Source organism: Ktedonobacter sp. SOSP1-85 (genome assembly GCF_016587415.1).
GTDB lineage: Bacteria > Chloroflexota > Ktedonobacteria > Ktedonobacterales > Ktedonobacteraceae > Ktedonobacter.
The window spans coordinates 6,328,618-6,442,457 of the sequence record NZ_BNJI01000001.1 but is presented as its reverse complement, the minus strand read 5'-3'; the positions used below and the strand labels follow the sequence as shown (position 1 = coordinate 6,442,457).

Sequence of the window (113,840 nt, the reverse complement as noted above, 5' to 3'; positions counted from 1 at the left end):
GTAAAACATATGCAAGCATAGCTCTACTACACCTTTTGTTGTTCCTGTTTCATCCGTAGGAGCCTCAAGGCCGAAGCCTTTTTGGTCTTACCCCGCGTCCGCAGGCAAGTTTACGTCCTCGTCTGAGCCAATACCGCTGACGACTTGGTCAATGAGCCCGATCAAGTGAAGGGCTTCCCGCAGGATATTCTGGCTCGCATTCTGATCGCGATCTTGCGGGAACTGAAAATAGGGGCATGATGGATTCTGGCAGACAAAGGTGCGATCTTTGAGCGTCATCGCTTCCCACTTCCAGCCGCAGCAGTGGCAGGTCTTACTCGAAGGAAAGAAGCGTCCCACTTTGATCACCTGTCCACCCCGCTGCTCTACCTTCGCCCCGAGCAGGGAGAGCAGCTTGCCCAATGCTGCGTCAGAGAACGAACGAGACAGCCGCCGATTCTTGAGCAGTCCCTTGAGGTTGAGGTCTTCGATGCCAATGCTTCCATAGCAATTGGCAAGCTTGGTGGTGAGCTTGTGGAGCACATCATCTCTCAGAGAGGTAATACGATAATGGAGTCGTGCCACCTGTCTACGCGCTTTCTCGCGGTTTTTTGATCCCGGTTTGCGGCGATGCAGTCGCTTATTGGCCTGACGCAATTTTTTGAGCGCCGTTTTGAGGAAGGCTTGGTTCTCGACTCCCTCTCCTGCACTCAAGGTGGCCAATCGGTTCAGTCCGACATCGATACCAACAGCGGCTGGTTTCTTCGTCGGGATCGCATCTGGGAGTTCGACCTGGAGAGACACAAACCACCAGTCTGCTGTTTTCGTGATGCGTGCTCCGGTCACGCGACCTTTGAAGCGCAGATTTTCCGCCATGTTGACCCATCCGAGCTTAGGAACCCACAGGCGGTGATCCCCCACCTCGAATTGATCGTTGGCAAGGTAAAAGGAGGCTTTGTTTTGTTTCTTGCTCTTGAACGTGGGGCGTTTGGCTTTGCCTTCAAAAAACGCGGTGAAGGCTTTTCCTAGATCGAGAAAGGGCTGATCTGAGGCGTTCTTCGTTACCTCCCATGTCCAGGGGAATTGCACCCGCCGGATCTCGTTGAATTGCTTCTTGAGTTTCAAGGCAGTGGGTTTCTCCCCGGCTTCGTATTGGCGGTTCCATTCGGCCAGCGCCCAATTCCACACAAAGCGAGCAACGCCTGCGGCACGAGCAAGGGCGTTGGCCTGCTCAGGTGTGGGATGCAGTCTGATCTTATGGGCGCGAATCATGCAGTTCTGCTCTTTCTCTTGCCTCCTATTTTTTCAAGTATAGGACAAACGTTCTCATCTGTCAAGAAGCTCGAAAGTGTGGCGTCTTGCCCATGGTTGATCCCTTTTTCCCACTTTTTTGGGAACAGTTGCAATCTCTTTTTGTAAAAGTTGTTGTAGCTCACGCCTTTCCGCCGCTGCTTCAGGTAAAGGATCCTGGTCGAGGATTTCAAGCAAGAGTTCCTGGCCATCTGGCGAGTCTTCATATATTTCCACTTGCGAAAAGGGTAGAGCAGAGCGATGTCGACGCCGTATCTCATCAACACAGCTATTGCGCGCCACTTGATAGAGCCAGGGTTTGAAGGATCGATTGTTATCCAGGAACGGCAAGGATGTAAAGAAACACAACAGGACGTGCTGCAAAACATCCCATGCCTGGTCATAATCACCCAGACGACGATAGATAAAATTGAAGAGGGGTTTCTGGTAACGCTGGACCATAGTTTCAAAGGCCTGCTGATTACCTGTCAGAGCCTGCTGTGCCAAAACTGCATCTGGCACATCTGCAGATGAAGTTGTGAAGCAATGCCGCTGTCCAAGAAGTGGACTATTCATAGTCTATTTCCTTGCTGATTACAAAAAAGCTATTACCTAACATCCCAATATGCTTTTGTTCTCTTATATTTATTTCCCAGGCGAGCGCTTCGATATATCGAACATGATTATGACATGATATCCTTCCTCAAGTACATTGTGGGTCTCATCTAATTGCTAAGAATGAGTTGGCACGTTCCTGCATACCACTTTTAGGGAGAAGGGTGAGAAAAACTTCAGCCACTCGGGGATCATAGGCACTACCCGCGCAATGGTGAATTTCTGCCTGGGCCTCGGCTGGAAGAAGAGATGGCCGATAGGGCCTCTGCTCCGTCATCGCGGCATAGGAGTCTACCACAGCCAGAATGCGCGCCTGCAGGGGGATAGCCTCTCCCGCCAGTCCATAGGGGTACCCATGCCCATCCCAGCGTTCATGATGAGCCAGAACAAACGGGGCGATAGATGACCAGGTTCCACCTGCCTTCTCTAGCAAGCAAGCACCAATCATTGGATGGAGACGCATCACAATCCATTCCTGTTCTGTAAGTGGACCTGGCTTGTTGAGGAGAGCAGAGGGGATGGCTATTTTCCCAATATCGTGCATTAGAGCGGCTAAACCGAGCAGATAGATCTCACCTTCACTTTGCTGTAATTGGCGTGCTACTGCTTGCGCCAGGAACTTCACCTGCCGGGCGTGTCTGGCCAACGTATGCTGATACCAATGAAGTGTATTAGGAGAGAGATGAGAGTGATGTTGTCTAGAGAGTTGCACTTCACTGGGAAGCACAGGAGTCTTAAGCATTTGCATGAGCGGCTTTCCCTTCTTCTTCATACCTGAGTTTGAGTTCTTTTCATATGTTACCTGAAAAAGGGGGCTTGCCAGAGATCGTTATCTATCGAGTAGCCATCGCGTGAGCATCGTAGGACGACGTCCCCTACCACGCCATTTCACTACACCAGCATGAGGAGGCGCCTCTTTTCTAAGAGAGCCTTCGTGTCTACAACGCTCAGAGAAAAGGGTATATGCGAAAAACGGCCTTTGCCATTTTCCGCATATACCCTTTGACCCAAGGCTCAGCGGCGAGCCTTGCACAACCAGAAGTGATGTTAAAGTGATTCCGTTGCTCCGTCATGCTCTTGTGATGCGAATGTTGGCAACAATCTTTGCAGTTGTTCACGAGTATCACTCACAAGAGGGTGTTATTTCAGCCGTTCCGTCAACAGCGATGGTATGGCTACGGCTGTCGAAAAAAGGAACTGATAGGGAAAAAAGCATGGCGCACAGTGGGAGGCAAAGCAGAGGAATACTGATCGAGGGGATGAGGCGCAGATCACTGGTCAAGCTTCCGGCGATCAACCCCAGCGTAGCCACCTGCTTGAGCCCTATCACCATGAATTGCTCCTTTGGACTGTACTTCAACGGATTTGGTCTATCATACTCCAGATTCCACTCGTCATGATCCAGTGATGTCGAGGAAAGTGGCAATCTACTGTGCCTTTGTATCGATCTTTCCAGGACGGCATACCATGACGACCGTCGCCAAGGTTGTGATGCCGAACACGGCAATGGTCAGCGCCATGGGAACGGCAGTCTCACTTCCACCAAGGCCAACCAGTGGCGCTGCGACCACGCCAATGATGATCTGCAACACGCCCAGGATGGCCGATGCACTTCCAGCAGCCCTGACATTGCCCAATGCGAGCGCCATCGCATTCGGTGCGATAAGGCCCACACTGGAGATAAGGACAAAGAATGAAGGTAGCACTCCAATGAGGCCAACTCCCGTGAGGACTGCACCAATCAAGGCTAGACTCCCAATGGCAAGAACCGCCGTTCCCCCTATCAGTAGCTTTTGCGGTGATGCTCGACCGACAAGCCTTGCGTTGACCTGAGCCATGATGGGAACCCCCAGGGCATTGATCCCGAACACGACGCCAGAGCTTTGAGGCGCAAGGCCATAGACGTTCTCTAAGATGAAGGGGGCGCTTGAAATGTACACGAAAATGGCGGCGAACGTAAAACCTAGAGAGAGGGCAAGACCGACGAAACGAGCATCGAAGAGCAAATGGCGGAAATCCGCAAGCGAGGCAGAGACGCCTCTGCTCTGGCGCTGCGCTGGTTGCAGTGTCTCGCTGAGTCCGAATGCGACCACAAGCACAATCACTGTACCGATGAGAGCGAGCGTCACAAAGACACCTCGCCAGGAGGTAAAGCTGAGTAACAGACTGCCAAGCACAGGCGCGATCATCGGGGCAAAGTAGTTCACCATCATCAGCAGAGAAATGCAGCGGGCCAGGGCGCGACCCCCATAGAGATCGCGAGCGATGGCAAGCGAAATCACGACTCCCGCTGCTGCGGCCCCCCTTGGGCGAAACGTAGCGCGATAAGGAGACCAATCGAAGGAGCGACGAGGCATAACAGGGATGTAAGTACATAGAGGATCATTCCGACGAGTAGAGGTCCGCGCCGCCCGCGAGCATCACTGATCGGTCCGATCAGCAGCTGGCCCAGCGCCACGCCGAAGAGACTTGCAGTCAAGGTGATCTGGGCCTGCGACATTGTTGCGCCCAGTTCGTGGCTGATCGTTGGGAGTGAGGGCAGGTACATATCACTGGACAGCGGCCCAATTGCCATCATTGTCCCCAGGAGAAGCACATGGCCCACCCGAACCCTGGTCGATGGCTCCTTGCTTGCCAAAAAAGGCTGATCGAATGCCTTCGCGGGAGAGGTCAGTTCAGACTTCTGGTTGTGTTGCTGCTCCGATGCGTTTGTGTCCATTGTTTCTCCAATCGCATTCCATATCACATGGGGATTAATACGTCTTCAGTGTCAATCCTTCGCGCTGACCGCTCACTGAAGATCAGCGCTGATCTTCAGTGAGCGGTCAGACGTAGGTACGTACGTAAGGACGTACAGTAAAGAGCCTATGAATCAGGCATTCTTCTCAAGCGGCTTTATTCACGACCAATTGCGTAGTGTAACCGAACGACGCCACCACCAAGGGACTTGAAATCCAACAACTGGATATCCTTGTATTGGTAGTGATCCTGGTTGAGCAAGATGTTGTATCCCTTTCCCTCCAATACAGGTGCGATTGGAAATAGTATCTCGTCAACAAGCCCCTGTTGTAAAAAGGCATTGTGCAGATCCGCGCCGCCCGAAAGAAGGGCGGTTGTATAGCCTTTTTCTTGCAGGTACGCGAGGGCCGCTTGCGGTGATTCCACAACCTTGACACCAGGAATGTCTTTGACGCTCTTCGAGATCACGACGATGTCGACATCGCCAAAAGGACTCTCTCCACCCGCCTGAAAGCTCTCGAACGTTCGACGTCCGACGATGAAATTCCCTGCCGCTTTCACCTGATCCAAGAAATCACTGAACGCTTCCTGTTTGGGAGGGTGCTCGGGGCTGGCATTGCGTGCGTAGTTCCCATTAGCGGTTAAGGTGGCCCAAAGAATCGTTTTCATTGCTTTCTCCTCTATTCCATAGATGGTGATACGATGTAAGTTCCCATTGGGGGAAATGTGGTTTGTTTCATCTGACCTCTCTCAATTCCGCGAAGTTCTTTCAAGAACTCTGCGAATAGCGGCTGCGACGCGATCTGGTCGATCCTCCTGCACATAATGCGAGGCATCATCCAGGGCTTCACTTTCGTTTAGCTTGAGGTATCTCTGCCATTTTTTCATCTCTTCGAGTGGGAAACCGTCGCTATCTTTTGTCCCCCAGAGAATTTGCGCGGGTACATTAGAGAGCACCGGTAGTCTCGATTCAATTTCCTTGAACCATGATCGTGCCTTGCGAATCTGTCTGGGGAAAACCCAGGTTGGTATCCTTGATTTTGGCGTTGGGAACGGATCAGTATAAGCTTTTCTCAAGCTTTTCGTGATTTTTTCAGCATGGTGAATCCCATACGGAACAATGTTTTTGGCGAAGAAGTTTCGCTGTGTTTGAAGCCAGTATCCGATAGGCCATCCCCCCATCGCCAAAGAAAACAGCTTCATTGGAAGGAGCGTAGTGGGCCAAGCCCAGGTGTTCATCACGACGATGCCGCGTAGGTTTTCCCGGTGCCAAACCGCGTAATGTACTCCAATTGGTCCTCCCCAATCCTGGACAACTAAAACAAAATCCTTCAGGTCCAGGCGGCGGATGAAGTCCTGGACAGCATCCGATTGCTCTTGTGGCGTAAAACCATAGTGGGAAGGCGCTTTTGACATCCCAAATCCAGGGTAATCCAAAGCGATCAGACGACAGTCATTGCGCAGCTCCTTGATGACATTCCGATAGAGATAAGACCACGTGGGATTCCCGTGAAGGAGCAGGACCGTTGGTCCTGCCCCTTCGTCAAGGTAATGAATGTATCCGTCACGATAAGGCAGCCAACGGTCCGTGAAAGGATATTCCGATGATTCCACTTCAAATGGTCTTTTTATTTCATTCCCCCATCTTTCACTTGATTCACTTTGTTTCGGATCTGAGTCAATAAAAGCTGGATATGGTGTAACTGGTTTCATGTTCCTATCTCCTTTTATGTAAGCAGAAGAATATGTCTGTATCCATCGAAGGAAGCAATTTTCCACCGTTTCCTTCAAATACGGCTGGACGAATGCTCTCACGTCTCCTGTGAAGGCCCTCGTCTTGGAAACTATTTCAGAGATTGTAACCAGCTTGCAATGGCCTGCCCAATCTCGTCAGGAGAGTCCTCCTGCGGGGTATGGTGCCCGCGCACGCTCACTTTGGTTTGCGCCGGCCATGTGCGATTGAACGCGACCTTCTGGGGGTCTTGTGTCCCTGGAACGGCCTGGATGAGCAATTTAGGCATGGGACTCTGAGCAAGAAACTTCCCAGAGGCAGTGACGATCTCGGTAACATCGGCTGGTTCGCCCTCAATCGGGAGTTGACGTGCCCAGGAGAGATTCGGGCGACGCGCTTCACCGACCTCTGCAAACGGGCGACGATACTGGTTCATTTCCTCGTCTGTTAAGGTACGCAGAATGGTCTTGGGCAGGTTGAACTCGATGAACGAGTTCTGTTCCAGTACCAACTGCTCACCCTGTGCAGAACGCAGGGCCTGAAAGCGCGAGCGGGCGATCTCCGGCATCTCACTCCACGAGGAGGTTCCCATGACCGCTTCCATATAGACAATGCCGCGCACAGCCTCTGGATGGCGACGTGCCCAATCAAACGCCAGGGCTGCACCCCAGTCGTGTCCCACGAGGACGACCTGGGCACTGACGCCCAGCGCTTCGAGCAGCGCATCAAGGTGACGGCGATGCTCGACGAAGGTATAGGAGTGTGGTCCGCTCTCAGGTAGCTTCTGCGAATCGCCCATCCCGACGAGATCCGGGGCAATAATGCGACCAAAGCCCTGCACATAGGGCAGAATGTTACGCCAGACGTAGGAAGAGGTGGGATTGCCGTGGAGAAAGACAATGGGATCACCCTGTCCCTCTTCTACATAGGCCATCTCAAGCCCCAGGGCGGCTTTCCGTTTTTTCTCGTAAGGAAATGCTGCGCTTATCATAATATGCTCTTTCCCTTTCGTACGTTGGGATGATTCGCTTGTCTCAAGCGAAAGCAAGGTCAACCCAAAATCATGAATAGTGAGAAGTATTCCATACAACGCAGCCTGGTCCTGAAGCCACCCACACAGCAAGGTGGTTCCTGATGGCTCATGGACTACCGCCAACCCCTCAAGCCACTCCTGCCAGTCAGGGTTGAGATAACTCTTCACGCGGATCTGCACCTGCATAGATGCCCTCCTGCTCTAGAGAGAGGTGTTTTTGCTCCCTCACGCAAAGCAGTATAGCCGGAAAGCGGGGACGCTGACTTCACCTCTTCTCGTGATTGCGCGGGTGATTGTCGGTGGCTGGAGTTGGGGAAATCAGGTGGTTACGCAATGGCTGGATAATCCCAACAGGGAGATGCGAGGGGTTAGAGCAAATGCAAACGCTGGGCACGGGCGATGGCTTCTGCGCGGCGGTTCACTCCCAGCTTGCGATACACACTACTGATCTGGGTCTTAATGGTATTGAGGGAGACGACCAGTTCCTGGGCGATTTCGCCGTAGGTTCGTCCAGCAACGAGCAAATGCAGCACGCGTTGCTCCTGAGGGCTGAGCGGCTCAAGCAGCAAGCTGCCTTTCCTGGAAGGCGAGGTGTCCTCTGTCCCATATTCCTGGGCAAAGGCGTGCAGAAGGGTGCGTACAGAGGAAAGCAGGGAGGCCTCTCGTAGCTCCGGCACCAATGTTTTCAGCAGTGTTTCCATCGCCCGGCCTTCATTTAGAAAGAGGCGTTGATATCCTTTCCCTTGCGTCCTTGTTAACATCGGCAGGAGGGCCTGCTTTGCCTCAGGCAGGCAGGCCTGGGAAAAGTAGGCGAGTGCCTCAAGGAGCAAGATTTCCAGCGTCGAGCGCAGACGTTGCTGCGTTTCGGCTTGCGTTTTCCAGGGTGCCAGGATGCGCAAGGCTTCCTCACTCCGGGCTTGTGCGATCCGCAAGCGAGCAAGCAGCAGGGCCTCTTCTTCCTGCCTGAGCAGGGCAAGAGGAGTCTCAGCGTGCTCAATGGTCCTGGACCACTCGCAGGCTTTCGTCAGATCCCCTGTGGCCAGCGCGATCTGGGCTACGCAGGCGCGGACCTCACGGAGAAACTGCGGCGAGCGTGCCTGCACGGCTATCTGACTCAGCAGTTCCTGCGCCTGGGCGCTCTGCCCACGTGCGTGGAGGATGTATGCCTGCAACAGCGTCCCAGCGGTGAGGAAGTGCATCTCTTCCACCAGGGGGCCACCCAGGACTCGGACCTGGGAGAGCCACTGCTCCGCTGCATCCAACTCGTTCCGTTCATAGGCAAGCTGAGCCAACCCGAACAGGGCCTGGCATTTGAAGAAGGTTTCCTGGGCTCCGGTCATGGTGGTGAGTTGATGCTGGAAGAGTTCCTCTTTTCCCGGTTCTGAACCTGCGAGTGCCTGCTGATAGTACAGGTCAGCTTGATGCAGCTCTCCCTGTTCCATGCTGATCTCTCCCAGGACGAACGCCGTCGCCAGGTGGCCAGGGAAAGATTGATCAGCTTCATAGGCGACACGCGCCTCCATCATACGTTGCCGGGCCTCCTCCATCTTCCCGGCGAGCAGCGCTTCAATCCCGAGTACCACCAGACTACTCCCACGCCAATGCAGCTCGCCTTCTGGCTGCACTAGCAGCATCTGATGGGCCAGAGCAAACGCGGCAAGCAGATCGTTTTGAAAGAAGGCAAGAGTCGCTCTGAGTGAGAGTACCTGGGCCAACTTCTGGTCATCCTTCTGGACACGAAATCCCTGTTCCGCAATCTGCAGTGCCTGTTCAGTCACCTTTTTGTTGGAGGGATCGCGTCGATCAGACGTAAAAATGCGGGATTCTGCATAGGCAAAACTGAGTTCCGGATGCGCATCTAACACATCCTTTGGCACCCGCTCCAGAAGCCTTCGCAACAGGTGATATGGATTGTGAAAGCTCTTTGGAAGAAGCAAACGTTCGATGAGCATGGCCACACGGGGAAAATCCTCACTTGCAAAAGCCGCTTCAATCGCGTCCGGGAGCAGTCCCTGCTGCTCATACCAGGAACTTGCTTTGCGGTTGAGTGTGTGCAAGGTGGTTGCTCCCAGGCGACGGTGGGCTTCTCGTTGCAGTGCCCGCGCCCAGAGCGCGTGATAGCGATACCACTGCTGGCTCTCATCGAGGGGTTGGAGAAAGAGATTGGCCCGTTCCACCTGTTCGAGCAGGAGATCGCTATCGTCCCTGTCGGTGACCGCATCGCACAGCGAGGCCGTCAAACGGTTGAGGCCACTCGTTTGCAGCAGAAAGAGTTGGAGGGCGTCAGGCTGGACAGCGAGCACCTCCTCGACGAGATACACCAAAATGTAGCGAAGGGTGCCACTGAAGCTGGCCAACAGCGGCTCGCTCTCCTGCTGTGATCTATACCCTTGTAAGGCCAGCGCGAGCAAACGCAGTCCCGTCACCCAGCCTTCGGTCTGGAGGTACATGCGCTCGCTCACTGCCGCGTCAAGAGGAAAGGGGAGCATCTGCTGCAGGAAGGCTTGCGCCTCCGTGAGCGCGAAACGCAAGTCGGCATCCCGTACTTCTTGCAGTTCTCCGTTGGCACGTAATCGTGCCAGAGGCAAGGGAGGATCAACTCTCGTGATCAGGATCACATGCAGGGTGTCAGGCACGCGAGCCAGCAGTGAGGCGAGCATCTCGTGAAGAAGCGGCGAACGAATCACATGATAATCTTCCAGGACCAGGATACAACGGGTGGGCAGGCGAGAGAGGTACTGGAGAAATGTAGCGAGCATCGTCTGGTACTGCGCAGTTTCCAACAACGCACGTGCCCCTATCTCTTCGTGTGGCGAGAAGGTCTGGCAGGCTGCCAGGACAGCACCCCAAAAACGCAGAGGCTCATTGTCCCCGTCATCCAGGGTGACCCAGGCCACGAACAGGTGATCCTGGTTGGTACGCTCAGAGGTAGGACGAGAGGGCAGGCAGGAATCCCTGCGCCTGGTGATCCAGGCGCGCACGAGGGTCGTTTTGCCAAAGCCTGCAGGAGCTGAGATGAGGGTAAGTTTGCGGGCAAATCCAGCATCCAGGAGCGCGTATAAATGCGTGCGCTCAATCAAGGAAGTTGCTAAGCGTGGCAGACGGAGTTTGAGGCCGAGCTGCTCCATCTGCGACGGAGGCAAGGTAGATGGCAAGTCCCCCTTCTCCTTACCCTCCTCTGGGAGGCGTGCCGTGGTTGCCTGGAAGACACCATCCTTTTCTGTGAGGGTGGATGTCATCAGGGAAGCTGGGTTCTCATTCGTCAGAGACTGCGCAACCTCTTCTAAACGCCTCAGCGTCAACGTGGCCGTGCGCCCAAGATAGCGCTTGGCGACGCGCCGCCCAGTAGAGTGATAGGCATACCAGTACCCTGCGCCTCGTGAGCGCAACTCTTTGTAAACATTGAGGCGACCAGCGCGACCCTGGAAAGAAAAGGAGGTGCATGTCGCGAGCCAGGCCAACCATGATGCTTCGTCTTCTGGCACAAAACGCTGGTGAGAGTGATCAGGGGTATGAAGTTCATAGGCATTGCGTTCAGCAGACCAGATGAGCCTATAGGTGGGTGATTTGGGCATGGTAACCTGCTTCTCTGTTTTTTCTTCCCCAGCTTTCCCAACATCCCAACAAGGCTAAGTATAGCAGAGATAAAATACGATGCAAGGGTTGTGTTGCAAAAAAACGAAGAGGGATACAGAATCGGGAACAAGAGGTGAGTACTATTTTTTGCATGTAGTAATCGCTACCCTGCCCTTCATGACAACTTACGTAGCGCCGGGCCTACCCAGATGAGTCGAGGCTGGATAGACCGTTTCGGCGATGAGCCGCACTCAGGAGAACGATGAGCGCCTGAGACGGGGCCCCGACATAAAAAAAACTCAAAATTCCGCTAAGGAGGAGTCAGCGGGGGAAAGGTCCTGATTTCTTCCGTTAAGGGTACGTTTCTGGTGTTTCCTCTTTATCAAACAAAGTATTACCATTGAAATAGTTCATTGACAATCATAGTACTATGTCGTATAATCCGCATATGAGGTGATGAGATGAGTGAAAACAAACTGACCTCCGACCTGCTGCGCGGACATACCGATACGATGATTTTACGGCTCGTATCGGAAGCTGACCGCTACGGCTACGAGATTGTCAAGCTGATTGCCGAGCGCTCGGGTGGGGACTATGAATTAAAGGAAGCCACCATGTATTCCAGCGTCCGGCGGCTTGAGGTGGACGGTGATATCGAATGGTATTGGGGCGATGAATCTCAGGGCGGAAGGAGGAAATACTTCCGAATTACGGAAAAAGGGAAAGCGACGTACGATCGCAACAAAAGCAACTGGGAGTACGCGAAGGGCGTGCTGGATAACCTCTTGTAAAGGAAAGGTGTCGTTATGGATGATAAATTGACCAACTATGTACACGGCGTTTTTGCTCCCTACGATGGGGTAAAAAGCGCCGCCGAATTAAAGGCTGATCTGCTCGCCGATTTGCAGGAGCGCTTCCGTGAACTCAAAGCCGAGGGCAAGGATGATGAAACCGCCTTTGACATGACCATTGAGAGTATCGGCGACATTGAGCAGACGGTCCAGGAGGTCGCCCACCTCTCCCGCTCGCTGGAGCGACAGGTGGCCATCAACTTGAGTGCGAGCAATCTACCACAAAGCGACTTTGCAGGTGTGGTTGCGCAGAAAAGCAACTTTCAAGGCAGCGCGTTGCGCGGCTCTGATTTTACAGGTGCAGACCTGACTGGGAGTTCGTTTCGGGGCAGCGACGTCCGTGAAGCCAACTTTGCTGGTGCCAATCTGACCGATTGTAACTTCTCCACCCTTGATCTCAGGAATGCCAACTTCCGTGAAGCCATCCTTGTGCGTACCAACTTCAGTATGTCGGGACTGGACCAAGCAGCATTCATTAACGTCACGCTGACAGATGTCAACTTGACAATGACTAACCTGCGAAAAACCATTTTTGAACGCTGTCGCTTTCTCCGCGTGAACTTCACATATTCCGATCTGCGCGGACTGCGCTTTGATGGGCAGACCTTTATCGGTGTCATGTTTGGCAAGGCGTCCCTCAATGACGCTTCGTTTCGGGGCGCGACCCTCAAACAGGTTTCGTTCCTCCCAGGGTTTACCTTGTCGAAGAAATATTATCGTGCTCTGAAAACCATTTCCTTTGACGGTGCGATGATGGATAAGATCACGTATGCCGCGCTCAAAGGGCTGGATGTTGATGTCTCGAAGGTGATTATTCTAGCATAAGGAGAAAATTGTGCAAAGTGTTGCAATTCGGGTAAGCGATCTGCAGAAATCATACAAGCATCTCGATGTTTTAAAAGGCGTGAATTTCAGCGTGGAGCAGGGCAGCATTTTTGCCCTGCTTGGCTCCAACGGCGCGGGCAAGACCACGCTTGTCAAAATCCTCACCACGCTGCTCAAACAGGACGGGGGAACGGCCATCGTCAACGGCTTTAATGTGGCGTCACAGCCAGACCATGTGCGGCAATCACTCAGTCTGACCGGGCAATTTGCCGCCGTCGATGAGATGTTGACCGGGCAAGAAAATCTGATCATGATCGCCAAGCTCCGACACGTCAAGAATCCGCGCCAGGTGTCCGACGAGTTGCTGACACGCTTCGGTTTAACCGATGCCGCAAACCGCAGGGCGTCGACCTATTCAGGCGGGATGCGCCGCAGGCTTGACCTCGCCATGAGCCTGGTGGGAACACCGCCGATCCTTTTCCTTGACGAGCCGACCACCGGGCTTGACCCCGAGGCACGCATCGAAATGTGGAAGGTGGCGAAGGAGCTTGCTGATGGGGGCAGAACCATCTTCTTGACTACGCAGTACCTGGATGAGGCGGAACAGCTTGCTGATCGCATTGCCATTCTCCATGAGGGCAAGATTCTCGCCAGCGGCACGCTCATGGAGCTCAAAAAGCTGTTTCCAGCGGCTTCGGTGGAGTATGTGGAAAAACAACCGGCCTTGGAGGAGATTTTTCTTGCCATCATTGGCAAAAAGGAGGAATAATAAATGGAAGCGATACAGAAACAGGAAACCATACAGAAACACCTTTTCAGCGATATGAGCGTGATGCTGGGTCGTTCTATGCGCCATATTTTCCGCAGTATGGACACCATCATCACAGTCCTGATCACGCCTATTGCGATGATGTTGCTGTTCGTGTATGTGTTTGGCGGCGCCATTCAAACCGGGACAGATAATTATGTCAATTACTTGTTACCTGGGATCTTACTGATTGCGATTGCGAGCGGGATCTCCTATACGGCGTACCGTTTGTTTACCGATGTGCAACGGGGGATCATTGAGCGCTTTCGCTCCATGCCGATAGCCCCTTCCACCCTGCTGTGGGGACACGTCCTGACCTCGCTGGTGTCCAACGCGATTTCGGTGGTGGTCATCATTCTCGTCGCGTTGCTGATGGGCTTTCGTTCGTCGGCGGGCATCCTGTCCTGGCTGACCGTCGTCGGCATCCTCGCGTTGTTTACGCTGGCATTAACCTGGGTTGCGGTGATTCCCGGACTAACCGCCAAATCGATAGACGGGGCAACCGCCTTTTCGTATCCGATTATCTTCCTGCCCTTTATCAGTTCGGCGTTTGTGCCAACCAAGTCGATGCCACTGGTCGTCAGGGTCTTTGCCGAAAACCAGCCAGTGACGGCGATCGTGGAAACCATCCGTGCGTTACTGTCTGGACAGCCAGTGTCTCATAATATCTGGGTTGCGCTTGCATGGTGCGTCGGCATTCTGGTGGTGGCCTACATCTTTGCGATGAGGGCCTATACAAAGCGCGTGTAAAAAGCGGGCCGTCTCCGTGGGAAGAAGCTCACGCCATCGTGGCCCTTTCAGCACGTCCATATGACGTAAAGCCAACAGGACAGACGGTCGTCTGTAAAGAATGGTCCACGTTTGGAGGGCTAGATCTGCTCACGCGCGTGGGGGCATGGACCACCAATGAAGTAGAAGAAAATACGAAAAAGAGAAAGAAGAAGAATGATGCAAACACATCCCAAGAGAGAACAGCTCACTGCCTCGTATGACTGGTATCGTCAGATGCGTGAGACCCAGCCCGTTTTCTTCGACCAGAATGTGCAGGCCTGGCACATCTTCCGCTACAACGATGTGGCACGCGTGCTCAGTGATCACACGACGTTTTCTTCCGATGAGAGCAGCTTCCTGCCACCCGAGTACCGCAATGCCACTCCGATCAGTTCGAGCATGCTCCGTATGGACCCGCCGCGTCATCACCAGTTGCGCCAGCTCGTGTCGCAAGCCTTCACGCCGCGCATGGTGGCTCACATGGAGTCGCGCATCAAGGAGATCACCAATGGATTGCTCGACCAGGTGCAGGCGGTGGGTGAGATGGATGTGATCAGGGATCTGGCCTATCCGCTGCCTGTCACGGTCATTGCGGAGTTGTTGGGGGTTCCCGCAGAGCGACGTGAGGAGTTCAAGCAGTGGTCTGATGCTTTCGTCTCGGGAGACGAGGAAGCGACGGAAGAGGCCAGGCAGGCGGTCATGCAGGCTACAGACAGCATGAGTGCCTACTTCACCCAGATCTTTGAGGAGCGGCGTGCCCATCCCCACAACGACCTGGTGAGCGCACTGCTGCTGGCGGAAGTGGATGGGGAGCGCCTCTCGAATGAGGAATTGCTGGGGTTCTGTGTGCTGCTCCTGGTCGCAGGCAACGAGACCACGACCAATCTGATTGGCAATGCCATCCTATGCCTGGATGAGCATCCTGAAGCGGTGGAACGTCTGCGTGCCAATCGCGACCTGGTGCCGAGCGCTCTTGAAGAGGCACTGCGCTACTACTCGCCGCTCAAACTCACGATACGCGGAACCACGACCGAGACGACGATTGGCGATCAGCGCATAGAAGCTGGCAAGTTACTCTTTGCCTGGATTGCCTCGGCGAATCGTGATGAGGCCCAGTTCCCCAATGCCAATCAGTTCATGATCGAGCGCGAGCCGAATCGGCACCTGGGCTTCGGGCGTGGCATCCATTTCTGTCTGGGCGCTCCCCTGGCGCGTTTGGAGGCGAAGATTGCGCTGAGCGCGATGCTCGACCGCCTGCCTGGCTCCTGGCACGTGTCCGATGCGCCGCTGTCTCTGATCAGTAGCATGTCCGTTTTGGGGGTGAAGACGTTGCCCTTGACATGGGAGAAGTAACAGAACGTGCGTTCTGGCGAGCAGACCCCTCTCCGACATCACCTGACGTTGCTCGTCGGTCAGGTATGTCGAAATCTTTTTATCTAACCGCGCCAGAAGACCCCTGTTGCGCAAACATGGGGATGAATGGCGCGCTCCTTTCTTGGGGCGGATAGGGCAGTGCAAATTGTTGCATTTTTACACCGTAACTGCTATAATGTATCCTATGAAACAGAAACGCGCTTTCAAGTACCGCGTGTATCCCACACCAGAACAACAGCAGATCCTTGCTCAAACCTTTGGGTGCTGTCGCGCGCGTCTATAACTGGGCATTGCGTAAGAAAACCGATGCCTATTACAACGACCATCAGCGACTCTATTACAAAGAGTTGAGTCTCCTGTTGACTGACTTGAAAAAGCAAGAAGAGACACACTGGTTGAACGCCGTTTCTAGCGTGCCCTTGCAGCAAGCTCTTCGTCACCTGGACAAAGCGTTTCTCAACTTCTTTGAAGGGCGTGCCAAGTACCCCACCTTCCACAAAAAACGCAACAAGCAATCTGCCACCTATACCGCCAACGCTTTTACCTGGCACAATGGAGCTCTCACACTCGCCAAGATGAACGAACCCCTTGATATACGCTGGTCGCGCCCTCTGCCAAAAGACGCACCCCCTTCGAGTGTGACCATCTCCAAAGACTGTGCCAATCGCTACGCGCATCAGCATCCTTGTGGAAGACGAGATTGAGCATGTGCCTGCCAATGAGCAGGCGATTGGAGCTGATCTTGGTTTAAAGTCCTTTGTGGTCCTCTCGACCGGTGAAGTGGTGGGCAATCCCAGGTTCTTCCACAAGGATGAAAAGAAACTGGCCAAAGCCCAACGTTGTCATGCCAGGAAGAAAAAGGGCTCGAAAAACCGAGACAAGGCACGTCTCAACGTAGCACGCATTCATGCCCGTATCGCTGATCGCCGCCGTGACGCGCCTGCACAAACTTTCGACCCGACTCATACGCGAGAACCAAGTGGTGTGTGTCGAGTCGTTGGCAGTCAAGAACATGGTCAAGCACCCAACCCTCAGCAAAGCGATCAGCGATGTGGGATGGAGCGAGTTTGTGTCCCAACTCGAATACAAGGCCAACTGGTATGGTCGAAACGTGGTCAAGATTGACAAATGGTATCCTTCCAGTAAGCGCTGTTTCGATTGTGGTCATCTCCTCGACTCCTTAGCGCTTGATGTCCGTCAATGGGACTGCCCAGAATGTGGGGTCCATCATGACCGCGATATCAACGCAGCAAAGAACATTGTGGCCGTGGGGCTCACGGTCCTTAACGCCTGTGGAGAGTCTGTAAGACCTGGACGGGCTTTGTCTCGTTCAGGCAAGACTCAGCGAAGCAGGAAACCCTAGAGGCGACTCGAGGAATCCCCTGGCTTGAGCCATGGGGAGGATGTCAATTGCCATAAGAACGCACTCCACATCTCTCAACAGGAATGCATCGTTTGTATCACAGCAAACAGGCAATGGCAACCGTAGCGGAAGAAATCAAGGACCTTTTCCCTGCTTGTTCTCTCTTAGCGGATTTTTGAGTTTTTTTTATATCAAGACCCCGAATGGCACGCCGACGGAGATCGGGATCATAACAGCGCTCCACAGCCTCCAGCGCAATGCGCGCGAGCGCGCCTGGAGCAATCGCCTCCAGCGCATCAAGTTCTGTGGCCCCCTCTCCATACCGGTGCTCAAACCCACTCCGCCGACGCTCGCTCTCCTTGATAGGTGTGCGCGGCAACCGGTACTCCTGCACCTGCCCGGCGGTAAGCACGAGCGGGAAAAGCCGGATATCTTGCTCCACCTGGCGCGTACGCACAAAATATTCCAGCTTGCGCGCCATCGCAACCGGCATCGATTGCCCCGCCGGATCGAAGTCAGAGATAGAGAAGATCTGCGCTGGCTTGCTCACCTGCTCAATCCTTCTGACCATGTTCAGAGCCGCCGTGATCGAAAGTTCGCCAGCTCCTGTTTGCAGGTTCATCCCATAGCGTTCGCAAAGAGGAATGAGCACATCGTTCATCGTGGGCTTCTCACACACCACCTCCAGATGGTCATGCTAAATTGCATTTTTCCACTGCCATACGTTTTTTCATTTCACCTAGCTTAGGATAGTGATTCCGAGCTTGCGTTCTCATATCGGTAAACTATTGTACGTTCCATCCTACGCAGCGTGGGGTTGACCTCCTGCGCGCGGTAAAGGACCCGCCACCATAACGGGAATCGGGAAAACGCGACCAGTTCGCTTGGTCTGAATTCCTTGATCAGTTCAAGTTTTGGCTCAAGCCGCTTGATGTCCTGGGGATCATCAAGGCCCCACTTGTAGGTTGCACCCGTGCCCCCGACGTTCGAGCCCGCTCTTTTCACAATCCACGGATTGCCGATATCGAAGATCATCTGACCGCCGGGAAAGTGAGCGACCACCGCATTGAGGAGCGCTTTCACTTCCGTTTCGCTCAGGTAGTGCAGCACCCCCTCGGCGATAAGCAGCGCGGGCCGGTCCCTTGGGACCTCGTCCAACCAGCGCAAATCCTCCAGCGGTGCACCGATCAGGTGATAGGCACCCCGTTCGGGGAACAGTTGGCGGCGCAGGTCGATCACATCGGGGTAATCCACGTCGAACCACTGGACATTAGCAGGCGGATCGACTCGAAAAACACGGCTGTCCATGCCGCAGCCCACGTGGAGCACGATCGCATCTGGGTGATCTGCCAGATAGCGGTTCGTGAGCAGATCAAAGGTCGCGGCGCGCGTGGCGATGATGGTACATCCAATCTTGCTCCACATGCTCCACGAGCCCACACCCCTGTAGTGCTTGCTGATGTCGTAATCGATATGCCGCATCGCTTCTTCAGCCCAGGGATCACGCAAGATGGGATTCTTCCATTGGCTCTGGAGAGCCCGACCGCTCAAGGTCATGAGCATCGTTTCTTTTTCTTTGGTAAAGTGGATCTTCTCGGTTGTCATTGGTTTTTCCTTTCCGTATCATCTGCCTCAGTAAACTGTGCCTGCACCTCTTCGATTTTCCGACGCATCATCGCTTTTCCAGCTTCGAGGTTCGCCCCCACTTTCGGCGTGAGCAAGCAATCACAGATCCCGCCCACCGTTTCCACTAACTCATCAAAAGATGGCTGGCTCGACCTGTTGGAGTCATCGAGAGATGCCTTCGTGTGAGAAGAGAGAGCGGCAAGGATGGAAGGAGTCAGCGCATCCAGGATGAAAGCCATGGCTCTCGTGTTGATGTCCTGGCGAACGACTCCGATCTCTTGCATGGCCTGGAGATACTCCTGTGTCGGACCAGGATCAGGCGGCCAGGAGGCGAAGAAATTGCCTGGTCTGGAGAGATATTTGCCAAACGTCTGCTCATCTCGCGTATACATCGCAGTCATCAATGGTAACTGCTTGAGGACAGCGAGCAGACCCCGATAGACGCTGGCGACCGTGCCTCCCAAAGGATCACTATCGAGATAGCGATTCCAGACTTCCGCATAGATGTTCAATTCCCGAAGCAGAAGGGCTTTTATCAATGCATCCTTTGAAGGAAACAAGAGATAAACCAGTCTGCGGTTTAAGCCGACAGCATCCGCTACATCGCTCATCGTCACTTTGTTGTACCCATGCCGCAGCAGCAGTTCAGCCGTCACATCGAAGATGGCCCGTTCGCGTTCTTTCTCATCAATCCCCATGATTTCTCGCTTTCACAAATTTTGTTCATTCGTTACGAATTGTAGACTTGCTTTCGTTGGGTGTCAAGACTTCTGGCAGTTTCTCCGATACATCCTTCATAGAGCCTGTTTTGTAAATAGGCTGAAGCCGCTTTCTAAGACGTTTCAGTCCATGCGACAGGTGCAGCTAGCGGGAGTGTGCTTACACCCGCTGGCTCGCCAGTTCTGGCTCTAGCTCTATGGTCATTTACAAAACACGCTCTTAGAGTAAAAAGCCTGCGATGCATTTCTGCTTCTTCCCCCTTAGAGTAATTTGGAGGGAAAAAACGTAGCTACCTCAAAAAAGGCAAGATCAGAGGGACAGCCGGTGACTGTCCCGTGTGTTGCGGGAGGGCTGCGTATGAGTTTTCACGAGATCTAGTCCCTCGTCTCACCGAAAACCGCGAGATCATCAGTGGTTACAAGCATGGGCGGCTGGCTCACACGAACCCCTCCAGGCCGTCTTCTCCAGAGTCACAGACCTCCTCCCTTGACTTTTCAACCCCACTTGGGTATAGTATTCTTAAATTGAATTGCTTCAAATAAGATTGGAGTAAAATGATGCAGACGAAAGAACAGCCAGCACCATCGGTGCTCAAACTGCTGGCGCATGATCTGCGGTGGGCGTTACTCCAACAACTCACCCAGAGTGATTATCGTGTGGCCGAACTCGTTGCGCAGGTAAAGCAGCCACTCAATCTAGTGTCTTACCACTTACGCCAGCTCCGTCAGGCAGGCCTCGTTCATGAGCGACGCAGTACTGCTGATGAACGCTCATTTTATTACAGCCTGGACCTGCAACGCCTGCACATGCTCTACCTGGAAGCGTCGTCAAGCCTCCATCCGAGCCTGGGGGAAGCGATTCCCCCAGGGAGCCGCACGCAATGGAACTTTGACGGTCCCCCGCCGCGTCTTCTGTTTCTCTGTACGAGCAACAGCGCTCGCTCTCAGATGGCCGAGGCGCTGGTGGGTCACCTAAGCCAGGGACAGGTCCAGGCGTTGAGTGCCGGGAGCCATCCTGCCCAAGCGGTCCATCCGTTGGCCATCGGCACGCTTGCCCGACGGGGCGTCCAGATGAGCCAGTCCGTGCCCAAATCCTTGGAGATGTTCGTGGGTCAGTCGTTTGATCGCGTGATCACGCTCTGTGATCGGGTTCGCGAGCGGTGTCCCACCTGGCTAGACTCGTCGCCAATTCATTGGAGTTTGCCCGACCCTACGAGGGCAGAAGGATCGGAAGCGGAGCGACAACAGGTCTTCGATCAACTGGCTAGCCAGCTAGATGTGCGCATTCGGCTGCTGCTCACCTTGCTGGAACAAGAGCGCCAGGAGACGGTTCCGGGACAAAAGACCGCAAGCTGAGCGCCTCTGAGCCCGGCTCCGTGCTGGAACGAGCAGGGCAGATGGCGTGCAGGATGAGAAGGACCTTTGCGTGATCCGCGCAGGGGAAAGATTCCGGCATTGGATCCATCAAAGGAATACGTTTCTTGAAGAAAAGGAGAAGGATATGGCAAGCATTCGTTACATGATTGAGGATGTTGATCAAGCGATCACCTTCTACACGCGTCATTTAGGATTTACATTGGATTGGAACGCCAGCCCGGCGTTTGCCCAAGTGACGCGAGGAGATCTCCATCTCCTGCTCAGCGGCCCGCAAAGCTCTGGAGCACGCCCTCTGCCTGACGGGCAGCGCCCCTCCCCTGGCGGCTGGAATCGTCTGGTCATCGAGGTGGAGCATCTGCCAACCATGATGGAGACGCTCAAACAGGCAGGAGTATCCTTCCGTCGAGACGACATCGTCAGAGGGCCGGGAGGGCAGCAAATCTGGATTGAAGATCCCTCAGGCAATCTCATTGAAGTGTTTGAGCCAGCAGGACCCCCACCTCGCTCCTAAACAATCTGGTGCCCACGAAAGATCTGGGAGCCTTGCTCAACCCTTTTCGGGTGCGCCATGAGATTCATGGCGCACCCGAAAAGGGCCTTCTTCCTACAACCAGGCGATAGAGCGCTTCCCTATTCAGTAGAAGGGAGGAGCATCAAATATCACATCTCGTATCTGTGGCGCTGCTGCAAACCCCTTCGCTCGAGGGGGTGGACTACCAGCGCGGCACCCTGTGGGGGACCGAAGTGCGCCAGTACCGGGCTTGGCCAAATGGGAACATCGGTGCGCCTACTGCCAGGCCACTGGCGTCGCGCTCGAGATCGATCACGTGGTGCCCCAGAGTCGAAGGGGAAGCGACCGGATCGCCAACCTGGTGATCGCCTGCCATCCATGTAACCAATGCAAAGCCGATCAAACGCTCGAAGCATTCCTGGCCGATCGGCCGGAGGTGCTTGCGCGGGTGCAGGCACCGCGGCGGCGTCCCTGAGGGGCGCCGCCCCTTTGAGGCTGCGGATTTTTTCGCCATGGGCTCCCAGCATCAATATGAACAACCGGTTCCCCCTTCTCAACGGAATGCCCAGATCCCACCGGCCATGGAAGCCGCCATGCACAAAGCCCTGAGCAAGCAACGGACTGATAGGCATGCCTCCGTGGAGGCGTTTGTGTTGGCGTTGCGGGGATCATTCGCGCAGCCGACGGTGAGAGTGCCGTCACCACCCCCTCCCAAAGCGCAACCACTGTTGGCTCCCCCGTCTCCTGAAACAGCATCACGAAGCAAAACGAAAGAGGGATGGCTTAGTGTAGGAATGGATCATCAGAAGGCGAAACGCTACGAGGAGGCTTTGGCGGCCTTCGATCAAGCGATCCGTTTCGACCCCAATAATGCTTCACATTACCAATCCAAGGGCCAGATACTCCAACAACTTGGTTGGCATAGAGAGGCTCAACAAGCCTATCAACAGGCAAACTATCTCCAAAACAGGTAGGTGTTTGGGAGGGCTGTGTTGCAAAGATTCCCGAGGAGGATAAATGGGCCTGCTTTTTGTCTACTCGTCCACTTGAAACGCTGATACCCTGATAACAAGTATTACCCTGCTCCGATTAATGGAGGAAAACGTATGCAAGCATCGCCTTCCAGATCTTTCGTTGTTGCTGCTTCACTCGTAGGTGCCTCAAGACCGGTTGGTCTTTTTGGTCTTACCCCGCGTCCACAGCCAAGTTTACGCCATCGTCCGAGCCAGTACCGGTGGCGACTTGATCTATGAGCCCGATCAAGCGTAGGGCTTCCCGCAGCACATTCTGAGCGGCATTGTGATCCCGATCTTGCGGAAATTGAGAGTACGGACATGAGGGATTCTGACAAGTAAACACCCGGTCTTTGAGCGTCATGTCTTCCCATGTCCACCCGCAGCAGTGACAGGTTTTGACTTCCAGGAAAGAAGCGGCCCACCTTGATCACCTGTCCCCCGCGTTGCGCGACCTTGGCCTCCAGCAGACGCCTGAGCGCGCCCAGCGAGGCATCAGAGAAGGAGCGAGCCAGGCGTCGGTTCTTGAGGAGTCCCTTGAGGTTCAAGGTTTCCACTCCCACGATCCCATAACTGTCCGCCAGTCGGGTGGTCAGTTTCTGGAGCGCATCTTCGCGTAGACAGGCAATACGGTAGTGCAGGCGTGCGACCTGCCTGCGGGCTTGCTCCCGGTTGTTTGATCCTGGTTTGCGGCGATGCAGGCGCTTGTTCGCCCGGCACAGTTTCCCCAGAGCCGTTTTGAGGAAGGCTTGGTTCTCGACTCCCTCTCCCGTACTCAAGGTCGCCAGGTGGTTGAGCCCCACATCGATGCCCACCGCCGCCGATTTCTTCACCGGGATCTCATCAGGCATCTCCACCTGGATCGAGACAAACCACCAGTCCGCGGTTTTGGTGATCCGAGCACTGGTGACCTTGCCAGCAAAGCGGAGATTCTCGGCCATATTCACCCATCCGAGCTTGGGAACCCACATGCGATGATCCCCAAGTTCAAACTGATCGTTGGCGAGATAGAAGCTGGGTTTACTGCGCTTCTTGCTTTTCAACTTCGGGTGACAGGCTTTGCCTTCAAAAAAGGCTGTAAAGGCTTTTCCCAGGTCCAGGAACGGCTGATCCGAGGCGTTCTTGGTGACCTCCCAGGTCCAAGGGAATTGCTCGCGCCGGATTTCATTGAAGTGCTTCTTGAGTTTCAAGGCAGTCGGTTTCTCCCCCGCCTCATACTGCCGATTCCATTCGGCCAGCGCCCAATTCCACACGAATCGTGCAACCCCTGCTGCTTTCGCCAAGTAGACGTGTTGTTCTTTGGTTGGATGCAGGCGTATTTTATGCGCACGAATCATGTGTTCACTCCACTTATTCTACACTAAACTATCTCATGCCCTTTTTATTATAGAACACTTATTCTTCTTTGTCAAGGAAAAAGCTTTGTATGCTCCTTGATACCCTCTCAATACATTTTCTTCGCTTTTGGTCAACTGTTAAATTCTCTTTATCTCTGCCTCTTTGTCGGTCTACGACTTGTGGAAACTGGTGTGGTCACGAGGATCGAAAGTCATACACCAACCGCAAGGTATCGGTTACGAACAGTAGAAGAAGTATCGCGCTCCTAAAATGGAGAGAGTCGGAACTTTTACCACTGCAAAAGATGCAAAACGTTGATTCATTGGACCTCGCGGAAACTAAAAACGGGAGAAGTTCCGTCTCCAATAGATAACAGTGCTCCATCTGAAATTGCCGCTTGAAGGCCTCGACGGTGATCCGAACATGAGCGATTGGAATGTGAATGAATGGAAAAATGTATCCCTATGAGCGATTTTTCCACGTATCCTGGGTCCGCCTCCTACATTGAGCAAGCCCCCTAAAACACTGATGCCCTCCCCCAGTGGGGGAGAGCACCAGCGCTGTGGCGGAGACGCGTCAGATGAGCGCGGCTATGGCGAGCATGATCGCCATTGTGGTGCCGCTGCCCCGGCTGAAGAACACGCCAGCGGGGCCGGACGCCAGCCAGTCAGTCGCGTAGAACCCAAGGACCCAGGTGCAGGCCGCGAGGATCAGCACGACCTTGCGGTCTTCCACGAACGGTGCCCCCGTGTTCTTGTCCCTCCGGTGGAGAAGAAGCATGCCGAAGGCGATGTGCAGGATCAGCGGGGCCAGCGCCTTGATGGCCGCGGACCAGTAGGCGTTGTCGGCATGGTAGACGTTCCATCCGAACAGGTGGACGAAGTACTGGGCGAGCTTCGTGATGACGCTCGGGACCATGTTCATCACGTCCCCCCACTGAGCCGTGAGCATCGTGCCCGAGAGGCACAGGCCCACGATCCCAGCGAACCGCCCGATCCATGCCCTCATGTGCAACTGCGGCTTCCTCAACGAACATCCCTTCTCTCGTCCCGGTGTCCGACACCGGGAACAGCGTGTAGAACATCGCCCCCGCGACCCAACTCGAAGAGTCAACGTGCAACTCGGAGAAGTGTTTCGCGGAAACGACTATCCACACCCTACTCACGAGAGTTGAGAAGGTGAATATCTCTGCCACTATTCAATTGTGGATGTACACTGTGTTGCTGTTCTCTCTGTGAGCAGACCGCACTGCATTACCAGTCGCGAGCCGCGTGGTGCACTCCTAGCATTACTGGAGCAACAGCGCGAGAGACAAAGTCGTCAGAGAACCTTTCTCAGGATCAGATGATCCTGAGATAGCTTGTCATAAGACAAGGGCAACGAGATCGATGAATATGAGTCTAATATGAGGCGCCTATTCCCACAAGGGGGAAATAGGGACAATTCGCTTGCCCACAGGATAACTCCCTTACTTTGTCTCGACGGTTGGGGGCGCTCCCCTTTCCGTCATCAAGCACTATATTGAGAACCAAAAACATGTCTAGCGTGAAAAGCTATAAATTCCGCTTGTATCCCACCAGAGCACAAACTGAAAAGCTGGAATGGACACTTGCCAGATGTTGCGAGTTGTACAATGTCGCTTTGCAAGAGCGTCGTGAGATGTACACGTACACTGGCAAGGGAACCACCTATAATGCGCAAGCCATGCAGCTCACCTCCGATCAAAGAGATCAGAGAGGAGGTCACGGAGGAAGCGCTTCGTGTACTTTGAGCTTTCAACGTCATCACTACAACCTAAGCTTTATCAAGGAAGGATAGGCACAATGAATAAGGGTATACCCAATCAAGGATGGTCTCCCAATGAATTAGTGGAACAGAAAAGCGAGCGACATGGGTTGGCACAATGGTGGTACAACACGACCTCCATTCCAGCATGCTCGCGGCTATTGCAGGCTAACAGCTGCTCTCCCAGGTATAGCTTGCCACAGATTTGAATTGTTTCAGCAGCATTTGTGGTGGAGTGAGCGCCAGAAGAGAATCACGCAGCCAGCAGGCCAGGGGATGCTCCCATTGCGCGACCAGGCCCATCCGGTGCGAGTTCACGACGACCATATTGGCGCGCGCCAGGCGCTTCTGTTGATACATATCTAAGGCATTCTCTTGAGAATGCGCGTGGCGCAGGGTCCGGGCCAGGATCAAGGCATCTTCGAGCGCCTGGCAGGCTCCCTGACCCATATTCGGCGTCATCGCGTGCGCCGCGTCCCCCAGCAGAGTTACGCGCCCCTTGCTCCAATAGGTCAGCGGCTGGAGATCAGAGATCTCGTTCCGCAGAATCGTCGAGGCTTCTGTCGCATTGATAAGCGTGCTGACAACGGGATGCCAGCCCTTGAACAGATCCAGCAATTCTTTTTGGCGCCCCTCTGGCCTCTCTGCCGCGTTTTCCGGGCTATTGCAGGTCGCGTACCAGTAGACGCGCTCCTTTGCCAGGGGAACAATGCCGAAGCGCCTGCCGCACCCCCACAATTCGCCCATCAGTGGTGGCGTTACGCCCGTGGCGATACCTCGCCAGGCAGTGTACCCGGCGTAGCGCGGCTGACTCTGGGGAAAGAGCAGTTGACGGACCTGCGAACGGATGCCATCGGCTCCGATCAGCAGGCTGCCGCGTACCCGCTCGCCCCGCGCGAAACAGGCTGTCACTCCCATGGTGTCTTGCTCAAGATCGATAAGCTGCTTGTCCAGGACAAGTGTATCCGGCGCGAGACGCTCCCGCAACGCTGCCTGGAATTCCGCGCGGTGGATCGCGATGGTTGGTCCCCCACACTGTTCCTCAACTGTTCGTGGCGGGAGCTGGACCAGTTGTTTTCCTCGCATTGTGTAGAAGCCAGCCCGCGTGGGTGCAGGCTGCTGGGCCAGTTGTTGCACTAGGTCGGCCAGACCGAGTTCCTGTAGCACCCGGACCGCGTTCGCCCAGAGGGTCAGCCCGGACCCGGACTCGCGGATCTCCTTTGTCCGTTCAAAGATTTGTACCGCGAATCCAGCTTGCTGGAGGGCCAGAGCCGTGGCCAGTCCTCCAATGCCTGCTCCGATAATCAGGATAGGGAAATCTTGCTCCTGGGTTGTCATAGTTCTACTCCTGGTTCTCTAGACTGCATGCCCTGGATTTGCAAGGCAAACGCCCGATGTAGTGCCTGTCCCTGAGCCTCTTCAAACGAAAGAAAACCGCTCAACCACAGGCCGAGAGTGGATACGTAGAGGGCGAAAAAATTGCTGCTCGCCTGGTCTAAAGGGACGTTGGGAGCAATTGCGCCCTGTTGCTGAAACTGCGCTAATAAATCAGCCAGACGCTGCTGGAAATCTCTGACTTGCTGGAGCGTTTGAGGGCCATACATCTGCCCCTGCGCTGGCATAAAGGCAGCCTTAATATAGGCGCGAGCATTCTCAGGATGCTGCTGGTAGAATTGAAAGAATTGCTGGAAGAGATGGACCAGGGTCTCAAGCAGCTCTCCCTCGGCTGACAGGTTGCGAAAGGCTTGCTCAATTGTTTCGGCGAGAACCTCGTAATAAACCAGTTGCAACAGATCCAGCTTATCTTTGGCGTACAGAAAAAGTGTTCCACTGCCCACCTGCGCCAGTTCTGCTACTTCCCGCATGGTGGTTGCAACAAAGCCTTTCTGGGTAAACAATTGCCACGCGGCACGCTGGATACGCTGGCGTTTTTCTTGCTTGTTGCGCTCCCGCAAACCTGGCTTTTCTTGTGACATAGCGCTTTCTCTTTCCTGGTAAAATGACCCTGGTCATTTATGATTGTAATCATAAATGACCAGGGTCATTTTGCCAGGAAAGAGGGCGGATGTCAATGACAGAAAGAAAAGTAGCCTTTGCGGATGTCCTAAAGAGGCTCTCGCCGATTTTCGCGCGTACTGGGAACGAGATGGAAAGCCGCTTCTCCAACGAGATGCTCCGTCAAAAATAGTTCTCAGCCGGCATGCCGAAACGTCCGAACTGCTTCCGATACAACTTCGACACATCTACATCTCAGTCTGTAGCCACAGGTATTGAAACCGATCATTGAAGTTATAGCGTATTCTTGACAATCACTGAGAATCATGGTACACTTTCCGTATGAAACTCAGTGATTACGCAAAACAACAAGGGGTCCGCTATGAGACGGCCTGGCGCTGGTTTCGAGACGGCAAGATTCAGGGTCGACGCGTGGGAGCGCACACGATCCTGATCGATGAACCTGCAAGATCCGCCAGCCCGGTGCAAGCTGCGACGGTGGTGTACACCCGCGTCTCCTCAGCCGAGAACAAGGCGAACCTGGACAGTCAGGCGGAGCGGCTCGTGGCGTACTGTGCGGCTCGTGGCTATCAGGTGAGCAAGGTGGTCAAAGAAATTGGTTCGGGGGTCAACGACAATCGGCCCAAGTTTCTGGCGCTCCTGGCTGATCCCAACGTCGGGCGGATTGTCATTGAACACAAAGACCGGGGGACGCGCTTTGGCTTTCGCTATATTGAGACGCTCCTCACCGCTTACGGGCGGGAAATCGAGGTGGTCAATCAGGCCGAAAATGAGACCGAAGATCTGCTCACCGACCTGACGAGCATCATTTATAGCTTTTGTGCCAGACTCTATGGGCAGCGTCGAGCGAAACGAAAGACCGAGCGCATTGTCCAGGAATTGGAGGCGCAAGATGCACCTGGTTGAAAAGCATGTGATCGCGCAAACCGATCCGCGCTTTGCCTGCGTGGATGCAGCCTGTTTTGCCTCCAAGAATCTCTACAATGCCGCCCTCTATGCGTTGCGTCAAACCTTCTTTTTGACTAACACCAGCCTCTCCTATCCTGCGCTGGATAAGCGGATGCAAGAGCACGGGGCATACCGGGCGTTGCCTGCCAAAGTCGCGCAACAGGTGCTCAAGCAGGTCTGCACCGCCTGGTCGAGTTTCTGGGCGGCGCTTCTGGTGTATCGAGAGACCCCGGCAAAGTTCGTGGGGCGTCCTCAACTCCCAACGTACTTGCCCAAGGCAAAGGGGCGTAACCTGCTCGTCTATACCATGCAAGCGGTGAGCCGAGGCAAACGGACCCTGGATCGGGGGATCATCCAGCCCTCGCAACTGGGCATCCAGGTGAAAACCCGGCAAGACCCCAAAGCCATCGCGCAGGTGCGCGTGGTTCCCAAAGTGGGCTATGTCGTGGTCGAAGTCATCTCTGAACACGAACCCACCGTCACGGCGGTTGATCCTGATCTGCTCGCCGGACTCGATCCGGGTATGGATAATCTGGCCACGCTAACTTCAAACAAAGCAGGCTTTGTTCCGGTGATTGTTAACGGGCGTGGCATCAAGTCCTGTAACCAGTATTATAACAAACAACGAGCAGTGTTCCAGAAATCCCTGGGACATCCTGGCCGAAGTCGGCGCGTGGAACAGTTGACGACTCGACGCAACCGGCGGATCGAGCACGACCTGCATACGGCCAGCCGCTTCCTGATTGATCTTTTGGTCGCCGAGGGGATCGGGACGTTGATCATCGGCAAGAATCCGTTGCAAAAACAAGCGATCCGCTTGGGGAAGCGCACCAATCAGCACTTTGTGCAGATCCCGCATGCGCGCTTCATTGAGATGCTGCAGTATAAAGCGGAACTGGTCGGCATTCGCGTGATCCTCACCGAAGAGTCGTACACGAGCAAAGCCAGCTTGCTTGATCTCGACCCCCTGCCCGTGTATCGCAAAGGCGAGCAGGTGGCCTACCAGTTTAGCGGCAAGCGCATCGAGCGGGGACTGTATCGAGCAGCCGATGGGCGGGTCATCCATGCTGATGTCAATGGCGCAGGGAATATTATCCGCAAAGTAGCTCCTGGAGCTTTCGAGCGCAAGGGAGTAGAGGATGGGGAGTGCAGGGTCCATCTGCCAGTAGTCCATCCGGTGAGGAAGTCATTCCCTCACAAACCCGCTCGCGAGAAAATCCTGGCTCCTGTCAGGATTCGCTAGTCGCGACGGAACTATCAATCTTTGCTGGACAAGATGCGGCAGGAAACAGGTGCCTCTGAGCCACTTCAGCAAATGGTTGCTACCTTCCTCAAGGTGACAGAGGGCTATTGGGCTGGGCGGTTCTCCTGCTATGAGGCGGCTGATCTTCCGCGCACAAACAACGATCTAGAACACACCTTTGGTTCTGTGCGCTATCACGAACGGCGCGCGACCGGTCGGAAACAGGCGTCACCGGGTCTCGTCATTCGGGGTGCAGTCCGCATGGTGGCTTCGGTTGCCAGCCAACGCTATCTGTTCTCTGGCCCAGACCTTCAGCCATGTGATCTTCGGCAGTGGCGAATATTACGTCACCAGGTAGCAAGTCGCCAGGAGGTTCGCCACCAACAATATCGCTTCCGAAAAGCTCCCGTTGAGTATCTCTCAGCCTTGGATGAAAAACTGTGCCAGAGAACAATGCGGTCCTAGTTTTTTTCCTGCTGCTGACTCTTGGGATGGTTGCTGATCCCGAGCACTGCCCGAACATGATTGATCTGGCTGATACTGACGCGCAGATCAAAACGCTCTCGCAGTTCTGTCTGGACGGTAGATGAAGGGGCCTGAGGAGCTTACCGACACCGTTCTTCCAGAAAGGCCCGTGCCTCCCCACGCAGTTTGCTGGGATGACCATGCCGCCCATCAGAGAGTGCTGTCTCGCCCCGCTGTCGTACAGCCTTCATCAGCCGATAGACGTTCGACTGACTGATCTGCAACCCTGCAGTTGTTGCTGCTGTACGCCATGTCTGGCCTTGTTGCATACAGGCCACCAGGTGGACCTTCGCCACCTGATACTGGCCCTTGTCCATCTCTTGGTCCCATCCTCTGCTCTGTTTTCAGTTGTTCTGAGAACGGTACGCTCCGTGTACTGCTCTTGGCCCGGATCTCGGCCTGCTCATTTGTGGGCTTTTCCGATACGCGGGAAGCACGCGCGACGTGCCTCCTATCTGGGTATCTGCTTTCGTGTACTTCTCTGCGCGCGTTGCTGACTGTTACGAGAGACGTAGCTCCGATCCTTACCCTTGCACGGCTGGAACACCATGCAGTGCTGTTGCACTGCGCACAGCTTTGACAACTGCTCTCGCCAGCGTGCTCGCTGCCGCGGCGCCAATCGTACTGACATGGGCTGCCGTCAGGGCACGATCAGAAAGTGTCTGTGTCTCTGACCCCAAGGCGAGAGCGAAGACGGTATCGCCATCGAAGAGCGTATGCACGGGTCGAATCGCTTGTGCCAGCCCATTGTGTGCCATCTGAGCAACCTTGTTGGTCCACTCCTTTCCTTACATGACGGTGTATCTTCAGGAATGGAAGTCTTTGAGGGCAGAGTTGAAGGAGCAGAGCAAGGTGGCACGGCGAGTCTATCAAACGCGCCTCCAGCAGGTCTTCGATGCAGGAGTCGAGCAGGGCATTTTTTGTGTCGAAGATTCTCGATTGGCCGCCATGTTCATTATCACCGTCCTGAGCGGAGTGTTCCAATGGTTCCATATCGAGGGACCACTCTCGCTCGAAGAGCTTTCAGAGCAGTACACTATGTACATTCTGCGAGCGTTGGAATCAGTTGGGGAGTTGGCTGATCGCTACAGAAATCTCGTGCAACGAGCGACAAAAGAAAAGGGATCGGCATAATTCTCCGCTTTCGCTCTCTGCCTTCTACAGGGTACTGTCAACCTATTGAAATGAAAAAGCCACTCCTTCCTCAGTCTGCATTTCCTCTTCTTGATGCGCAGCTACCTAACTGGCGTGAAATCCTGTAAATGGGTCTCCCGCTGGTTTGGTGAAAAAAGCTCATCTGCAGAGTGCTTTGAAAACCATCACTCGCTCTGGCAGCTACTTCTCGAAACAGGTTCATCGCTCTGCAATACCAGAATCACCAAAGTGGCGGAAGACCCTCTTTGCCCAAACCCGAATTTGGCTCATAAACTTGCCTGAAAAAGTTGTAGAGAGAAAACTCAAAAATTTCACTCACACCTTGAGGTTTCACTCCTCATTTGGGCGGACAATGACGTCAATGTGGCGAGAAAATGCGCCTCGGCCTTGTTTTTGGCCTAAGAATTGGGTATCATTGTATTCTTTCTCTGGAGCGGTTTCATTGAATGGGTAGGCTGGCTACAATCAGCGATTCAAGAGGTGCAATGTTCCCTGTGCACTTGGTGAGGAAAGCCAAGAAGAGAGAACACTTTGTGATGATTTCTCGGCCTCCTCGAAAGTTACGTGCAATGGAGAACATCTCACTCTAGAGAGAACAGGAGGCTAAGTGAGTACTTATCCAGAAAAAGATGTAACACAGATACCACAAAGAAAATTTTGAACAGAGGAGAGTATCTATGAAAATTCGCATGCTCTGTGAACGTGATGCCGAGGCGTTTCTTCACCTAAGGAAACAGATCAATGAAGAAACATCCTTTATGTTGCGTGAGCCTGATGAAAACGAAACGCTTGCAAAGCAACAACGAGAACAGTTTCTCTGCCCTTCCCCACAAGACCATCTTCTTATTCTCGTGGCCGAACACGGTGAGCAATTGGTCGGATTTCTGATAGGAGAGCGAGGAGAGCGCCAGCGCAATAGACACCGCCTTGGTCTCGTGATTGGCATTTTGCAAGCCTTTACAGGACAAGGCATCGGAACCCAGCTCTTCATGACTATGGAAGACTGGGCCCGCCAACAAGGCATTCGCCGCTTAGAGTTGACAGTCATGACACACAATCAAGCCGCAGTCGCTCTCTATCAGAAATGTGGTTTTGAAATCGAGGGCACAATGAGACGCACTATGTTGATCGATGGTGACTATATCGATGAGTATGTGATGGCAAAACTTCTTTACTGAGGCTGAAATTACACATTGAGGGTGATTGAATCTCGTGGTTTGACACATATTCTGGTTCATCCCACGAGATACGCAACGAGCTTGTAGCAAACAAGCAATGAAGGAATGGAAGAGGTTGCTGAAAGCAGACAGAAACTTTCGGCCCTCATGACCAGCTCAGAGGGGCAATGACACCTCGCTCAAATCGCCTGTTTGTTCGTCAGTTCCTCCTGTGTTACTTGATAGCGAGAAAGGTGGGGACGCCTGCGACGGTGACACGCAGTTGCGGTGGCCCCCACCAGGCATTACAGGCGAGCCGGTCGGGCCAACTCCAGCGGTAATGCGAACGCACTTCACGAGGGGGACGTGGTGGTGGAAAAACCTTCTCAGGACACTCGACAAGCGCGATGATCTCAGCGTGTTGACGACACCAATGGATGGTCCAGGTGCGGCGAAGCGCTCGGCCTGCGACATCCACCCATCGTATTGGTCCGAGAAGGACAGGCTTTTGCTCACACGCAACCGAGGCAGGTGGGGGCAAGAGGCGACGGACAGCGCTAACCCGTCGAGCACGATTGCCTTTGGCTCCTTTTACCAGACATTGTTCTCGCAGAGAACGCGACTTCCAGTCAGTCTGATACGCGAGGTAGACGAGCTTCAGCTAGATTCTGGGTTCCAACCGCTTGATATCTTGAGCAAGCGGAGGCAACCCTTCTGTGAAAGAGTGTTCCTTCCCACCGAGCACGCGAACTGTTGCCTGGGGCAGTTTTTCTTGATAACGTCTAAGAGAAGAAAATGGGACTTCTTCATCAGAACGACTGTGATACAGGAAGAGTTGTCGGATCGGGGGGAGGCGTGAAGCAAAATCATCTGGCACAGCGTACTCAAGCTCCCAATCCTGCTTGCCCCAGTAGGGTACAGCCACCAGAAACAACCCGGCAATCGGTTTCTGGTAGGTTCCTTCTGCCAGGTATTTGAGCAACATTGAACCACCTAAAGAGTGCCCAATGAGCAAGGCGTCAGCATCGAGCTTGCCTAGCTCTTGCTCAATCTGGTCCCTCCAGGCAAGGTATCTAGGATGGTCAGGATCAGGCATATCTGGAGCCAGGACTTGGTAATCGCTGCCAAGCTGTTGCCGCAGGGATGCAACCAATTTCCCGCTGCCTAAAGGTTTGTGCTGATTGCCTGCACCCTGGATGAGAAGTATTTGTTTTCTCACGCGTTTCCTCCTTAGTCACGCATCTCTTGGTCAAGCTCAATCTCTTCTGCACTCTATCGTAGCAAATTTTCACCTCTTTGATACCCGGACCAATTTAGCGACAGTACCTACTGAAAAAGCTGTGGAGCCGAGCCGCGCCAGTATATGTAAGCGCGTGCTTTAGCAGCGCAGCCCCACAGCGTCGCTTCGCTTTTTCATGCGGAGTGGTGCGCTACCTTAGCAGCGCATGATGTTTCGGTTCATACTCAGGGGCCTATAAAGTGTTTTCGCGTATGCATCAAGTATGATACATACGCATATTATGCACTACCTGGAGCGTTTCAGGTCAAGGGCGGGCACTCCACTACGTAAGGCCCTGCTGCGCTTCCTGAGAGGAGCGTGATTGATCCCAAAATGAAGCAGAGCCTTGATCCTACACACCCGCTTATTTCCCGTTGAACTGCTTACCAGTGATAATGGCTACAATCAGAACATATCCAAACAATCCGACGAGCAACCCCAGGAGCAAGCCCAGGATATTCCCTGCGATGAGGGCCGCAGATGGTGGAAATGGAAAGATGGCATGACTGATGACCATAGAAAGCAACCAGCCGATATATCCCCATAGCGGCGTAAAGATGAGGAAGGCCTGAGCTATCATGACAGGCTGGTCTCCGGCCCATTTATCGGGAACGATGGATAGAGTAGTAAGCACGCTGAGAATCGTTCCCGCAAGCAAGCCTAGAGCCAGTATCCACCAGGACTGTAGGAGCATACTCAATACCGCACAGGAGTAGATCGCCATGACAAAGGAAGCAAAGGCTAATTTTGCACGTATGAGCGCAACATCGGGTGGCATGCTATAGCTTGTATGCTTGAAGAGTTGTAGCAGTTTGCCTTGTTGGAGCTTTTCTGATTTCGTAGTGTTCCCTTCAGCAGCATCTTTTTCAGTTGAAGTATATGTAGAAGCGATGCGTCTCTCTTGCGGTTCCGTAGACGCTGCTGTAATCCTGGGCAGGAGCGCGTTTTGCGTACAGGTCATAGCTTGTGCCAAGGCATCTTCGAACATGAGCGCGGTCCCTTTCCCATGAGGAGGGCACTCCCAAAAGTAGAGCCGCTTATCGCCGTCATAGTGAATGTAAACCGGGACTGGTAACGTTGTGAGGATGGAGGTGAGATGTTCCTCCGATGAAGGGTGCGTTTCAGACATATGCTTCGATTTCTCCCAAACAGACAACGCAACTTGCCGTTCAACAGAACATGCAGCCTTAGGCATTTATTAATAAAGACGTTCTGCAGAGAAAAGAATAATAGGCTCTTGAGTATTAACCGGCCATAGCCTTCTTGTTCTAGAAAGAAGAGATGAGAACACTGCTACAGAAAGAAAAATGCAGGCATTCCTAACAAGCAAGAAGAGATTTCTCCAGCCACTGTCTCTTGAGAAAGCAGTATCTGGAGGAATCCGCAGATGGCCTTCAAGACATCCCAAATCTTTTAGCAGGTAATTCTATAAATGATCTTATTACCAAAATTTGGTATTTTCAGTTCCTCAAAGAGCAAAAAGCACATTGTTTTCATTCACAAACTTATTCACCAATATCCACTCAATTGCATGGATACCAACACTCTATACACTATGCGCCTTCAGTCGTTGTGGCATCTACTATCACAACTCACCAAGGCTTTCTCTCGCGCTTTTGAAAACACAGAGCGAGAGACAACTGTCAGAGGAGCCATCTCTCGTTCTGGAAATATATTCGTAGCACTCAGGGGTATTAGCCGCGACTGAGTATGCCACCAATAATGGCACACCAGGCATTCAGATCAACCTTGCCCGTTGGGGGAAGCAGGTGCAGCGACTGCACTTGCTTGACAGCCTTCATGGTCGCATGGTCGTACTGGCCATTGACGGTGACATCGTAGCCATTGCGCTTAAGAATGACCTGCACGGCATTGACGTAGTCACCCTGGCTCTGGTTATCGAGGCGAATAGTACCCACCAGCGCTTCCCAGGTGTCATTTCTCGTGTACCCATCAGGCGTAATGCCTTTGGCACTCTGAAAGGCCGTCACAAGCTGATAGGTTGGATCATCATAGGTACCGCTAATCACGACATCGCTGCCCTGGGCACGCAAGACATATTGCAACGCTCGAACAGTATCACCACGAACTCCCCAACGCAGATCGACCCAGGTGCGCTCGGGCATACTCTGTCCCAGTTTTGCCGCTACCTCGCGACGCAACTGTGGGAATTTGCTATAGAACATGATACCCGGGCAATCAGTCTCCTGAAAGTTCCAATGTCCGAAGATGACGTTCGCACCAAACCCATACTGCTGACAGGTATACACACACAGATCGACGAGGGAGTTCCATAGCGCTTCGGGAGGCAGAACATCGATATAGGTGCCCTCGTTCTCAATACCGATGGCCTCCTGGTTGAGATACGGGCAGTGCGCGCTTTGCACAAAGCGGTCCGCCGTCTGGAGTACTTCCAGGCTGCGATGGCGCCCCTCAGTGATATACCCACCACGGCTCACAGTGAAGTGCTGGCCTGTATCAATCCAGCCATTCGTGTCCATATGCAAATTCTGGATATCATGTGCCAACTTGATCGCCTGGTCGCGCGAGTAATCAGTCACATTCGGGAAAGCAGTATGATGCACCAGGATCTTCGTCGCCTTCTTATTCAGCACCGTTATGGGTGACGAGGGTGGACGTGCCTCCCACTCGTCACAACTGATGATCTCGGGCGCGGCACCATCCAGGGTGTGAGCCAAGGCATGGGGAGCCAACGTCAAACATTGCAGGCCTCCCAGTCCCACAGCAGTCACAACACCCAGACCTGTCTTCAAAAGAGTTCGACGTTGTATTTCCTGCGGTTGAGGCTGTGTCCCTTCATCCTCACAATTGGTACACATCAAGCATTCCTTTCTTCATGCAAAATATATTGAGAAGGATCAATCTAGTGGGCATCAAAAATACACACGGATGTTCAAGTAATGTGACATCTACCGAGCGCCATGCACTTCTCCCTCAATACTTCTTGCAAATCGGCCTTTTTGTTTGCTGGCTAGACAAAAATACGACGAGACAAGTAGTTGTCAAGACCAGCAAGGAGATCAAGACCAGCGAGGGCCTGAGAGTCAGCGAAAGCATGCATTGTATAGGCAGTGGATGAGAGAGGGTATGTAAAACCACTCACTCGTACCCGGGAGGATCACTCGATACATGCATCCTTGCACTCTATCTCTGCAATGACGCGGCACTGCGTCTGCACACTATTCATGCCAACAGGCAGAAACATGCGTTTGTATACTTTTTGCCTCAGCAACAGTATATCATATTTTACTTGCTCAATTTATAGAGCCCTGCACACGGCAAGCCGTCGGATCATCGATCATCTGGTCGAGGAGGGCATCGGAACGCTGGTGGTGGGCAAGAACCCCCTCTGGAAGCAAGAGGTGAACCTGGGACGCAAAACCAACCAGACCTTCGTGCAGACCCCTCACGCTCGCTTCATCGAGATGCTGAGCTACAAGGCGAAGCTCATGGGCATCGAGGTGGTGCTGGTCGAGGAAAGCTACACCAGCAAGGCATCCTTCCTGGACCTGGACGCGCTCCCCTCCTACGACCCGCAGCCGAGGGAGAAGCCGCGCTTCAGCGACAAACGCGAGCGACGCAGCTTGTACCGGGCGGCGAGTGGAAGGCGGATCCACGCCGATGTGAATGCCAGCTATAACATTCTGCGCAAAGCATTCCCCGACTCCTTAGGGCAGGGGATAGAGGCCGTGGCAGTGAGGCCCAGGCGGATTGCCGTCTAAACAGCGCTCATGCAAGTGTCATCATTTGTCATGAGATTTTGATACTGTTATACTAGTGGTCAGTCCAGATCGAAATTGACAGGGAAGAGATACTGAAGGAAAACCCTAGAAAGCTTTCCATGCCACGTTCCATCTCTGTGACCTTATCCAAAAAGATCGCCTATGACGCCTTCCCTCTTCATCATAGAGGGCGACAATCTGTTGGGCCTGCGCGCGAATGGCTTCACGAAGCTCCAACGGCTCTAAGACTTCCAGGAGATTCCCCATGCCCAGAACAACTCATCGATCCGCGTTTTGCTCAACATCCTCATCGGCGCGCACCGTCTCAAATGATCCGCGATGTAGATACAAATCAAGCACATCCGAGGAGGTAAAAGCGGGTGAGGGAAGGGTGCTGACGAACAACTCGTAGACCGTGCCGTCCCGCTCGACACCAATTTTTGGAGGAGGGGAGGTGGCGGCATGGGTGGCGACCACCAAGCGCACCTGGGGTCCGGTTGGCGTCAAAGAAACGGACTCACAATCGTACAAAGCACGTGTCATTCCACTTTCTGGATGGGTTCGCACTTGATCTGGGGCACGGACAAGCACCTGCTTGACGATCTCCAGATCTAGAAGAGAGTAGTCACGACTCCGGGCAATGACTCCCAGACCAGCGGTGAGGACATCGAGGAGCGGAGCAGCGTCGCCATAGAGACCATCGAGACGAAGCAGCACGGAAGCAGGAGAAAGCTCCAGTTTGGCCGCATAGCTGGTGATCACCCCTATCGCCCGCACCAGTTCGCCCCGGTAATTTCCATTGCCTGGGCCACCAAACGTGCCTAAAAACTGATGCGTATGCGCCTGGAGAATAACGGTGCGGGTGCGCACGACTTCTCCCCGCTTGCGTCCCAGATATCCTGGTGCACAAACCGCATCGAAGCGCCGATAGGCAGTAGGCAGCGACTCCATCTGCGGGAGTGCCCGTTGACGGGCGGCTTGCCTTGTACCATCCACATCCACTACTATCCACTGCTCTCCCGTTCGGTCGAACACTCCTCCGGGAGAGGCAAACGGTTTGCGGGCAAGCAGATCCTCTTGAAAAAGCGTACGCAGGGATTCCACAGTGTTCTGGTCAAGGGCGGCAAAAAAACGGGAAAGGGTCGAACGATGGGGTAACTGGTTTCGACCAAATAGGGCCATGAACGGCTCGGCAAACGGAGCAAGCCGTTCGTAAAAGGCCAGCAGCGTGGATTTGTCGGAAAGAGCATAGCCAATCAACACGGCGACAAAATCGATCAGATCATAGGTGCCAAAGCGTGCGCGGACGAAACGCACCTGATCCTGGATCGCTTTCAGGATTCCCGTATGGGTGAGCACTTGAGCAAAGGCTGCCACTTCTCCCATCCAAGCAGGGGTTGAGGGAAGAGATGTGGAAGTAATCTGGATGGTCACTTCAGAATGCGTCATACGCTGTGTTTGTTTTCCTTGTCTGGATGCGTTCTGTTTCTTTTCTCTGTCTTTGGAACCCCATTCACCGAGTCTTTTGCCCTTCTCCCACATCTCCTGCTCGGTTCTCCAACCAAACAGGAGATGTGGGAGAACACCGGCGTTCGTTTGATCGAAGCCACGTGGGTCCAGCGCTGGACCCACACGCCCATTTTTCGCCCACTCAGCCCTGGATAAAGGCCAGCAGATCGTCGTTGACGCGCTCTTTGTGCGTCAGAAACAGGCCGTGCGCCGCCCCCTCATACACGTTGAGTTGGCTGTGTGGGATCGCCTGCGCGGTCCTGCGTCCACACCTCTGGAGAGGTGTGGACTGATCGTTGTCTCCATGAAGAATCAACGTCGGGATCGTAAAGGCGCGCAAATCCGACCGGAAATCGGTCTCATCTATGGCGCGGCGACAGGCAAGAATGGCTTTGGGCGAACACTCATCGGTCAAGCGCAAGGCCCATTGCATCACTTCCGGCGACACGTTCTCCGGCGCTGGCCATGACCTTCCAAGGCCAAAGAACTTGATCATACCGCTGGCGAAATACCGCTGGCGATCCGCCAACAGGATTGCAGTATTGGCCTCAAAGAGGTGTTTGGGAACCCCTGCCGGGTTATCGGGTGTTTGCAGAAGGAAAGGGGTGGTCGTACCGATCAGGACGGCACGGGCGATGCGGCTCGTGCCATGGCGCGAGAGATAGCGGGCGATTTCGGCACAGCCCATCGAGTGGCCAACCAGGGTCACTCCGCGCAGGTCGAGTTGCGTGAGCAGTTCGGCCAGATCATCGGCCAAGGTGTCGAAATCATAGCCGCGCCCAGGATCATCCGAGCGGCCGTGGCCGCGCCGGTCATAGGCGATACAGCGCAAGCCGCGTTCGCTAAGCGGCAGCATCTGGTACTCCCACATCGGGCTACTCGCTGCCCAACTGCTCAAGAACACGACGGGCACACCCGTCCCTCAGTCCCGATAATACAAGCTGGTGTGATCGTTGGTTTCAAGAAAAGGCATGAGCAAGAACCTCCTCTGGTCAGAATAGACGTCAAGAACGGTTTGTGGAGGATGCATATCAAGGGGATCGTCGTCTCGTAGGGAAGAGCGTCCTTGTGAGGTGCAGAGAGGTCAACGCTCTTCTGCTCCCTGGTGCATCATCTACGTTTTTGATTGTAGCGTGAAAAGGTGATACAATTGATCCTCATTGAAGAGATTTTGATGAAGGAGCAAGAACGTGGTCTATCGCCCAACGGCCCGTGTGCTGGCGGTCTTAGAACTCCTGCAAGCACATGGGCGCATAACTGGTGCAGAACTGGCGCGACGACTGGAAGTGGACATTCGGACGGTGCGGCATTACATTGAGGTCCTTGTTGACCTGGGAATCCCCGTCGAGGCCGTGCGTGGCCGCTATGGAGCCTATCGCCTGCGAGCTGGCTACAAGCTTCCCCCATTGATCTTTACAGAAGACGAGTCAGAGGCGCTCACACTCAGTTTGTTGCTCGCACGAGAGAACGGCTTGGCCACAACGGCTCCTGCCATTGAAGGGGTGTTAGCCAAGGTCGAACGCGTTCTGCCTGCCGCGACGCGCACCCGCATCCAGGCGATGGAACAGACAGTGATCTTCGAGAGCCGATCATTTCACGCTCCCCCGCAAGCACGCGTCGTGACGATCCTCAGCGAGAGTGTCCAGGCCAGACGGCGTCTTCGTCTGCACTATCGTTCCGCTCGTTTGGATGTCACGGAGCGAACATTTGACCCCTATGGCGTGGTGTATCACGAGGGGCTCTGGTACACCATCGGCTACTGCCACTTACGACAAGAGCAGCGCCTCTTTCGCCTGGACCGCATTGTGCTCGTCGAGCCTCTCGATGAAACGTTTCCCTTTCCAGAAGACTTTTCGGCCCTCTCTGCGGTGCAGCATGCGCTGGCTTCCGTTCCGAGCGTATGGCAGGTCGAAGTCTGCCTTCAGACCACGGTAGAGGAGGCGCAGCGCCAATTGAGCCTGTCATCCGCCTATTTTGAAAAGACGCAAGAGGGGGTACTGGTACGTGGCGAGGTGGAGGATCTCAGATGGGCAGCTCATCGGCTTGCTGGTCTGGAGGTCCCTTTCCTGATTCATCGCCCCCTTGAATTACGAACCGTTGTACGCCAGCATGCTCTCACCATAGCCAGCTACGCCGAGCAGACCAGGGAGAAAGATGTTCCCAAAGAGGCCGACCATGCCCAGAAAACGGGGAGATCGAAGCAAATCAGCAGTCAAAAGGCCAACAAGAGAGGGCGTACACCCAGGGGACGAAAAAGTGCTGCTGGGCGCAAAACACACGCAAAAAGCGGAGTCGTTCGCCAACCTCGTCAACTCTCTCTCGACGTGAGAACGATTGCCTGCCTGGACAGGATGCAGGTCAACAATAGTGAGTTGTTCGAGCGTCTTTTACAGCACTACCCGCCTTTTGTCGATGCTTGGACGAAAGCTGGGTACACACTTTCGGAACTGAGTGAGGTCGGAACCAAAATTTCATCATGATGAAATGGAGTGCAGAAAGGAGAGAGCAAAGAAGCATGGGATTCCTGTCTCTTCGCTCTCTCCTTTCTGTCATCTTAGCATGCACATAGCCCAAGCCGCTTCTATCCTGGCTTCATAAGGATTTTGTCTACACTCCAATACATCTGCAAACAGGATTGAGCATAGCATAGATTGAAGAAAACTTGGTCCGGGTGTGTTATACTCCTCTGTAGCAAAAGGCGCAGGAAGCGCGATTGGGGAACACAGCTTGTAGGACATACCCATGCAATTAACAGCATGCATTGGGCGCGAACAGGAGTTGGCATCCGCCTGTGAGTTTTTAGAGCGTGTTTTGCAATGCGTAGCGGTGATCCTGCGTGGCAAGAAGAGCAAGATAGAAGAAGTTTTGCTCCTTTCTCTGTTCTATGATAGTCACACTCCTCCTCATGGGAGCACATGATCAGAAGTAAGGAGCAGACAGCTATGACAGAACAGGTATCTCCCCTGGCCACGTTTTACAAATCAGGTTAGGAGAACTATCAACAAGCCATTGTCAAAACTATCGCACCGCTTTCCTCCGAACAACTTGCCCTCTCTGTGGCGCCCCATTACGTGTCCATCGGAGAGCTTCTCGCCCATATGATCGGTGCACGCGTCAACTGGTTCTTTGCATGGATGAGGGAAGAAAATGCCGCTATGACCGCTATGGACCGCTGGGCGTCCAGCGATGAGTCAGCTGTGCCTGAAGCCGCTGAACTGGTCGCCATGTTTGAGGAGACCTGACGCGTGATCTCTTCCGCCCTAGACCACTGGGCCTCTGCGGATCTGGAACAGCTTATTGTACCTCCGGCCTCTCAGCAGGAATGGCGACGGAGCCGTCAGGAACCCCATGCCTAAAGGCAGGGGCTTGTTTGCGCAAGCCTGGACCTGACCAGTCTCAGTCTTGAAACACAGGCTACGTTAGGAATGAAATTAGGTACGTTGGGGTACTTTGCCAGCCCCAACCGCTACGGCGCAGCATTAAACAGGTGTAGAGGGTGAAGCCAGTGTGTTGTGCGTTAAACCGTTCGCTAACATTGACGAGGCAAACATCACCTACGAAAGTAGAGGCTCAACTTGAGCAATGTTTTTGTGATTGATAGTGACTATAAACCATTACATCCGGTGCATCCAGCACGTGCAAGGCTCTTGCTCACGCAAGGCAAAGCCGCCGTGTTTCGACGTTACCCGTTTACCATTGTGCTGAAGCGGGTAGTTGAACAGCCAGAGGTGCAACCCTTGCGCCTCAAACTCGATCCTGGCAGTAAAACAACAGGGATTGCCCTGGTGAACGACGCCAACGGGAAGGTTGTTTTCGCGGCTGAACTTCACCATCGTGGGCATGCCATTAAAGACAGCCTGGAGAGTAGGCGTACAGTTCGTCGTGGCAGAAGAAATCGCAAAACACGCTATCGTAAGCCACGATTTCAGAATCGAAAAAGAAAGAAGGGATGGTTGCCGCCATCATTAGAAAGTCGGCTTGCCAATATCCTGACGTGGGTAGCTCGTTTGTGTCGCTATGCCCCCATTGAAGCTATGAGCCAGGAATTGGTGAAATTTGATTTGCAACTGATGGAGAATCCCGATATTGCAGGCGTGCAATATCAGCAAGGCACCTTGCAAGGCTACGAAGTCAGGGAATACTTGCTCGAAAAATGGGAGCGAACCTGTGCCTATTGTGGCAAACAAAATATTCCGTTGCAAATCGAGCATATTCATCCTCGCGCCAACGGTGGCACGCATAGGATCAGCAATCTTACGCTAGCTTGCGAGCCGTGCAATCTCGCCAAAGGCACTCAGGAAATCGAAATATTCTTAAAAAAGAAGCCAGATGTGCTCAAGCGTATTCTGGCTCAGGTGAAAAGGCCCCTCAAGGATGCCGCTGCTGTCAATTCCACACGTTTTGCATTGCTCGAACGATTGAAAACCTTTGGCTTGCCTGTCGAGTGTGGTAGTGGAGGATTGACCAAGTACAACCGCACCACAAGAGGCTTGCCAAAAACACACTGGCTGGATGCCGCTTGCGTAGGCAAGAGTACACCTGATGTGTTAGTGCATAAAGGGAACATTCCTTTGCTGATTACAGCCACAGGGCACGGAAGAAGGCAAATGTGCATACCTGATAAATATGGATTTCCTGCAAAACACAAACAACGCAAAAAGACATTTCTTGGATATCGCACAGGCGATATGGTGAAAGCAATTACGCCCAAAGGAACGTTTGAGGGGAAAATTGCTATTCGTCATCGGCCTTTGTTTCAGCTTGGGAAGGTCGATATCCACCCTAAATATATGCGCCGAGTACATCAAGCCGATGGCTATGAGTATAGAAGCAAAGGAGTGCGCAATGTTCCTCCCCATGTCTAAAGCCAGGGGCACCCACATTGCGCGATTTTATGGTGGATTGTCTGGCATGTCATGGAACATGAGATCCATCATGGAGGCGAGCTTTCCCTGGCCTTGGGAACCTATGGGGTGGACAGTTTCTATACCTGGTGAGGATCAACGATCCTCATACCTGGCCCAGTGCTACGCAAGCGACCAGGAAGCGCAAAGGAAAAGCAGCCCGGAGGGAAAGGAAGGACCCTCAATGAGTGCATGTTCACTCCTTCTTTTCCCTGCCAATCCGCGGCTGAGAGAAAGAAAAGCGTGGAGGTGTAGAGGAGAACCACCAGTCATGGGAGAGAGACAAGTTCAGGGCGAGCGAGGAGGAGCCGGATCATCGCCACCTGGATCAGTGTTTCGCTCGTCTGCACTTTTCGCTCGTAATCCTTGCTCATTCTCCTGTTACGAGAAATCCAACTGAAGGTACGCTCCACCACCCATCTGCGAGGCACCACGCTGAAACCGCGGGTGCCTGATGGGCATTCCACGACTTCCAGTTCCCACTCTCCTGTGGCTTGACACCACTGAACTACCTCCTGCCCGCGATAGGCCGCATCCGCCCAAATCTTTTTCAGACGCGGCACGAAGAACTTGAGCCCTGCGAGCAGACAACGAGCGCCCCTGGTATCGTGTGTGTCGGCAGGAGTCACGTAGATGGAAATGGGGATACCCAGCGTATCCACGAGGAGATGCCGTTTTCTCCCTTTGATGTGTTTGTGGGCATCGTAGCTACAGATCCCAGACGACTCCTCGACCGTTTTCACGCTTTGGGAATCCATGCTGGCGGCACTTGGGTCAGGATGCCTTCCTTATCGTTCGCGTTCAGCCCGGTGCAACGTTCGTAGCAAGAGCGTCCAGGTCCCTTTGAGGCGCAAGCGCCGGAAATGGTAGAAGACCGTCTGCCACGGTGAAAAGTTGGCTGGGAGGTAGCGCCACGGACAGCCGGTGCGCAGCACGTAGAAGATCGCATCAAAAACGGCTCGCAGGGAGTGAATTGGCGGCCTGCTACGTTTGGACTGCGGAGGGAGATGGCGTTGCAGACACTCCCACTCCGCATCAGAAAGATTACAGAAAGCCGGGCGAGAAAGCCCCGGTTCATTTATGCCGGGGATGAATCGCCGTTCCTTTTTGGTGGATAGGGTGAGGGAGTACCGTTGACAAAGTATGTTGCCTCTACTATAATAAGCTACATGCATGAGGATTATATTCATGAACAGCATGCAGTACACCACATTCTCTATCACGTCATCTTTTGCCCGAAGAGACGACGGAAAGTGCTTGTAGGTCCGGTGCATGATCGACTCCAACAGATTATTGAAGAAGTGGCCCATGAACACCAATGGCAGATTGTTGAACTCGCCATCCAGCCCGATCATGTCCACCTCTTCATTCAGACGAATCCCTATACGCTTCCGACTGATATTGCGCGTTTGATAAAAGGGCGTTCGTCTCATTGTATGCGTGAAGAGTTCCAACAGCTCAAACAGATGCCCTCTCTCTGGACGCGAAGCACGTTCTACAGCACAGCAGGATTCGTCAGTCAAGAAACTATCCAAACGTATATTGAGAGGCAGAGCAAAAGCTAATGGTGATCTACGAGTACAAACTAGCAGGCAACAAGCTGCAATACGCCGCCATTGATGAGGCCATACGGATCACACAATTCATCCGTAACAAGTGCCTGCGCCTCTGGATGGAGACTCGTGGCACCAACAGGAACGATTTGCAATGTTACTGCGCCCAGCTTGCCAAAGACTACGACTTTGCCATCCTGCTCAACTCTCAGGCACGGCAAGTCGCTGCTGATCGAGCCTGGGCTTCTATCTCCCGCTTTTATGACAACTGCCGCAACAAGAAGCCTGGCAAGAAAGGCTATCCCCAATTTCAGCACGATTGCCGCAGTGTCGAGTACAAACAAACGGGCTGGCGCCTTGAGCCAGATGGCAAACACATCACCTTCACCGATGGCTGTGGCATCGGTCGTTTGCGCCTGATTGGCAGTCGTGATCTGGCGACTCGCCCTCTCCCCGCCATCACGCGCGTTCGTCTCATCCGGCGTGCCGATGGCTACTATGCGCAGTTTGCCATCCAAGTCGAGCGGCACATAGAGCATATCCCAACAGATAAGCACACGGGTATTGATCTGGGACTCAAAGCATTCTTGACGGATGCCGAGGGCAATACCGTTGCCAACCCACGTCATCTGAGAAAGGCCGAGCGCAAGCTCAAGCGGTTGCATCGTCGCCTTTCTCGCACGCAGAAGAAATCACACAACCGCAGATCAGCAAGAAAGAAACTTGCCAAAGGCTATCTCAAGGTCCAGAGGCAGCGTGAAGATTTCGCCAGAAAGACGGCGAACGCGCTCATCACATCTCACGATCTGATTGCTTATGAGCACCTGAGAATAGCCAATCTGGCGAAGAACCGCAAACTGGCAAAGTCCATGAGTGATGCCGCCTGGGGTCGCTTCCTTCTCTGGCTCACCTACTATGGGCATGTTCACAATATCCCCGTCATCGCCGTCGAGCCAGCCTTCACGAGCCAGGATTGTAGCGCCTGTGGGGCACGGGTCAAGAAATCGCTCAGTGTAAGGACCCACATCTGTCCTTCCTGTGGCCTGGTGCTTGACCGCGATCATAACGCCGCCCTCAACATTTTAGAGAAAGCCTATCGTACTGTCGGGCAGACAGGAACGGGTGGGGCGCAAGCCTCACCGAACGCTTCTGGACAGACCGCCTCTACTCGCTCTGGTCGCAAGGTCAGAGCGGGCAAGCGGGCTGGATGAAAGAAGAATCCCCCTGGATTTATCCGGGGGAGTGTCAAAAAATCCCACAATGAAACCGATGGGAGCAGTAGAATTCTCCTGGTCGATAGAGAGAAACTGTTTGAGGGAGGACGATAGCTCGTGCGTGTCTCTCAAGCGCGAAGAGGAGAAAACAAAGCAAGCTCGCAAGCCACCAGGATACTTGTACTCCTTCACCAGTTTCATTGTGGGATTTACAAATTACTGGTCTCCTTCGAAACCGGACAGATTAATACCCAGTTCCGGCATCACATCATTCGAGGTGTCTTCAACGAACTGAATCTTCTGCTCGTCTTCATTCAACACTTCGACATTGATGCCCAGGCTTTGCAATTCCTTAACCAGGACTTTGAAGGATTCTGGAACCCCTGGTTCCATTATATTCTCGCCCTTGACGATGGCCTCATACGTTTTCACACGACCTACAACGTCGTCCGACTTGACGGTCAGGATCTCTTGCAGGATATTCGCTGCACCGTAGGCCTCAAGCGCCCATACCTCCATCTCACCGAAGCGCTGTCCACCGAACTGCGCCTTACCACCCAGCGGCTGCTGCGTGATCAAGCTGTATGGTCCTGTCGAGCGAGCATGAATTTTATCTTCAACCAGGTGGTGCAGTTTCAACATATAGGTATAGCCAACGGTCACTGGATGATCGAACGGATCACCAGTACGACCATCATAGAGTTGGACCTTGCCCGTCTCAGGCAAGCCCGCGCGCCGCAACATCTCTTCGATATCTTCCTCGGTCGCCCCGTCAAAGACCGGGGTCGCGATCTTGAAGCCAAGAACGCTGGCAGCCCAGCCCAGGTGCGTCTCCATGATCTGACCGATGTTCATGCGGTGAGGCACGCCCAGGGGGTTCAAGATGATATCCACTGGCGTACCATCAGGCAGGAAGGGCATATCTTCAATCGGCAGCACACGCGAGATAACGCCCTTATTTCCGTGGCGTCCCGCCATCTTATCGCCTGCGCCGATCTTGCGCTTCTGCGCGATGCTCACGCGAACCAGCTGATTCACGCCTGGCGAGAGCTCATCGCCCGCCTCGCGGGAGAAGACCTTGACTTCGACGACCTTCCCGCGCTCACCATGAGGCACACGCAGCGAAGTGTCTTTGACTTCACGGGCCTTTTCACCAAAGATGGCGCGTAGCAGTTTCTCTTCAGCGGTCAGTTCTGTCTCGCCCTTCGGCGTAATCTTGCCGACCAGGATATCCTGTGGGCCAACCTCGGCGCCCACATAGATGATGCCACGCTCGTCCAGGTTACGCAGACCTTCCTCACCTACGTTTGGAATGTCGCGTGTGATCTCTTCAGGGCCGAGCTTGGTATCGCGGGCATCCACCTCGTACTTCTCGATGTGGATCGAGGTGAAGAGGTCTTCACGCACGATGCGCTCACTAATCAAGATGGCGTCCTCGAAGTTGCCACCCTCCCAGCTCATAAAGGCCACCAGGATGTTCTGACCCAGCGCCAGCTCGCCCAGCTCGGTTGAGGAGCTATCGGCAACGACCTGGCCCTTGGTAACATAGTCGCCCTTCTTCACAATGGGGCGCTGGTTAATGCAGGTACCATTGTTGGAGCGCACAAACTTACGTAAGGCGTGCGAGTAGAGCTGCCCCTGCTCATCCATGATCTCGATCTTGCGCGCAGTGGAGGACACAACCTCGCCACTCGCCTGGGCTACAATCACCTGGCCCGAGTCGACGGCTACCTGGCGCTCGATACCCGTACCACAAATGGGCGACTGCGGTCGCAGCAGAGGCACGGCCTGACGTTGCATATTCGCACCCATCAGCGCGCGGTTGACGTCGTCATGCTCCAGGAAGGGAATCAGCGCGGTCGCGACGCTCACCGTCTGGCGCGGCGAGACATCCATGTAGTCAATGCTCTCCGAGGGAACCTCGGTAAACTCACCCTGATAGCGGGCCAGCACACGTGCGTCAGCAAACTCGTTGGTATCGGTCAGCACGGCGTTCGCCTGGGCGATATAGAAGTTCTCTTCGTCATCGGCAGTCTGATAGTCGATCTCGTCGGTGACAAATGGCTTGACGCTCAAAGGCGTATCGCCCAGGAAGGCCAGCTTCTCAAAGAGCTCCTCGTCCACGCGCACCGGATTATTGCGCTTGAGTAGCACCTCGCCATCCTCTGTCACGATATCTTCGCGTCGGCCATAATAGCCATGCAGCTCACGACCAAGCAAGCGCTCGTCATTTGCCGCCAGGCGCTTCACGACGCGACGGTATGGCGTCTCAATGAAACCATAGGGATTGATCTGGCCATAGGTCGCCAGGTTACCAATCAGACCAATGTTTGGACCTTCAGGGGTCTCAATCGGGCAAATGCGGCCATAGTGCGACTCGTGGACGTCACGTACATCAAAGCCTGCGCGGTCGCGCGAGAGACCACCGGGACCCAGGGCCGAGAGACGACGCTTGACGCCAATCTCCGCCAGGGCATTGGTCTGTTCCATAAACTGCGACAGCTGGCTGCCGCCGAAGAACTCCTTTATCGCCGCAACCACCGGGCGAATATTGATGAGCGCGTTCGGGGTGGCCTGCCCAGGCTCCTGAATGCTCATGCGCTCTTTGACCACGCGCTCCATACGTAGCAGGCCAACGCGGAACTGGCTCTGGATCAGCTCACCCACGCAGCGCACACGGCGGTTGCCCAGGTGGTCGATGTCGTCCTTGCGGCCACGCCCATTATTGAGCGAGACCAGGCGCCGAATGATCGCCACCAGGTCGTCCTGCGTCAGGATGCGCTGGCTCTGCGGAATCGAGAGGTCCAGCTTGCGGTTCAGCTTATAGCGACCAACGTTGCCCAGGTCATAGCGGCGTGGATTGAAAAAGAGGTTCTTGACCAGGGAGCGCGCATTGTCCAGGGTGGCGGGATCGCCAGGACGCAACTTCTTGTACAGCTCCAGGAGGGCCTCCTCCTCCTTCTTCACGGGATCGCGGTCCAGGGTCGCCTGAATATAGCGGACGATCTCACCATTATCGACCCCGGCGAAGGCGTCGAGAATGCCCTGATCGGTCGAGAGATCCAGGTCTTCCACATGCCAGTGCTCTTTGGCCAGGCGCGAGATGGCGCGCAGCAGCGTCGTAACGGGTAGCTTCCGTTTGCGGTCGATCTTGACGGTGAGCAGGTTTTTATTGCTGGTCTCAAACTCCAGCCAGGCGCCACGCCCAGGAATCAACTTTGCGGCAAAGAGCTTTTTCCCAGTCGTCGCGTCCTCGTCCACCGTGAAGTAGACGCCAGGTGAACGCACCAGCTGGCTCACCACCACGCGCTCGGCGCCATTGATAATGAAGGTGCCAGCCTTGGTCATCAACGGGAAGTCACCCATAAAGATGTCCTTCTCGATGATTTCACCTGTCTCTTTATTAATCAGGCGAGCCTTCACATTGAGGGGTGCGGCAAATGTGGTGTCGCGGTCGCGACACTCGTCCTCGTCATACTTTGGCTTGCCAAAGGGTTCAGGAGGGACAATAAATTCCAGGCTGAGGTTTTTGCCGGTAAAGTCTTCAATAGGAGAAATTTCTTCGAAAAGTTCGCGCAGACCTTCCTTCTTGAACCATTCAAAAGAGTCGAGCTGGATCTGAATCAGCCCTGGCATGGGCCGTATATCTGGGATGCGCGCAAAGGAGACGCGTTCCGGTAATAGAACAGATTTCTCGCTTGCCACCATAACATCTTTTCTCCTTTTCATCTCTCGATGACGCCGTTCGCATACGACGAGGGTCTGACACACGCCCGATGAAGCAAGTGCTGATTTCAGCACACACACAAGAGGTCTCACTGGCTCAAGGGAGCGCTTTCGCCGGGGAGTGCGCAAGACAGGCGTCGCTTCCGCCTGAGTATAGGGGAAAGAACGCCAAAAAAAAATCGTCCAAAAAGGCAGTGTGCGAGTAGACAGGAGGTGATACAATAAAAGTGGGAAAGAACGGGCTCGTTTTTGAGCTTCGGAAACCATGGTGTTTCTTACTCTCGTGGACGTGAGACAGACAACATGTCACCCTCCTTCCCCTTCCTCGCGCTTTGCAGTTCGGCATCATTCCAACGTGCCAGGGGCTTTTCTTTCCACCATTCCAGGATGCAAAGTGTGGAACGGCTTTCCCAGGAAACGCGTGTCCCACAGTGCAGGTACAACGTTGCTGTGTTTTCTCGGGTTCGTTTCTCTCAATGATATCTCCTCCTGCGTACTATCTACATCCACTGCTTGTGAGAATATCAGAAGCACTGGCACTGCTTTTTGGATAAATGACGTGAAAAGTGGGCCTGTCTGATTTGATGATTCGGGAATTTTGGATGACTGACTGCAACCATCTGAGAAAAGGGTTACGAGAAGATCTCACCTGTTCTTTCTCGCGGCCTTAGGGCAGACGTATACATCTGTTTTCACACTGCAATGCCAGTTCACATTCAGCAACTCACATGGAGGCGTAGCCCTTTCAGTTTATTCTAGGGCATCCGATGAGCTGACCAGGGATGCGCTCTGCCTGTCGCTGAGCTGAGCTATCATCAGCCTGGCAGCGCTCCTGGCGCTGGCAAAGCAAGCCTCAGCCTTGTCCCCTTCCGGGCCGACCCAATCGCCCGCGACATACAGATTGGGGAGACCTGGCACAGCAGGACCGGGACGACCGGGTAGACCACCATATCTCGCCTGGACAATTGCATTGGATGCAGTCATATGCGGCAAGAAGGACTGCTCTACGACTTCATCGCGCCAGCCAGGCTGCACGAGATTCATCAGTGCTTCCAACTCTTGCCGGGTCGCCTCTGGTTCCGCCGCTTCACCAGGTCGCAGATATTTCATGAGATGGATCAGGGCGCCCCCCTCTGGTGCGAGGTGCGCCGAGGTGGAATGCACCGCATAGTAGAGCGGACGATCCACGCACAGAGCGGCGAGGTTCTCTGCTCTGGGGAGACGGCGCAGGGCGATATCGAGGCAAGCCACATACGCCGGAATCGCCTGGGCAGCCCAACGGCTCAGAGCCTCGTGCTTGCCACATGTAGACGGAACGCATGCGCTCCCTGATTGAAAAAGAAACTGTTCTGTTGACGGGTTCTCGCACGTCCGCCAGGATTACCGGACTTCTCAAAAAGCGTCACGGCATGACCAGCTCGCGCCAGATAGGCGGCAGCTGAAAGGCCCGAGAGGCCGCCGCCAACAATGATCACCGAAGGTTGAGTATGTGAATGTGTTGTCATCAATCTGTCCATTTCTTGTTGTGTTCTGTCTGACCGTGCTGCCAGACGCTTGTGCGCATTCGCCCCGTATTGAGTGCGGCAGAGAACCATTGCTTCCATCCTCATGCGAGGGCCATCGGCGTTCTCTCACTTCACGCCCTTACACATGAGTCGAAACAGGCGACCTGTTTGTGACAAAGGCTGAGAGTTTCCCCGCCAGGCTTCATTCTGGCTGGTTGATAGTATCATGACCTACCTCAAAGGGGCTGGAAACCCCTTCATAGCCCAGGTGAAGGATCATCCCAGCCGCTGCATGATCGAGATTATGACAGTGATCCATCCATATCCCCGGATTATCGGCACGAAAAGCAACGTCATAGCTTTCTCCCGGAGCGACGTTAAGCGTATCAACCCACCAGGGACTTCCCGTGACAGGCCGCCCATTGTAGCTAAGCACCAACATATGGTGCCCATGCAGATGCATTGGGTGATCCATCCAGCTCCGGTTGACAAAGCTCACTTTGACCAGATCTCCTTCATGCACCATCAGCATCGGCGTATTGGGAAACACTTTTCCATTGATGGGCCATAGGGATTCCATTTTGCCATCATAGAAGCCTATCATGTCATCAAGGATCAACGTAAATTCCTTGTCAAAGTGACTTGACAGACCAAATGGCGTCTTCTGCCGGCTTCCATATGTGGCTGGATTGAAGACGGGACCATCTGCCAGTGCAGGCGCGCTCGCCGTTGCATCCTGGCTCAAGAGGAAACGCACTTTTGAACTTTTTTTATTCGTCCAATCGAGCGACACTGCCGTACCTGGCATCGTAAATTGAATGTCATACCTTCCTCCAGCAGCAACCAGAAGCCGTTGCCTGGTCAGGTCTGTAGGAGCATTCAGATCCGTTCCATCGATAGCAATCACTTTAAAAGGTGTGCCGGAGAGGACAAAAGAAACTGGGAGGCTATCTGTATTGATCAGGCGTAACCGAACGGGCGTCCCCGGCTGTACGGTCAGTCGTTGCATCGTGTCGGTGATACCAAATGCCTCCTGAGAGCCTCTCTCCTTGGTGAGCCAGCTATGAGCGAGAATCGGGATATCCTTTCCAGCAAAGGAATCACGAGGAGGCAGAACAATTAATGGCCCAAAGAGTCCCTTTCCTACTGCTTCTAAAGAATCTTGATGCGAATGATACCAATAGGTTCCCGCGTGGTTCTTTACTACAAAGCGATAGGTAAAGCTCTCTCCCGGCTGAACGGCATTTTGCGTGACGCCAGCAACTCCATCTTCCCCATTGGGAACATCCAATCCATGCCAATGGAGGGTAACGCCTGCACGGGAAAGTCTGTTTATCAGTTTGACTTCCACCAAATCTCCCTGGTGAACCCGCAATTCTGGCCCTGGGAGCTGTCCATTAAAGGTCCAGGCATTGACCGTAGCTCCAGAACGTAAGCGCATCTGCGCCTCCTGCGCAACGAGCGTAAAACGCTCATTCGGCTCTCCGCTCTGCGGACCAACAAGATCGGTCACAGAAACGTCATTTTGCTGGCCCTGTTGATGCTGCATAGTATGACCTGTCATACTGTCTACCGTATTGCCTGTCGTGTTGCCCGTCATAGGGATGCGATCAGGAAGACGACTTGCCTGAACTGACCAGGAATACCAACCGGATATGCAGAGGGTCACGACAATGAGGCAAAGCAGAAGACGCACAGGAAGGAGCCACCACCTCGCCTGCTTTTCTAAAAAGAGGGGCATGTTCCTTCTCTCCGAAAAGAGAGGGATCTTCCTTCCAAAGGTAGACCAGAACCAAAGAGCCACACAAAAGAGAGCAAACGCAATCAAGAAAAATGGCAGGGACATCGGTTCGGTGTAGAAAAGAGTAAGGTAGGTATCGAGCGCAACGCCAACGACAGTTATCAGTGTCGGCACCAGCAATGCCGGTGCAGTAGCATCCTGTGTGGCAGGTGACGCTCCCTCTCTCGGGAAGCTTTGTGCCATTCTGCTCAGGCACGGAAACGAGAAAAGGAGAACAGAGAGGGCTGGAAGAGCCAACAATGGGAAATCAAGAAGCATTCTGTTCTGAGCAAAAATCCAGCCAAAGAAGACCCATTTAGAAACGAGGGTCCCCAACTTTATCAGAACTAGCAGTTCAGAGACTCCCAACCAGACGAAACATCTCCGTATCCCCGACCGTTGCCTCCTGGAGGACACTTTTCTAGGAAGAAGAAGAACCTGAGATCCAACAATGATCCATGAGAGAAGCAGTAGAAAAAGAATGATATCATCCAAAAGGTGAAGAGCTATGTACATACGTTCCTCCATACGTGTTATTTCCGTAGGTGTGACCTCAAAGTCGTTCAACCTTGCCTCTTCACGAATGGCTATGGCTTGAGGTCGAGCACCGCGCGGCCCGTCTCCAAATCGACTGGCACCGAAGCCTGCATGTGCGCGAGCAGCCACTTGCCACCGATCTTACGGAAGCAAGCGGTCCAACGCAGCCAGTTACCGATCTTCTGCCCAGTGGGCAGGGCTGCGCTCAGTCGGTTGAAGCTGTGGGCGAATGCCACGTTATCGCCCGCCGTGATGGACAGGTCAGCAATTTCATAGTTGATCGGACCCGGAAACGACGAGAAGACCTTTTCCCACTGTTTCCTGTATGCGTCTGTTCCCACGTATTGCAGCGGGGGCACGATGTCGAACGACACCAGTTCGGGCGCGTACATGGACATCACCCCATCGAGGTCCTTCGCGCGAATCGCCTCGACGCCACCCTCGATGACCCTTTTGATTGCGGCTTCATCGTTTTTCTTGTTGTCTTCAACTGCCATAGTTTCCTCCGCTGCCTGGGGGGCCGATCCCGCAAGCGGTGTGTGGTCGAGGTATCTGACCTCGTAGACGCGCTCGGCGAACTTCCAGCCGTCCTCGGTGCGCTGGTAGCGGTCGTGGTAGATGGCGTAGTTCAGCTCGCACCTGCCGTCGCGCAGGCGTCCGAGCTCTGAGATGTAGGCCCGGCCGACCGCGGTGTCGCCAAGCAACTGGATCGTGCCGGGGTGCGTGGTTTGCACGAAATAGTCCCAGAGGCCCTGCTGCACCTCGGTCCCGGCGCGGATCTGTTCCTGACCGACGGCCTGGGCGTTGATGTGGGGGACCCGCACCGCGCCGTCCTGTGTGAACAGCGACGCGAGGCGGTTGTAGTCATGCATCATCGCCGCGTCTGTGAACTCGCCGCGCAGCGCCTCAATCTCGAAGCGATCAACAATACTCTCTAAATTGCTCATTTATTTTCTCCTTCGTCTGCGTGCTTCAATCACCATGACCCCTCGGAGTCACGCGCACACCATCTGTCTTTCACGAGCGATCTCGTGTCTGCTCACGCACCTTCCGCCTGGCTCGTTTCAAGCGAGAGCAGCACCAGGCCAAGCCGGATGAGCTGTAAGAGCACCCCATAGAGCGCTGACTGATCCGGCAGCACTCCTGAGAGCAGCGTGGTACTGGTCTCCTGCTGCTCGAGGTGTAATCCCCAAACCGGTCCTGCCAGGATGGGTCCAGATGTCCCTGGATGCGAATGCGATAGTGCATTGGTCTCCTCCTCTGTCTCAGTGGAGTGCTCTGATCATAGGGAAAGTATAGATGGGCGTGTCCTCCAATACAGCCCTCAAAAGTGGAAGAAAAGGAGGAGTTTTGAAAGGCAGGATGACACCCTGTTGGGGAGAACGAGGTGCTAGAGCAGCGAGCGGGCACGCGCCAGGGCCACTGCCTGTGTGCGGCTGCTCGCTCCCAGCTTGCCGAACAGATGACTGACATGTTTCTTGACGGTGTCCAGAGAAATCACCAGGGTCTGAGCGATGTCCTGATTGGAGGCTCCGGTTGCCAACAAGCGCAGGACTTCCTCTTCGCGTCTGGTCAGGGAAATCCCCGGCGCCCTGGAGATGACCGATGGCTGCCGAGCCGAGGAAAGCGCAGGCTCGGATGGGGTTGCCCCCTCTAGCGATCTGCTCGCGCCTGACTGCTCCTGCTCGAAGGCAGCGAGCAGCTTTGCGATATAGGCTCTGGTGGCAGCAGCCAACTCGTGCTGCCCTACGTGTGTGGTGAGCAACGCTAGAAGCGCCTCCCTCATGAGTTCGCCCTCATCCAGATACACGCGCAGGCAGCCCTCTGGTTCCGTCAGGGCAAAGAGGCGTGCTGCGATCTCGCGGGCCTGCTCGTGCTGGCCTGTCTGGTGCAACGCTACCAGCAACTGAGCCAGATACGTTATGGTGATCCTGACATTGGCCGGTCGATCCAGGTGTCCGCTCCAGCGTTCCAGCAAGTTCAATGCCTCCCGAAAGCGAAACTTCGCGAAATACACGCGGATCACGATTGGGAAGGCATCATACAGGTTCCTGTCCCATGGCCCCTCTGGAAAAAGGACACCACTCACCCAGTCGGACGCCTCCTTGAGCTGTCCTTGCGCCAGCCACCATTGTGCTCGCAGCGTCAATAGCCAGTCTGAGTAGGTCCAATAGCGTTCGCGCTCTACCAACTGCTCCAGCTCATGCAGTGCCCGCTCGGCGAGCGAGCACTCACCCCTGGCGAGTTCGACCTGTATCAAGCAGGCATATCCCATCCCAAGCACATTCAGATGCGGCCAGGCTGTGGCGTCCTGCACGATTGTGTCCAGCAAGCTGTGTGCTTCCTCCAGACGGTTCCACTGGTAGAACACAAGTGCCAGGCAGATCTGGAGAAATCCCTTCAGCGGGGCATAGCCCGCGATCTGTTCGACCAGGTCGAGGGTATCCAGACTCTCCTGATAGGCCAGGCGCAGGTGTCCTGCCTCCATTTGCGAGAGTGCCAACCATTCCCTGACCCTGCTGATCGCATAGAGGCTTGCCGATTGGCTCACCCGCTGCTTTGCGGAGAGCAGCTGCGGCACAAGCACCGCTCCCTCTTGCCGGTCCCAGTAGTGGAGGAGGAAACGGCAGAGAAGAGGGAAAATTTGCCAGATGACCTCCTCATCCTGGTCAAGCTCCTGGATCTCCTGATACAGAGCGCTTAAACGCCCATACTCCCAGGTGGCCATCGCCTCATACCAGGCCATCTCTGCGTGTAACAGGCGCAGACGCCGATAAAGCCTCGCCCCCCGAACCTCGGTGGGAAGAACGGCGCCCGTACCTGTACGGGTGGCTACGGTCAGGTGGCTGTATTCGTCCATATGGAACGGCAAGGCACTCTCCACCCGCGCCATGAGCTGCTGCGCCTGCTGGTAGACCCTGGCCCGCTGCTCGCGGGTCGTCTGTGTGACCGTGTTGAGTAGGTAGAGGGCGGTCGTGAGCAGCAGACGAGCGTGCTCGTGCACGAGCGGTTGGGGCAGCGCGAGCACCCAACGCGCTATCGTCTCGGCCTCTCCACGCAGCCAGAACTGCTCGACGGTTTGCTCCATCAACCGCGCTGCCATGGAGTAGTCAGCGGCGGCAAGCGCATGGGGAATGGTCTCGTACCATTGCTCCTGGGCCTCATAAAAGGCAGCGGCCCGCTGGTGCAAGAGCGGCACCAGCTCGGGTTGCGTGCTGTGGAGAACGGAGAGCAGGGCTTCGCGGAAGAGAGCGTGCAGCCGATAGGTGCGCCGCTCCTCATCCTGAGGCACCACAAAGAGGTTGGCCCGCTCCAGGAACATGAGCATCTGTTGGCTGACTGCTCTGGTGGGTGCAGCGGTCACGGCCTGGCACGCGGCGGCGTCCAGGCGCGAGAGGAGAGCGCTCTTGAGCAAAAAGTCGCGCACGCGCTCAGGCAGACGGGCCAGGATCTCCTCTTGCACATAATCCAGGAGATAGCGCTGGCTGCCGGTCAACTTCTCAAGAAAGGCCGCGCGATCGGCGCGTTGCTGCAGGGTAAGCGCGGCCAGGTGCAAGCCAGCAATCCAGCCCTCGGTCCGGCTCACTAGCCTGCGCACCTCGTCGGCTTCGAGCGCAGGGGAGAGCAGCTGACCCAGATACTGGCTCGCCTCGCCCTCTGCAAAACGCAGTTCGTCTGCATGGATCTCGGTCAGGTGTCCGCGCACCCGCAGGCGTGCAAGGGGCAGCTCCGGGTCGACGCGGCTGGAGAGGATCAGATGGACGTGTGCAGGGAGATGCTCCAGGAAGAAACACATGCCCTCGTGAATGGCTGGATCGCCGATCACCTGATAATCGTCCACAATCAACACGATGGGGGCAGCATGCCCCTCGCTACCTTCCAGTTCCTGGAGCAACGCCGTGAGCACGGTGGACAGTGGTGGCGGCTGGGGGGATTGCAGCAGCGCTATCGAGCTCGCTCCAAAGCTCGGAGGAAAGCTGGGGCAATGGCGCAGGGCTGCGATCAGCGCGACCCAGAAGCGCGTCGGTGTCGTGTCCAGGTCGTCCAGCGAGAGCCAGGCGATCTGGCTCTTTCGCTGACTGGCCCAGGTCGCCAGCAACGTCGTTTTGCCAAAACCAGCCGGAGCCGAGACCAGGGAGAGCCTCGTGGCAAGCGCCGCATCGAGGGCGGCAAGCAAGCGCTCGCGCTCGATGAACACGTTCGGCAAGCGAGGCGGAGAGAGCTTGCTGGAAGGTGGCGCTATCCCCTGGGAAGTCGCGTGCGCGGGCTTCTGTTCGGGCAAGAGCATCCTGGCGGTCTCCTCTAAGCGAGCCAGCGAGAGGGTCTGCGTCCGTCCCAGATAGCGCTTGCGGGTGCGGCGATGGTGCGTGCGATAGGCATACCAATAGCCGCTTCCACGGGAGCGGGCTTCTTTGAGGACCGAGATCCTTCCCGCTTGCCCCTCAAAGGCAAAAGCGGTGTGTCCGTCCAACCAGCGAGCAAATGCCGACGGGTCTTCTGGAAGGAAATCCTGCTCGGGTTGGCCGTGGCTAGAGAGGGTGTAGTGTTTGTGCTCGTGTGACCAGATAAGCGCATGGACTAATGGTTTAGGCATCGTTTTCTTCCCTTGCCGTTGGGTATTCCATCCACCCCCAATCCCCAACACGCAGAAGTATACTACACCCAAAGGTCGAACCGCAAACCAGCCTGTCAGCCTGGGCGAGGAAAGCGAGATCAATCTAGAAAAAGTGTCATCTCCACTGTGCATGATCTTTTGACAATTCACAACCACAATCGACTTGTCGGAGAACGCTCGACCGAGAATAGCCATTCTCGATCGGGTTTTTCCCATCCTCATGCTCCGCTTCGTTGTACACAGCAGGGAAAAGGTCAAAGTTCGCCGCGAAATCTTGTCGGAGAATCGTTTGAGAGAAAAGTTAGGAGAAAGAGATGCCAGATACCCGCAGCGATCCGGCCATCTTCCAGGAGTTCCGAGAAGCACTGGGGACGCGTGATCCCAAAACAATCGCAGCCTACTTGGCGACTGGTAAATTGCGTGAATGTTCGACGATTTTTGAGGTGAAAAGTAGGAAATCGGCGCGAATGTTTGGAACGGGTGGCCGCTCTCAACCAGAATCCGCGCGAGAAGCAGGCTGTTGCACGCACTTGTTGTAAATTCGTAGGAGAGCGACTTCCGCCAGCACCCATGCTAGGCTTTCGTCAAGCCAGGTCAGGCACGTCGGCTGATCTTCCCCAGGCCAGAGTCGGGCCGAGGATTTGAGCAAGATCCAAGAAGTTTTTTTCACGTCGAAGCCAGTAGAATAGAGGCACTTACAAATGAGAAAATCTACTCTCCCTATGTGCTCTCCCGAATGCCAGAGGGGGAAGGAAGGAAACACCTATGAACACACATGATCAGCACCGTTTCCCCAAAAGCCTCGACACCCCCGCGCTACCTGCGGTGGTCGACCGGGCCACCTGGCAGATGGAACTGGACAAGCTGCGCATTCGGGAAAAGGTGCATACCCGCGAAGGGGATGCGATCGCGGCGGCTCGAAGGCGTCTGCCGATGGTGGAGGTGGACCCCACCATCCCGCTTCTCGGCCCGCATGGACCGGTCACGTTGCTGGAGGTCTTCGAGGGCCGAAGGCTTCTGATCGTCTACTTTCACATGTGGCATACTGGTCAACCCGCCAGCGCCCAGTGCGAGGGCTGCACCTTCTCCAACAGCCAGGTTCGCGAGCTGTCCTACCTGCATTCCCGCGACGTTACCTACGCCACGTTCTGCGAAGGTCCGTACGAGGAGAGCATCCGTTACCGTGACTTCATGAGTTGGGATGTTCCGTGGTACTCGGTGCCGCAGGACGCCGTGGACCAGCTGGTCGCAGACCGGCACTTCGGCATCCTGGTCAGCTATCTCCGAGACGGTGACCAGATCTTCGAGACCTACTGGACCACCGGCCGCGGCAATGAAGTGATGGCACCGTCGTACGGACTCCTGGATCTGACCGCCTACGGCCGGCAGGAGTTCTGGGAGGACTCGCCCGAGGGCTGGCCGCAGCGGTGGGATTCCAAAGGTGACCAGATGCGGCTGGACGGCCGCCCGACCGCCCAATGGTCCCGGCTGGCGGCTGGACGCTCCGACAACCTCGGCACCAAAACCACTGCCCCAAACGGCAGCCCAAACCAGCCATGAGCCTTTTGAGCAACACCGATGTTGTGGTGATGGTAAATGCCCTACGAAGTGAGAAGATTTGGCCCTCAAACACGGGAAATTGCCCTCAATCGTGAGCACTGACACAAACGTTCCTGGACAAAACCGCTCCTCATCTGACTTCTTGCCACGATGTCTTGGAAAGAGGATGAGACCAGATTCCGATGGTCAGTGAAGGAGTGGGTGGTGTCTACAACCTCTGCGGATACCACCCACTCCTTTCTTCGGCAACGTGGGGACAGGTGGGGCCAGAAAAATTGGCAACGTATCCATTCCTTGTTTTCTGTTTCCCCGGCATCGTTGCGGTCTTAGATCACCGAACGAATCGTGCCGCCATCGACGCGGAGAGTTGCGCCACTCACATAATCAGCGATCGGGCTCGCCAGATATGCTACTGCTGCGGCGATCTCCTCTGGCCGACCGAGGCGGCCCACGTCATTAGGAGCTATGGCCTGCGTAGCGTTGCGCTCTATGTCCTCCCATGTCTCGCCCCAGCCATGAGCCTGTGCCATATGGGTGAGCCATGCCCGAGTTGCCTCCACAAGAATCATGCCAGGAGCCACAACATTTGACGTCACGCCGGTGTCCTTCAGTTCACGTGCGAGGGAGACCGCAAGATTGTGGCGGGCCGCCAGCGACGCGTTGTAATGTGGCATGGTTGCGCTCGGTTGCTGCGACAGGCCACCACCGATCTGGATGACTCGTCCCCAATGTTGCTCACGCATTTGTGGCACCAGACGTTGAATCATCCGCACGGCGGAAATGACGTTGGTATTGTATGTCTGATCCCAGTCCGCAACCGTCGCCTCCGTCCATGAGAGGAGGGGAATGACTCCAACATTGTTGACCAGAATATCAATAGGTCCGAAAGCTTGCGCCGCGACGGCAACCGCGTCAGCTCCAACATCGGTGGTGAGATCACCAAGCGCGACCTCGGCGCGACCGCCTCCGTCGCGGATCGTTTTGGCTACCGCGTTGGCTCGGCTTTCGTCGCGACCATGCACCACGACCGCAACGCCCTCCGCAGCGAGCAGCTTGACGATCGCCTCGCCTATCCCTGAACTCGATCCGGTCACCAGTGCCCTCTTTCCTGCCAGTTGTAAATCCATCTTGTCATCCCTTGTCTTTCTCGTGACTTCTTGCAGGCACTTCACCTGCGTCTCTATGGTATACTGATGGAGATCCTAGAACAAGATGAGCAGAATTCCTAGGAATGAGACTCCTATGGTTCACTCGGTCATCGTTCCCAACCGCCTTGAGCAAAGGAGGAGCATTTGGTACTCAAGCTTCAACAACAAGACCATCGCCTGCAGGAACTTGGAGATTTTTTGCGGACGCGTCGGGCAAGGCTGACGCCTGAAGAGGTGGGACTACCGCGAGGAAGCAGGCGCAAAACGCCTGGGCTCAGACGCACAGAAGTGGCACAACTGGTGGGGGTGAGCGTGGATTGGTACACCTGGTTAGAGCAGGGACGTTCTATTACGCCTTCCACGCAGGTCTTAGAGCGCCTGGTGCAGACGTTGCGCCTGGATGCGAATGAGAGAACCCATCTCTTCCTCTTAGCCCAGCAACAACCACCGCCGGCGCTGTTGCGGGAACCCGAGATCGTGAGCCCAGCGTTACAGCATTTCCTTGATCAGTTTGGTACGCGGCCAGCCTTTGTGTCAGGAAGACGATGGGATATCCTGGCCTGGAACGATGCCGGGTGCGCGGTCTTTGGCGATTACCGCCGCAGGACCGCTCCCCGCGAACGCAATACGATCTGGGGCGTCTTTACCGATCCCCTGGCCCGACAATACATCGTCGATTGGGAAGAAGATGCGCGCCAGCTCTTAGCGCAATTCCGCAGCAGTTGTGGGCGTTATCCTGGAGATGCCCAACTGACCGAATTGATCCATGATCTCATGCTTGCCAGTCCTGAATTTCGCGCCTGGTGGCCTGATCATGAAGTACGGGGTGGACAAGAAGGGCGGAAAACGCTCAACCATCCACAGGTGGGGTATCTCGTGTTTGAACGTCTCACCTTTCAGGTCTTTGATACACCAGATCTCAAAGTCACCGTGTATACCCCGTTGGAGGAAGCGGACACGCCTCGCAAAGTGGAGCAGCTTCTGGAGCAGTGGTATCTGCGTGTTGGGCAGGGGCCTCATCCTCCTCAAGCGGCCCACCATCTTCCACAGACCCAGCGATCAGGACAAGACACGGTTGGATGGTGGCTGGAAGCATGCGGTCAAAGAGTGAAAGGGGCATGGGTAGCGAACGGTGACGTCATGATCTCCTATGCAACGTGGTGCGAGGCACACGGATACACTCCAAAGAAGGCAAAAGGCTTAGCGCAATCGTTAGCGGCACATGGCCTGGAAGTCGGTGTTCGACAATGGGTCTCCACAGGTCCAGGGAGACGTACAAAAACACGAGGAGTTCGAGGTCTCCGTGTGCAAGATGGCTCTCAGCCCTCGAAGACCAATGGGGACAGATCGTCATGAATGCTCATCCGTCCCCACTGGGAGATCATCTTCCTAAACGAGTTTCCTGTGTTGTCTCTTTTTTCAGAGAGAGCAGAGGAATGGCTGGAAACTTCTCTCTTTTTTCTTGATACGTTATCGGTTTTTCTGGCCCCATCTGTCCCCACGTTGCCGAAGAAAGGAGTGGGGTGGTATCTGCAGAGGTTGTAGACACCACCCACTCCTTCACCGAACATAGGAACCCGGTCGCATCCTCTTTCCAAGACATCGAGGAAGGGCCAGATTAAGAAGTGGTTTTGTCCAGGAACGTTTGTAACAGTACTCACGATCGAGGGCAATTTCCGGGTTTGAGGGCCAAACCTGCCCCCTTCGTAGGGCATTTACCAGTACAATCTTGGATGGAAGAGATTTTTCCCGTCATGAGGTCGCACTTCCGAACGAGGCATACACGGCCCGCGCCGCCTCATCGACCGGCAACATCGCCATAACTGCTGGATAGATCTTGCTGCTCACCGAGATCAGCGTACTCTGGGTGCGTATAGGGAGCATTTCGCCGGTCGTCGGCATGCGCGCAAGGAACAACTTCGACGGCGGCGCATCCTCCTGGCTGGTAGCCTCTCGCGCCATCTCCCAGTACTCCCGAAAGCCCTCGATCGCATACCATTGCTGCATTAGATCCTGATACCACGGCTCGTACTGATAGAGTATATTATTCTGTTTGAAAAGCTGAATGCCGTACAACACCTGTTTCTGCCACGTGGCGCGTGCCTCTGCACTAATCGAGGAGCGCATGCGAATAAGAGGACGAAAGAGGAAATAGACCAGGTTGCGCTGATGCGGCAGCAACGTCTCAAGGGACGGAAACTCAAGCAGATACAGAGCGAACTCGTTTGCAGCATTGATCTGGAACGAGCGTGTGATTACGATGGACGGATAGGGCAACGTCTCCATCAACTGATGTGCACGCTCCAACGCCTGCTGCAACTCCTCGCCCTCCCACTCGGTCTGCTCAGGCACATATTGCGCCGCCAACAAGATATCGTTGCGCTCGCTCAGGCTGCACTCCAGATAGTAGGCAATCGTCATCAGCAGCGAACGGTCTGGCAAGCGACTGGAGCGTCCGATCAGCCAGTTTTTATAGGTTGGACAGGCTTCGTCATTGAGTTCCTGTTGCGTAAAACGCTTGAGCCGAGGATGGCCCTTCTCGTGATATTCCTCCTGGCGCTTGTAACGCACTGCTTCAATCGCATTGAGCATCTGATGGAAAACACGCGCATGCTCTTCTAAACTTGAGGGCGTGACCTCACCTTTTATGGGTAGTTGAAATTGCATAGTTCTCTCATATTACTGGCTATCGATCTCTTATAACAGAAAAAGGGCTAAAAAGTCAGGTGTATTTTTACTCTTGGTATAACAATTAACTTCATCTATACTATCCTCAGCAGACAAAAATGTCAAAAAAGTAAGGAAAGGAAAGAGATAAATGAGTTCAATACGTGCAATAGTTGTTGATCCTTCGGTAGCAGGAGGTTTTGCCTTCAAAAAGGTGGAAGCGCCCCAGATCGGCCTATCGGAAGCACTCGTAAAAGTTGAAGCCATTTCGTTGAACCGGGGAGAGGCGATGATGCCTGCGAGGCTCCCGGCTGGCACTCGGCTCGGCTGGGATCTAGCCGGAACCGTGATCAAGCAAGCTGCTGATGGAACAGGACCAAAGGTTGGGAGCCGGGTCATGGGCGTGCTTGACACAGGTTCATGGGCGGAGCAGGTTGCGGCCCCTACAAACAGGCTGACAACAATTCCTGACAACGTAACGTATGCTCAAGCAGCAACTCTCCCCCTTGCCGCGCTCACTGCGCTTCGTGCGCTTGAGAAAGGAGGATTTCTCCTGCACAGGCGCGTGCTGATTACCGCCTCCACGGGCGGCGTGGGGTTCTTCGCAGTTCAACTTGCCCGCAAAAGCGGTGCCTATGTCGTGGGTGTTACGCGTAATGCTCGCAACGTAGGATTGGTTCGTGAGGCGGGTGCAGATGAAGTGGTTGTGGGGAACGATCTCTCGGCAGCGCGCGCCTATGGTCCTTATCATTTGATTGTAGAACTGGTCGGAGGGAAAACGTTTACCAGCGCGCTCCCTCTCCTGGCACCAGGGGCAACCTGTGTGGTAGTGGGTGCAGCGGCATCTCCAGAGATGACCACTAATCTTATGGGTTTAATCGGCACCGGAGGATCTACCATTCGCGGGCTGAATATGTACGCGGAGTTCGCCAGCGGTGCTATCTCCGAAGATCTGGCTTGGTTTGCGCAAATGGTGGCTGATCGGCAATTGCAGACAGGAATTGAGGTAGAGGCCTCCTGGACCGAAGTGAATGAACTCGCGCAACGTTTGATGCAAAGGCAATTTACGGGTAAAGCGGTTTTGCATATAGATTAAAGGGAATCATCCATTATGCAACCGAATCATAAATTCAGTCAGGTTGGATGGAGTGACTTCTTGCACTCCCAACTGCTGGTGTAAGAGGAAGCAGTAGTACCATTGGAAACGTGTGCAGTGGTTGCTGGTGTCCGTTGAGTGGCGGTCTTTCAGCCGAGAAAGTCCTTCACTTCTGGGACAAACTGGACGAGGGTGAGCCAGCTTGACGATGTGCTGGACTTGCTTGGTTTGGGGAATGGCACAGAGATGGAAGATGACGAGCGACTCCTGTGGGTGCATCCCCTTCCAGGCGAGATTAGGCTTTCTGAAATGGAAGAAGAGAACGAACAGCAATCGTCACCACCTGGCCAGCGCGAGGGTGCGCCACAACTTTTTGCAATGCGAAGGTCTTTCTCCACTGCCTCATCCGTTCTCAGCATCACTGGAGAAGAGACGGGGCATCACTATCAAGGCCTCTGTGGCCTCTTTTTTTGTTAATGATCTTAAAATCAATCTGATTGATACCCCTGGACACGCGGACTTCCTGGCTGAAGTTGAGCGCTCCTTTAGCGTGCTAGATGGCGCTGTGCTGATGATTTCAGCCGTCGAAGGGATCCAGGCACAGACCCACATTCTGCTGTCGGCCCTGCAGAAACTTGCGATCCCCACCATTATCTTTATCAACAAAATCGATCGCAGCGGCGCGCAATCTGACTCCTTGCTGCAACGTATCAAGGACAAGCTCACAGAGCATATTCTTCCACTTAATCAACCAACACAGCTCGGGACCAAACAGGCTGCCATTATCCCCAATGCTCTGCATGATCCTGTGTTCCTACAAACCTGTCTTGAACAACTCGCGCTTAATGATGAGTGTCTGCTTGCCGCCTATGTGGAGGACGAGCGCATGGCACCGGAACAGGCCTGGAGCGCGCTCAAGCAGCAAGCCGGGACGGCACAGATCGCGCCGGTCTTCTTTGGTTCAGCCATTACGGGTGTCGGCGTCAAAGAGCTGCTGACCCATCTCGCCGACCTGTTTCCATCCCAGACCAGTCTGGAGGAGGAGCCATTGTCGGGCATCGTCTTTAAGCTGGAGAAGGAGGCGACGGGTGAGAAGATCGCTTATGTGCGGGTTTTCGCTGGCAGCTTGCAGGTGCGCAACCAGGTAAACTTGCTACGCCGCACGGCGGATGGCGCGAGCGAGACGTATACGGGCAAGATTCAGAAGCTACATCTGTTCCGCGAAGGTACCACCGAGCAGGTGCCGATGGTGGCGGCCGGCTATCGTCAAAAAGAGGGCGATTATCCCACGCGCAAACGCATGGACTATAATCCATTGCACCGTGAGGAATACCAGCTGCATGTCCACCATGTACGTTAAGGGCCTCTAGAAAGAGTTGAATATTTTATGCAGAAGAACAAAATGCATGCCGATGAGTTAGAGATCGATATTCCGCTAGTCCGTCGCTTGCTGGCGGACCAGTTTCCACAGTGGGCCGACCTGCCGCTCAAGCTGGTTCTCCCCTCCGGAACTGACCATGCGATCTATCGATTAGGGGACGAGTTGTCCATCCGGCTACCGCGCATCGAATGGGCAAGCGGACAGGGGGAAAAGGAGTGGCTATGGTTGCCGCGCATTGCGCCCCATCTACCTCTGGATATTCCTGTCCCACTGGCTCAAGGAAAACCAGGCGAGGGCTATCCCTGGTCCTGGTCAATTTATCGCTGGCTGCCGGGAGAGAACGCCATGCATGCGCATATCACTGATGATGTGCAGGCGGCACATGATCTGGCGCGCTTCATCACCGCCTTGCAGCGCATCGATCCAGTTGGCTGGCCTGAGCAGGAAGCACCACGCTCCTCGCGCGGTGTTCCACTCGCCAAGCGCGATAAGTCTACCCGCGAAGCCATCGCTGCTCTGGATGGTATGTTAGACACCGACGCGGTGACGGCGGTATGGGAAGCAGCACTCCAGGTACCAGCATGGCAAGCGCCGCCTGTCTGGATCCATAGCGACCTCTCGCCGCTAAACCTGCTGGTCCAGAACGGCCGCCTCAGCGCCGTCATCGACTTCGGCGGCCTGGGTATTGGTGATCCTGCCTGCGAAATGATTGTCGCCTGGAGCTTTTTCACGCCCAACACACGCGAGATCTTCCGCGCGGCACTACAGGTCGACGACGCCACCTGGGCCCGTGGACGCGGCTGGGCGCTCTCCATCGCCCTGATCGTCATTCCTTACTACCAGCACACCAATCCTGTCCTCACCAGCATCAGCCGCCACGTCATCGACGAAATCCTCGCCGAACACCGGCGCACCTGATAGATGATCCGGCGTAAAACCTTATAAACGCGAACGAAATGGCATAAAGGCAACTTTATCCCAAAACAAATCTACACGTAACTGAAACAGAAAAGATCCGTCCGTCTTCAGCAAAAAACTCATGTTGGTGTTTTTGTCAAGGATATTGAGGACCAATTTCTAATCAGATTCGGAACAACTTTCCCCTTTGAGCATGGCAATGCCAATCAGATTCGGGGGCCATTTGACAACGGAAAAAGGGACCACGTCGCTTTTGACAACGAAAAAGGGCGCCACCTCTCTCCTCTGTGCTCATCTTGCATCATAGCTTCATGACTTGCCCGAGTGGTCGTGAGGTGTAACCCTGAAGCGTCTGATATACAGCAGAAACCTTTCTTTCCTCCTCGAACAACTAGACAACGGGATCATTCTTCTGATAAAGTAGGAGAAAACAACATGTACCGCACACGCAGTTAAGGAGGTTTGGATGCCTACTTGGACGACCTTTTCACTCTTCCTGCTGGCAGCCCTGGGACTGCTCTTCATTCCTGGTCCCGCCGTCTTGTTTGTCATGACGCGCAGCGTGGATCAAGGGAGGCGAGTCGGAGTCATCTCTTCGCTGGGCGTTGGGGCAGCGGATCTCATCCAAACCACAGCGGCAGCCTTTGGACTCTCTGCGCTCCTGCTGACCTCTGCCCTCGCGTTTAGCGTCGTGAAATATCTTGGGGCTGCCTATCTGATCTATCTTGGCATTCGCACCCTCTTGAGACGAGATGAACCCCACCTGACGGAGAGAGCCGAGCCAAAGAGCCTTCCTCGTATGTTTTTGCAGGGCATGGTGGTCGAACTGCTCAATCCCAAGACGGCTCTGTTCTTTTTAGCTTTCTTGCCACAATTTGTTGACCCGGCTCGTGGAACAATCGCCTTGCAATTTCTCCTGTTCGGGAGCCTGTACACGATCCTGGGTTTCTGTAGCCTGACGTTGTATGGGCTGGTAGCCGGGACAACAGCCACGTTGATCAAAGGGAGCACACGCTTCCAACGTATCCAACGGTATGTGACGGGAAGTATTTACATTGCTCTCGGTCTGACGGCAGCATTTGCCAGCTCAGAGAAAAAATAGCTGGTTCTGTTTCGAGCGTTTTGTCGCAGAACTGTGAGATGAAGCTAGATGCTGGTTGCTCATGAAAGCATGCTCACACGCTGCGCTGGTCTACAGGCAGATCCTCGTGACTGAAGACAGCGAGGGGTGTACCATCATAGTTTGAGGTGAGACGCTCACCATGATGTACCTCGACACGTACTGCATCTGGTTTGAGGAGAAGGACGCTGCGTGCAGTGTGCATAGCTCCCACCAAGTCACGATGGGAGGTGATACGAGTCACAATCTGATCAGTGACATCGCGTGCGATCACGACCAACCCGCTAGGGAGTGGTTCGGGGCGACGCTGTTTCTGGGACGATCTTGCCATGTTGCACCTCTTCGATGGCTTGAGTGGTGAAATCATGGGGTGCGGCCGAGAGCGCTTTGTTCTAGACGCGCTCTCGGTCATAGAACGTTGATGCAGGCGGAGAGAGAGGAGCCGCGCTCAGGAGGCTTCGTTTGGCCCCTCTTCCCCTGGTTGCTCAGTCGTTGCGCGTTTTTCGCTTTGCTGGAGCCGCCGGCGAAAGCGGAACAACTCGCCAAGAAATTCGAGAATATGGGCGCGATGGGTGAGCCTGTCCAGCAACGCCGCCGTAAGATGTTCCTCCCCCATCACGGAATTCCAGTCGCCGAACTTGAGATTGGAGGTAATGATGATCGCGCTGCGTTCGTAGAGCGCCAAGCAGAGTTGAAAGAGGAGATTGGCCCCGTCACGGTTAAAGGGAATGAACATGACATACCTGCGCCTGCTGTGAGACAACCACATGACAAAGATCTGCGCCGTTTGCCGCACCCCGGCGATGGTAGCGACGGCCTCCCCGTAGGGTAGCCAGCCGACGAAGGTGACATTCCTGCTCCTTTTTCCGACTGGCCCCCTCCAAACTGATCGTACAGCTTTCACTGTAATCAGCTTTCCAGCATCATCAGGTTCATCCTGTCTGTGAACGTGATACTGTGCGTCTCTGTGGGCGTCCATGTTGGATATCCATGTGGCAGGTGTGACAGAGGGCGAGTGTTTTTCGCCTGCGAGAAACCATGATTTGTGCCCATTGTGGCTTCTCTCGACCAGTGTACTTTTCCAAGTCCTTGAGCGCCCAGATGTGATGCACCTCTATCTGAGCCGTCATGCGAGTTGCCCCGCATGGTTCACAGATTTGAGACAAGATCCGTCGTTCTAGTTCCGACCGTTTCCAGGCATATTGCTTCAATTCGTCCTCAATGGGTGCGGTGACATCCCAGGTAAGGGGGATACCTCCCCCAGTGGCTACTAATGGTTTCTTTTCCTCTCGCGGGACCGTGATCTGGAGTCCTTTGTATTTTTTCCCATTGACATCCAGTCCCGCTCGATATTTCTTGTATACCTTGCGAACGGACATCTTGTGTTTCATCGCCAACGTCTTTGTTAGTGAGACTTCCATAGTCCATTTCAGTTTTCCGAGAGTGTAAAGAGATATCCCTTTCGTGGGCAAACTCCGTGCATTAAGAACTGTCTTTTACCCCCATTTTACAATTGATAGCAGATGCGAGCATGGAAACGGTCTGTGCTCAAGCTTGCTTTGTAAAATGGGGGTAAAAGACAGGGCTTTAGCCATGGGGAGGATGTCAATAAAGTCCTGCTCTAGAGCTTTCTAGGGCATACCTCTGGCGTGTCGCGCGAAGCTTACTCGCCGCGCAACTTGCTATACAATACTTGGTCGTGCCAGTCACCATTGCGCCACTGGGCTTTACGCAGAACGGCTTCGCGCGTAAAGCCCGCCTTTTCCAATGCGCGTTGCTCCGGTCTATTCGTAATGTCTGTTATCGTTTCCACGCGGATGATGGGAAAGGTCGCGAACAGGTAGTCCGTCAGGAGGCGTTGCGCCTCGACGCCGTAACCCTTCCCCTGGTGATCGGGGTGCAGGCCAATGCCAATCATGTAGACTCTATTTCCCTCGCCAGGGCCATGGCTCGTCGTATGATAGCTGAGGCGACCAATAAGTGTGCCATCCAATGTGGCCGCGGCCAAACGCCCCAAGCGATTGCTAACCATCCCATCCTCGTCGAAGTCGCGCTCCATATTACCATATCCATGCAAGCCGAAGTTGTTGAATTCACCCACGAAGTGGGGATCATGGCTCCAGGCTTCCAGTGTGTCCAGGTCTTTCCGCTTGAAGGGGCGCAAGATAACCTTTTCTCCTCGTAACATATCGTACTTTCCTTCCCTGGCTGTACTAGGCCATCGAGTACTAATGGACCGGATTACAACGCTAGCGTTTCCCAACGGAATCTGATGCCCTTTTCCTGGAAAAGCATCATTGCCGTGTTTCAAAAACACTGCCGTCCCACATTCTACCACTCCACTAAACTGGGGAACGATCACTAGCTTGATAATATTTGATCTTTTCATTCTCATTTCGTCCTACTCCTTACTGGCATTTTTAACTTTTTGCACGCTTTCTGAAAGGATTCTGCTATGCCTTTTGGCGTTCATCCTTTAACACTTGTTTTGCTCTTTCCTTTGCTTTTAAGCGCTTTCTGGATCTGGATGCTTATCGATTGTATTCTGAACAAAACCATAAAAGATAGCCAGAAACTTCTCTGGTTTCTTCTCATCCTCTTCACCCACATCATCGGTGCTCTTCTCTATGTACTCATCGGGAGATCTCCTCAAAAAGCCTCTTAATGGGGTGAATACTTCAGAAGAGAAGCCCTTACAGCAGGTGCTATAAGGGCTGATGAGAGTTCTATTGCTGAAAAAACGTATACACAACACAAGAAGAATGGAACATCTTTGAGAGGGGATTTCGTGCTCATGTCTGAGATTGAGGTAGTCCCTTGCCCAAAATGTGAGGCAAATCGCACGACGGTAGAAGTATTACGTGGGAGGCTGTATTTTAACCAGTATCCCCTACAAAGCCCCAAACGGCTCTTTTACCTGCAACCCGGCTGCTTTTTTCGTACCTGGGAAGATCCCATCATTGGGTCCACTGCGAACGGGGACTCCGCTTAATCTTGAAAAGATATTCGCAGAATCATGGAGAGCCAATTTTCATCAGCCAAAATATGCGGCTTGGATCATTCAAAAGGCTTTGGAAGCGGGTTGGAAGCCAGAGCAAAGCAGGAGTCCGTTCATTATCGAGCAGGGTCTTGAGTGGCTCATGCAGAGGAGTTGATCAGATGGAGAAAGAAGGCCTCTATAATTGCAAGTAGGCATTCTCCTTAGCACAAATGTTTCGTGCAGAATGGAGGAGTCACTTGAAATTTCCGTATCTTCCCCGTTACTTTCGCCGTATCCGTAGCGTCGGCATGATTCGCCAATGATATGGAGCCAAGGCCGATAGACGAACCTGGGATAATCCACAGTATTCTCCACATCCGCATATGAAGCGTCCCGACCAGGCGCTCTTTGCTGGTTCATGGGACGACATCGAGATCGCGTATCGCCGCTTTGATCGTCATACGTGAATTCGCAGAGAGGTGCTCGATAGCCGAAAAAAGCTGAAGCGCCTTCATCGGCGGCGCGAGGCTCGTCAGCAGCGAGCACACGAGAAGTGTTGGCGGCCTTGCGCGACTACAAGGCAGGGACCGCCCTGCCTTTTGCGATTATCGCGTTGGCGGATGGTCGGGCTGTAGGGTCGACGCGGATTGGCAATATTGATCAGGTAAATCACGGAGTGGAAATTGGCTGGACTTGGTTGACGCCTGCCGTTCAGCGGAGCGGGATCAATACCGAGTGCAAGTATCTCCTACTACGCCACGCTTTTGCGGAGTTGGGCGCGATCCGTGCTCAACTCAAGACCCATCACCAGAATCTCCAATCGCAACGAGCGATCGAACGGCTGGGAGCGACGAGAGAGGGAATTTTGCGCAACCATAGGGTCATGGCTGATGGCTCATATCTCCATTCGGTCTTGTATAGCATCATCGAAAACGAGTGGCCAGCGGTGAAAGCTCACCTGGAGGCAAAACAGGCAATATATGCGTAATTCGAGTTCGTGCTTATAATCACCTGGTATAAATGTAAATTTTGCACTGGACTGAGTGTGGCTTTGCATTGGACTGAAAGCAACTTTGCATTGGATTCGTGCTGGCTTTGCACTGGAACAGCAAATTTTGCAGTGGAGCGGGGAGAAAAGCGCGGCTTTTCTCCCCGCTCCAGCCAAACGCCACAAACCCATCCACGAGAGGAAGAACCTCCTCCAAAACAACAAGGGTCCTGGTTGGAATGGTGAGAAAGGCTCTGGCTGTTGTGCTACTCTTCACGAAGAAGAAGTAGTTTTTCCTGTGAACGTTGCTCATGAGAGAGGAAACACCATCCCATGTCGAGTGCCCAACGTTTTTCCTTCGACATGCTCTATGCTCTCTTGAAAACGATGCAATGGGCATGTCAAGGATCAAGATTGGAGGCAAACGCTTCATCGCGATGATGCTTCTTACAACTTGAGAGCGGGTTTCTCCTCATCATTGAGCACCTATTACCAGGTTTTTACTGCTGTCTGGAGCCCTAGGCTTCTGGCAGGACCAGATAGTTCCCCATACTGTCTGCTAAATTTTTGATCCTCTCAATGGATTGCCTCCCGTTCTGGGTGCTGAAGCGTCTTGTGCCAATCTTCTCGTGTCCGCCACTCCACTTGATAGAGAATATGGGTGTGATCCTCGCTCGGATAGATATTCACTGAGAGCAATCCTGGGAGTGAACGCTGCCAACGGTTCGCTGTCTCCAAAAGGAGATCGTACAACGCCTGGTGTTGGACTGCGGTGACAGTATATACTGCCGTCTCGGTATATGCATCCAATGGATTATTGTACATCATCGAAAGAAGCCTTCATTCTGCGTATTCTAACTACATCTCGTCGTCACGAACAGCCTGAAGTTGGATGAGCCCTTTAGAGTCATGGAAGATCCTGGCAGACCTGGCTAATCGCGGGAGATTAAACGCATGTCAGCCTCACTCTTGCGCTCTCCGACAGCCTGCCCAACGCTGGTTTCCAATTGTGTGACTTCTTCCGCGCTCAACACTATGCGCGAGGCGGAGATATTCTCTTCCAGATAACGCAGATGCTTGGTTCCGGGAATAGGCACAATGTCGTTTCCTTTGTGCAAGAGCCAGGCCAGAGCAATCTGTCCGGGCGTGACGTTCTTCTGGCTGGCCAGTTGCTTGACCCGTTCAACCAGTTCGGTATTCCTGGCAAAATTCTCTCCCTGGAAACGAGGATCACTCCGGCGAAAATCATTTCCAGGCAGGTCCTGGGTGGTTTTGACTTCACCCGTCAGGAAACCGCGTCCCAGCGGACCGTAGGCCACAAAACCAATCCCCAACTCGCGTAAAGTGGGCAGGATTTCGGCCTCTGGCCCACGCTCCCATAACGAGTACTCGGTTTGCAAGGCCGTGATAGGATGGACTGCGTGGGCGCGGCGAATGGTCTTTGGCCCTACTTCAGAGAGACCAATATGGCGGAGCTTGCCCTGCTTGACCAACTCTGCAAGTGTACCGACAGTCTCTTCGATGGGCACCTGCGGGTCAAGCCGATGTTGATAGTACAGATCGATGTAATCCGTCTGCAAACGCTGCAATGACTCGTCAACGACCTTCACAATGTGATCGGGACGGCTATTGGGACGACGCTCGCCATGCTCTCGCCACTCCCAGCCGAACTTGGTGGCAATCATCACCGAGTCGCGCCGTCCCTTCAAGGCGCGGCCTAGCAGTTTCTCATTCGTAAAGGGCCCATACGCCTCAGCCGTATCGAAAAAGGTCACGCCCAGGTCGATGGCCCTGTGGATCACACGTATCGCCTCTTCTTCGTTGAGGGGCGTTCCATAAAAGCCTGTCAAACCCATACAGCCAAATCCTAGTTCCGAGACCATCAGCTGTGTTTTGCTAAGGACGCGTGTTTGCATGTTTCTTCTTTCCCTTCCAATCCTGATCTTTCTCTTCGTTCATATGATACTTACGCGGAGACCAAGAGGATGGCAGATCGTCTCATGGCTGATGCGCACCACGCGCTCTTTTTCTTGCAGTCTCCGCGGTGTGCTTGCTTGTGTTCGCTAGTCCATGGAAGTGGTGTGTTCTGGTTGGACGTCCATGGAGGTGGTGTGTTCTGGTTGGACGTAGAAGATCACGTACTCGTCTTCAGGCTGGTTGTAGGGGTAGTGATCGACCCCCAGGTATTTCTTGGCCAGGGAGTCGATAAACGTTCTCTGCGGATCTTATTCGATGCGCACCACCTTGCCACGAATCTCTACATAATGATAGAGATTCTGGGGGTCGGTGATGGACAGCGCGATATGCGGATCGCGTTTCAGGTTGCGATATTTCTGGCGCGCCTTCGTCTGACTGATACGCACATAGGTGCCGTCCCAGTCAAACCAGACCGGGGTAGACTGCGGCTCGTGATGAGGCCCAATGGTTGCGACGTGAGCCAGGCTGGTAGAGTTGAGAATAGTTATCTCTTTCTCTGGAATAACACTCATGGTTTTTCTCCGTTTTACTAAGATAGGTGGTGGTAACATCATCTGAGCAGAGAATGTCTCGTTATTTGTATTGCAGCGACCTGTCCTGCATTTCGTTCTCCGATGAGCTTTTACCCTTACTACGTAAGTAAGCTTTAAAGTTATCGCTGATATAGTCGCCTACTTTGCGCGGTTTACCACCCTCCTGCTTCCAGCCATTTCATCAATTTATCGTGGTCATATCGTTGGCCCCGATAGAGATCTATTTGCCCAGCCACCTTATTAGCAAGATCAGGAGTTCCAGGAGAGTTCCACAATTATGTACGGCCCATTATACCCGTCAGGGATGAGAGGCGTAATCTCCATTCAGATACTTCCTTTTCCTTCGCTTATGGAATAAAATATCGCTAAGTTCTTCCGTGATGTCAGGTTCTTCTTCTGTGCCATTTTATTTACTGTCACAATCAATGGAGTGAACCCAATGGGCCAGACCAAGGGTTCACTCCAAACTATCCTTTTTATTGCAACATATTGAACAAGGAGCATCATCTTTTATGAAACATCCTCCTCTCATCGTGGCAGTTATCATATCAGTCTTTCTCGTTCCTTTTGGTCTTTACTGCATTTTTAACCCTTATAGGGCCGCTACCTTCAGAAGGGGTAATTGGCGGCCTCAAGATGATGTTGAACCTAGCGAGGCTGCTCAATGGGGAGCGCGGATTTCAGGTATTTTTTGTCTCCTCTTAGCCGTCGGATTTACATTGCTCTCCTTGATGCAGTAATGGTACTTTGCTGACGAGTAGTTTGGTTGGGGCTCAATATCAACACCAACCACCTCAAAGCCCGACGCCATACCAAGTTGTGTGCAGTGCGCCCTTTAACGAGTGAACGTGTCGCCTGAAAAGGCCCATCTGGAGAATGATGCGAGGGGGAAGCAGCATGCGTTGAGGAGTGGCACTCCTCAGGGTGTGAAGCCTGCTGAGAATGGACCGAGGTCTTTGAGCCGAAACAGAGACAAGGACTCCCCCTGCGACCTATGCTGACGAAAGAAACCTGTGTGTGAAGCGTCGTGAACTCGAACAAGTGAAAGCGGCTGAAAGGCACCGTCTCCCGTCTTCCCAGAAACCATGGTGCTCCTTGCCTGCATAGGCAAGGAGCACTCGCGTGTGTCTGACAAACTAGACGATGAATTCCTGTGCGAAGCGCCGGATCGCGTCCTGTTGCTCATTTCCGGGGAACCTGAGCAGCAATTCCTGGACGCCCGCATCCTCATACGCAGCGATCCGTTCGCGGATGGTCGCGGGGCTGCCAATCAGCGCAGCGTTGCCGAAGAGGGCTTGCACCCTCTCAGGAACTTTCGCCTGGGCCTGCTCATCCGTATCTCCAATGATACAGTACGACCCCGATGTACGATGAATGCTTTGGTAGTCGCGGTGAAGTCGTTCGCAATGCTCTTTGAGTACCGCAAACTTGTTTTTCAGCGTGGCTGGATCGCCGTGAATATTACAGGCATTGCCATACTGCGCCACGAGCTTGAGCGTGACTTGCTCACCATTACCAGCAATCAGCAAGGGAATATGGGGCTGTTGGATTCCTTTGGGCTGGTTGATTGCGCCCCGTACCGAGTACGACTTTCCTTCAAACGTGGCTTCTTCCTGTGTCCACATCGCGAGGAGAATGTGAACCGCTTCGCGCAATTGGCGTGATCGTCCCGAAACATCAGGGTAATCGTAGCCATATGCGCGAGCCTGATCAGCAAGAGCAGGAGAACCTGAACCAATCCCCAATGTGAGTCGGCCATGACTCATGACATCAACTGTACTGGCCATTTTCGCCAGCAGTGCGGGGTGGCGAAATACATTGGACGTGACAATCTGGCCGATGCGCACATGGCTGGTGTCGCGCGCAAGTGCCGCCGTTGTGGTCCAGCACTCAAAGAGAAACTCTTGCGAGGCGTCCAAGCCTGTGAAGTCACCAGGCCAGAGGACATCAGAGATCCAGAGTGCGTCGAAACCCACTTCCTCGGCGGTCTGGGCAACGTGCGTCATGGTTTCATAGGCTTCCACCGGATCTTTGATTCCCGCCAGTTCATTGGTCGCGCCATTGGGGAGGATCACACTAAATTTGATCGACATGAACAACTACCTCTTCTCGTTTTCTGGAAGCTAGCTTCCTCATCATTCTCAAGCGATATGATAACCTATCGTATCATTTGAGAACGATGAGATCAAGAAGGAGACCCTCTATGTCAAGAGCCAAAACCGAGAAAGGAAAAAGCAGGGTGAGCGTAGGCGAAGCGGCCTCCCGTGTGGGGATGCAAGTCTACCACACCAGCCAAGGCCAAGGCGAGCGCGCCCACATCCGACCACCTCACCTCCTGCGCGGCCTTGACTTGGTGTGGTCTGCAGCGAGCAACCCACACCGGGAGTCGGGAACGCGGTGGTGGGCTGCGGCAGACGTTGGAGCGACGGGCAGGTGCGCAGGACCGGCTCACGGTCTGCAACAGGAACACAGCGGGAACCGCTTGGGCGACTCCGTTGGAGCACACGACATCAGCACTGACAAAGGACTTCGCAGTGCTGAGTGTGCCCAACCAAGCGTGAGGGAAAGGGACAGCCTGGGTTCAGGCGGCACGTTGGCGAGGCGCGTGAGCCAGCTTCGCGGCTTCAAAGGTCTCGGCTTGATAGCACGTCTCACTCATCCACATCCGGTACATGATCCGCACCCAGATATTGGCCAGAGCGCGAAGGGCCATGCTATGCGTTTTGCCTTCGGCCAGTTTACGTTGGTAATACGAAGCCGCCCACGGCTCCGAGAGCGTCGATTGCCAGGCGAAGTGGTACAGATCATTGCGCCAGGGCTTCACGCAGGCAAAGCGTTTGTGCGCCTTGGCGTAATTGCCGCTTTGGGAGGGGACCGGAGCCGTCCCAGCCAGTTCCTGGACACTGTTGGCATCAGCATAGCGTGTGCGATCATCCCCCCATTCAGCAAGCAAGCGCGGAGCCAGGCGCTTGCCTGCCCGTGGAAGAGAACTCCAAATCTCATGGTCTTTATGGGTCAAAAAAAGGGCTTGAATCTCCTTCTCATAGCTGGCAAGGTCCTCAATAACTACCAGCAGTTGTTTGACCAGAGACAGCATCAACCGCGATTTGGTGCGCACGGTGACTTCACTGGCGACCAACTGAGGACGGTGCAGTTCCTCAACCATCGAGGCGGCAGCCTGTGCTGGATTGGGAAACGTTCCCAGACGCAAGGTCGCCGTTATCTCTTCAACCGACGCATTCTGTGCTGCTTGGGGAGTCGGGTACGCTTGCAAAAAACGCAGCGTGGAAGGCTGCTGCAACGCGGGAGAACAACTTCAAGGCCACCAGGTAGTATTCCTTGAGGCAAGCGGTCAATTGGTTGACCAGGCGCGTTTGCATCTGAATCAGGGCATCCTGATCGCGTGTCAACATTTTCAATTCCTGGACGATAGGGCTATCAGGTTCCAAGCGATGCAGTTCGGCCAAGTTGAAGTATCCCACTTTGGCCAACAAACACGCGTCAATGCGATCAGTCGCGAGCTCCTGCCACTTTCCGCAACCCATTGATCGTTTTCGGGTTCACCGGGTACACGGGAATGCCAGCCGAGAGCAGGAAAGCGATGAGCAGCCCGTGATTCGTTTCGAGAATGCAAGCCAGTTCTTCGGGGTGCGAGGTAAAGCTCAACAAAAACTGCTTCAGGTCATGCAAGCCTTCCTGGCTGTGGGAAAAGCGGCGCGCTCCAACATGTTTACCGGTTTCATCAAGGACATCGACGTCATGATGGGTGTCTGCCCAATCCAAACCAACATACCACATCGTTCCATCTCCTTTGCGAGAAACATTCCTGGGGGATCGGGTCCTTATATGCCGAGTGCTCGAAGCAACGACCCTCCAATCATCGATAGACCCAGGAAGGCTGCCGGGGGAAGCGCGATCTCCTTCTATCGGTCGAGCCGTGTGGAAAAAAGAGCCTTTTCCCCGGCTTCTGTATTGAACAGGTACGCTCCTGCTTAAGCCCTTGATCGAGAGGGCTTGTCAAAATATTAACATATAAGGAAAAAACGGGAGGGCTGTGGGACCGGCAAGGAACACAATGGCTGGTGTTTGATGTGGATGGCACGCGGCAAACGGCTCGCCAACGCGCCTTGCCTTCTACGCCTGATATTCCACCGGCACAGCGCCGATTGGATGAGGTGTGTGCTCCGGGTTATCTCGGACGCAAGCGAGGGGAAACCGTTCGGACCCGGACCACCGTGCTCCAGGCCCATACGCATCAATAGCTTCCTTGCAACTTACGCGGGCCTCGTCTCATCGTTTCTGGTCAATGAGGCAAAGCCTCCTCAAGCTGCACGGCAGGCCATCCTTTTTGTCATCTTTAGCTCGTTGCGCATCGCGTGGGCCTGTGAGGGACAATTGCAGCAATTGAATCTATTGTTCCGGCAATGGTGGGACGCAACAGCCTTGGTCATATCACCATCATCATCCATTCCCCCATGTATGATCCCCAAGCACTCGATGTCGAAGTCGGCTACCTGCTCACCCAGAAAGGTCCACAGTCGGTCGAACGCTCTGAGGAATGGCTGCTCACTATGCGTACATTGCCAGCAATTGAGACAATGGCAACACTTGCACACGTCGGGCGGGTCAGCGACAGCCACAGGAGTTATGGAGCACTGGCGACTTGGATGGAACACTATGGGTGGCAGATCAGCGGAGCGGGGCGAGATATCCTTCTCCAACTGCCACAGTCGGAGGAACAGGACGAAGCAGTGATCGAGATTCAACTGCCAGTGACTATAGACGCTTAAACGTTCATCAACGTTAGACACTTCTCTATAGACCAGTAGCGCGTGTTTTAATCGGCCCGTGATAAACGCTTACGCTACGTTGAACGTTAGTCAGAGACCCCATGCACGAATGCTGACACTTACTCGCGGGTAAGATTATCCATGGCGGATGCGAGGTATTTTAAGTCTATGGTACGGCTACATGGCTACGTTGCCAAGTTGACAATACCCCTCCATAGACTCAAAGATGGACAGTCACACCTCTTGAGGAGTACAATACGTATAACTGTCTGTCCACTCGCTTTTGAGCGAGCCCGCAGAAGCTTTCCCTTGCCGCATTGTCATAGCGAGTGGCTCCGGTGCCGGTGTGTTGTCTCTCCTGAAAGCAACAGAAAAAAATGGACTCATGAAGGGAAAGTGTATTGCTATGGATGGTGACGTAACATCCAACGTGTGATTGTAAAAATCAGGAAACACTTGAAATCCGCTCTGGTAAAAGAGACATCCATTCACCAGGGATGGCAGTAGAAAGCGAAACTGAATGCCAGATGGACGCATCCGTCAAGATATACGTTCGGGAATCGAAGTGTCAATCGTCCTCAAGCAAGACCAGCGAACAGGAAAACTGACCCGAGGAATCGTCAAGGACATTTTGACCAACTCCGTTTCTCACCCACATGGGATTAAGGTACGGCTTGTCGATGGACAGGTTGGGCGCGTACAGAAAATCGAGGAGTAGCATGCCACACAAGGATGACCTTGCTCCATTTCCAACGATGGAGTTTTGGTTTGAACTGAGTGCAAACGAAAGTTGATCATGACACGTGGTATGGTGCTCTCACGTCTCCCCGATACGACAGCTTCTTCTCAGAGAGAGCACCTTTCTCATGTACCTCCGGCGATCATATCGCAAAAACCGAATTTTCGTGGCGATAGCGTTGGTACCCGATAAACAGCATGCGACAGATGCACCACCGCTTGCCTCATGACCATCTTCCTCTTGTCATGAGTATAGCGCTTGGGTGCCGATTTGGCTAGAGATCATCAGCGCGCTTCTATCCTCGCAGCAGCGTCTTTGTAAGTTCCGCCCTTCTTCTTGTTGCGCCGCAAGATATCTACGAAAGGCTTCGATAATCTCCTCTCGCCCACCATAACCAAGGCAAACATTTAAATGATGTAATCATACTCTTTACCAAATTGTTTTCGGTCCGTATTCCAAATCTGATGCTTCCTCGCAAATCGTCGATTGCCATCCATAATAATACCCAGGTGACGCGGAACACACCATTGCTCCTTCTCTGCCTCTAAACGCCTCAGGGAGAGCGAAGAGAAAGGATGCTTCAATGTATCATCAAGGAACGAGAACAACTGCATCATAGCGCCTCCAATACTTCATAACTCTACATATTTTTTAAGGAACGGGCGCATCCTCTTGTAAATAAGAATGCATGAGTTGGCGTAATTCCTGGCGCGCACGGTGCAGGCGGACTTTCAGCGTGGTCTCGGTAATGCCAAGACACCTGGCCGCCTCTTTTGTCCGCAGGCCTTCGACGCTGCGTAAGAGAAAAGGCGTGCGCAAGGTTTCGGGGAGTTGGGCGATCGCCAGTTTGAGCGCGTTGCGCAATTCTTCATCCAGCACCCGTGCATCCGGCGTCTGCTCCTCCGAAGCCAGTTCCGCCTCCTGTCTTTCCTGCGCTACCTCTAAGGAGTACGAGTCAGGCTTTTTCCGACGCAGATGCATGAGCGTAGTGTTGGAAACAATCTGGTACAGCCATGTCCGCAGACTGCTTCGTTGCTCAAAGTCGCTAATATGGGAACACGCGCGCAGAAAGCTTTCCTGGACAATCTCCTCCGCCTCCTCCGGGCTTCTCGTCATACGCAAGGCAAGTGTGTATAACTGGCGCGCAAAACGTTTGAACAAACAGGTGCAAGCGGGCTCCTCCTGCTGATACAATCCGTATAAGAGTTCTTGTTCATTGGCATACACCTCAAGCGGTATATTCCACGATGCGCTCTGCTCCTGATTGGTTGGTATTTCCCGGCCGTCAGTATTCATCATGTGTCTCTTTTCTGAGAAAAATGTCGCCTTTGCTTTCCACTATCGGCAGCTTTGGCACAATAAGAAGCCGCAAAACCAGACCGCGTCCTCGGCTTCTTGCTCGCAGTTTCGTACATCGTCGCGCATGCGGCTGGACACGGTCGTTGACACCGCTCAGACAACACGCTTCTCGCGTTGCGCGTTTTCTAGGATTGTGTCCGAGGCTTCCGTAGGCGCGGTAACGTTTCTGCCATCACTGCCTGCACGACGATCCCTGAGAGCACCGTCAAGGCACCGATGACCGGTATCGCCCTGGAGACGCCAAACAGATCGGCCAGTATTCCAGCGAGCAGCGCTCCCAAGACGTATCCACTATCGCGCCAGAGCCGGTAGACGCCTACTGCCGAGGCACGCCAGTCCGGGTGAGCAACGTCAGCGATTGCCGCGAGCAGGGTCGGGTAGACCAGAGCCGTTCCCAACCCAAGCAAACCCATCGCCAGTGCCCACCACCCGAACCCGTGGAGCAAGGGCAGCAGTCCGATGGCAGATCCCTGCAGCATCATTCCCACAACGATCATGCCTTTCCGACCGATCCGGTCGGAGAGCGCACCGGTCAATAATTGACCTAACCCCCAGACAGCTGGATAGATGCCCGCCAGCAGGCCAATCTGCATGATACTCAGCCCACCAGCCGCGAAAAAGAGCGGGAAGATGCCCCAGGCCAGGCCATCATTCAAGTTGTTTACCAACCCCGCCTGACTGACCCGAAGAGCGTCCGATTCTTCCAGGATGTCAGTAAGAAGATGTCTTTGAAGGATGCCCCGTTGGGTTGAGCAGTGGTGATCGCCGTGGCCAAGGAAACCGCGCCTGCCGTTTGCCCGGCGGAGGGCGCGAGCAGGGCCGCCTCGTGGCGGGCATGTTCATGCGACTCGCGCACGAAGAACAGCGAGAGCACAAGTCCAGCCAGGGCAAAGGCTGCGCCAAGCAGGAATGGTTGCGGGCGCAACGCGTAGGTTGCGGCCAGGTAGCCTGCCGTGATGGCGGCCAGCGAGACGGCCAGGTAGCCCGCCGCTTCATTGAGTCCCATCGCCAGTCCCCGGCGCGCTGGCCCAACCAGGTCAATTTTCATGATCACGGTCGTAGACCAGCAGAGACCCTGGTTAATGCCCAACAAGATATTGGCAAAGACGACCCATTCCCAGGACGGGGCAAAGATGATGAGGAATGGTACTGGCAGCCCGATGAGCCAGCCAACCACCAGCACCCCCTTGCGACCGATGCGATCACTGAGCCGGCCCGCAAAAAGATTGGCCAGGGCCTTGACGATACCGAAGCTCATAATAAAAGAGAGCACCGCCGTCGTCAAAGCCAGACCGAACACGCGCTGCCCAAGCAATGGTACAATGCTGCGTTCGAGTCCTACCATGCCGCCGACAAATGCATTGACGATTACCAGCAGCATGAACTGTTGCCAGTTGGCACGCAAGCCAAGTTGCACGGGTGTTTTTGTCTCTGGACAAGAGAGATTTTCCCCAGGAATTATGCTCGACTTTGTACATTTTTTGCAAGTGTTACCGAGGTCATCTTCCGATAGTTACCGTATCAGCCAGCCTCTCAAGACGTCTGCGTATGATACGGAATACAGGGTGCTTCTCCGCTCGACGACTTTTTCAACGTCAGGCTGGTACAGGTGACGTTGAAAAAAGGTAGCTTGTCCAGCGTTTTCTCTTGCTGCTGGCTTCCAAGGGCTCTTTAGAAGCTCTTTTCGATGGAAGAGAGCCTCAGAGCACTCGTTGGCCAAAGAAAAAATTGTACAAAGTCGAGTTATGTTACCTTTTACAAAACGCTAAATCCAAGTAGATGAGGAAAACAAGACGCCCCTGACTCCTGGCAGCACATAGGCACAAGAACTATGTAACCTTTTACAAGATGCTGCATCCAAGTAGGTGAGGAAAACAAACATCCCTGATTAGTGACAACAAACATACGGAAGGAGAACAAAGATGAACCCGAAAAGCGCCAGTACAACCATAGTTGCTGTCGAAAAAGCATATGAAATGATTACAGAGGCAAAAAATGCGATCGCCATTGATGTTCGCACCTCGGCTGAATTTGAGTCCAAACATATTCCAGGAAGCCATAACATTCCCCTGGATCAGCTTCCTGCTTATACAAACGAGATCGCGGAACTCGCGAGCAACGCTGCCGTGCTCCTGATTTGCCAGAGCGGGACACGCGCGCGCAAGGCGGCAGAAGTGCTACAGACCATGCCAGTGTCTTCTCTCTCTATCCTCGACGGTGGAATTGTTGCCTGGGAGAAGGCGGGCAAGCCATATAAGCAGGGGGTACAAAAATGGAGTATGGAACGGCAGGTGCGCGGCGTTGCCGGCACACTGGTCCTGCTGGGAGCACTGGGAGGTCTTTTCGCCTGGAAGCCGCTCACCTGGATCGCGGCCCTGATTGGCGGAGGACTGGCCTATTCGGCAGCTTCCAATACCTGCGGGATGGCGCTGCTGCTCAGTAAGCTGCCCTACAACCAGGGCGCCGTTTGTGATGTTCGCCAGACACTGAAAAATATAGCAGATGCCGCGTAGTAAGCCGCAGAAAGATGTCAATACCATCCACAGAGAAAGAGTGAATTGCTATGATCCTCCGTTTAATCTATGATGAAACCCTGGCCCAGGCCAGTTACCTGGTGGGTTGCGCCGCGGCAGGCGAAGCGCTGATTATCGATCCCAACCGCAAGGTTGAGGACTATATCGCGCTGGCAGAGAGCAAGGGATTGCGCATCACGGCTGTCACTGAGACGCATATTCACGCTGATTTTGTCTCCGGGGCGCGCGAACTGGCGCGCGCAACCGGCGCACAGCTCTACCTTTCAGATATGGGTCCCGCAGACTGGAAATATGGGTACGCTGGGGAAGCAGGAGCCATCCTCCTGCACGATGGGGAGACGTTCCGTGTTGGCAACATCCGCATCGAGGCTTTGCACACACCCGGTCATACCCCGGAGCACCTCTCGTTCTTGCTGACCGATACTGCGGCAACCGATGAACCGATGGGTATATTTACCGGCGACTTCCTGTTTGTCGGCGATGTTGGCCGCCCGGATCTGCTGGAAAAAGCCGCCGGGATCACCGGCACGGCGGAGTCAGGAGCACGCCAACTCTTCCGCTCGTTGCAGCGCTTCCACGCCTTGCCCGACTACCTGCAGATCTGGCCTGGCCATGGAGCAGGTAGCGCGTGCGGACGAGCCTTAGGCGCAATTCCGCAAACGACCCTGGGATATGAGAAACGCACGAACTGGGCGTTTGAGGTAACTGACGAGCAACGCTTTGTCCAAACGGTGCTGGCGGGACAACCGGAACCACCTACCTACTTCGCGGAAATGAAGCGCGTCAATAAGATCGGACCAGTCCTGGTGAGCGAAGGGGCAATCCCGCTGCCTGAAGCAAGCATCGAGCAACTGATGGCGGATCTGCAATCAGGTATCCCGGTCATCGATACCCGTCCTTCCCGGCAGTACGTGGAGGAACATATCCCGGGGACTACCCACGTGCCGTTTGGGCCCATCTTCCTGAACTGGGCTGGATGGTTGTTTCCCTACGACCGGCCATTCTCGCTGATCGTTGATGCTTCTACTCTCCGGCAGGTGATTACCCAGCTGCGTCTCATCGGTCTGGATCAGGTGGCCCATGTCTGGACCCTTGATGTGCTCGCCACCTGGAAATCGACCCGGCAACCGTTGGGCAATACGCCGCAAATCACGGTACAGGAGGCCCGGCAGCTGCTCGCCCAGGGACAGGTGACCTGGCTCGATATCCGCAGTCGCGACGAGTACGTAGCAGGCCATATCCAGGGAAGCCAGCATATTCACCTGGGCTCACTGCGACAGCATTTGCAGGAGATCTCTCCTGAGAAACCCATCGTGGTGCAATGCCAGGGAGGAGCCCGTTCGCCCATTGGCGCAAGTTTGCTGGAAGCCCATAGCTATCCACAGGTCATGGATCTCGTGGGAGGGTTGCTCCAGTGGCAAAAGGCTGGCTATCCGGTGGTCAAAGGGGCCGAGCCTTCCTATCTTTGAGAAAAGAGACTCCAGGCACCCTCGGGTGCCTGGAGCACAGAGATAAGAGAGAGGGAGGAGTAAGGGTGAGTCTGTTGCTCATGACGGTTGTTTTCGGTGCCGCAATCGGCCTCGTTTTGGGAATATTGGGGGGTGGGGGATCTATTCTGACGGTTCCAGTCCTGGTGTATCTGCTGCAGATGGACCCGCATGTGGCTGTGACGGCTTCACTGATCATCGTGGGCTGAACTCAGTGATGGGCAGTGTACTGCACTGGCGAAGCGGGAATGTCAGGCTCAAAGAAGCACTCCTCTTCGGGGCGTATGGCACCGTCTCCTCGTACGCGGGCGCGCGTGCCTCAACCATGCTCAATAGCACGCTGCTCCTGATGCTGTTTGCGTTTTTGATGCTGGTTATTGCGCTGCTGATGCTGCGACCAAAAGCGGGTGTAGCCACGACCGCGACGCGCCGGCCCTGGTGGCTGGTTCTGCTCGGAGGTTTTGGTGTTGGCTTGCTCACCGGCTTTCTGGGAGTCGGCGGCGGGTTTCTGATTGTCCCGGCCCTCGTCCTCCTGCTCGGCATGGACATGCCGACCGCCGTGGGTTCATCTCTGGTCGTGATTGCGCTCAATAGCGCTGCGGGGATTTCCGGTCACCTGAACAGTCATGTGGCCCTCCCCTGGGCCGAGATCCTGGTATTCACCGCCATAGGATTCATCGGACTGCTGGTTGGTGCCAAACTGGTGCGAATCCTCCCGGTTGCCCGCTTACAGCAGGCATTTGCCCTGTTCGTGCTGGCCCTGGGTGTGGTGCTGCTGGTGCTCAATGTGCCAAAGTTGCTGATATTCTAATGGAAAGACCATAAAGAAAAGAGAATTGAGGATCATCAATGTTTCGTCACATTTTTAATCAATCGTCTGTTCCCAATGTTTCCCCTGAACAGGCCAGCCTCAAGCAGAAGGCTGGGGCAATCATTGTCGATGTGCGCGAGCCATCTGAATGGCAGGAGGGACACATCAACAACGCCATCCATATTCCGCTGGGGAGCCTCTCCAGGCAATTATCAGAGCTGGATCGCTCACGAGAAATCATTACGGTGTGCTGCAGTGGGCAACGCAGCATGGCTGCTGCACAGACGTTGCAGCAGGCAGGTTTTTCCCAGGTGAGCAATCTGGCTGGCGGCATGAACGCTTGGATTCGCCAACGGCTCCCAGTGAGGAAACCATAGGGCGGTGGTCTGGAATGGGGGTCAGCGCATCCAAACCTTCGCGTGCAGTTTTCAGATTTGGATGCGCTGACCCCAACTTTTGAAGCAGGCACCAAGCACCGATAGCCTCCACTTGAAAGAAGAGCAGCAGAGGAAGATGAGGGCGGGACCACACACAGAAACACAGCCACCAAAAGGAGGCAGTGGCACCTCTTTTTGAGCAGAAAAGCGCACCTTTCTTTGCAATCGCGATTTTGCAGAAAAAATGCAGGAAGATCACAGACCCGGGCTCCGCGCAGACACAGGAAAAACATGGGAAAAAGAGAACCAGGAGAACGCGATCTGCCACACGCAGAGGGTGCGCCAAGGTTTTTTGCACCATCCACCTCAGGGAGGTGGGCACCTCGTCGTAACATGCTTGACGTATGTGGCCAGTGCAAAGTGAGCCAAAAACTGGAACAGGCACGTGGCGTTTGACGCGCCTGACGCGAGGGGTATCATGGTCGGTGTGAGATCTGGCAGAACTGGGTAAGATCCAATAAGCTGCTGATTTTTTGGCAATTGTTCTGTTGAACGCATCTCTTCTTCGTCTGCCGAAGGGCAAGATTCGAGAAGTTTTTTCTGCTCACCGGGAGTATTCTGTTTATACTTGCAAAATGCAAGGATAATCATGTACATAGATCGAAGGAAAGTGTACTGTAAATAACAAGGAGAGAGATATGTTTCGACCAAAAACAGCATTTAGCGGGTTTTCAGTGAATGATCTAGCAAAAGCTAAGGCATTTTATGCTCAGGCTCTAGGGCTACACGTGGTCGAAGAGGGCGGCGGCCTCCGGCTTCATTTGCCTGGTGGAGGCACAGCGTTTGCCTATCCAAAAGACAATCACCAGCCAGCGACGTTCACGATGCTGGATTTTGTCGTTGATGACATTGATGCTGCGGTTGATGAGCTCAAAAGCCGAAGCGTCAGCTTTGAGCGCTATGAAGGAATGGTGCAAGATGAGAAGGGCATCATGCGCGGCATCTCTCAAAAGATGGGGCCTGATATAGCCTGGTTTAAAGACCCGGCTGGGAACATATTAGCCGTGTTACAGGCGGAATAACCTCATACTGACATGGCTTCATCGCGTTTATCTATAATTCGATCATTAGTTGTAAATTATGGAAAGAAGCTTTGATTTCTTGCCCATTATGCTAGGTGGTTCTTGCTTCACGTTCTCGCGGGATGAGGCTCGCGAGAATGACTTCATAGGCGAAAGAAGAAGAGATGCGTTCAACAGAACAATTGCCAAAAAATCAACAGCTTCTTTCCATAATTTACACTCTACTTGCAAGGTGCAAATAGAAACAGGAGGACAGAGATCCTGTGAATCTTTTGATAAAAGGAGTTTTCACATGCCTGACCTGCAAACCTTGTTGACTGGTCTCGCGTTCGGTGAGTCGCCGCGCTGGCACGAGGACCGTCTGTGGTTTTCCAACTGGGGCACTCAGGAGATCGTTGCCGTCGATCTGGAGGGCCAGAGCGAAATCATGGCCCGCGTGCCGACCACGATTCCCTTTTGCATCGACTGGCTGCCCGATGGGCGTCTGCTCGTCGTCTCAGGGCGTGAGGGACTTCTCCTGCGCAGGGAGCCCGACGGGGAGCTGGTGACCCATGCTGACCTGCGCAGCCTTGCTGACATCTGGAACGAGATCGTCGTGGATGGTCGCGGCAACATCTACGTCAACGGTGGCAGCTTTAATGCTCCTGGAATCATTGTGTTGCACACCCCCAATGGGTCGGTGCGCCAGGTGGCTGACAACATCGCTTTTCCGAATGGGATGGCCGTGACATCCGATAACAAGACACTGATAGTCGCCGAGTCCCACGGGAACCGTCTCACGGCTTTTGACATCGATGAAGACGGCGGCCTGTCGAATCGGCGAGTCTGGGCCGCGCTCGAAGGAGTTGCCCCTGATGGTATCTGTCTCGACGCTGAAGGTGCCGTTTGGTACGGTGATGTCCCGAACAAGTGTTGCGTGCGGGTGAGAGAAGGTGGTGAGGTTTTGCAGACGATCCATCTTGACCGTGGCTGCTTCGCATGTATGCTCGGAGGGGGAAAGAAGCAAACGCTGTTCCTGATGGTAGCCGAGTGGCGTGGTTTTGAGCACATGGCAGACCAGACACGAACGGGCCAGATCCTCACCACCTGGGCGCCTGCACCAGGCGTCGGGTGGCCGTAGCCGAGGAGCAGCGCGGTGCGATCTCACGAGAATGAGGCAGTTCTACGGAAAGCTCATGACGAGACCTCCTGCGGCTGATTCTCGTCGAGGTCTAGGAGAGGAAGTTGGATGATCTCCAGCTTCCTCTGTGGCTTTTTTCGCGCTGCGTAGCCAGACAACTTCAGAAAGAGCAACCATTCATCAGGTCCGAGTGTCCCCAGTTTGAGCTACGGTGACCGAAAGCCCACAAGCCTCCAGGTGTTTTTTGCTCACTTTGCACTGGCCACGTACGTCAAGCATGTTATGGCGAGGTGTCGGGAGGTACGCTTTGGCCAATGATGCTCTTGCCATGCAGGCCTCCTCACCGTGTGCAAAAACGTAGCGCACTCCTTCCACGTCACAAGGACAGTTCTTCAACATATCTGGCATGGGCAGCATCAAAGGGGAACGTTGTCACATATCTGACGGTTGAATCGTTTGCTTTGCGACGATCACACGTGGTGGACTTCTTGATAACATCCCACATCACGAGAAAGCAGGAAAGCTGTCCCAAAAAGGACCTTTCAACCCTCTTTCTGTGTAGTGATCACGTTATGATGATCACACCAGAGGCAAACCTCTCCTTGAGGCAGAGGTTCTATTCAGCACAATCCTTGCGTCAAGCGTAAGGAAACAAAAGGAAAAAGGATGTTTAGTATCAAACATATAATGTCGCTGGGACTTATGCTCCTCATGCTCAGTACCATGATAGTTTTCACCACAGGAGTTGCCTCCGCGCACACCACTTCTCCAGCGCTTGCTGCAGCAAGCTGTCTTGACACAAGTTGCGATGGGAAAAGTCCCGTATCTACGGGCTGCGCTGATGATGGACAAGATATGCATGTGGTAACAAGTAGCGATTTAGGAGGAGGGTTGAGAGCAAATGTTACCCTTCGCTATAGCGCAACGTGCGGCGCCACGTGGGCAAAAGTTACGTTTAACGCACCGATGCCATCCGGTCACTACGGAGATGCGCAGATTATTAGTTCACGTGGTAAGTATTATGATTGTTCCTCGGCGGGCGGCAATGGATGGGTTTCTCCAGGTCAGACATCGTGCTATACTCCAATGGTGGGTGATTACCACTCATCTGAATCTGCCTATGCTGCTGGCTTTTATTCGACGAACGGCACATGGAAGCAGGTAGCCACCACAGCATCGTATTAGTCCCTCTCTGACATTTCTTGAATCAAGCGGCCTGCACGTGGCCGTTCGGGATCAAGCACCACCGTATCCGTTTCGGTGTAGATCAACCCGATGGGTAAGGTCAGTTTGAGGGCTCCCCGCCTCGCTTTGTTGAGGATACCGCCTTGCAGGCGGGCGCACAGCGCAAAGAGTTCTGCTTCACTCATCGTGCCGCTTCTCGTCCAAGCAAGAGGCGGTCATTGAAGGTAGAGGGATCGTAGAGGCCCTCTTCATCCAGGATCAAGGTATGGGTGAGCGCGCAGATTTCCAACAGATGATACCAATCGCTGGAGTTGCGCGCGAGCCGAGAAACCTCCAGACCTAAGACCAGCCCGACTTGTCCGAGGCCGACTTCAGCCACCAGGCGTTGGAATCCCAGACGGTCGGCTGTCAAGGCTCCCAAATAGCCCAGGTCCTGGTCGATCACCACGATGCGCTCCTCGCTCCAACCGAGTGCTAGCGCGCGTTCGCGGAGCGCATACTGTCGGGAAGTACTTTCGGTATTCTCAAGGACGAGGCTTTAGCGTACTTTGCCGCACTTACAAACATGCTAGGCGACTAAGGTGGTGAGCGGTGACCTGCTGCGTCATCTTACTGATCCTCCTTCTGGTGAGCCGGGAGAACGTTGAGCATCTGGTTGAGAGGTCCTATGTCTTCAAAACGAAGCACTGTTTTCCCAGTTGACACAATCCCTTTGTCTAGTTCGAGGCTCTTAAACAAGCGAGCGGAATCACCGAGAGTGTGCCAGAACCGGGATACTTTATAAAGCTACTCCACCACCTGGATGACAACTTTGCCACGCATATGACCACTCAAACTATGCTCATATGCCTGACGCGTTTCAGCTAATGGATAGACGCTATTCACAACAGGTTTCATATGACCTTCATCAACGAACTCGGCAATGCGTGCTAGTTGCTCATGGTTAGGGCGAACAATAAACCACTTTGCATCCCGTTCATATTGCTTCGCCCACTCAAAGATCCTATTCTCCTGCTCGCCAGCAATACCAACCAGGATACCGCCTTTTTTCAGTACCTTAAATGACCGTTTCTGGGTATCGTCACCAATGGTATCCAACACAAAGTCAACATCGTTGACAACATCTTCAAAACGCATCGTTGTGTAATCGATAAGCTGATCTGCACCAAGTTCACGCAAAAACTCATGTTGCCGTGCTGATGCGACTGCGATCACCTGCGCGCCAACCCAATGCGCGATCTGCACAGCATAGTTTCCTACACCACCAGCAGCGCCTTGAATCAAGACTTTCTGTCCCCGCTTCAGCGATCCCTGCTCAAAGAATGCTTGCCAGGCAGTCAGTGCCGAAAGCGGTAACGTCGCTGCCTCAATATGGCTACAACGACGAGGCTTCATGGCAATTTCAGCTGGTTTGACAATGGTATATTCAGCCTGGGCACCATTTCTCCAGAAACTGCTCAGTCCATAGACGTCGTCACCCACGTGAAATGCTGTGACACCCTCACCTAATGCAACAACTGAACCAGAAATCTCATGACCCATGATGATTGGCTTCGCGCGCTCTTGCCCATCGGCAGTCTTCCACGTTGGAACCCATTCGAGCTCCTGCGGAGAAATACCAACAGCATGCACTTGAAGCAAAATTTCACCGGCTCCGACTTGAGGTTGCTCCACATCCCCATACTCGATCACTTCTGGACCACCTTGCTGAGCAGTAATATATGCTGCTTTCATTCTCTCTCGGCTCCTTTACCTGAACATATCAAACAAATACGAGCTTGCTGGATAGTCATTCTAGTCATAGAAGTATCCTGGATATCAAGGTCTAGAATTACAACTTCATGGATAAATATGTTCACGAAGTGCATCAACATGAGGTAGGCCCCTGAGGATAAACGGCGCGTCGCCCCTTCTCTGAGGCTCTCCCGCTGCTACCAAATTATTATATGAGCCAATCGCTCTCCATGTGTTTGTGAAACACTCAACAGGGGGAGTTGGCCTCCTATGCTGTTCCGCAAAACCTAATTGTTAAATGTGGGTAAAAGACAGGCATGAATGACCGGGGCTTTCTCGCCGCGTTCTCTGTAAAGAAGGTAATCAAAGTGATGGGCACGACAAAGGCCACAAGTTGGCCAGCAGTGAGGACGGTGAGCATCCCACTTATTGCTTGTAACGTTACCAGGATGAACGCCCACTCAGCTCCTCAGAAGGGATCGCGACGCCGTGATGCCGACTGACAACCACATCCAACAGGGCAAGCACCAGGAACCAGGGCAAAGTGGCGGCATTCGAGCCACCTGCTCAGACGAGAGAAGCACAGGTTCATCTGAGCAGGCAACTCGAGCCAAATACTCACGCAGATGCTCTAATGGCTGCTTCATCTCCAGTCCGTAGATCCCCTCTACAATAGAGCGATGGCTAGGTCCGACACCGAGCCGCAGCCTTTGTGGGGCAATCTCGTTCACCGTCAGCACCTGGCGGGCCAGCGTCAATGGGTGTTGTCCGTAAATTGGCATAATCGAGGTTCCAAGGCGAATCTTCCTCGTTTGTATGGCCGCTGCTGCGTAGGTTGCTAACGTATTGTGTCCCGTGGTTTCATTCACCATCCAGACCTGCTGGACGTTGGCTTACTCAGCCGCGACAATCATCTGGATAGCGGTTGTCGTAGATATAGCAGGAGGGATGAGTAGCCCGACACGATCCCGCCATGTTAGGCTTACTAATCATAAGCATGTTTCTCCTCAATATCACCTTATGTACATCATTTTGGTAATACATTAAATGATGAAATTGCCACCATCCACAGTGAGATAGGCCCCAGTGATAAAAGAGGCCTGATTGGAAGCGAGATAGGTAATGGCGGAGGCCATGTCCTCCGGTCGCCCATTTCTCCGCAAAGGGGTCTTGCGGGCCATCTGGTCTTTCATCTCCTGTGGTGCTCCTGCGTTGAGATCGGTGAGAATCATCCCCCCACCCACCGTATTGACCCGAATACCGGAGGGTCCGAGTTCCTCTGCCATATGCTGCATCATCGTCTCTACGCTGGCTTTGGCTATAGACACTGCGACGGCTATTCCTCCTTCATTTGCTCGACGAGCATGGGTGGCACTGACGAAAATGATGCTTCCTCGCTGGTGTTTGATCATATCAGGAAGAACTGCCTGACTTGGGTAGTAGGCAGCTTGTAATTGGCCTCGGACAAATGACTCCAAAATGTCCCAACGACTTCCTCTAAAAGGGGCAAGGATCGCCTGAAGCTGTTCGTGGGCAGGAATCGAAGATGTGGAATTGCTGCTTGACGCCGGGGCATTGAGAACCAGCGTATCAATAGGCCCGAGGATCTCGCGAACGCGCGCAACCATTCGCTCAACCTCCTCCTGCTTCGCGACATCCGCTTGAACGGCAATCGCTTTGCCTCCCGCCTTCTCAATGGTCTCCACGACTTCTTGAGCAGCCGTTGCATTGCGATAGTAGTTAACTGCCACGCTCGCCCCATGCTCTCCAAGCTGAATCGCTGTCGCCGCACCAATGCCGCGACTTCCTCCTGTCACTAAGGCAATACGGTCCTTCATCAATGGGACTTCCATATTCATGTGCGTATCCTTTCTTTTATAGTTAGCCGGCTATTTAAATCATCAAAAAAAGAGGAAGTCTCTTCCTCTAGGAAAAGTTGGCAAGAGCCTGTTGAAGCAGACGACGCAACAGTGCCTGTTCAAGTTCAGTCATATGGAGGCAGACGCGAGCATCGAGATTCTTCCATACTTGCATGGCGGGCTCATAGAGTGCGCGTCCGGCTTCGGTAAGATAAACACGCGAAATCCGTGTGTCCTGCTCATCGACACAACGCCTTACCAAGCCAGCACGTTCCATACGCTGCACTGATTTGGTCATCGTCGGCAGCTCTAGCTTGAGGCGAGCAGCCAGTTGAGATTGAGATAAGCCATCCTCTTCCCAGAGCAGAAAAAGGACAAACTCTTGTGCTGCATGCAAACCAAGTTGTTTCAGTGCTTCATCGGCCTGCCTGCGGTGTTCTTTGATCAGCTGAATAAGAGCGTAGCTTATATCATTTTCAAATGGGTGCATGTGTTCCTCAATTTCACTTTGTTGGCTAAGTGTTCTGATCTGAGTATAACGCGAAGAGGTAGAGGTTGTCAAGGGAGAGAAGATCAGTTTTATTCACACACATGTGCTCAGATAAAAAGAGCAAGGTCATGAGCCTCAGGAAACGACCGTTTTCTGAGGCTCAATTGCCACTGTTCTCGGCCTCCACATCGCTTGAAGGTAGCTCAATCTCACTTGCACGAAAGCGAGATCCTCTCGTTCCCGACTACATCGACCGCCAGCGAGATATAAGCCCTCGTGGGAAGTAAAGATTGCTTGAAAAATGGTGGATAGGTGGGCGCGATGCAATTTGCGCTCTCCTGTCACATGTTCTCGGTGTAATGTGTCAAAGAAATAACAGGGAAGTCTGCTGATGATGTCGATAGGCAGCCTGGCATTCATTTGCACTATTAAGTAGTGGCGCGTTTGTCAATTATTTAAGAGATGTAAGCAAACCAGCGTTACTGCTGCCTATCCGAGCGCTACCCCTGTACGGCTGGCAAGCATCAATGCACGCTATGATCCTGACAACATTTTCAACCAGATTCAGAACATATGGCCTGTAACAGACCCTCAAGCCTATAAAAGACTTGCAAAGAGATATAAGGGAAGAATGGGTAAATCCGATGTAAAAAAAGGGCTAACGCGATTTTCGAGGGTAATTTGAGAAAGGAAGCAAACCATGTCAACATTATCTGCAAGAGAAGGAACTATGAAAACAATGAAAGTGATCGGCTATTGGGTGTCCACGGCAATTGTCACGTTTGAACTTCTACTGGGGGTGTAATGTCCCTGCTACATGGGCGAAACATGTTAATTGGCGAGCCTCTCGTCGAGGTCATGCAACAGTTAGGTTATCCTGTATACTTGCTCGCTATCCTTGGAGTGAGCAAGCTGCTTGGGGGCATCGCCTTGCTGGTGCCACATTTCCCTCGGCTCAAGGAGTGGGCATATGCTGGCGTCTTCATCAATTTGCTAGGAGCACTTGTATCAAACATAGTCTGCGGTGATACTGTAAATGCTCTTTACGCTTTTGGCTTCACCATTTTCGCGTTCGCTTCATGGGCACTTCGGCCACAAAGCCGTATCCTCGGAGTTCTCTTTCCTGCAAAGTTGTAAAAGATACTTTTGCTGAAGACGATTATGAAGGACAAACTATTGTGGAGGAAAAGAACTTATGGAGAAACATGAATGGTTGGCTGAAGCATTCGAGACGGAACGGTCCCATTTGCATGCAGTGGCCTATAGATTGCTTGGCTCCCTTTCAGAGGCTGATGACGCGGTCCAGGATGCCTGGCTCCATCTCAGTCGCTCCGACACAAGCAACGTGAAGAACCTGGGTGGTTGGCTGACGACAGTGGTGGCGCGTATCAGCCTCAATATGCTGCGTTCACGCAAATTGCGGCATGAGGAGTCCCTGGAAGCCTCCGCATTTGAGCCAGGCATGGGAGAGTCCAGGGTGATTGACCCTGAACAAGAGGCATTGTTAGTTGACTCAGTTGGTCTTGCATTGCTGGTGATCCTGGAGACACTCGCTCCTGCCGAGCGTCTTGCCTTTGTGTTGCATGATATCTTTGCTGTCCCTTTCGATGAGATTGCTCCTATCATAGAGCGTTCAGAAGTCGCCACCAGGCAGCTCGCAAGTCGAGCGCGCCGCCGCATACAGGGAGAGGTGAGGGGTCAGGATGAGAATATTACCGCAAGTCGAGAAGTGGTCAACGCTTTTCTGGCTGCTTCGCGTGCTGGAAATTTTGAGGCACTGTTAGCCCTACTCGACCCCGATGTTGTGTACCGAGAAGATTGGACTACTGAACCTGCTGGCTTCTCAAGGGAGGTCCGTGGTGCTGCTTTTGTGGCAAAGCAGCTTCTCATGGGACATACTCAGGCAGTGCAACCGGTTCTGGTAAATGGTACCATCGGAGTCGTGGTAGCTCCTTTAGGACGCTTGCTTGCCGTTGCCACTTTTATAATTGCCAGTGGAAAGATTGTGCAAATCAATGTGGTTTCTAATCCTGAGGCTCTTCACCAATTGCATCTTTCAGTACTTTCCGACTATTGAGTTGAGCAAGCAGGCTGGAACCGCTCATGTGCGTCTTTGACATCCATCTTCGCCTAACTGAGAGCTCCCCGCGCGAAAGCAGCGGGGGTTCCAGGGGTTCGGCCCACGCTTCCAGTTCTTCCCACCGAAGCAGGGAGGCTGGCTCTTGTGATGGTTCCCCTGAACTTTTGGGCAGACGCGCTCCAGCTCGGGCCAGGCCCGCCCAAGCTTCGGGGCAGTGCCTGCCCCTCTTTCGCGCGTTGGATGAGACGCTCATGTGCTACCCGCAGGCACGCTTGCGCACCTTCCCAATACCCCTGGTATCGGGCACAGGAATGTGGACGAGCCACTCTTCATGCAACAAGGCATATTCCGTCAAGAGTCCGTCCAGCGAACCGCCGATCTGTGCTGCAGAGTCCCATCCTGGGAAGAAAGGCTCATCAATCCACTGCGGAAGAGGGGTTGCCGCCACCCGGTCTCCTGGTTTCGCCCGAGTCACGTCTGTCCCTATGGCAATGACTTCACCTGCACCATCAGCCAATGGAATGCCGTCCGGTTTGATTGGGAGAGGGTACGTTCCCCATACGATTGCGAGATCGCGATAATTGAGCGCACTGGCCCTGACCCGCACCACCACTTCGTGTGGGCCGGGGGTCGGAATGTCGTGCTCTTTCACGATCAGGCTGGCAATGCCTCCACCTTTGTTTGCATGATAACTCTTCATCACATTCTCTCTTCCTTATCCTAACGATAATGGATGACGCGCGAGAAACGCTTTGACGATGCGCCTGGCCTCTTCGCGAAACTCGATCAGATACCCATGTCGTGCTCCTTCGATCAGAGACAGTTCTGCGCCTGGAATGCGCTCGATGAGCAGGTGGCTATTCGCCGGAGAATTCATCAGATCCTCGCTGCCATGGAGCACCAGCGTGGGAGCACTAATAGTGGGTAAGAGATCCCAGGCATCATGTTCTTCGCTCGCCTGAAAATGCAGTTGGCGTACATACGCAGGAAGAGGAGGGCTCTGCAAAGCAGCCTTCACCACTTCCAGGTGCGATGCGATCCAGCCAGGTGAATAAAAGAGCGCGCCTAGCTTTTCAAGAGCCTCCTGCGGATCAGTTGGCGGGTTGGTCCACAAGGCGTTGACTTCCGCGCTGCGAGGAACACCATGGGCCGAGCCAGGCGTGGTGGCACCCAGCACCAGCGCCCCAACGCGTTGCCCATGATCAATACCGAGCCATTGGCTGACTCGTCCACCCATGGAGTCAACATGGGAAACAGGACGCATTGCTACCTGCCTTCCAATGGCTTCACGCAAACGTGCGGTGGTTCTGCGGCGTGGGCCACAGGCTGCATCTGGCTCGGTGAAGGGTTTGCGGCACACGCGACAACGAAAGCGGCGTTTGAGTAGGACCAATTTCAGGTGAATGTCTCGCAGATCCAGATCACGCTTGATGCGTTCACGACAATCGCGGCATAAACCTTACATACAGGGTCTCGCGCTACAGCTTGCTGCTACGCATCTACAAGTAGATATCCTGCTTGAGCTATCTACTAAATAGATGCGCAGGGTGTCTACTGGAGTGAAATGCCTTATACAATAGGAACGTCCCATTGTGCTAGCCATTGCTGTGTGCGGTGGTCACGCACGCGAATAATAGCTTTATGCGGGCACCTGCCGCCCAGAACTCCTGCAACCACTCAGCGTCGATAATCACCTCGTGGGGGAGTGGCCGTTTCCCCTCACCTGGCGTAATCCTCCCACTACACGCGGCGACTTCCAGCACCCACTCCAGATAGTTATAGGTCAATCCACCATTCAACATCCACTGCGCCCAGGCCACCATTTCGGCGGGCGGCTCTTCCTGCCCCTCCACATACTCACGGTATTTCTTAATCACCCATCCTCCTCCCAAGCAAGCCGCACGGCGTCCAGGATCACACCCGAACGGGTGACAACAGACGGATATGCCTCCTCTCCACGAGCGATGCGTGAAACGCTGGGCAATCAGGTACTCCATCGAACCAGCAAATATCTCAACAATCGCCTGGAGCAGGACCATCGGGGAGTCAAGCAACGGTATTATCCCATGCACGGTTTTGGAAACGTTGACTCGGCTGCTCATTTTTGTTGTGCCTTTGACAAATTACGCAATTATTTCCATCTTCGTCCCACCATGGGAAAACCAGCCTCACTCTCCCAGCAGAGACAAGCTTTTCTTGATCGGCTTACAGCCTTGAAGGAAGCACTACAAACAGTCTCCTAATGAGAACAACAGCATCTCAGTGTCCATTGTTCCCTGATACTTTTTTGTGCTCTCAGTTCTGACAGAACCCCCTCGACTCTCTCACCACAGATACCAGACGAGGCAACTATTTTTGGTTTCAGGTGAAAGCTGGCATGGTTCACGTACGATTTAAGAGGTGGTCTTCTCTCTGCCACGCATTTCGCGGTATTCTGTGGGAGGAATACCACAAGCTTTGCGGAAAGAGATCGAAAAAGCCTTGGGATTGGTGTAGCCAACCTGCTGAGCGATCTCGGAGATACGCAACGCCGGGTCCAGCAGCAGGTGTTTTGCTCGCTGCATACGGCAATCGAGCAGGTACTCCTGGAAACCTGTCCCGATCTCCTTTTTGAACAGCATGCTGATATAATTGACAGAGTACTGGAACCTTTGGGAGAGATCGAGCAGAGTCATGTCTTCATGCAGGTGGTCATGTATCCATTTGCGGATCTGTTCAATGACCAGGCGTTCCTGTCTCTCAGTGAGTTCTGGTGGGGGCAGTGGTGTCGTGACTGCCTCGTGGACCAGGCGTAGTACATCAGAAGGGTTGACAGGCTTGAGCAAGTAATCGACAACGCCGTAACGCAGGGCCTGGCGTGCATATTCAAAGTCGCGAAACCCGGAAATGATCACAATTTTCACAGGCAAATCTGCCGTTTTCACCTTTTCACAAATCTGCAATCCATTGATCTGCGGCATGCGTATATCAACAAAAGCGAGCCGGGTCTCGGGTTCAGTGCTCAGTATGTCCCAACATTGCTGCCCATTACTGGCCTCCAAAACGGTGAGTTCTCGGTAATGCCGTGTGATAAGCACCTGCAAACCCTGGCGAATCATTCTTTCATCATCTGCAACAAGTACCCTGTGGGTCTGCTCTTGCTTTTGATCCATCAGGTTACTCCTTGCAACCCTGGCTCTTCTGGAGAACAGAGGGGCAAACAGATCGTCATGACAATACCTTTCCTCCCGCGACCTACAGCTAGAGCAAGTCCATATTCAGGGCCGAAGATGCGTTGAATTTGTCCCTGGACATTGAGGATGCCAATATGGCACGAGCGGGCAAGGCGATTGGCCTCATACTTGAGCGCTGACTGCCAACGCTCAAGCTCCTCATCTGACATTCCTATCCCATCATCACGAATCGAGAGCACCAATCGCTTTTCTTCCTGCCAGCCTTTCACCTCTATGCTGCCTCCCTCGATTTTCGGATCAATGCCATGATAAATGGCATTTTCGATCAATGGTTGCAGGGTAAAACGTGGTATTTTATAATGCTGCAATTCCTCCGGTATCTGGATCGTATACCCCAGGCGCTCTTCATAACGCTCTTTAATTAACGACAAAAAGTGTTCTATATGCTCCGTCTCCTGCTGTAATTCCACCAACGTTCCTGGCTCTAAGGCATAGCGCATGAGTTGCCCTAAGTGATAAGCCATGCTTGCCAGGCGTTCCTGCCCTTCCATCATCGCAAGCATATGAAAGGTGCCTAGCGTGTTATAGAGAAAATGCGGATTGATCTGGCTGTGCAAGGCTGCCAACTCTGCTTTTTTTCGTTGCAATTGCGACTCGTAATTGTCCTGAATGAGTTGCTTCAAGCGAGCTATCATGTGATTGAAACTTTTCCCCAACGATTTCAGTTCACCTCTGCCTTGAGCATGGAAACGCACATCAAGATTGCCCATTTCTACCTGTCCCATCAGAGAACGAAGTTGAGTAATCTGCTGACTCAGGCGGTAAATGACCAGAAGAGTAACTCCCACCACGAGAAGGATAGTTAGACAGGTCATCAACACCGTCGTTTGCTTGATGGCTTCTATATCCTGCGTGAGACTGGAACTGGGGACGAGCGCCGCAACCGTCCAGCCAGAAAGCGACGACGTATTGCTGGAGAGGAAGTAATCGGTGTTGTCCAATGTCAGCTGTCCGACATGGTTACGCAGAGCCTGCTGCACAGCATGAGGTAAAGTTAACGCTATCGGTTGAGTATTGCTTGCAGTGCTCTTGAACGGAGTAACATAAATGGTCTGACTATTTGCGCCATAAATGAGAAAGGTCGTATCGCTCTGGTTTGTGGAGTCTGTAATGACTTGTTCAATCGCGTTTTGGGTGTCAATATTCAGAACAATAGCGCCCACTGTCTGGAAGGTATCGGTGTTCACAATCGGCTGAGCAACCGAACGACTAGACGACCGTCTTGTTCAGATGACAAAACGTGTGTAGGCAAAAACAGAGTGCGTACAGAAGAAGAATGCATGAGTTCCTGAAACCAGGGCAAAGTAGTCCAGTTCTCGAAAGGTTGCAGACCTATCGAACTTTCAGGAAAGGCTGTTGAACCGGTGGTATAGATATCAACAGAGTCAATATTCGTGTTGTGAATTAAAATGTTCAGTGAAAAATTCTCTACTTCCTGGATATCTGCCAGTGCTGCCGTATCAAGATTGCGTTTGGGGTGCTGAGCGTAGTAGGTGACAATCTGTTGAATATGCGTATCATACAGGGGCATTTTTGCCAGTTGAATAGCTTGTTGCAGAGTGATATCAAGATTCTGATTGACAAGTGAAGCGATCTGGCTGACGTTGGCTGCCGAACGATTCTGGAGCGCCTGATAGGATATGTGATACGAAAAATACCCGATGAAAGCAAGCGGGAAGAGAATAACCGGCAAGAGGAGAAGAGAAAGCTATGTGCGGAAGAGGAACACCCCATTATTCTGTAACTTCATTGTTGAGCATCCTTTTTTCTTCTGCTTGGCGAAAGTGCGGTCAACGTTGTGCACCATTATTGGACTCAGAACCATCAAAGTCTATCGTATGCTATTTTTTTGTCAATGTCTACATGTGCCTGAAGCGAAGAGGAAAGCAGCATAATCTGCTAGAGCCGCAGGAGCACCCTTCACGTTTTCCCAACAAGATCTGTCGGAGATGCCGCTCTTTAAAAGAGCACAAACTGACAAACCTTTTCATAAAGTTACTATCTTGTGGCACGAGAGAGGGTTCCCTATACTTCCTCTAAGAGTCATAGATGCTCATAGTATCATTTCCTCACTCAGAGTGAGGAAAGCAGCATAATCTGCTAGAGCCGCAGGAGCACCCTTCACGTTTTCCCAACAAGATCTGTCGGAGATGCCGCTCTTTAAAAGAGCACAAACTGACAAACCTTTTCATAAAGTTACTATCTTGTGGCACGAGAGAGGGTTCCCTATACTTCCTCTAAGAGTCATAGATGCTCATAGTATCATTTCCTCACTCAGAGTAGGGACGGTGTAGTCAGTCTCACCAGCTTTCATAGCAGAAAGGGTGTTTCTACATGTCGCATATTTTTAATATTCCTCCACTCACCCGCCGCCGCTTTTTGCCCAGGTCAGCCTTGCTCGCAGGAACAACTCTCGCTGCCGGGTCGTTGCTTGAGGCTTGTAGTTCTTCTGGCACGACCACAGGTGGACAGCAACCAGTGACGCTGAAATTTTATCATTGGATCGGCACTGATGCTGGCCCCGTCGTTGCTGAGATCAACAAGCGCTTCCATGCGGAGAATCCCAACATCACTGTCCAGTTTTCCTCGAATTCTTCAGATCAGGTCGCAAAGGAGATACATGCGGCATCGTTTTCGTCTAGAACGATTCAGACGTGTCCATCAGATGCGCAAGATTGGAAGCCGTAACCTGTCACCTGTGCAGAGATGACCCAGCAGAGGCTCGAATGGCTGGGAGCAGCATCGGAGGGTAATCCAGCCCATAGGCAGCAGGATCAAGGAGTGATGCGGGCAAATGTATGGCGAAGATCGTATCATGCTCATGGATTTCCCATCTCGCGGGCGTGATATTCTGCTTTGTCACATAAAATTACGTACTTGTGTACGTTCTCTTTCTCTTGTACATTTCCTGTATGAACTTTTGAAGATGAAGTTCAAATACATCTTGAAAAGAGGATATTGTGACACAAGCAAATACTACTCGTTCAGTCAAGGACTGGCACCGGAAAACATGGCATGACAAAACAGAGGCTCCAGGCACGAACCTCTTCCGCGTGGAGATCCTTCATCGCTATGAGGGCATCATTGAAGGCGAAGGCAGCATCCAGTATCTCATTGCCGAGAACAAGAATCTTACAGGCAGCACAATTGCACTGGAAAAGGTGACAGGCAGTGTTGGTGGAAGATCGGGCAGCTTTGTCTTCCAACAAATCGGCACGTTTGATCATGGAAAGCTCAAGATGACCTTGACAGTGGTCCCTGGATCAGGCACCGATCAACTGAGTGGTCTACGTGGACAGGCAACGCTTGAAAGCGAACTCCATCAGGAAGTCTATTCTATACCATTCGATTATACGTTTGAAGAGACAAAATAACCTGATGAATGCGTAAGGAAACTGTGACCCTGGGCCTCTTCCCAGCCCAGGGTCACAGTTTCCTTGCTAGCTTGCGCGCGCCACTGGTTCATCCAGCACTGGCCAATCGTAGTCCAGGTCAAGCTGCTCACAAATCCACCTGCCCCAGGCATAGAACTGACGCAGGATCGGCTCTGAGTTTCGTCCCAATTCTGTAAGCGCGTATGCTCCCTTTGTCAATTCCCCAGAAGAGGCTTGTCGGTAGAGCACTCCCATCTGTTCCAATTTCCGCAGTTCCAGGGTGAGTACCTGACGGCTGATCTCGGGAAGCAGCTTCTGCAACTCGCTAAAGCTTTTGGGGTCACTGAACAAATGATACCAGAGCCAAAACGTCCATTTGCCTCCCAGGCTGACCATCCAATCAAACTCCAGATGAACCTGCTCGCCATACCACCTGCCCCAGGCTTCGAGTTGGCGCACCACCGGTTCTGCTTGCCATCCCAATTCCGTAAGCGAGTACTCCACCTTGGGAGGGGCCTGTACATACACCTTTCGGCGCAGCACTCCTACCTGCTCTAATTCCCGTAACTCCTGGGTCAGCATCTGTCGGCTGGCTCCCGGGATGAGCCGCTGTAATTCGCCGAAGCGTTTGGTTCCGCTGAGCAGATGATACCAGATCCAGAACATCCATTTGCCTCCCACTCCCACTCCTCCAATCGGGCATGCAGCAGTCTTTTTTACACGTGTCATAAAGAAGTGACTCCATTTTCGTGGGTGAGCATGTGATGGGCACATCTCCGTCACATAAAATTGCGTACTTGCTCCCCTCTTCCTCTTCCTGTACCTTCTCATTGTAGCAAATGAGTAGGCCAATGACAAAATACGGTCACATAAAAGCAGGGCTTTTCCATTTTGGAGGAAAGCGGGAGGAGAGAAGTGAAAGGCCCTGACATGAGAGAGCGGGGAACAGTTTTCCTCGGCTTTAACAGAAAGGCATCGTTCTATGAAAACAACAGTACATATCTTGCATTGGGTAGGAGGCATAGCAGGCCTGGGCGTGCTGGTGCTCGGGCTCTTTATCTGGATTACCGGAATGAGCCTGGCCATGCTTCAAATCGTTCACGCGTTGTTTGGTGTGGCCTTCGTTCTCGCGCTATTGACGCTTGGGATTATAGCGGTTCTCAATAGAGGAACAAGGCTCCTGGGCGCTGTGAGCCTCGTTTATGCGCCCCTTGTGCCTGTCTTTGGGGTCATCCAGATGACGCTGCTTGTTGGCGATCTCCACTGGCTGATCAGAACCGCCCATCTGCTGGTTGGCTTGGGCGCGCTCGTGTTGTTCGGTACCACCGGTATGCGTTACCTGCGTCTCAAGCAAGCAGCCAGTGAGGTAAGCAGGCAGCCGCAGCTTGTACGATAGGGAAGGAGATCCCATGCTGATGAAGAGACTGCTTCCTTTTCTGGCATTGAGCTGTTTGCTCGTCTCCATCCTGGCGGCTTGCGGGACAGACGGGACTTCTGCTCACGCTGCGCCGGGGACGGAAGTGCACATGGATAGCGCCAATTTTGTCCAGGCAGAGATCACCATTCAGAAAGGGCAAAACGTGACGCTGATCAACGACGATCCGCTTACGCCCCACATCATTGCAAATGGAACGTGGGAGAATGGCACCGCAAAATCAGTCAGAGAGCCGAACGCACCAGAGGTGAATAATATGCAGATCAACGGAAACGCACAAGCCACGATTGGCCCTTTTCCCACCGCTGGAACATTCAGGTTCTATTGTACGATCCACCCTAACATGAACTTGACGGTCAGGGTCCAGTGACGACTCCCCACGGCTAAAGCCGGGGGCTTCTCAGCAAACCGAAGTTTCCCGAAGGCTCCGTCCGAGCCAATACGTGTTTGCTCTCTTGAATGGCAAGGTGGCTTTGAAGCTCTTAAAAGACCTTACCGAGAGGGCACAGGAACACTTGTACGCAAGTGCTTTTACGCAAGGGAACGATTTACCTTGCAACGCCCAAACACTTTTCGGTTGTGTATGTACCAAAACACTTGTTCTAGTATATTAGGTAGGTGTGAATATGTCAATGCTGATGTATCCCCCACTACCCTATCCACCACAAGAGGATTTGCCGCGGTACCATCTTGATGAGATCTTCTTTCCTGGTAGTAAAATGTGCGCTGGCAGTCAAGAGCAGCATCACAGCCAGAGCCCAGAGCGAGGCACCATGCCAGGTTTGGAAAAGAGGCACACCCAGCACGCCCAGGCCACGGAACACCAGTGTAGCAATAATCAGTACCATGAATACAAGCATATTGATCTTCCTTGATAGAGGCACAACATTTTAGTTCGAGACAGGAAGCACCGCCAGGCCATAGGCGAGCAAGAGGATACTGGAAGCCAGCAGTAACGCCCCCAACGTGGTCACCAGGTAACCAAAAGAGGATGCAACTGTTTCCCAAAAAGTGGGAAACAGAGATCAATCGTGGGCAAGACGCCACGCTTTCGAGCTTCTTGACAGATGAGAACGTTTGTCCTATACTGAAGAAAATATGAGGTAAGAGAAAGAGCAGAACCGCATGATTCGCGCCCATAAGATCAGACTGCATCCCACACCTGAGCAGGCCAACTATTTTGCTCGTGCCGCAGGCGTTGCTCGCTTTGTGTGGAATTGGGCGCTGGCCGAATGGAACCGCCAATATGAGGCCGGAGACAAACCCACCGCCTTGAAACTCAAGAAACAATTCAACGAGATTCGGCGGGTGCAATTCCCCTGGACATGGGAGGTGACGAAGAACGCCTCAGATCAGCCCTTTCTCGATCTGGGAAAAGCCTACACTGCGTTTTTTGAAGGCAAAGCCAAACGCCCCACGTTCAAGAGCAAGAAAACAAGCAAACCCTCCTTTTACCTTGCCAACGATCAATTCGCGTTGGGGGATCACCGCATGTGGATCCCCAAGCTCGGATGGGTCAATCTGGCTGAGAAGCTGCGGTTTGTGGGCCGCGTGAAAGGGGCACGCATCACCAAAACAGCGGATTGGTGGTTTGTTTCCATCCAGGTCGAGATCCCTGAGACCATCCCGGTGAACAAACCAGCCGCCGTGGGGATCGATGTGGGGCTCAACCGCCTGGCCACTTTGAGTACAGGAGAGAAAGTCGAAAACCAAGCCTTCCTCAAAACCGCTCTCAAGAAATTGCGTCAGGCCAACAAACGGCTGCATCGCCGAAAACTGGGATCAAAGAATCGGGAGAAAGCGCGCCGACAGGTCGCCCGTCTGCATTATCGCATCACCTGCCTGCGCCAGGATGTCCTTCAGAAGCTCACCACCAGGCTGGTCGACAGTTACGGGATCATCGGAGTGGAAGATCTGCACCTCAAGGGACTGCTCAGGAATCGCCGTCTCGCTCGCTCGTTCGCCGATGCCTCGCTGGGCACCCTCAGACGTCTGCTCGAGGCAAAAGCGGCGCAACGTGGGGGACAGGTGATCAAGGTGGGCCGTTTCTTTCCTGGAAGTCAAGACCTGTCATTGCTGCGGTTGGACGTGGGAAGCGATGAGGCTCAAGGATCGCATCTTTGTGTGTCAGAATCCTGCTTGCCCGTATGATCAGTTTCCGCAGGATCGAGATCACAACGCAGGTCAGAATGTGTTACGGGAAGCCCTGCGCTTGATCGGGCTCATTGATCAAGCCGTCTCCGGTACTGGCTCGGACGAAGACGCAAACTTGCCTGCGGACGCGGGGTAAGACCAAAGGGCTTCGGCCCGGAGGCACCTACGGATGAAACAGGAACAACGAAATTCGGTGCGAACGTGTGCTTGCATACGTTTGCATAGGAAAATCGGAGCAGAGGCGACCACGCTTCTCAACAAGCATATCAATGAAGAATCCTCCCGATTGAGCCAGGACGCCAAGGACATAGACAAAACAGGCAATGAGCTTCACGGTGCTAGAGAAGCTGGTCTGAGCCAGATAGGTATAGTAGAGCAAAGAGAGTACCAGGAGCACTCCCGCATGCGCATGTCCAGCGCGAAAAGTGGCCAGGCGTTTAGGCGTGAGCCAGGGATTCGCGCGCACCAGCAGGCTCAGAAGTGAATAGCCACCAAGCATCACGGTTGGCAGAAGTACCCAGGAGATAATGGCGAAGATTCTAGTTGGGCCCATATATGCTTCCTTTCATCTTTTGACTAGCTTTATATACAAGAACAGGTCTCTCGTTCTACTGAGATGCACTCATTAAAATAACACTGTTATTTTATACTCAAAAAAAGACCTACCCCCGATGCAGACCGCGCTCGATCAGCAACCGGGACTCGGCCAGAGCTTGCTGTAGGCGAATGGCATCGAAGAGTGGCACGCTTATTGAGAGCGAGACCAGGCCATGCATCAGTGCCCAGAGCAAATCGCTGTAGGCTTGAGCACTGCCTGGATGAAGCCTGCCTGCATCTAGAGCCTGTTGCACACCCTCTTTGAGAATATTAAAGGCCTGGATACGCGGCGTGCTTTCGCCCTGTGGGGCCTGCATCAAAAAATTGCTCCGTTGCATAAACATCAACTCATAGTACATGGGATGCTGGATGCCGAAGCTCACATACGCACGACCAAGCGCGAGCAGACGCTCCCAGGGATCAGCCGTGCTCTGAGCTGCAATCATAAGTTGTTGGCCAAACTGCTCAAACCCCTCATCGACAATTGTAAAGAGCAGATCATCTTTATCTCGAAAGTAGAGATAGATGGTCGTTGGCGAATACCCAATGCGCTCGGCCACTTTCCGCATAGAGAAGCGATCGTAGCCTTGTTCAAGGAACAGTTGGCCCGCAGCGGTCAGGATCGCCTGGCGCAATTCCTGTTTCTCATGCTCTTGCCGACGGCGCATGGCCTGACGGATCCGCTCGCTCTGTGTATCAGGCTGCGTTTTTTGTTTTTTCATAACGGTGCTCCTTAAAATAACACTGTTATTTTAACTTCCTGAAAGGGGATTGTCAAGAGGTATTTCAGCGAGTTCTCGTACGAGAAAGAGGAGGCCCTCCACCCAAGGATTGTCGCAAAAATCTTGACTGCACGAAAGTAGCAAGCAAGGAATTGCGCTATGAATGAGGGCGGATTGTGTCTCCCTTTTGAAATATCCTTTGCTTGTACGTAGAAACCAGGCAAGAGAGCAAGGCGTAAAGGAGAGACTAATGGGTGAACGCATCCTCACGCTGCGAGAGCTCAATCGCGCCACTTTGGCGAGGCAGCTTTTGCTGGAGCGGGCGAGTATCACTCCCCTGGCTGCAATCAGGCAGGTGGCAGGCTTGCAGGGCCAACTCGCTAATCCGCCATATATGGGGCTATGGAGTCGTTTGCGGGCCTTCCAGAGAGAGGATCTGACAAACTTGCTGGAGCGGCGCGAGGTAGTGAGGACGTCGATGATGCGCCGCACACTGCACCTGACAACTACCGAGGATTATGTGAATTTCCGGCCTGCGCTGGCAACACTGCATGCGCGCCAACTGGAGAGCTTTTTTGGTCAGCCGCTCGCCAGCGGTCTCACAAGAGAGCGTCTGCTGGCCGAGATGCAGGGCTTTCTGCGTGAGAAGCCACGCACCAATGTCGAACTGCGCACGCGCCTGGCCGAACTGGTACCGCAAATGGATGAGCGCCTGCTTTACGCTGTGCGCGCAGCTCTCTCACTGATCCAGGTCTTCCCCGGTGGCGCCTGGGGCGTCGGTGGTAGCCCGGCCTATGCCGAGGCTCAGGCCTGGTTAGGGCGCTCATTTGTTCCTCCCGCAGAAGGCCTGCGTGTGCTCATTCGCAGCTACCTCGCCGCCTTTGGCCCAGCCAGCACCAAGGATCTGCAAATCTGGTCTGGCCTCAGTCACCTCCAGTCAGCAGTCGAGATTCTGCGTCCAGAGCTCACGACCTTCCGTGACGAGCAGGGTCGCGAACTCTTCGACCTACCCGGTGCGCTCTTGCCATCTAGGCATACTCCTACCCCCGTACGTTTTATCCCCGATTTCGACAATCTCATTCTGGCCTACAACGACCGCCAGCGCATCATTCCTGAGCACTACCGCTCCTATGTCACCCCTGGCAGATCCCTTGTCCTGCCTACCTTTCTCGTCGATGGTTTCGTCAGTGGCATCTGGTATATCGAGCGCACCCCGACTATAGCCAGGCTCATTCTCCAGCCCTTTGAGCCTCTTCCATTGAGCATATCACAGGAATTGCAGGCAGAAGGCCAACGCCTGCTAGCCTGGGCCGCAGAGAAGATTGACACGTTTGAGATTGTGGTCAGTGTATACGATGGAAGCGGAGGCAAACAGAATATGTGGGGACGCTTATAAGCGGTGCCCAATACGTCCCGTCATCCAACCAGTCCCACTGGTGGTCAGAACACCGTCGCTTTCTCCTCGCTAACGACCGACCGCTTCCGTATCCGGTTCGATCATCAGAGCGGTGGTAAATATTCGGGCGTCACTGAGGTGCAATGGTCCTGATGGAGAAATAGAAGAGAGGGGTTTGCTTTACAAGCCATCGAAACACGTCCCACGACCGATCCGCGGCATACTGGAGCAGCCATTCCCGCAGGTCCTTCAGGTATGCTCGCAGCCATGTTCTCTTTTCATTGAGCAAGAGGGAGCACAGGCACACGGGAACGAGCAACGTGGAGAGACGACAACACCAGCACACACCAATTGATCAGTCGTAAGCAACAAATACACACCATCACCAAGGAGAGAAGACCATGCAACAGATACACGCGATACAGATAGCGCCATCCTGTCACCTGCCCCTTATCACTATCTGTGAGCAGATGCTGGTGACGCACGCAACCCTGTCCCTGACAACCGTCCTTCCACCTTCTCTTCCCTTTCCAGGTCGACCAGAAGACGAGGAGATCATCGCCGAAGTGGCTTTTGAACAGGGGAGGATTGCCCGCTGCCATAAGAGAACGAGGCGAGAAAGCCCCGGTCATTCATGCTTGGGGCTTTCTGGCTTGGTTTCTGTAAATTGGAAGCTGCAAAAAGAAAAGGGATCGCCTATCCTGGCGATCCCCTAGATACACTAAGATCCGTATTAGGGATAGGAAATGACACACCCACCGGCGTTGTTATTAAACGCGTTACTCCAGAGCGACTGGACAGGAAATGTTCCTGTGCTCAAGGTAATGTTGGCTGAGGCCCCCTGACCGGAGCTAATCCAGGCACATTTGTCCCCGTTCTCGCTCCCACTGCCGTCGATCCAGCCAGTACTGGGATAGATATCGGTTTCAGTCTCGGCAAACTCATGACCACCGACAATGGTGATACCGTCGGTCAAGCCCGCACTCCCCGAGTTCACGAAGTTGGCACCACAGCTCGCCCCCGCGTCAGTAATGTAAGGCATGTTGGTATAAGCAATATTGCCATAGCTCGAACTCGTCGAACTGTGCCAGGCGCAGTATTGGGTTCCAAAACCACTCGCGTTATTGTGCGTCGCGGTATTGATCACATACTGAACCGTTTTATTGGAAGACGCAGTCGTATTGCCAAAATGCGCTGCTGCCTTGACCGCTTCACTGGCCAGTTGCGACTGACTGGGTTTAGAGGGAGCCGCAGATGCATTGTCATACCAGATGCCGGCGAATACGCCGGTGGGGTTTGTGGCATGTGTGCCCGATGAGCCACAGGTAACCGTGCCGGAGGAAACGCCTTCACAGTATTGCGTCACCGAGTTGTTCCAACTTGAGCCACCTACGCCTTTAAAGAAATTCTGCTGAATGGCCGCCTCGCCAGATGGGTCGTTGTTGTTCCATTGCGATCCCCAGTAGATCAGATATACCTTGTCCGCTCCGGTTTCCACGCCCACGCCGCCTGTACCGCCATGGTAGCTCAGGTTATTGCTCCCGGCGCAATTGCGACAGGCGGCAGTGTTTTTCACTCGCATGCTGCGTATGGAGTGAAGGACTTCACTGTTTGAGCTTGCATGAGCAGGACTCGTAGAGCTAGCGAGGGAGATCGAGATAGAGAGCGCGAAGGCCAGCGTGGCCGCCATGAGTAAATAGATGCGCTTCAATGTTGTACTTCTCCTCTTTTTAGGGGCGAGTCAGGCGAATGCCGTTGTATTCGCCTTTATTTAGATAAGTATAAATATATCGATTCACTGGTGCTTTCTTGCAATTTCACGTGAACAATCCTCTGAAAAGACAGAGCAAAGGACTTGCCGCTGCTCAAACGGTACGAAAGCAGCATGCCATTTGCGTGCAGTTTAGGGTCTCTTCTCTAAGGAAGCTTCTCCGATTCTTATGTAAGACCTCTCAGGCTTGCCAGTCCACCTTAAAACGAGGCATAGCAACAGATGCTGTGTTGAGGATCTACAGCAGGTGGTCTGCGCACGCGTAACGCGCTTTGCACGCTCGCCCATAGACCAGTGAGACTCGTATCAGGTGATGTTTCAAGGTGTTCGATAAGTATCTCCTCGATGGCGGTGGCGAGCGCGGTGACCGCTGGGTACTCGAAGGAGAGGCGCAAAGGGATCTCGACGCCAAGCATTTTGGTAATGAGCAAAGGGGCGCCACCCAAACTGAAAGGTGGGTGCCACATCCCTTGACTTCGCACCACGTTCCCCTGGTGTTTTTTCTTGTGCCCGCGCCCCTCCATGCTGCCCCTCTTCCCTGGTTTTCCCAGACCTTTGCCCGGGAAAGGGTTGATGTGTGTCCACGTCTTTTTTACCCCGTTTGGAGATCAGAGCTATGCGTTTTCTTCTGCCAACGCGCCTTACGGCTGTGGGAGCCACGGCGCGGCTGCTCTTTACGGCCCATCCGCGCGCCTTCATCACCAGCGCCGTAGGGACGCTGATTGAACCGCTCCTTTACCCGGCCTTGCTGTTGATTTTGCATCAGATGCTGCAGGCCATCACAGATGGCAAGAGACGCAGAGTGGAGGGCGTCTCTTGCTGGTCTATACAATCTCGCAAGACGTGACACATCCTCTCCAACTTGCTTGTGCAGGGCCTGTTGTTTGCTCTCCTGCTTGGGAAAACACGTCATCTCAAAGCGGTGGACATAGCGGTCAAACCAGTCGGGATCCACATGCGAGAGCAGCCACTCTGGATGCTCCTTCGCGAGATCGTTGAGAGCTGCACGCATACTCTCGCCAACACTTTCCAGGCTATTGAGCGCTCGCACCGCAGCTAACACAGCGGTTGAATCTGTCCTCTGCTTCCCCCCGCTTTGAGCCAGCCTCGTTGCCTGCTGATTGTCAAGATGGGTTCAAGCACCAGAGACTCGGCGTGGGCATCGATGAGCCGTTGACGAAAGGTACGCGCAAATCGAAAAATCAAACCCTTCATCGTCTAAAGGCAAACTCAAGGCATACTTCCAATCAATGCGTGCCCGCACCGCATCCGCTGCTTGACGATCTCTCAGGTGTTCAATGGTTTGTAAGACCGTTATCACGGCCAAACGCCAGGGCGCTTCCACAGGTCGCTCACGCTTGGGGAATAGGTGAGCGAAGATCTCATCCGTATAAATGCTGGCTAGTTCATCTCCTAAGATCATCGCGAGTGTCCCTTTGGGAAAGGCTCGATGCGCAATTTGGCTCGTTGTTTCTGGAACTTCATCTTTCCTCGGACTGGAAGGAATGGGCGTGTGAAGCGAGCGCAGGAGGGTCACTGTGGATTACCGTGCTCGGCCTGTGGTCAGCCACTGTGCCCAATCAGCGCGCTGATTGCCACGTGCGACCTGCGCTGCCTGCTCCCATGCGTACGGCACCTGGATGTGCTCCACCTGCCACCCGTGCTGGTTCTGATACAAAAGCGCATAACGAGCGTGAGGGCTTCCGGATTCCATACTATATGTCTCCATCGAGTAGGCCGGCATTCCAACGCTCCCAGGGTTAATGAGGAGCTTTCCTTGCGGGAGGGAAACGGTGCGCGGGATGTGGCTATGTCCACTGAGGATAACGGGTTGGGCAATCTCAGCGACGCTGGTCGCGATGGCTGAAGTGCCTCTCAAGAAGACACCAGAAGGAGTGACCTCTTCAAGGAGATACGGCGCATCGAAGAGGTCACCGTGGCAGACAAAGAGCTCATCGGCGACAATGGTTGTGTCCGTAAAGGAGCGCAGCCAGGCAAAATGAGCCGGGGTGAGCTGGGTGCAGGTGTAGTTTTGGGAGAGCGAGCGTTTTTCCTGCGGCAGAAACAGTTCGCGATCGTCGTTGCCGCAAACGTTCACCATCTTGCGGGCGATGAGCAGGTCGGCGGTGCCCGCAGGATCGAGCGGGCCTGTCAGGTGATCTCCCAGATTCACGATCTGTTGGATGCCTCGGCGATCGATATCCTGCAAGACCGCTTCCAAGGCCCAACGATTCCCATGGATATCGGCAATGACCGCCAGAGAAGTATGAAAAGTCTTCGCTTCGCTCATGGTTTTCTCTTTTCTCAATGCAAGGTGTTTTCAGAAAAGTCTACCATATCGCCGCTTCTCTGCAAATATGCTCAACGTTGAGGAACGGTCGGTCAGCAAGCTGTTACTCTCTTGCTACT

Annotated in this window: 115 protein-coding genes and 12 pseudogenes (1 of these 127 running past the window's edge); 57 read left to right on the top strand and 70 right to left on the bottom strand. The window is 53.8% G+C overall.

From position 1 onward, the window contains the following. Positions 1-87: 87 nt before the first annotated feature. The 10 genes from KTE_RS27135 to KTE_RS27085 form a co-directional block, all read right to left on the bottom strand. Complete coding sequence (locus KTE_RS27135; RefSeq protein ID WP_201386519.1) at positions 88-1,251, bottom strand: RNA-guided endonuclease TnpB family protein; 1,164 nt, start codon at positions 1,249-1,251, stop codon at positions 88-90. A gap of 54 nt (positions 1,252-1,305) precedes the next feature. Further along, positions 1,306-1,845: an RNA polymerase sigma factor gene (locus KTE_RS27130; protein WP_201386517.1), complete on the bottom strand. Its 540-nt coding sequence runs from the start codon at positions 1,843-1,845 to the stop codon at positions 1,306-1,308. A gap of 145 nt (positions 1,846-1,990) precedes the next feature. Next, a complete protein-coding gene (locus KTE_RS27125) occupies positions 1,991-2,632 on the bottom strand; it encodes an HD-GYP domain-containing protein (RefSeq protein WP_201386514.1) in 642 nt (213 codons plus the stop codon). Positions 2,633-3,007: 375 nt separating this feature from the next. Then, positions 3,008-3,217 carry a hypothetical protein gene (locus KTE_RS27120; RefSeq protein WP_201386512.1) on the bottom strand — a complete coding sequence of 70 codons (210 nt, stop codon included), beginning with the start codon at positions 3,215-3,217 and terminating at the stop codon, positions 3,008-3,010. A 94-nt stretch (positions 3,218-3,311) separates the two neighbouring features. Beyond that, positions 3,312-4,166, bottom strand: a complete 855-nt coding sequence (locus KTE_RS27115; protein ID WP_201386510.1) for an MFS transporter — start codon at positions 4,164-4,166, stop codon at positions 3,312-3,314. Continuing rightward, positions 4,163-4,603, bottom strand: coding sequence for an MFS transporter (locus KTE_RS48980; protein ID WP_201386508.1), 441 nt, complete (start codon positions 4,601-4,603; stop codon positions 4,163-4,165). Before KTE_RS48980 ends, KTE_RS27115 begins: the two co-directional genes overlap by 4 nt. A 176-nt stretch (positions 4,604-4,779) precedes the next feature. Continuing rightward, on the bottom strand, positions 4,780-5,292 hold the full coding sequence (locus KTE_RS27105; protein ID WP_201386505.1) for a dihydrofolate reductase family protein: 513 nt from the start codon (positions 5,290-5,292) through the stop codon (positions 4,780-4,782). A gap of 81 nt (positions 5,293-5,373) precedes the next feature. Beyond that, positions 5,374-6,336, bottom strand: coding sequence for an alpha/beta fold hydrolase (locus KTE_RS27100; protein ID WP_201386503.1), 963 nt, complete (start codon positions 6,334-6,336; stop codon positions 5,374-5,376). Between the two features lie 131 nt (positions 6,337-6,467). After that, positions 6,468-7,574, bottom strand: coding sequence for a haloalkane dehalogenase (locus KTE_RS27095; protein WP_307811975.1), 1,107 nt, complete (start codon positions 7,572-7,574; stop codon positions 6,468-6,470). Between the two features lie 182 nt (positions 7,575-7,756). Continuing rightward, entirely contained in the window at positions 7,757-10,963 is a 3,207-nt protein-coding gene (locus tag KTE_RS27085) for a LuxR C-terminal-related transcriptional regulator (protein WP_201386501.1), read from the bottom strand. Between the two features lie 462 nt (positions 10,964-11,425). On the opposite strand from KTE_RS27085, the gene KTE_RS27080 reads away from it, so the two are divergent. The 6 genes and pseudogenes from KTE_RS27080 (at position 11,426) to KTE_RS49790 (ending at position 16,956) form a co-directional block, all read left to right on the top strand. After that, positions 11,426-11,755 (top strand): PadR family transcriptional regulator, encoded by a 330-nt coding sequence (locus tag KTE_RS27080; protein ID WP_201386499.1) that lies wholly within the window; start codon positions 11,426-11,428, stop codon positions 11,753-11,755. Between the two features lie 15 nt (positions 11,756-11,770). Beyond that, positions 11,771-12,640 carry a pentapeptide repeat-containing protein gene (locus tag KTE_RS27075; protein WP_201386498.1) on the top strand — a complete coding sequence of 290 codons (870 nt, stop codon included), beginning with the start codon at positions 11,771-11,773 and terminating at the stop codon, positions 12,638-12,640. Between the two features lie 10 nt (positions 12,641-12,650). Continuing rightward, positions 12,651-13,409 (top strand): ABC transporter ATP-binding protein, encoded by a 759-nt coding sequence (locus tag KTE_RS27070; protein ID WP_201386497.1) that lies wholly within the window; start codon positions 12,651-12,653, stop codon positions 13,407-13,409. A gap of 3 nt (positions 13,410-13,412) precedes the next feature. After that, positions 13,413-14,198 (top strand): ABC transporter permease, encoded by a 786-nt coding sequence (locus KTE_RS27065; protein WP_201386493.1) that lies wholly within the window; start codon positions 13,413-13,415, stop codon positions 14,196-14,198. A gap of 195 nt (positions 14,199-14,393) precedes the next feature. Next, positions 14,394-15,572: a cytochrome P450 gene (locus KTE_RS27060; RefSeq protein ID WP_236600597.1), complete on the top strand. Its 1,179-nt coding sequence runs from the start codon at positions 14,394-14,396 to the stop codon at positions 15,570-15,572. Positions 15,573-15,777: 205 nt separating this feature from the next. Continuing rightward, positions 15,778-16,956 (top strand): annotated as a pseudogene (locus KTE_RS49790) (RNA-guided endonuclease TnpB family protein). Between the two features lie 97 nt (positions 16,957-17,053). On the opposite strand, the gene KTE_RS27050 reads toward KTE_RS49790, so the two are convergent. The 3 genes from KTE_RS27050 to KTE_RS27040 form a co-directional block, all read right to left on the bottom strand. After that, the gene (locus KTE_RS27050; protein ID WP_201386492.1) at positions 17,054-17,617 is read right to left on the bottom strand and encodes a hypothetical protein; all 564 of its coding nucleotides are present in this window, start codon (positions 17,615-17,617) and stop codon (positions 17,054-17,056) included. A gap of 83 nt (positions 17,618-17,700) precedes the next feature. Beyond that, complete coding sequence (locus KTE_RS27045; RefSeq protein ID WP_201386491.1) at positions 17,701-18,561, bottom strand: class I SAM-dependent methyltransferase; 861 nt, start codon at positions 18,559-18,561, stop codon at positions 17,701-17,703. Next, on the bottom strand, positions 18,558-19,280 hold the full coding sequence (locus KTE_RS27040; protein WP_201386490.1) for a TetR/AcrR family transcriptional regulator: 723 nt from the start codon (positions 19,278-19,280) through the stop codon (positions 18,558-18,560). Before KTE_RS27040 ends, KTE_RS27045 begins: the two co-directional genes overlap by 4 nt. A gap of 576 nt (positions 19,281-19,856) precedes the next feature. Here KTE_RS27040 and KTE_RS27035 point away from each other — a divergent pair. From KTE_RS27035 to KTE_RS48975, 4 genes are all read left to right on the top strand, one after another. After that, positions 19,857-20,657, top strand: a complete 801-nt coding sequence (locus KTE_RS27035; protein WP_236600594.1) for an ArsR family transcriptional regulator — start codon at positions 19,857-19,859, stop codon at positions 20,655-20,657. 145 nt (positions 20,658-20,802) lie between these two features. Continuing rightward, on the top strand, positions 20,803-21,189 hold the full coding sequence (locus tag KTE_RS27030; protein WP_201386489.1) for a VOC family protein: 387 nt from the start codon (positions 20,803-20,805) through the stop codon (positions 21,187-21,189). Positions 21,190-21,409: 220 nt separating this feature from the next. After that, a complete protein-coding gene (locus tag KTE_RS49310) occupies positions 21,410-21,664 on the top strand; it encodes an HNH endonuclease (RefSeq protein WP_307811973.1) in 255 nt (84 codons plus the stop codon). 37 nt (positions 21,665-21,701) lie between these two features. Continuing rightward, a complete protein-coding gene (locus tag KTE_RS48975) occupies positions 21,702-22,163 on the top strand; it encodes a tetratricopeptide repeat protein (protein ID WP_201386488.1) in 462 nt (153 codons plus the stop codon). A gap of 211 nt (positions 22,164-22,374) precedes the next feature. Here the strand turns inward: KTE_RS48975 and KTE_RS27015 are convergent. Both KTE_RS27015 and KTE_RS27010 read right to left on the bottom strand, forming a co-directional pair. Continuing rightward, positions 22,375-23,539: pseudogene (locus tag KTE_RS27015) on the bottom strand (RNA-guided endonuclease InsQ/TnpB family protein). Between the two features lie 577 nt (positions 23,540-24,116). Then, the gene (locus KTE_RS27010) at positions 24,117-24,548 is read right to left on the bottom strand and encodes a hypothetical protein (RefSeq protein WP_201386485.1); all 432 of its coding nucleotides are present in this window, start codon (positions 24,546-24,548) and stop codon (positions 24,117-24,119) included. A gap of 461 nt (positions 24,549-25,009) precedes the next feature. Between KTE_RS27010 and KTE_RS27005 the strand changes: the two are divergent. Together KTE_RS27005 and KTE_RS27000 are read left to right on the top strand one after the other, a co-directional pair. Beyond that, positions 25,010-25,084 (top strand): annotated as a pseudogene (locus tag KTE_RS27005) (IS200/IS605 family transposase); the annotation flags it as partial. Continuing rightward, complete coding sequence (locus KTE_RS27000) at positions 25,077-25,358, top strand: helix-turn-helix domain-containing protein (protein ID WP_201386483.1); 282 nt, start codon at positions 25,077-25,079, stop codon at positions 25,356-25,358. The pseudogene KTE_RS27005 and the gene KTE_RS27000, both read left to right, overlap by 8 nt. A gap of 135 nt (positions 25,359-25,493) precedes the next feature. Here KTE_RS27000 and KTE_RS26995 read toward each other — a convergent pair whose 3' ends face one another. After that, positions 25,494-26,663, bottom strand: a complete 1,170-nt coding sequence (locus KTE_RS26995; RefSeq protein ID WP_201386475.1) for an FAD-dependent monooxygenase — start codon at positions 26,661-26,663, stop codon at positions 25,494-25,496. Continuing rightward, entirely contained in the window at positions 26,660-27,301 is a 642-nt protein-coding gene (locus KTE_RS26990; protein WP_201386473.1) for a TetR/AcrR family transcriptional regulator, read from the bottom strand. The genes KTE_RS26995 and KTE_RS26990 overlap by 4 nt, the downstream gene beginning before the upstream one ends. Before the next feature lie 361 nt (positions 27,302-27,662). Here KTE_RS26990 and KTE_RS26985 point away from each other — a divergent pair, with 361 nt between their 5' ends. From KTE_RS26985 to KTE_RS26975, 3 genes and pseudogenes are all read left to right on the top strand, one after another. Continuing rightward, a complete protein-coding gene (locus tag KTE_RS26985) occupies positions 27,663-28,247 on the top strand; it encodes an IS607 family transposase (RefSeq protein WP_201386472.1) in 585 nt (194 codons plus the stop codon). After that, a complete protein-coding gene (locus KTE_RS26980) occupies positions 28,234-29,532 on the top strand; it encodes an RNA-guided endonuclease TnpB family protein (RefSeq protein ID WP_201386471.1) in 1,299 nt (432 codons plus the stop codon). Before KTE_RS26985 ends, KTE_RS26980 begins: the two co-directional genes overlap by 14 nt. A gap of 3 nt (positions 29,533-29,535) precedes the next feature. Continuing rightward, a pseudogene (locus KTE_RS26975) lies at positions 29,536-29,997 on the top strand (ISNCY family transposase); the annotation flags it as partial. A 140-nt stretch (positions 29,998-30,137) separates the two neighbouring features. Here KTE_RS26975 and KTE_RS26970 read toward each other — a convergent pair. Together KTE_RS26970 and KTE_RS26965 are read right to left on the bottom strand one after the other, a co-directional pair. Then, positions 30,138-30,374 (bottom strand): hypothetical protein, encoded by a 237-nt coding sequence (locus KTE_RS26970; RefSeq protein WP_201386470.1) that lies wholly within the window; start codon positions 30,372-30,374, stop codon positions 30,138-30,140. Positions 30,375-30,581: 207 nt separating this feature from the next. After that, entirely contained in the window at positions 30,582-30,815 is a 234-nt protein-coding gene (locus KTE_RS26965; RefSeq protein WP_201386469.1) for a P1 family peptidase, read from the bottom strand. Positions 30,816-30,849: 34 nt separating this feature from the next. On the opposite strand from KTE_RS26965, the gene KTE_RS26960 reads away from it, so the two are divergent. Then, positions 30,850-31,191, top strand: coding sequence for a hypothetical protein (locus KTE_RS26960; RefSeq protein WP_236600696.1), 342 nt, complete (start codon positions 30,850-30,852; stop codon positions 31,189-31,191). Between the two features lie 698 nt (positions 31,192-31,889). After that, positions 31,890-32,390, top strand: coding sequence for a GNAT family N-acetyltransferase (locus KTE_RS26955; protein WP_201386467.1), 501 nt, complete (start codon positions 31,890-31,892; stop codon positions 32,388-32,390). Positions 32,391-32,604: 214 nt separating this feature from the next. Here the strand turns inward: KTE_RS26955 and KTE_RS26950 are convergent, their stop codons facing one another. The 4 genes from KTE_RS26950 to KTE_RS26935 form a co-directional block, all read right to left on the bottom strand. Then, a complete protein-coding gene (locus tag KTE_RS26950) occupies positions 32,605-32,847 on the bottom strand; it encodes a hypothetical protein (protein ID WP_201386466.1) in 243 nt (80 codons plus the stop codon). 183 nt (positions 32,848-33,030) lie between these two features. Then, entirely contained in the window at positions 33,031-33,588 is a 558-nt protein-coding gene (locus KTE_RS26945; protein ID WP_201386464.1) for an alpha/beta hydrolase, read from the bottom strand. Between the two features lie 424 nt (positions 33,589-34,012). Next, positions 34,013-34,777, bottom strand: a complete 765-nt coding sequence (locus KTE_RS26940; RefSeq protein WP_201386462.1) for a hypothetical protein — start codon at positions 34,775-34,777, stop codon at positions 34,013-34,015. Positions 34,778-35,342: 565 nt separating this feature from the next. Beyond that, positions 35,343-36,488 carry an N-acetylmuramoyl-L-alanine amidase gene (locus tag KTE_RS26935; protein ID WP_201386460.1) on the bottom strand — a complete coding sequence of 382 codons (1,146 nt, stop codon included), beginning with the start codon at positions 36,486-36,488 and terminating at the stop codon, positions 35,343-35,345. A gap of 384 nt (positions 36,489-36,872) precedes the next feature. Here KTE_RS26935 and KTE_RS26930 point away from each other — a divergent pair, with 384 nt between their 5' ends. Continuing rightward, positions 36,873-37,391, top strand: a complete 519-nt coding sequence (locus KTE_RS26930) for an IS200/IS605 family accessory protein TnpB-related protein (protein WP_201386458.1) — start codon at positions 36,873-36,875, stop codon at positions 37,389-37,391. 279 nt (positions 37,392-37,670) lie between these two features. Here KTE_RS26930 and KTE_RS26925 read toward each other — a convergent pair whose 3' ends face one another. Both KTE_RS26925 and KTE_RS26920 read right to left on the bottom strand, forming a co-directional pair. After that, entirely contained in the window at positions 37,671-38,840 is a 1,170-nt protein-coding gene (locus tag KTE_RS26925; RefSeq protein WP_236600593.1) for a hypothetical protein, read from the bottom strand. A 202-nt stretch (positions 38,841-39,042) separates the two neighbouring features. Next, on the bottom strand, positions 39,043-39,813 hold the full coding sequence (locus KTE_RS26920) for an alpha/beta fold hydrolase (protein WP_236600592.1): 771 nt from the start codon (positions 39,811-39,813) through the stop codon (positions 39,043-39,045). 277 nt (positions 39,814-40,090) lie between these two features. On the opposite strand from KTE_RS26920, the gene KTE_RS26915 reads away from it, so the two are divergent. The 4 genes from KTE_RS26915 to KTE_RS49785 all read left to right on the top strand — a co-directional run bounded on the left by KTE_RS26915 (position 40,091) and on the right by KTE_RS49785 (position 43,897). Beyond that, positions 40,091-41,380: a YafY family protein gene (locus tag KTE_RS26915; protein ID WP_201386457.1), complete on the top strand. Its 1,290-nt coding sequence runs from the start codon at positions 40,091-40,093 to the stop codon at positions 41,378-41,380. A 591-nt stretch (positions 41,381-41,971) separates the two neighbouring features. Beyond that, positions 41,972-42,142: a hypothetical protein gene (locus KTE_RS26910; protein WP_307811971.1), complete on the top strand. Its 171-nt coding sequence runs from the start codon at positions 41,972-41,974 to the stop codon at positions 42,140-42,142. Positions 42,143-42,475: 333 nt separating this feature from the next. Beyond that, positions 42,476-43,765 (top strand): RNA-guided endonuclease IscB, encoded by a 1,290-nt coding sequence (gene iscB, locus KTE_RS26905; protein WP_201386456.1) that lies wholly within the window; start codon positions 42,476-42,478, stop codon positions 43,763-43,765. Between the two features lie 24 nt (positions 43,766-43,789). Then, complete coding sequence (locus KTE_RS49785; protein WP_374226827.1) at positions 43,790-43,897, top strand: DinB family protein; 108 nt, start codon at positions 43,790-43,792, stop codon at positions 43,895-43,897. Between the two features lie 176 nt (positions 43,898-44,073). Here KTE_RS49785 and KTE_RS26895 read toward each other — a convergent pair. Further along, positions 44,074-44,886: pseudogene (locus KTE_RS26895) on the bottom strand (IS5 family transposase). An 87-nt stretch (positions 44,887-44,973) separates the two neighbouring features. On the opposite strand from KTE_RS26895, the gene tnpA reads away from it, so the two are divergent. Further along, positions 44,974-45,369 carry an IS200/IS605 family transposase gene (tnpA, locus tag KTE_RS26890; protein ID WP_201386455.1) on the top strand — a complete coding sequence of 132 codons (396 nt, stop codon included), beginning with the start codon at positions 44,974-44,976 and terminating at the stop codon, positions 45,367-45,369. After that, positions 45,369-46,568 (top strand): RNA-guided endonuclease TnpB family protein, encoded by a 1,200-nt coding sequence (locus KTE_RS26885; protein ID WP_201386448.1) that lies wholly within the window; start codon positions 45,369-45,371, stop codon positions 46,566-46,568. Before tnpA ends, KTE_RS26885 begins: the two co-directional genes overlap by 1 nt. Before the next feature lie 219 nt (positions 46,569-46,787). Here the strand turns inward: KTE_RS26885 and KTE_RS26880 are convergent, their stop codons facing one another. The 7 genes from KTE_RS26880 to KTE_RS26845 form a co-directional block, all read right to left on the bottom strand. After that, complete coding sequence (locus KTE_RS26880) at positions 46,788-50,279, bottom strand: DNA-directed RNA polymerase subunit beta (protein WP_201386446.1); 3,492 nt, start codon at positions 50,277-50,279, stop codon at positions 46,788-46,790. A gap of 768 nt (positions 50,280-51,047) precedes the next feature. Beyond that, positions 51,048-51,548: a hypothetical protein gene (locus KTE_RS26875; protein WP_201386439.1), complete on the bottom strand. Its 501-nt coding sequence runs from the start codon at positions 51,546-51,548 to the stop codon at positions 51,048-51,050. Positions 51,549-51,580: 32 nt separating this feature from the next. Next, positions 51,581-51,802: an oleate hydratase gene (locus KTE_RS48970; protein ID WP_201386437.1), complete on the bottom strand. Its 222-nt coding sequence runs from the start codon at positions 51,800-51,802 to the stop codon at positions 51,581-51,583. Positions 51,803-52,004: 202 nt separating this feature from the next. Beyond that, positions 52,005-53,543: a multicopper oxidase family protein gene (locus KTE_RS26865; protein WP_201386435.1), complete on the bottom strand. Its 1,539-nt coding sequence runs from the start codon at positions 53,541-53,543 to the stop codon at positions 52,005-52,007. 626 nt (positions 53,544-54,169) lie between these two features. Next, a complete protein-coding gene (locus tag KTE_RS47800; RefSeq protein WP_236600590.1) occupies positions 54,170-55,066 on the bottom strand; it encodes a nuclear transport factor 2 family protein in 897 nt (298 codons plus the stop codon). Between the two features lie 70 nt (positions 55,067-55,136). After that, positions 55,137-55,367 carry a hypothetical protein gene (locus KTE_RS26850; RefSeq protein WP_307811970.1) on the bottom strand — a complete coding sequence of 77 codons (231 nt, stop codon included), beginning with the start codon at positions 55,365-55,367 and terminating at the stop codon, positions 55,137-55,139. A gap of 142 nt (positions 55,368-55,509) precedes the next feature. Continuing rightward, positions 55,510-58,713 carry a LuxR C-terminal-related transcriptional regulator gene (locus tag KTE_RS26845; protein ID WP_236600589.1) on the bottom strand — a complete coding sequence of 1,068 codons (3,204 nt, stop codon included), beginning with the start codon at positions 58,711-58,713 and terminating at the stop codon, positions 55,510-55,512. 335 nt (positions 58,714-59,048) lie between these two features. On the opposite strand from KTE_RS26845, the gene KTE_RS26840 reads away from it, so the two are divergent. Both KTE_RS26840 and KTE_RS26835 read left to right on the top strand, forming a co-directional pair. Beyond that, positions 59,049-59,273, top strand: coding sequence for a hypothetical protein (locus KTE_RS26840; RefSeq protein WP_201386431.1), 225 nt, complete (start codon positions 59,049-59,051; stop codon positions 59,271-59,273). A gap of 226 nt (positions 59,274-59,499) precedes the next feature. Continuing rightward, on the top strand, positions 59,500-60,294 hold the full coding sequence (locus KTE_RS26835) for a DUF899 family protein (protein WP_201386429.1): 795 nt from the start codon (positions 59,500-59,502) through the stop codon (positions 60,292-60,294). Between the two features lie 326 nt (positions 60,295-60,620). Here the strand turns inward: KTE_RS26835 and KTE_RS26830 are convergent, their stop codons facing one another. Continuing rightward, positions 60,621-61,421 (bottom strand): SDR family NAD(P)-dependent oxidoreductase, encoded by an 801-nt coding sequence (locus KTE_RS26830; protein ID WP_201386427.1) that lies wholly within the window; start codon positions 61,419-61,421, stop codon positions 60,621-60,623. A 165-nt stretch (positions 61,422-61,586) separates the two neighbouring features. On the opposite strand from KTE_RS26830, the gene KTE_RS26825 reads away from it, so the two are divergent. Next, positions 61,587-62,798 (top strand): helix-turn-helix transcriptional regulator, encoded by a 1,212-nt coding sequence (locus KTE_RS26825; RefSeq protein WP_201386420.1) that lies wholly within the window; start codon positions 61,587-61,589, stop codon positions 62,796-62,798. A 25-nt stretch (positions 62,799-62,823) separates the two neighbouring features. Here KTE_RS26825 and KTE_RS26820 read toward each other — a convergent pair whose 3' ends face one another. Then, entirely contained in the window at positions 62,824-62,991 is a 168-nt protein-coding gene (locus tag KTE_RS26820) for a hypothetical protein (protein ID WP_201386419.1), read from the bottom strand. Between the two features lie 203 nt (positions 62,992-63,194). Next, positions 63,195-64,109, bottom strand: coding sequence for a hypothetical protein (locus KTE_RS26815; protein ID WP_201386418.1), 915 nt, complete (start codon positions 64,107-64,109; stop codon positions 63,195-63,197). 151 nt (positions 64,110-64,260) lie between these two features. Between KTE_RS26815 and KTE_RS26810 the strand changes: the two genes are divergently transcribed. Continuing rightward, complete coding sequence (locus KTE_RS26810) at positions 64,261-65,205, top strand: zinc-binding dehydrogenase (protein WP_201386417.1); 945 nt, start codon at positions 64,261-64,263, stop codon at positions 65,203-65,205. Positions 65,206-65,211: 6 nt separating this feature from the next. Here the strand turns inward: KTE_RS26810 and KTE_RS26805 are convergent, their stop codons facing one another. Then, entirely contained in the window at positions 65,212-65,484 is a 273-nt protein-coding gene (locus KTE_RS26805; protein ID WP_201386416.1) for a hypothetical protein, read from the bottom strand. Between the two features lie 94 nt (positions 65,485-65,578). On the opposite strand from KTE_RS26805, the gene KTE_RS26800 reads away from it, so the two are divergent. The 3 genes from KTE_RS26800 to KTE_RS26790 all read left to right on the top strand — a co-directional run bounded on the left by KTE_RS26800 (position 65,579) and on the right by KTE_RS26790 (position 68,606). Continuing rightward, complete coding sequence (locus KTE_RS26800) at positions 65,579-66,565, top strand: GTP-binding protein (RefSeq protein ID WP_236600588.1); 987 nt, start codon at positions 65,579-65,581, stop codon at positions 66,563-66,565. Between the two features lie 27 nt (positions 66,566-66,592). Beyond that, positions 66,593-67,504 (top strand): aminoglycoside phosphotransferase family protein, encoded by a 912-nt coding sequence (locus KTE_RS26795; protein WP_201386415.1) that lies wholly within the window; start codon positions 66,593-66,595, stop codon positions 67,502-67,504. A gap of 466 nt (positions 67,505-67,970) precedes the next feature. Then, positions 67,971-68,606, top strand: coding sequence for a LysE family translocator (locus KTE_RS26790; protein WP_201386413.1), 636 nt, complete (start codon positions 67,971-67,973; stop codon positions 68,604-68,606). Positions 68,607-68,679: 73 nt separating this feature from the next. Here KTE_RS26790 and KTE_RS26785 read toward each other — a convergent pair whose 3' ends face one another. The 4 genes from KTE_RS26785 to KTE_RS26770 all read right to left on the bottom strand — a co-directional run bounded on the left by KTE_RS26785 (position 68,680) and on the right by KTE_RS26770 (position 70,812). Next, positions 68,680-68,955, bottom strand: coding sequence for a hypothetical protein (locus KTE_RS26785; protein ID WP_201386410.1), 276 nt, complete (start codon positions 68,953-68,955; stop codon positions 68,680-68,682). A 117-nt stretch (positions 68,956-69,072) separates the two neighbouring features. After that, complete coding sequence (locus KTE_RS26780; RefSeq protein ID WP_201386406.1) at positions 69,073-69,603, bottom strand: ATP-binding protein; 531 nt, start codon at positions 69,601-69,603, stop codon at positions 69,073-69,075. After that, on the bottom strand, positions 69,557-70,096 hold the full coding sequence (locus KTE_RS26775; protein WP_255552950.1) for a group II intron reverse transcriptase/maturase: 540 nt from the start codon (positions 70,094-70,096) through the stop codon (positions 69,557-69,559). Before KTE_RS26775 ends, KTE_RS26780 begins: the two co-directional genes overlap by 47 nt. Positions 70,097-70,287: 191 nt before the next feature. Further along, positions 70,288-70,812, bottom strand: coding sequence for a GNAT family N-acetyltransferase (locus KTE_RS26770; RefSeq protein WP_201386396.1), 525 nt, complete (start codon positions 70,810-70,812; stop codon positions 70,288-70,290). Between the two features lie 267 nt (positions 70,813-71,079). On the opposite strand from KTE_RS26770, the gene KTE_RS26765 reads away from it, so the two are divergent. Together KTE_RS26765 and KTE_RS26760 are read left to right on the top strand one after the other, a co-directional pair. Next, the gene (locus tag KTE_RS26765) at positions 71,080-71,289 is read left to right on the top strand and encodes a PLD nuclease N-terminal domain-containing protein (RefSeq protein ID WP_201386394.1); all 210 of its coding nucleotides are present in this window, start codon (positions 71,080-71,082) and stop codon (positions 71,287-71,289) included. An 862-nt stretch (positions 71,290-72,151) separates the two neighbouring features. Next, positions 72,152-72,592, top strand: a pseudogene (locus KTE_RS26760) (GNAT family N-acetyltransferase); the annotation flags it as partial. A 576-nt stretch (positions 72,593-73,168) separates the two neighbouring features. Here KTE_RS26760 and KTE_RS26755 read toward each other — a convergent pair. From KTE_RS26755 to KTE_RS47795, 3 genes are all read right to left on the bottom strand, one after another. After that, positions 73,169-73,420 carry an antibiotic biosynthesis monooxygenase gene (locus KTE_RS26755; RefSeq protein ID WP_201386390.1) on the bottom strand — a complete coding sequence of 84 codons (252 nt, stop codon included), beginning with the start codon at positions 73,418-73,420 and terminating at the stop codon, positions 73,169-73,171. A gap of 104 nt (positions 73,421-73,524) precedes the next feature. Continuing rightward, on the bottom strand, positions 73,525-74,508 hold the full coding sequence (locus KTE_RS26750) for an aldo/keto reductase (RefSeq protein ID WP_201386388.1): 984 nt from the start codon (positions 74,506-74,508) through the stop codon (positions 73,525-73,527). A 309-nt stretch (positions 74,509-74,817) separates the two neighbouring features. Continuing rightward, positions 74,818-75,081: a PPOX class F420-dependent oxidoreductase gene (locus KTE_RS47795; RefSeq protein WP_236600585.1), complete on the bottom strand. Its 264-nt coding sequence runs from the start codon at positions 75,079-75,081 to the stop codon at positions 74,818-74,820. A gap of 533 nt (positions 75,082-75,614) precedes the next feature. Between KTE_RS47795 and KTE_RS49780 the strand changes: the two genes are divergently transcribed. Beyond that, positions 75,615-75,842, top strand: coding sequence for a DUF6199 family natural product biosynthesis protein (locus KTE_RS49780; RefSeq protein WP_374226790.1), 228 nt, complete (start codon positions 75,615-75,617; stop codon positions 75,840-75,842). Between the two features lie 396 nt (positions 75,843-76,238). Here KTE_RS49780 and KTE_RS26740 read toward each other — a convergent pair whose 3' ends face one another. After that, positions 76,239-77,195: a TIGR03560 family F420-dependent LLM class oxidoreductase gene (locus KTE_RS26740; RefSeq protein WP_201386386.1), complete on the bottom strand. Its 957-nt coding sequence runs from the start codon at positions 77,193-77,195 to the stop codon at positions 76,239-76,241. Between the two features lie 488 nt (positions 77,196-77,683). Further along, positions 77,684-78,900 (bottom strand): annotated as a pseudogene (locus KTE_RS49775) (IS110 family transposase). 284 nt (positions 78,901-79,184) lie between these two features. Here KTE_RS49775 and KTE_RS26730 point away from each other — a divergent pair. From KTE_RS26730 to KTE_RS26720, 3 genes are all read left to right on the top strand, one after another. Beyond that, positions 79,185-79,364, top strand: coding sequence for a hypothetical protein (locus KTE_RS26730; RefSeq protein ID WP_236600584.1), 180 nt, complete (start codon positions 79,185-79,187; stop codon positions 79,362-79,364). A gap of 162 nt (positions 79,365-79,526) precedes the next feature. Continuing rightward, on the top strand, positions 79,527-79,892 hold the full coding sequence (locus KTE_RS26725; protein ID WP_201386384.1) for a hypothetical protein: 366 nt from the start codon (positions 79,527-79,529) through the stop codon (positions 79,890-79,892). Between the two features lie 520 nt (positions 79,893-80,412). Beyond that, positions 80,413-80,610 (top strand): YwbE family protein, encoded by a 198-nt coding sequence (locus tag KTE_RS26720; RefSeq protein ID WP_201386382.1) that lies wholly within the window; start codon positions 80,413-80,415, stop codon positions 80,608-80,610. A 672-nt stretch (positions 80,611-81,282) separates the two neighbouring features. Here KTE_RS26720 and KTE_RS26710 read toward each other — a convergent pair. Together KTE_RS26710 and KTE_RS49770 are read right to left on the bottom strand one after the other, a co-directional pair. Next, positions 81,283-81,930 carry an RNA polymerase sigma factor gene (locus KTE_RS26710; protein ID WP_201386380.1) on the bottom strand — a complete coding sequence of 216 codons (648 nt, stop codon included), beginning with the start codon at positions 81,928-81,930 and terminating at the stop codon, positions 81,283-81,285. A 185-nt stretch (positions 81,931-82,115) separates the two neighbouring features. Further along, positions 82,116-83,371: pseudogene (locus tag KTE_RS49770) on the bottom strand (MFS transporter). 541 nt (positions 83,372-83,912) lie between these two features. Between KTE_RS49770 and KTE_RS26695 the strand changes: the two are divergent. From KTE_RS26695 to KTE_RS49765, 8 genes are all read left to right on the top strand, one after another. Continuing rightward, entirely contained in the window at positions 83,913-84,503 is a 591-nt protein-coding gene (locus KTE_RS26695; protein ID WP_201386374.1) for a rhodanese-like domain-containing protein, read from the top strand. 50 nt (positions 84,504-84,553) lie between these two features. After that, positions 84,554-85,993 carry an MBL fold metallo-hydrolase gene (locus tag KTE_RS26690; RefSeq protein ID WP_201386373.1) on the top strand — a complete coding sequence of 480 codons (1,440 nt, stop codon included), beginning with the start codon at positions 84,554-84,556 and terminating at the stop codon, positions 85,991-85,993. Between the two features lie 65 nt (positions 85,994-86,058). Next, positions 86,059-86,220: a hypothetical protein gene (locus KTE_RS26685; RefSeq protein ID WP_201386370.1), complete on the top strand. Its 162-nt coding sequence runs from the start codon at positions 86,059-86,061 to the stop codon at positions 86,218-86,220. An 8-nt stretch (positions 86,221-86,228) separates the two neighbouring features. Continuing rightward, on the top strand, positions 86,229-86,822 hold the full coding sequence (locus KTE_RS26680; protein WP_236600694.1) for a sulfite exporter TauE/SafE family protein: 594 nt from the start codon (positions 86,229-86,231) through the stop codon (positions 86,820-86,822). A gap of 38 nt (positions 86,823-86,860) precedes the next feature. Further along, positions 86,861-87,199, top strand: a complete 339-nt coding sequence (locus KTE_RS26675) for a rhodanese-like domain-containing protein (protein WP_201386367.1) — start codon at positions 86,861-86,863, stop codon at positions 87,197-87,199. Between the two features lie 698 nt (positions 87,200-87,897). Then, a complete protein-coding gene (locus KTE_RS26670; RefSeq protein WP_201386366.1) occupies positions 87,898-88,281 on the top strand; it encodes a VOC family protein in 384 nt (127 codons plus the stop codon). Positions 88,282-88,573: 292 nt separating this feature from the next. Next, the gene (locus tag KTE_RS26665; RefSeq protein ID WP_201386365.1) at positions 88,574-89,401 is read left to right on the top strand and encodes an SMP-30/gluconolactonase/LRE family protein; all 828 of its coding nucleotides are present in this window, start codon (positions 88,574-88,576) and stop codon (positions 89,399-89,401) included. Positions 89,402-90,067: 666 nt separating this feature from the next. Further along, positions 90,068-90,586: a DUF2690 domain-containing protein gene (locus KTE_RS49765; RefSeq protein WP_201386364.1), complete on the top strand. Its 519-nt coding sequence runs from the start codon at positions 90,068-90,070 to the stop codon at positions 90,584-90,586. Positions 90,587-90,627: 41 nt separating this feature from the next. Here KTE_RS49765 and KTE_RS49760 read toward each other — a convergent pair. The 5 genes and pseudogenes from KTE_RS49760 to KTE_RS26635 form a co-directional block, all read right to left on the bottom strand. Beyond that, positions 90,628-91,143: pseudogene (locus tag KTE_RS49760) on the bottom strand (recombinase family protein); the annotation flags it as partial. Positions 91,144-91,372: 229 nt separating this feature from the next. Then, positions 91,373-92,320 carry an NADP-dependent oxidoreductase gene (locus KTE_RS26650; protein ID WP_201386363.1) on the bottom strand — a complete coding sequence of 316 codons (948 nt, stop codon included), beginning with the start codon at positions 92,318-92,320 and terminating at the stop codon, positions 91,373-91,375. A 461-nt stretch (positions 92,321-92,781) separates the two neighbouring features. After that, the gene (locus KTE_RS26645) at positions 92,782-93,192 is read right to left on the bottom strand and encodes an LLM class flavin-dependent oxidoreductase (protein WP_201386362.1); all 411 of its coding nucleotides are present in this window, start codon (positions 93,190-93,192) and stop codon (positions 92,782-92,784) included. Positions 93,193-93,363: 171 nt separating this feature from the next. Next, the gene (locus KTE_RS26640) at positions 93,364-94,179 is read right to left on the bottom strand and encodes an SDR family NAD(P)-dependent oxidoreductase (protein ID WP_201386361.1); all 816 of its coding nucleotides are present in this window, start codon (positions 94,177-94,179) and stop codon (positions 93,364-93,366) included. A 67-nt stretch (positions 94,180-94,246) separates the two neighbouring features. Further along, complete coding sequence (locus KTE_RS26635) at positions 94,247-94,669, bottom strand: MarR family winged helix-turn-helix transcriptional regulator (RefSeq protein ID WP_201386359.1); 423 nt, start codon at positions 94,667-94,669, stop codon at positions 94,247-94,249. A gap of 514 nt (positions 94,670-95,183) precedes the next feature. On the opposite strand from KTE_RS26635, the gene KTE_RS49755 reads away from it, so the two are divergent. The 3 genes from KTE_RS49755 (at position 95,184) to KTE_RS26620 (ending at position 96,746) form a co-directional block, all read left to right on the top strand. After that, on the top strand, positions 95,184-95,354 hold the full coding sequence (locus KTE_RS49755) for a hypothetical protein (RefSeq protein WP_201387253.1): 171 nt from the start codon (positions 95,184-95,186) through the stop codon (positions 95,352-95,354). A 119-nt stretch (positions 95,355-95,473) separates the two neighbouring features. Then, entirely contained in the window at positions 95,474-95,806 is a 333-nt protein-coding gene (locus KTE_RS49750) for a DoxX family protein (RefSeq protein ID WP_374226789.1), read from the top strand. A gap of 58 nt (positions 95,807-95,864) precedes the next feature. Continuing rightward, positions 95,865-96,746: a sigma-70 family RNA polymerase sigma factor gene (locus KTE_RS26620; RefSeq protein WP_201386355.1), complete on the top strand. Its 882-nt coding sequence runs from the start codon at positions 95,865-95,867 to the stop codon at positions 96,744-96,746. On the opposite strand, the pseudogene KTE_RS47770 reads toward KTE_RS26620, so the two are convergent. The 4 genes and pseudogenes from KTE_RS47770 to KTE_RS26605 all read right to left on the bottom strand — a co-directional run. Further along, a pseudogene (locus tag KTE_RS47770) lies at positions 96,694-97,060 on the bottom strand (hypothetical protein); the annotation flags it as partial. The gene KTE_RS26620 and the pseudogene KTE_RS47770 overlap by 53 nt on opposite strands. Beyond that, positions 97,006-97,449, bottom strand: a complete 444-nt coding sequence (locus KTE_RS26615; protein ID WP_236600582.1) for an alcohol dehydrogenase catalytic domain-containing protein — start codon at positions 97,447-97,449, stop codon at positions 97,006-97,008. The gene KTE_RS26615 and the pseudogene KTE_RS47770, both read right to left, overlap by 55 nt. A 15-nt stretch (positions 97,450-97,464) precedes the next feature. Beyond that, entirely contained in the window at positions 97,465-98,142 is a 678-nt protein-coding gene (locus tag KTE_RS26610) for an alpha/beta fold hydrolase (protein WP_236600581.1), read from the bottom strand. Between the two features lie 202 nt (positions 98,143-98,344). Beyond that, the gene (locus KTE_RS26605) at positions 98,345-98,626 is read right to left on the bottom strand and encodes a hypothetical protein (protein ID WP_236600707.1); all 282 of its coding nucleotides are present in this window, start codon (positions 98,624-98,626) and stop codon (positions 98,345-98,347) included. A gap of 42 nt (positions 98,627-98,668) precedes the next feature. Here KTE_RS26605 and KTE_RS26600 point away from each other — a divergent pair. Then, a pseudogene (locus KTE_RS26600) lies at positions 98,669-98,992 on the top strand (DDE-type integrase/transposase/recombinase); the annotation flags it as partial. 150 nt (positions 98,993-99,142) lie between these two features. On the opposite strand, the gene KTE_RS26595 reads toward KTE_RS26600, so the two are convergent. From KTE_RS26595 to KTE_RS26585, 3 genes are read right to left on the bottom strand one after another with little or no spacing between them, the layout of a single operon-like run. Further along, positions 99,143-99,901 carry a response regulator gene (locus KTE_RS26595; protein ID WP_201386353.1) on the bottom strand — a complete coding sequence of 253 codons (759 nt, stop codon included), beginning with the start codon at positions 99,899-99,901 and terminating at the stop codon, positions 99,143-99,145. Next, positions 99,901-101,169, bottom strand: a complete 1,269-nt coding sequence (locus tag KTE_RS26590) for a sensor histidine kinase (RefSeq protein WP_201386351.1) — start codon at positions 101,167-101,169, stop codon at positions 99,901-99,903. Before KTE_RS26590 ends, KTE_RS26595 begins: the two co-directional genes overlap by 1 nt. Then, positions 101,166-101,675, bottom strand: a complete 510-nt coding sequence (locus KTE_RS26585; protein ID WP_201386350.1) for a hypothetical protein — start codon at positions 101,673-101,675, stop codon at positions 101,166-101,168. The genes KTE_RS26590 and KTE_RS26585 overlap by 4 nt, the downstream gene beginning before the upstream one ends. Positions 101,676-102,316: 641 nt before the next feature. Between KTE_RS26585 and KTE_RS26580 the strand changes: the two genes are divergently transcribed. Continuing rightward, entirely contained in the window at positions 102,317-102,670 is a 354-nt protein-coding gene (locus tag KTE_RS26580; protein WP_201386349.1) for a hypothetical protein, read from the top strand. A 272-nt stretch (positions 102,671-102,942) separates the two neighbouring features. After that, entirely contained in the window at positions 102,943-103,356 is a 414-nt protein-coding gene (locus KTE_RS26575) for a DUF3224 domain-containing protein (RefSeq protein ID WP_201386348.1), read from the top strand. 66 nt (positions 103,357-103,422) lie between these two features. On the opposite strand, the gene KTE_RS26570 is transcribed toward KTE_RS26575, so the two are convergent. Continuing rightward, on the bottom strand, positions 103,423-104,085 hold the full coding sequence (locus KTE_RS26570; protein WP_201386347.1) for a helix-turn-helix domain-containing protein: 663 nt from the start codon (positions 104,083-104,085) through the stop codon (positions 103,423-103,425). A gap of 253 nt (positions 104,086-104,338) precedes the next feature. Here KTE_RS26570 and KTE_RS26565 point away from each other — a divergent pair, with 253 nt between their 5' ends. Together KTE_RS26565 and KTE_RS26560 are read left to right on the top strand one after the other, a co-directional pair. Continuing rightward, the gene (locus tag KTE_RS26565; RefSeq protein WP_201386346.1) at positions 104,339-104,752 is read left to right on the top strand and encodes a hypothetical protein; all 414 of its coding nucleotides are present in this window, start codon (positions 104,339-104,341) and stop codon (positions 104,750-104,752) included. A 19-nt stretch (positions 104,753-104,771) separates the two neighbouring features. After that, positions 104,772-105,161, top strand: a complete 390-nt coding sequence (locus KTE_RS26560) for a plastocyanin/azurin family copper-binding protein (RefSeq protein ID WP_201386345.1) — start codon at positions 104,772-104,774, stop codon at positions 105,159-105,161. A gap of 280 nt (positions 105,162-105,441) precedes the next feature. Here KTE_RS26560 and KTE_RS26555 read toward each other — a convergent pair whose 3' ends face one another. After that, positions 105,442-105,651: a hypothetical protein gene (locus tag KTE_RS26555; RefSeq protein WP_201386344.1), complete on the bottom strand. Its 210-nt coding sequence runs from the start codon at positions 105,649-105,651 to the stop codon at positions 105,442-105,444. Positions 105,652-105,916: 265 nt separating this feature from the next. Between KTE_RS26555 and KTE_RS26550 the strand changes: the two are divergent. After that, positions 105,917-107,081, top strand: a pseudogene (locus tag KTE_RS26550) (RNA-guided endonuclease InsQ/TnpB family protein). 27 nt (positions 107,082-107,108) lie between these two features. Here KTE_RS26550 and KTE_RS26545 read toward each other — a convergent pair. Next, on the bottom strand, positions 107,109-107,498 hold the full coding sequence (locus KTE_RS26545) for a hypothetical protein (RefSeq protein WP_201386343.1): 390 nt from the start codon (positions 107,496-107,498) through the stop codon (positions 107,109-107,111). Between the two features lie 109 nt (positions 107,499-107,607). Continuing rightward, the gene (locus KTE_RS26540; protein ID WP_201386342.1) at positions 107,608-108,264 is read right to left on the bottom strand and encodes a TetR/AcrR family transcriptional regulator; all 657 of its coding nucleotides are present in this window, start codon (positions 108,262-108,264) and stop codon (positions 107,608-107,610) included. Positions 108,265-108,514: 250 nt separating this feature from the next. Between KTE_RS26540 and KTE_RS26535 the strand changes: the two genes are divergently transcribed. The 3 genes from KTE_RS26535 to KTE_RS26525 all read left to right on the top strand — a co-directional run bounded on the left by KTE_RS26535 (position 108,515) and on the right by KTE_RS26525 (position 110,376). Further along, positions 108,515-109,660, top strand: coding sequence for a winged helix DNA-binding domain-containing protein (locus KTE_RS26535; RefSeq protein ID WP_201386340.1), 1,146 nt, complete (start codon positions 108,515-108,517; stop codon positions 109,658-109,660). 3 nt (positions 109,661-109,663) lie between these two features. Next, positions 109,664-109,813 carry a hypothetical protein gene (locus KTE_RS26530; RefSeq protein WP_201383192.1) on the top strand — a complete coding sequence of 50 codons (150 nt, stop codon included), beginning with the start codon at positions 109,664-109,666 and terminating at the stop codon, positions 109,811-109,813. A 248-nt stretch (positions 109,814-110,061) separates the two neighbouring features. After that, on the top strand, positions 110,062-110,376 hold the full coding sequence (locus KTE_RS26525; RefSeq protein ID WP_201386338.1) for a hypothetical protein: 315 nt from the start codon (positions 110,062-110,064) through the stop codon (positions 110,374-110,376). A 17-nt stretch (positions 110,377-110,393) separates the two neighbouring features. On the opposite strand, the gene KTE_RS26520 is transcribed toward KTE_RS26525, so the two are convergent. The 6 genes from KTE_RS26520 to KTE_RS49745 all read right to left on the bottom strand — a co-directional run. Then, complete coding sequence (locus KTE_RS26520; RefSeq protein WP_201386336.1) at positions 110,394-111,371, bottom strand: hypothetical protein; 978 nt, start codon at positions 111,369-111,371, stop codon at positions 110,394-110,396. A 260-nt stretch (positions 111,372-111,631) separates the two neighbouring features. Further along, a complete protein-coding gene (locus KTE_RS26515) occupies positions 111,632-111,955 on the bottom strand; it encodes a hypothetical protein (RefSeq protein ID WP_201386334.1) in 324 nt (107 codons plus the stop codon). Between the two features lie 68 nt (positions 111,956-112,023). Further along, a complete protein-coding gene (locus KTE_RS26510) occupies positions 112,024-112,494 on the bottom strand; it encodes a hypothetical protein (RefSeq protein ID WP_201386332.1) in 471 nt (156 codons plus the stop codon). Positions 112,495-112,566: 72 nt separating this feature from the next. Continuing rightward, on the bottom strand, positions 112,567-112,854 hold the full coding sequence (locus KTE_RS26505) for a transposase (RefSeq protein ID WP_201386330.1): 288 nt from the start codon (positions 112,852-112,854) through the stop codon (positions 112,567-112,569). Positions 112,855-112,974: 120 nt separating this feature from the next. Continuing rightward, on the bottom strand, positions 112,975-113,721 hold the full coding sequence (locus KTE_RS26500; RefSeq protein ID WP_201386328.1) for a metallophosphoesterase: 747 nt from the start codon (positions 113,719-113,721) through the stop codon (positions 112,975-112,977). Between the two features lie 103 nt (positions 113,722-113,824). Further along, positions 113,825-113,840, bottom strand: the 3' end of a protein-coding gene (locus tag KTE_RS49745; RefSeq protein WP_374226826.1) for a transposase. The gene runs 227 nt beyond the window's last position; only the last 16 of its 243 coding nucleotides appear in the window; its start codon lies beyond the right edge, outside the window; it ends in the stop codon at positions 113,825-113,827.

Coding starts and splice junctions, on each gene's coding strand:
- KTE_RS26980 (WP_201386471.1), top strand. CDS start 28,234: ATGCACCTGGTTGAAAAGCATGTGATCGCGCAAACCGATCCGCGCTTT.
- KTE_RS26785 (WP_201386410.1), bottom strand. CDS start 68,955: ATGGCAAGATCGTCCCAGAAACAGCGTCGCCCCGAACCACTCCCTAGC.
- KTE_RS26680 (WP_236600694.1), top strand. CDS start 86,229: ATGGGCAGTGTACTGCACTGGCGAAGCGGGAATGTCAGGCTCAAAGAA.
- KTE_RS49765 (WP_201386364.1), top strand. CDS start 90,068: ATGTTTAGTATCAAACATATAATGTCGCTGGGACTTATGCTCCTCATG.
- KTE_RS26515 (WP_201386334.1), bottom strand. CDS start 111,955: ATGGAGGGGCGCGGGCACAAGAAAAAACACCAGGGGAACGTGGTGCGA.
- KTE_RS26535 (WP_201386340.1), top strand. CDS start 108,515: ATGGGTGAACGCATCCTCACGCTGCGAGAGCTCAATCGCGCCACTTTG.
- KTE_RS26965 (WP_201386469.1), bottom strand. CDS start 30,815: ATGGCACACAATGGGCTGGCACAAGCGATTCGACCCGTGCATACGCTC.
- KTE_RS27135 (WP_201386519.1), bottom strand. CDS start 1,251: ATGATTCGCGCCCATAAGATCAGACTGCATCCCACACCTGAGCAGGCC.
- KTE_RS27105 (WP_201386505.1), bottom strand. CDS start 5,292: ATGAAAACGATTCTTTGGGCCACCTTAACCGCTAATGGGAACTACGCA.
- KTE_RS26955 (WP_201386467.1), top strand. CDS start 31,890: ATGAAAATTCGCATGCTCTGTGAACGTGATGCCGAGGCGTTTCTTCAC.
- KTE_RS27120 (WP_201386512.1), bottom strand. CDS start 3,217: ATGGTGATAGGGCTCAAGCAGGTGGCTACGCTGGGGTTGATCGCCGGA.
- KTE_RS26525 (WP_201386338.1), top strand. CDS start 110,062: ATGCAACAGATACACGCGATACAGATAGCGCCATCCTGTCACCTGCCC.
- KTE_RS27130 (WP_201386517.1), bottom strand. CDS start 1,845: ATGAATAGTCCACTTCTTGGACAGCGGCATTGCTTCACAACTTCATCT.
- KTE_RS27075 (WP_201386498.1), top strand. CDS start 11,771: ATGGATGATAAATTGACCAACTATGTACACGGCGTTTTTGCTCCCTAC.
- KTE_RS27065 (WP_201386493.1), top strand. CDS start 13,413: ATGGAAGCGATACAGAAACAGGAAACCATACAGAAACACCTTTTCAGC.
- KTE_RS26570 (WP_201386347.1), bottom strand. CDS start 104,085: ATGACACGTGTAAAAAAGACTGCTGCATGCCCGATTGGAGGAGTGGGA.
- KTE_RS27000 (WP_201386483.1), top strand. CDS start 25,077: ATGTCTAGCGTGAAAAGCTATAAATTCCGCTTGTATCCCACCAGAGCA.
- KTE_RS26840 (WP_201386431.1), top strand. CDS start 59,049: ATGCCAGATACCCGCAGCGATCCGGCCATCTTCCAGGAGTTCCGAGAA.
- KTE_RS26880 (WP_201386446.1), bottom strand. CDS start 50,279: ATGGTGGCAAGCGAGAAATCTGTTCTATTACCGGAACGCGTCTCCTTT.
- KTE_RS49750 (WP_374226789.1), top strand. CDS start 95,474: ATGTCCCTGCTACATGGGCGAAACATGTTAATTGGCGAGCCTCTCGTC.
- KTE_RS26755 (WP_201386390.1), bottom strand. CDS start 73,420: ATGATGTACAATAATCCATTGGATGCATATACCGAGACGGCAGTATAT.
- KTE_RS27080 (WP_201386499.1), top strand. CDS start 11,426: ATGAGTGAAAACAAACTGACCTCCGACCTGCTGCGCGGACATACCGAT.
- KTE_RS27095 (WP_307811975.1), bottom strand. CDS start 7,574: ATGCAGGTGCAGATCCGCGTGAAGAGTTATCTCAACCCTGACTGGCAG.
- KTE_RS27035 (WP_236600594.1), top strand. CDS start 19,857: ATGATGCAGACGAAAGAACAGCCAGCACCATCGGTGCTCAAACTGCTG.
- KTE_RS26505 (WP_201386330.1), bottom strand. CDS start 112,854: ATGATCTTAGGAGATGAACTAGCCAGCATTTATACGGATGAGATCTTC.
- KTE_RS48975 (WP_201386488.1), top strand. CDS start 21,702: ATGGGCTCCCAGCATCAATATGAACAACCGGTTCCCCCTTCTCAACGG.
- KTE_RS26995 (WP_201386475.1), bottom strand. CDS start 26,663: ATGACAACCCAGGAGCAAGATTTCCCTATCCTGATTATCGGAGCAGGC.
- KTE_RS26790 (WP_201386413.1), top strand. CDS start 67,971: ATGCCTACTTGGACGACCTTTTCACTCTTCCTGCTGGCAGCCCTGGGA.
- KTE_RS26750 (WP_201386388.1), bottom strand. CDS start 74,508: ATGCAAACACGCGTCCTTAGCAAAACACAGCTGATGGTCTCGGAACTA.
- KTE_RS26830 (WP_201386427.1), bottom strand. CDS start 61,421: ATGGATTTACAACTGGCAGGAAAGAGGGCACTGGTGACCGGATCGAGT.
- KTE_RS26720 (WP_201386382.1), top strand. CDS start 80,413: ATGCCAGATGGACGCATCCGTCAAGATATACGTTCGGGAATCGAAGTG.
- KTE_RS26935 (WP_201386460.1), bottom strand. CDS start 36,488: ATGTGTACCAATTGTGAGGATGAAGGGACACAGCCTCAACCGCAGGAA.
- KTE_RS26670 (WP_201386366.1), top strand. CDS start 87,898: ATGTTTCGACCAAAAACAGCATTTAGCGGGTTTTCAGTGAATGATCTA.
- KTE_RS26545 (WP_201386343.1), bottom strand. CDS start 107,498: ATGGGCCCAACTAGAATCTTCGCCATTATCTCCTGGGTACTTCTGCCA.
- KTE_RS26675 (WP_201386367.1), top strand. CDS start 86,861: ATGTTTCGTCACATTTTTAATCAATCGTCTGTTCCCAATGTTTCCCCT.
- KTE_RS26970 (WP_201386470.1), bottom strand. CDS start 30,374: ATGGACAAGGGCCAGTATCAGGTGGCGAAGGTCCACCTGGTGGCCTGT.
- KTE_RS26985 (WP_201386472.1), top strand. CDS start 27,663: ATGAAACTCAGTGATTACGCAAAACAACAAGGGGTCCGCTATGAGACG.
- KTE_RS26650 (WP_201386363.1), bottom strand. CDS start 92,320: ATGAAAGCAGCATATATTACTGCTCAGCAAGGTGGTCCAGAAGTGATC.
- KTE_RS26845 (WP_236600589.1), bottom strand. CDS start 58,713: ATGCCTAAACCATTAGTCCATGCGCTTATCTGGTCACACGAGCACAAA.
- KTE_RS26925 (WP_236600593.1), bottom strand. CDS start 38,840: ATGACGCATTCTGAAGTGACCATCCAGATTACTTCCACATCTCTTCCC.
- tnpA (WP_201386455.1), top strand. CDS start 44,974: ATGCATGAGGATTATATTCATGAACAGCATGCAGTACACCACATTCTC.
- KTE_RS26765 (WP_201386394.1), top strand. CDS start 71,080: ATGCCTTTTGGCGTTCATCCTTTAACACTTGTTTTGCTCTTTCCTTTG.
- KTE_RS26500 (WP_201386328.1), bottom strand. CDS start 113,721: ATGAGCGAAGCGAAGACTTTTCATACTTCTCTGGCGGTCATTGCCGAT.
- KTE_RS48980 (WP_201386508.1), bottom strand. CDS start 4,603: ATGGACACAAACGCATCGGAGCAGCAACACAACCAGAAGTCTGAACTG.
- KTE_RS26615 (WP_236600582.1), bottom strand. CDS start 97,449: ATGAAGAGTTATCATGCAAACAAAGGTGGAGGCATTGCCAGCCTGATC.
- KTE_RS27060 (WP_236600597.1), top strand. CDS start 14,394: ATGATGCAAACACATCCCAAGAGAGAACAGCTCACTGCCTCGTATGAC.
- KTE_RS27085 (WP_201386501.1), bottom strand. CDS start 10,963: ATGCCCAAATCACCCACCTATAGGCTCATCTGGTCTGCTGAACGCAAT.
- KTE_RS49780 (WP_374226790.1), top strand. CDS start 75,615: ATGAAACATCCTCCTCTCATCGTGGCAGTTATCATATCAGTCTTTCTC.
- KTE_RS26725 (WP_201386384.1), top strand. CDS start 79,527: ATGGTGGGACGCAACAGCCTTGGTCATATCACCATCATCATCCATTCC.
- KTE_RS26560 (WP_201386345.1), top strand. CDS start 104,772: ATGAAGAGACTGCTTCCTTTTCTGGCATTGAGCTGTTTGCTCGTCTCC.
- KTE_RS26960 (WP_236600696.1), top strand. CDS start 30,850: ATGACGGTGTATCTTCAGGAATGGAAGTCTTTGAGGGCAGAGTTGAAG.
- KTE_RS47795 (WP_236600585.1), bottom strand. CDS start 75,081: ATGAGTGTTATTCCAGAGAAAGAGATAACTATTCTCAACTCTACCAGC.
- KTE_RS26690 (WP_201386373.1), top strand. CDS start 84,554: ATGATCCTCCGTTTAATCTATGATGAAACCCTGGCCCAGGCCAGTTAC.
- KTE_RS26580 (WP_201386349.1), top strand. CDS start 102,317: ATGTCGCATATTTTTAATATTCCTCCACTCACCCGCCGCCGCTTTTTG.
- KTE_RS26850 (WP_307811970.1), bottom strand. CDS start 55,367: ATGCACTATCGCATTCGCATCCAGGGACATCTGGACCCATCCTGGCAG.
- KTE_RS26620 (WP_201386355.1), top strand. CDS start 95,865: ATGGAGAAACATGAATGGTTGGCTGAAGCATTCGAGACGGAACGGTCC.
- KTE_RS26810 (WP_201386417.1), top strand. CDS start 64,261: ATGAGTTCAATACGTGCAATAGTTGTTGATCCTTCGGTAGCAGGAGGT.
- KTE_RS26665 (WP_201386365.1), top strand. CDS start 88,574: ATGCCTGACCTGCAAACCTTGTTGACTGGTCTCGCGTTCGGTGAGTCG.
- KTE_RS27040 (WP_201386490.1), bottom strand. CDS start 19,280: ATGGGGATTGATGAGAAAGAACGCGAACGGGCCATCTTCGATGTGACG.
- KTE_RS26770 (WP_201386396.1), bottom strand. CDS start 70,812: ATGTTACGAGGAGAAAAGGTTATCTTGCGCCCCTTCAAGCGGAAAGAC.
- KTE_RS27030 (WP_201386489.1), top strand. CDS start 20,803: ATGGCAAGCATTCGTTACATGATTGAGGATGTTGATCAAGCGATCACC.
- KTE_RS26555 (WP_201386344.1), bottom strand. CDS start 105,651: ATGCTTGTATTCATGGTACTGATTATTGCTACACTGGTGTTCCGTGGC.
- KTE_RS26635 (WP_201386359.1), bottom strand. CDS start 94,669: ATGCACCCATTTGAAAATGATATAAGCTACGCTCTTATTCAGCTGATC.
- KTE_RS26885 (WP_201386448.1), top strand. CDS start 45,369: ATGGTGATCTACGAGTACAAACTAGCAGGCAACAAGCTGCAATACGCC.
- KTE_RS26740 (WP_201386386.1), bottom strand. CDS start 77,195: ATGTCGATCAAATTTAGTGTGATCCTCCCCAATGGCGCGACCAATGAA.
- KTE_RS26795 (WP_201386415.1), top strand. CDS start 66,593: ATGCAGAAGAACAAAATGCATGCCGATGAGTTAGAGATCGATATTCCG.
- KTE_RS26865 (WP_201386435.1), bottom strand. CDS start 53,543: ATGCCCCTCTTTTTAGAAAAGCAGGCGAGGTGGTGGCTCCTTCCTGTG.
- KTE_RS26805 (WP_201386416.1), bottom strand. CDS start 65,484: ATGCACCCACAGGAGTCGCTCGTCATCTTCCATCTCTGTGCCATTCCC.
- KTE_RS26710 (WP_201386380.1), bottom strand. CDS start 81,930: ATGATGAATACTGACGGCCGGGAAATACCAACCAATCAGGAGCAGAGC.
- KTE_RS26645 (WP_201386362.1), bottom strand. CDS start 93,192: ATGGTGAATGAAACCACGGGACACAATACGTTAGCAACCTACGCAGCA.
- KTE_RS26990 (WP_201386473.1), bottom strand. CDS start 27,301: ATGTCACAAGAAAAGCCAGGTTTGCGGGAGCGCAACAAGCAAGAAAAA.
- KTE_RS26565 (WP_201386346.1), top strand. CDS start 104,339: ATGAAAACAACAGTACATATCTTGCATTGGGTAGGAGGCATAGCAGGC.
- KTE_RS48970 (WP_201386437.1), bottom strand. CDS start 51,802: ATGACAACACATTCACATACTCAACCTTCGGTGATCATTGTTGGCGGC.
- KTE_RS27050 (WP_201386492.1), bottom strand. CDS start 17,617: ATGAACGATGTGCTCATTCCTCTTTGCGAACGCTATGGGATGAACCTG.
- KTE_RS27100 (WP_201386503.1), bottom strand. CDS start 6,336: ATGAAACCAGTTACACCATATCCAGCTTTTATTGACTCAGATCCGAAA.
- KTE_RS27125 (WP_201386514.1), bottom strand. CDS start 2,632: ATGCAAATGCTTAAGACTCCTGTGCTTCCCAGTGAAGTGCAACTCTCT.
- KTE_RS26640 (WP_201386361.1), bottom strand. CDS start 94,179: ATGAATATGGAAGTCCCATTGATGAAGGACCGTATTGCCTTAGTGACA.
- KTE_RS27045 (WP_201386491.1), bottom strand. CDS start 18,561: ATGACAACCGAGAAGATCCACTTTACCAAAGAAAAAGAAACGATGCTC.
- KTE_RS26835 (WP_201386429.1), top strand. CDS start 59,500: ATGAACACACATGATCAGCACCGTTTCCCCAAAAGCCTCGACACCCCC.
- KTE_RS26695 (WP_201386374.1), top strand. CDS start 83,913: ATGAACCCGAAAAGCGCCAGTACAACCATAGTTGCTGTCGAAAAAGCA.
- KTE_RS47800 (WP_236600590.1), bottom strand. CDS start 55,066: ATGAGCAATTTAGAGAGTATTGTTGATCGCTTCGAGATTGAGGCGCTG.
- KTE_RS26940 (WP_201386462.1), bottom strand. CDS start 34,777: ATGTCTGAAACGCACCCTTCATCGGAGGAACATCTCACCTCCATCCTC.
- KTE_RS26930 (WP_201386458.1), top strand. CDS start 36,873: ATGCGTTTGTATACTTTTTGCCTCAGCAACAGTATATCATATTTTACT.
- KTE_RS26815 (WP_201386418.1), bottom strand. CDS start 64,109: ATGCAATTTCAACTACCCATAAAAGGTGAGGTCACGCCCTCAAGTTTA.
- KTE_RS26595 (WP_201386353.1), bottom strand. CDS start 99,901: ATGGATCAAAAGCAAGAGCAGACCCACAGGGTACTTGTTGCAGATGAT.
- KTE_RS26780 (WP_201386406.1), bottom strand. CDS start 69,603: ATGGACGCCCACAGAGACGCACAGTATCACGTTCACAGACAGGATGAA.
- KTE_RS27010 (WP_201386485.1), bottom strand. CDS start 24,548: ATGAGGGCATGGATCGGGCGGTTCGCTGGGATCGTGGGCCTGTGCCTC.
- KTE_RS26540 (WP_201386342.1), bottom strand. CDS start 108,264: ATGAAAAAACAAAAAACGCAGCCTGATACACAGAGCGAGCGGATCCGT.